Source organism: Mesorhizobium sp. WSM4809 (assembly GCF_055811655.1).
In genome coordinates, this window is the sequence record NZ_JBVVQW010000003.1 from 227,717 (window position 1) to 340,697 (window position 112,981).

Genomic DNA, 112,981 nt, shown 5'->3' on the forward strand with positions numbered 1-112,981 from the left:
ACTCCGCGGCGCGTCGTGACCAGATGAGCGAGAAGTCGCCCCCGGTGTCGGTCTCGGCCAAGCTCGCGTAGAGCGGAGCGGGGAAGTTGGGATCGTCGAGCTTGGGCAGCTCCGAAGGCCAATTGATTGCTGAGGGCAGCGGCTTCCAAGCCGCCAAATGCCGTGACGATTCCCGTCACACCCGATCCTCCACCGCATGGCCGAATGTGCAATTACGCCTCACACCGGCGAGGCATTGCTGGGAAAGGGTCGTCTACACGCCGGGCGTCTGATGCCGAGGTCATGCGCTGCGGGACTTTCGAGACAGAGTGGTGGAAATTCCCGGTTCGAGCGTTGGTTTGCACCGGATTCAGTTCCATGACCCGATGACAGTGTGGAATTTCCTGTGCCATAAGGCCAATCGGTTGAACCAATTCAGAAGGGATGGAAACGATGGCTGTAAACACGATCGATATTGCCGAACGCCTTGCAGACGCGCACGGCCTGTCGAAAACCCAAGCGAAATCCGTGGTCGAGGATGTGTTGAAGGGCATTGCGGAAGCCGCTGCCAAGGGCGAGGAAATCAGCCTCAATGGCTTCGGCAAGTTCAAGGTACAGAACAAACCAGCACGTGATGGCCGCAACCCGTCGACTGGAGCCACGATCAAGATCGCCGCATCGAAGAAGATCGTCTTCCAGCCGGCAAAGGCTCTCAAGGACTCGGTGAACGGCTGACCATTTTATGACGATACATCTCGTCTGATAGTAACGCGCCGTTCTGTTGGGCGATGGTGTCTCATGCCAAGATCATCAGTTTCTCATTGCTGCCGTTCTTAGGTCGGGGTCCCAAGCCGCGCCATTGGCGCGGCCGGAAAATTCTCCAACACCTATTTTATCACAATCTAATGTGAGCCTCGCAATCTGCAAACTCAATGACGTCGACCCACTCGGCTATCTCGCCGACGTGCTCACTAGGGTCTTCAACCGCCATCCGAACAGCCAGATAGACGGCCTGCTACCTTGGACCTATATCTGGGCGCTTGAGCTAAGGACGTGGCCTGAGAACACCGCTTACGATCCACACATCCCGACCTCCTTCAGAAGCGCGCGCATCTCGACGGGAGTTGCACGACAGAAAGTTCGAAAACCTTCCAGGCACCCCAGGCAAACTGGACTGTGGCTAGGAACTGGGGAGGCCAGCCCTCGACAGCATCTCAAGGAACCGGGAATGGTGATGATCCTTCACATAGCGCGGCACAAAGCCAGGGCAGACATTGCTCAGATTGAGATGCGGAAGTTGTGACAGGCAATGGTGGATGGCCCGGGACGCTTCTTCGTTGTTTCCGGTGGCCGACGCGGTCGCGGCCCAATAAAGGGCGCCGCGAACGAAGCCCGGCTTTGTCCTGACCACTTTGCGGGCAGCTTCGAGCGCCCGCTGGTTGTCTCCGCCAGCGAAGAGCGCCACAACCAGGCCGTGGTGGCGCCAGAAGTCGATCACATCGTGCGTTCCGAGCCGGATTGCTTCGTTGGCCTCGCGCACCGCTTCGTCGACCTGTCCGCGCAACGCAAAGAGCATCGAAATATCGCCGTGGCCAGTCGGGTAGCTTGGGTTGAGGCTGATCGCGTGGCGGCATTCGGCGATCGCCTCGTCGATACGACCGCAACTTTCGAGAGCGAACGACAAGATACATCGGGCAATTTCATCGTCCGGTACCGCCCGCACCGCGGCTTCCGCAAGCTCGACCGCACGCTCGATCACCCCTCGCTCCCGAGGCAGCGCACCAAACGCCACGCCCATGGATATTACGATCGAGAGCGTCCGCTTTGCACGGGCGTTGTCGGGACCAAGCGAGAAGGCCTTCTCGGCAAGCTCTATCCCGACCAGAAGTGAGTCCCGAGTCATCTCAAAATATTTCATGAGAGCTTCGTTGACCAGCCTGCGCACTTCAGGGGCACCCGGCGGGCTTTTGTCTCGAACCTTCCAGTTGGTCAGTTGAAGTTCGAGGATCACGGCAAGTACAACAGACTGTGCGATCCTGTCCTGGAATTCGAGCGCGTTCTCGGAGTGGCCGTCGAACTTCTGGGCCCAGACGTGGTGGCCGCCGGCGGCATCGACGAGCTGGACATTCACCCTCAACCCATTGCCGGATCTCTGGACGCTGCCGCTGAGCATATATCGCGCCCGGAGTATCCCTGGCGTCTTGGCTTCTTCGCCCGGACCGCTCTTTTCGGGCGGAAGCGCGGCGAGCACGACATAGTCGGCCACTTCGGAGAGGGCTGTCGTGATGTCCTGGACAAGTCCCTTGGCGAAAAAGTCGTCGCCTTGCTTTCCGGTCAGATTGACGAAGTCGGCAACGCTGATGGAGGGACGCCCAAGGCGCTGGCTGGCCGGAACACCACTTGTCGACTGCACATTTGAGGTGTCGTCGGCGGCAAGCAACAGAGATTGCCAAAGCGCCCGCGTTTCAGGGCCGGCTTCGACGCCGAACTCCTTCTTCAGCATGCTTCTGCAAGCTTCGTATGTCCTGATTGCCCTGTCGCGTTGGCCACATGCGAGCAGCAATTCCATCTTGAGCCGATAGGATTCTTCCCGTGTCGGTTCCATGGTCACAATACGATCGGCCAGGATCAGCCCGGCATCAGGGTCGACGAGACGGGCCAGTTTTTCGAAGGACTCAAGCGCGCGGCCGAGCAGCCTGTCGCGTTCCGATGTGATCCAGTCATCGAACGCATTGCTTCCCAGGTAAAGCCCGTCGAGGAAGGGCCCGGTGTAGTTCGCCAAGGCCTTCGCGAGGTCCTGGGCGGAACGTGCCGAGAGACCCGTTTCGAACTTCTCCACGTCGACTTGAACGGCCTCTGGCCTCAGGGCGATCAGCTCACCGCTGGAATGAATGAGATCCACCCCCTCTCGCGCCAGATCCTGGCGCAGGACACTGAGGGCTTGCCGAAGGCTGTTGCGCGAATGTTCGCCGTCGCTGTCGCCCCATAGGAGGTCAGCCAGCCTCTCCCGCGTCGCCGCCATGCCAGGACATCGGGCCAGATAGGCGATGATTGCCGGCCCTCGTTTCCCGGTCAGCCGAAGCGGACCGGCCGTTTCATTTTCAATCCGGAAACCGCCGAAGAGTGAGATTCTATTTGCAGCGCCCCTGTCCTCACTTTGCATTTGCTATCCCAGCCTGACGAAATCCTAACTCAAAACTAACGCTTCGCAACAGTCGGCCTTCGCGCTCAAGCGCTGCCGTAACGGCAGGCTGTTTAGGCTTTGCTAAATTAAGGTGACCAAGTCAACGAAAGGCTTGGTTCGAGGGGGACGCGTGTCCAGGACAAGAGCCAATTTGCTGCTGCTATTCGCAGCCGCTTTGTGGGGCTTCGGCAATGTCTCGCAAAAGATGGTGCTTGTGCATCTCGACGCGCTGAGTGCGGTGGGTCTGCGCTGCCTGATCGGCGGCCTGCTTGTGTTGCCCTTTGTCTTGATGGAGAGGCGGCTTCCGCTCGGGCCGGACTATTTTTCCAGCTTGGCCAAGGTGTGCGCGCTGTTTGCCATCTCCATCACGCTCCAGCAGCTTTGCTATCTCGGCGCCTCCGTCACCAATGCGAGCTTCCTGGTCAGCACGGCAACGGTAATGACACCGCTGGCCGCCTGGTTTCTCGTAGGCGAACGTCCGACAGCGAGTCTCACGGTCGCCGCCGGGCTGACCGTTGTTGGAGCCCTGCTGTTGTCGGATGGGATTGCCGGGTTCAGCAGTGGCGATCTCACCGCTGTCCTCTCGGCTGCCTGCTATGCGCTCTGGGCAGTCGAACTGGGTCGGCACATGCAGGTGCATGCGCGGCCGTTCACCGCAGCCGCGACACAGTTCTTCGGCGCCGCCGCCTTCGCCCTGCCGCTCGGCGCAATGCAAGGCAATCTGTCGTTGGCCGCCGCATTCGCAGCCGGCCCGGAACTGGCGATCCTCGGCGTGTTCTCCACTGCGATTGCCTTCGGCATACAGACGGTTGCCCTCCGCTTTACGCCGGCCAGCCACGCCGCCGTGATCGTCAGCGCAGAAAGCGTTTTCGGGGCGCTGGGCGCGGCGATCTTTCTCGGCGAGCGGAGCTCGTCCGCGAGCGCATTGGGTGCCGCCATCATTCTGGGTGCGATCCTGTCCGTGGCACTGTCGAACCGAGCGCCGCAGGCACGCACGTCCTTGCGAACCGCTTCGGTTCAACCCTTCGACGGGGCCCCTGCCTTTGCAGCTGCCGCCGCAAATTGGGCAGGCGATCGTCACCCCAACAATTCAGGTCCAGTGGAGGAATGTGATGACCCTTGCCGGTGATGCGAAACCTATTCCGGCCCCGGTTGCCGCCCGACACGGGGGCAGTGGCGTCGATCAGTCAGGCGGCGGTGGCTTTGCCGATGGCGGCCGGACTTCTCGCGGGGGCGCAGTGATGGACGCGCGGAGAATCCTTCTTCCGATCGCACATTTGGCATCGGCGCTTCGCGCCCGCATGAGGGGACCGGGCGGCTACTACAACAGCGGCAACGCGCTCGGCCTCATTGTCGGTCTCGCGATCCAGATTGCCACCGCGCCGGTCGGCTTGCATGAGGGAAGCAGCGTCACCATGGCGGTGATCGAATACTTCGCTGGCAGCCATGGCACTGTTGCGCTGACCTTGACCACCCTGGTCTTCTTCTGGGGCGGCGAGGCCTATCACCGGGCCTGGGCAAGGCCGGATGCTCCCGATCCCGCCCTCAACCGTCTGGGCGACTTCCTGTCGGGCCTGGGTGCGATCGGGCTCGGCATTGCCCTGTTGCTGCTCGGCGATCCATTGCTTGCGGCGACCTCCGGCCTGCTGCATGCGCTGGGCAAATTCGGCAGCACCTTCCACAGGCCCGGCACGCCAATTCCGATGTGGCCGGCCGCTTGGCCCGATCCGTTCCGCAGTGCGGTGCTCGCCAGCCGGTTGCCGGCAATGCTGGCGACGACAGTGGCCCTCGGCCGTGCTTTGCCTGAGGTCTGGTCGGGCGGCTCCTTCGCGGCCCTCGCCATGCCACTGACTTTGCTCGGCTGTTATCTCTTGTGGACCAAGGCCGATCTGCTGCTGTTCGGCGTGGGCACCAAGGCGATCCACCAGATTTCCACATGTTGAGCTCGCTTTTGAAACGACCGGATGTCGAGATGGAGAATGACATGTTTGGCAGTGTGTATCATCAGGACGCCGGCCCCCCATCCTTTCGCAAACGGGTGCGGGCGACAGGCTGGGGCAGTCTCCTGACGCCGGCCGGTTCAATCTCGAGAGTGACAGGAATACTTGCAGCTTCGCTGTTTTGGGGAGCCTCGGCCCATGCCGCGAACGTTGACGTCGCCATCGTGTTCGCGGTCGACTTCTCGTCATCCATCGATCCGAAGATTGCCGATATGCAACGCGAGGGACATGCCGCGGCACTCACCTCGCCAGAGATCATCGCCGCCATCAGCCGGAATTATGTTGGCTGCATCGGCGTTGCCTATTTTGAATGGTCGAGCCCCGGACACGCACGCGTCGTGCTGCCGTGGACAAGCATCTGCGGACTGGAAGATGCCAAAGCGGCGGCTGCGGTGATCAGCAGGAAAGGCGATGCCGGCTTCATCCGCAGAGGGCGAGGCGGAACATCCGTTTCCTCGGCTATCGACATCGGCAGTCTCCTGCTCGACCAGTTTCCGGGAAAGGCGGCCAAGAAAGTCATCGATATCTCCTCCAATGGCGAGAACAACGACGGGCTTCCCGTCCAGCCGAGCAGGTCGAACGCCATAGCCAAGGGATATACGATCAATGCAATCGCCATCCCGACGGAGGATGAGAATCCCGACGAACCTCTGGCATCCTATTTTGCCAGATCGGTGATTGGCGGTTCCCAGGCCTTCGTCATGACGCCGAAGGGGCCAGACGACTACACGATGGCGCTTCGCCGCAAGCTCGTGACTGAAGTAAGCATGAACGACGAGCGTCCGCTGTGAAAGTGTGCCACGCAGGACGAACTTTCGACCCGCCAGACCGAGCGCATTGCACAACAAGACCCGCCCCGCTGCAGCGCGAGTCCTTGTAGGTCCGTCAGGACAATAGCCTATCGCCGCAACGCGTGCACCCTTGCCTCGCCTTCGCCGGGCACCGGCAACGCCATGTCGTCATCGAGAAGACGCGTGATGCGGGCAAAGCCGGTGAACGCTTTCCTTGCTTCCTCGGCCGACATCTGACCCGACAAGGCGGCCGAGCAACAATTCAGCGCGCACTGATAAACCGGACCGCGCCGTCCTGTCGGCCATTTCCGCAAGAACATCATGGCTTCGGCAACATTATCGATTTCTTCCACAGGGTGTCCTTGCCCGCGCGAAATCCGCACGGGCGAAAAGAAATGCAATTGATCCATCGTTTCCTCCCGGTCGACCGCAATGCGCTCGATCGAACCCCCCCAAACGCGCCAACAGCCGGTTGGTTCCAGATAAAAATGGAATCTTTTAGAAATCTATCAGGCGAAGGCGATCACCCGTGCGGTCGTGAGTGTCGCCTACATCGTGGGGAAGTGGCAGGCGACTTTGCGACCGGGTCGGTATTCCCGCAGCTGTGGCCGCTCCGAACGGCAGCGCTCCGCCGCGATTGGGCATCGGGGATGGAAACGGCAGCCCGTTGGAGGGTTCAGAGGGCTCGGTACGTCGCCGGTGAGGATGATGCGCTTGCGCGTCCCACCGGGCGTCGTCTCCACGACGGGAACCGCCGAGATCAGTGCCTGGCTATAAGGATGGGCTGGTGCCGCAAACACCTCTTCCGCCGGACCTTCCTCGACGATCGAGCCGAGATACATGACCGCGATGCGGGTCGACACCTGGCGCACCACCGACAGGTCGTGGGCGATGAAGATGTACGTGAGATTGAGCTTCTCCTGCAGATCGGCAAGCAGGTTGACGATTTGCGCCTGCACCGACACGTCGAGCGCGGAGACGGGTTCGTCCAGGACCACGAGGTCCGGATTCAATGCAATAGCCCGCGCGATGCCGACGCGCTGGCGTTGTCCGCCGGAAAATTCGTGCGGAAACCGCATGACGTGATCCGGCAGCAAGCCGACAAGGTCGAACAGTTCCGCCACGCGTTTGGTGATCTCGCTCGACGAGAGCCTGCCATTGATGCGCAGCGGCTCGGCCACCAGGTCGCCGACGCGCCGGCGCGGATTGAGCGACGCCGACGGATCCTGGAAAACCATTTGCAGGCGGCGCCGCAGCGGCCTGAGTTCGGACAGCGACTTGGAGGTGATGTCGTTGCCTTCGAACAGAAGCTCGCCGTCCGATATGTCGTAGAGCCTCACCAGGCAACGCGCCAACGTGGACTTGCCGCATCCGGATTCGCCGACCAGACCGACCGTCTCGCCGCGCCACACGGTCAGGGAAACATTGTCGACCGCATGAACGGTTCGCTTGCCTTCGGCGGAGAAACGGCTGCCGATGGAAAAGCGCTTGCCCAGCGAACGCGTCTCGAGGATTGGGCGGTTCTTGTCGATCATCGGTCCGCTCATGCCTGTGCCACCCTGAAGCATGCCGCGGCATGGGTGCCGCTCCCGAGGTCGGGCTTGCCGGCCTCGCAGGGCTCGTAGTGAACAGGGCACCGCGGACCGAACGCACAGCCCTGCGGCAATCGCAGCAATGACGGCGGCGAACCGGGAATGGCCGGCAAGCGCCGTGGTTTTTCGCCGGTCAGCGGCGGGATCGAACCCAGCAGCGCGCGCGTATAGGGGTGTCGCGGATCGGAAAACAGCTCCGCGCGACTGCCGCGCTCCACCACGCGGCCGGCATACATGACCATGACCCGGTCGGCGAGGTCGGAGACCACGCCCATGTCATGTGTGATGAAGACGACCGCCGACTTGTGCGTCGCGCGCAGCTTGCGCACCAGATCGAGAATGCCGGCCTGCACCGTGACGTCGAGCGCGGTGGTCGGTTCGTCAGCCACCAGAAGCGCCGGATTGCAGGACAAAGCCATTGCGATCACCGCCCGTTGACGCATGCCTCCGGACAGTTGGTGCGGGTAGCGCGACATCGCCTCGTGCGGGTTCGGAAAATTCACCTCGGCCAGCAGTTCCTCCACGCGCTCCATCGCCTTGGACTTGCTGATGTTGCGATGCGCGCGGATCTGTTCGGCGATCTGCCAGCCGATCGTGTAGACAGGCGTCAGCGCCGTCATCGGATCCTGGAAGATCATCGCGATCTCGTTGCCGCGCAGCCGCCTGAGTTCGCGCGCGGGCAGTCCCACGAGTTCGCGGCCTTTGTAGCGGATCGACCCTTCGATGGTGGCGTTGGGATCGGTGATGAGACCCATGACGGCCAGCAGCGACACGGTCTTGCCGGAACCGGACTCACCGACGACGCCGAGGATTTCGCTTTCCTCGAGGTCAAAGGAAACGCCATCTATGGCCCGCACCAGGCCATCATTTGTGCGGAAGGAAACTCTGAGGTCGCGCACCGACAGTATCATGATGTCCTCAGGCGCGGATCGAGAAGGATGTAGACGAAATCGACGACCGCATTGGCGACAACCACGAACATGGAAGCATACATCACCGTTGCCATGATCATCGGAAGATCGAGATTCTGCAGCGCGTCATAAGTGAGCTTGCCGATGCCGTGCAGCCCGAACACCACCTCCGTCAGCAAGGCCGAGCCTCCGACCAGCGCGCCGAAATCCAGGCCGAACAGGGTGACGAAGGCGATGAGCGACGTGCGCAAGGCATGGCGCAGCAGGATACGGGTTTCCGACAGCCCCTTGGCCCGGGCCGTGCGGATATAGTCTTCCTGCAGGGATTCGATGATTGCCGCGCGCAGCACGCGCCCGTAAATACCGATATAGAGAATGGACAGTGTGATCCAGGGAATGACCAGGGTCAGGAACCAGCCCTTCGGATCATCGGAGAAATTCTTGTAGCCGAGCGGTGGCACCCAGGAGAACGCCCAGCTGTCGTGATAGCGGCTCTGGGTGATCAGGTTCATCACTTCGCCCAACCAATAGACCGGCATGGAAATGCCGAGCAGCCCTAGCGCCATCAGCAGCTTGTCCAGCCAGCTGCCGCGCGTGGCGGCGGCGGCGATGCCGATGATGATGGAGACCACCACCCACAGGATCGCCGCTCCGAACACCAGCGAGAGCGTGACCGGGATCGAATCCATGACGGCGGGCACCACCTTCCAGCCACGATTGACGAAGGAGGTCAGGTCGCCGGTGACGAAGATCTTCTCCATCATCGTCACATATTGCACGTAGAGCGGCCGGTCGAAGCCGAAGCTGTGGCGTACCGCCTCCAGCACTTCGGGCGATGCATTGCGGCCGGCGATGCGCGCAGCCGGGTCGGCGCCCGGCGTTGCGAAGAAAATCAGGAAAACGATGACCGAGATGCCGAACATCACGAACAGCATCTGGCCGAACCGGCGCAGGATTGCGTAGATCATCAGTCGCGCCCCAGCCGAACCTTGGAGCGCGGATCGAGCGCGTCGCGCAGGCCGTCGCCGAAGACATTGAGCGCCATGACGGAAACCGCGATCGCCAGGCCCGGCACCAGCGCCACCAATGGCCTGGTGTAAAGCAGCGCCTGTCCGTCCTGGATGATGGTGCCCCAGCTCGCGGCCGGCGGCTGAACGCCGATCGACAGGAAGGAAAGGGCTGATTCCGTAAGCATGTTCAGCGCCATCATAAGCGGCACGAAGACGATGAGCGTGGTGGTGACGTTGGGCAGGATGTCGCGCCACAGGATGCGCCACCCCGGCACGCCCAGATTGATCGCGGCCAGCACGAACTCGCTTTTGCGCAGTGCCAGAACCTGCCCGCGTATTGGGCGGGCTACATAGGGCACGTAGACGATGCCGATGATGATGACAGGCAGCCACAGGCTGCCGGACTCGATCTGGATCGGTCCGATCGTGATGCCATGCGCGATGGTGACGATGGAGAGCGAAATCGCCAGCAGATAGATCGGGAACGCCCACAGTATGTCGAGGAACCGCGACAGCACCGTGTCGGTGACGCCGCCGAAATAGCCGGCGATCAATCCCGCCGCCGTGCCCAGGATCAGGGTGAAGATGGTGGCTGCTCCGGAGATCAGCAACGAGCTCAGCCCGCCATAGAGCATCCTGGCCATGACATCGCGCCCCTGGCTGTCGGCGCCGAGGAAATAATTGCCCAGCCGCCAGGTCGGGCCGAGCGGTGTGTAGCCAAGCCCCAGCCCTTCCGTCGATTGTTCCATCACCGGAACGTCGGCACCGTCGATCTGGATGACGGCGTCGAGCGTCGAGGCGAAGGGGTCCACGCCTGCCCATTTTGCATAAAGAGGCGCACTGAGGCAGGCAAGGACGATGAGGAGGAACACGGCCAGCGACGCCATGGCAGCCCTGTCCCTTGCCAGCTTCGCAAACGCGACGGCCCAGGGCCCTCGCGTCTTGCGCGGCGCGGCGACAGCTACGTTCGACACGGACGTGCCCTCCGCGGTTCGTTACTGCACCCAGGCCATCACTGCACCCAGGATTGGGTGATCATCCAGTTGAACTGCCGGTTGAACTTGAAATTGCCGAGACGTTTGCTGACAAAGTCAAGCCGCTTCGGCGTGAAGAGGCCAACGGCGGGTGCCTTGTCGGTGACTTGCCTGTCGATTTCAGCCCACATTTTGTCGGCGGCTTTCTGATCGGTGACGCCGAGGTCCAATGCCTTTTGCATCTTGGCGTCGATTTCCTTGTCGCAGAAGCCGGCGATGTTGATCGAGGCGTCCGAACCTTCACGGAAGGAGGCGCAGCTGAACAGGATGTTCAGGAAGTCCGAAGCCGCAGGATAGTCCTTGTACCATTGGGTAACGGACATCTGCACCTTGTTGTTGGTGTTCTGGATGTAGGTGAACTGGATGTTCGACGAGATCGGCTTGACGTCGGCGACATAGCCGATGCTGGTCAGAACGCTCTGCAGATAGACGCCGATGGACCGCGAAATGGCGGTGTCCTCGACGATGATCGTCACCTTCTGGCCCTTGGTGCCGGAGTCCTCGACGAGCTGCTTTGCCTTGTCGAGATCAGGAGCCGACCATTTGGCGCCCGGATTCTTGGTGAAGGGGCAATAGTCTTCATGGCCGGGGAAGTCCGGGGGCAGGACCTGACAGACCGGCGAGGCCAGCACCTTGCCGCCGAACAGCTTGACCAGCGTGTTGCGATCGATCGCATAGGCAACGGCCTGGCGGGCTTTTTCATTGTCGAAGGGTGCGAGACGGTTGTTCAGCGGCGCGTACCACCAAGCCGAAAGCGGTGAGATGTGCAGCTGGTCCATGGACTTGCTGCCCAGTTCGCCCAGGCGATCGCTGGGCAGAGCGTCGAACATCCAGTCCGCTTCGCCGTTCTGGATCGCGGTGACGGCTGCCTCTTCGGACAGGCCGAAATCATATTGGACGACATCCGGATAGCCGTCCGGCTGAGCTTCTTCGCTCCACTGCTTGAAATTGGGGTTGCGGGAAACCGTCATGCCCTTGTTCGGGTCGAAGGCGGAGATCATGTACGCGCCGGTGCTGGGAATGGGCTTGGAACCCATGTCTTCGGCGGGCGTGTCCGCCGGCAGGACCACGGCATGCGGCAAGGCAAGCTTGTAGAGCAGCTCGGCATCCGGCTTGGTGATGTTGATGGTGATGGTGCCGGCCGCTTCGTCGCCGACAACGCCGCCTTCCAGCGTGCAGCTCTTGGTGTCGGCCAGGCATTTGTCGGCACCGACGATACCGGCATAGAACGTGCCGGAGGTCGGTCCGGAAACCTTGAAGATGCGCTGGAAGGAAGCAACGATGTCCTTCACGCCAAGATCCTGGCCGCTGGAGAACTTGATGCCCTTGCGCAGCTTGAAGGTGAAGGTCTTACCGTCATTGCTGACCTGCGGCAGGGCCTCGGCCAGATCGGGAACGATGGTGAAGCCGTCCATGCCCTCGGCCTTGCGGAAGGCCACCAGGCCGTCATAGATCGGCTGGTACATCTGCCAGCCCTGGTCCGTGTAATTGATGTGCGGATCGAGCGTTCCGGCCGCGGAGCGGGCCAGCAGGCGGATGGTGCCGCCTCGGTGCTCCTTGAGATATTCGGCCTGTGCCGGGGCCAGCCATGTACCGGCCAGCAATGCCGCGGCTGTTGCCGCCAGAAGCAGTTTCTTCATGTCTTCATTCCCCTTTTTTCAATTGTCGTTGTGGTCCAGGAAGTCTCCCACTACCCGCATGCATGCATCTTGCTCTTCGACATGCGGCATGTGGCTGGAATGCTCGAATATCTCCCAGCGCGACCCCTTGATGCCGTCCTTGTAGGGCTGCACGGTCGCGGGCGTGGCCTCGTCGTGACGTCCGGAGATGATCAGCGTGGGAACATCGATGGCCGGCAGACGGTCGACGATGCTCCAGTTCTTCAACGTTCCGATGACGTGGAACTCGTTCGGTCCATTCATCAGATTATAGACGGTCGGATTGCGCACGACCTGGGCGAAACTTTCCGTGACTTCGGGCGGGAAAGGCACGACCCGGCAGACATGCCGCTCGTAGAACATCATCGTCGCCGCCTGGTACGCTGCGTCGTCCGTCGTGCCGGCCTGCTCGTGCCGGGTCAGGGTCTCCTGCACATCCGCAGGCAGATCCGCACGCAACCGGTTGGCCTCTTCGACCCACAGTTTCATGGAAGCCGGCGAGTTGGCGATGGTCAGCGACTTCAGGCCCTGCGGCCGCGTCACGGCATATTCGGCGCCCAGCATGCCGCCCCAGCTCTGGCCGAGGACGTGGAAGCCCGTCCGAATGCCGAGATGGTCGACCAGGTTTTCAAGCTCGTCGATGAACAGCCCAGGTGTCCAGAAATCGGCGCCTTTCTCAGGCAGCAAGGTGGAATTGCCGCAGCCCAACTGGTCGTAGTGGATGACGGCGCGATCCCTTCGCGCAAGAAGCTTGTAGGCATCGACATAGTTGTGAGCGACGCCCGGGCCGCCATGCAGGATCACCACAGGCGCCTTTTCGCCACCGAGATCACCGGTGACCCGATACCAGGTCTCGAAGGCGCCGAAAGCGGCCCGTCCTTCCATGCCTATGATCTCAGATGACATCCCAGTTCCCAGCGCGTTTGAAGGCATCTTGTATTTGTCCGTGACGGCAGGCGCCCTAACTCATGTTGCGGGTGACCTGCACCCATTCTTCCAGCATCTGCACGCCAAATGCCGTGGCGCCTTGCCTGCCGAGAGGCCGATCGGTGTCGGTCAGTTCCTTGCTGGCGATGTCGAGATGCACCCAGGGGCGGTCTTCCGTGAAGTGACGCAGGAAGGCCGCCGCATAGGGAGCGTCGCCGTCTTCCATGTCCTTGGCATGATGCCTGAGGTCCGCGAACGGCGATTGCAGACCCTCATCATAGGCCCGGTCGAGCGGCAGCCGCCAGAACCGCTCGCCGACCGTTTCTCCGGCCGCGATCATCTGTGAAGCGATGGCATCGTCGGTGCTGAATAGGCCTGCGAATATCGACCCCAGGCCACGCGTCACCGAATAGGTCAGCGTCGCCAGATCGACGATCACCGAAGGGTTGAAGCGCGTGGCTGCATAGTAGAGGCAGTCGGCCAGAAGCAGGCGTCCCTCCGCATCCGTGTCGAACACTTCCACTGTCTGTCCCGAGGCCGTGGTGATGATGTCGCGCGGTTTGAGCGCGGTGCCCGATGGCATGTTCTCGGCGATGCCGAGAACACCGACAACGTGTACCGGGCTGCCTTGCCGGGCGAGCGCGATCAGCAGGCCGACCACAGCCGCCGCTCCGCCCATGTCGGCTTTCATGTCGAACATCTGCGCTCCGCCCTTGATGCAGAGGCCTCCCGAATCGAAGCAGACGCCTTTGCCGACGAAAGCGAGTGGTTGGGCGGGAGCACCCTTGCCGCGGTAGCGCAGGACAGCGACCCGTGGCGGACGCGCCGAGCCCGACCCAACGGCGAGGAGCGCGTTCATGCCGAGCTCCTTCAGTTGCGCGGCATCGAGCATTTCGATGTCGATGCCGGCTTCACGCAGCGGCTCCAGATGATCATGGAAATTGTCGGGGTGGAGATGGTTTGGCGGCAGGTTGACCAAGGTGCGTGCATATTCGACGCCGTCGGCGATTGCATTGATCCGCGTCAGCGCCGCGGTCAGATCCGGGCCGCCGGCTCCGACTAGTTTCACCCGCAAGGTTCGATCCGCTCCCGCTCCTTGCCGCCGGTTGCGCATGTCGAAACGATAGCGGCGCAGCCGCATGCCAAGCGCGACACGCGCCAGGATTTCGGCGCCGGATAGTTCAATGCCAGCGATGGGGTCCAGGACCAGAGTGGCCGCGCATTCCCCCTTGCCTTCCAGATGTGCGGCAAGCAGACCGCCGGCGCGCGCCAACGAGAGGGTGGTTACGGCTTCGGCTTTGCCCAAGGCCAGGACAACCACGCGCTTGGTCGATACTGCCTGCGGGGCGATAAGATCGATGCAGGTGCCGAATCCGGCCAAGGCGGCCGGGTCAGAGCATGCACGAGAGAGAATCCCGCTCATCTCAGCGTCCAGAGCCGCTGCCCGGGGACCAAAGCCTGGTTGGGCAGTTTGCAAAATCACGACGACGGAGGTTTCCGCGGAAATCTCCTCCGCAGCTTCGAAGACCGGCGCTGGCGATTGAGGCATAGGCTGGCGCTCTCTCCAATTGCGGCGATACCGAGCAAAGCTTCGCTCTCCACCGGTGAGACTGGTCAAGCCGGTCTCAGCCGTCGATGGTATGGTACCGGTGTTCCCAAACAGTCGCTTGAGACGACTTAATTGCTCTTGTCCTCTGGGTATCCCCTAAGGGGGCAGGCAATCAAACGCGAATTCTGCCCATGTCGATTGACAAAAACTCAACTGACAATTCATGATCGTCCAATGGCCCTTCCCTCACTCAATGGCATGCGCGCTTTCGAGGCCGCCGCTCGCCTCGGCAGCGTCAAGGACGCGGCGGAAGAACTGCATCTGACACCCTCGGCTGTCAGCCGCCACATCCGCGCGCTTGAACGAAATCTTGGCCAGGACCTGTTCGAACGCGGTTTTCGCCAGATAACGCCAACCATCAGGGGCTCCTACTATGCGCGCAGCCTCTCGGAGGCGTTCGAAGCCATCTGGCGCGCCACCGATGACGTCAGCCTCTCGGACGGCTCGCGCCACGGCAAGATCCAACGGGTCCGGGTCTTGTGCGTGCCCACCGTTCTGAACCTTTGGCTGGCGGACCGGTTGCCGAACTTTCGCCGGTTGCATCCGTCGGTGGATTTGGAGATCTCCACTTCAGGCAAGCGCGCCAACTTCGATTTGGCCATTGTCGACGAGTTCGTCTACAAGGCCGGCCCGGCTTTGACGCTGCTGATCCCGCTGCTTTTGACCCCGGTCTGTGCGCCTTCGCTTTTGGAGGGGCCTGTGCCGCTGCGATCGCCGGCCGATCTGGTCAATCATCATCTGATCCATGAATGCGAAACCATGAGATGGAAGCGTTGGCTGGAGCAGGAAGGCGTTCTGGAAACGACGCCAAAATCCAGCACAACACTGGATGATTGTACGCTCATCATGCGCGAAGCGATCAATGGCGCCGGAATAGCGCTTGCGGACACGATCATGGCGCAAGATTTTCTACAGCAAGGCAAACTGGTCGCGCCGTTCCATGTCCGTCACACCTATCCGGCCGGCATTTACCTGCATCAGCGTCGCAGCATCGGCAACAAACCAGGCACCGGCCTGTTTCAGGATTGGCTGCTCGCTGAAGTCGCGGACCACAAGCAGGTGATGGCCATCGCTTAGATGGCGCCGACCGAAGATGTCGGCAGCCACCGTTTCAGATTGGAATCCCAGCGTCGAACTTCGAATCATCCGTGCCGGGTTCAGCGATGACCCACCATCGCCTTGCATCGATAATCGCAGTTCTCATTGAATATCTTTAAGGCCAAAGCCGGCAAATAGGTTGCTTGTCGGTTCCCCTGCGGCAGGCTTAACCTGCACGCGGTCAACGCGTGAGGGCGCGTGCTGCAAAAGGGGAACATTGCCATGACGATACAGGGTGCTTCACCTGATCTGTACAACGAGGATCTGGCTCCGGCCAAAGTTCGAAACTGGGGACCATTCTCGATCTTCAACGTCTGGACATCGGACGTCCACAGCCTTTGGGGCTACTATCTTGCCGCCAGTCTGTTCCTGTTTTGCGGCGGCTTCGTCAATTTCATCATCGCCATCGGCATCGGATCGCTGATCATCTATGTGCTGATGAACATGGTCGGCTATGCCGGCGTGAAGACGGGCGTGCCCTACCCCGTGCTTGCCCGCGCCTCTTTCGGCATCTGGGGCGCCAACATACCGGCACTGGTGCGCGCCATCGTCGCCTGTTTCTGGTACGGCGCGCAGACGGCCGCCGCCTCGGGCGCGATCGTGGCGCTGCTGATCCGCACACAATGGTTCGCCGATTTCAACGCCAGCACGCATTTCCTCGGCCATACCGGCCTGGAGGTGATCTGCTTCGTGGTCATCTGGGGGCTGCAACTGCTGATCATCCAGAACGGCATGGAAACGGTGCGCCGCTTCCAGGACTGGGCCGGCCCCGCGGTTTGGGTGATGATGCTGATCCTGGCGATCTATCTCTGCGTCAAATCCGGGAGATTTGCCTTCACCAGCGATATCCCGATGGACGTGCTGCTGGACAAGACGAAGGACGCGGGCGTGCCGGGCACGCCGGGATCGTGGACCTCGCTGTTTGCGGTGGCGGCAATCTGGGTCACCTATTTCTCGGCGCTCTATCTCAACTTCTGCGATTTCGCCCGTTACGCGCCGGACAAGGCATCGCTGCGCAAGGGCAACATCTGGGGCCTGCCGATCAACCTGATCCTGTTTTCGCTGGTCGCCGGCGTCACCACCATTGCCGCCTTTGATGTCTATGGCGAGGTGCTGCTGCATCCCGACCAGATCTCGGCGAAATTCGACAGCTGGTTCCTGGCAGCGCTCGCAGCCTTGACCTTTGCCGTGGCAACCCTCGGCATCAACGTGGTGGCAAACTTCGTCTCGCCGGCCTTCGACTTCTCCAACGTCTTTCCCAGGCAGATCGACTTCAAGAAGGGCGGCTATATCGCGGCCGTGATTGCCCTGCTGCTTTACCCCTTCGCGCCGTGGGAAGGCAGTGCCGCTTCCTTCGTCAACATCATCGGCGCGACAATGGGGCCGATCTTCGGCGTGATGATGGTCGACTACTACCTGATCCGGAAGGGCGAGGTCGACGTCGAGGCGCTTTATCGCGAGGACGGCGAGTTCCGTTTCCAGGGCGGCTGGCACGTCAACGCCTTCATCGCCGCCGGCATCGGCGCCATCTTCTCGTCGATCCTGCCCAACTTCACCAACTGGCTGCCGTCCTGGTGGGGCGTCTATGGCTGGTTCTTCGGGGTGGCGATCGCCGGCATTATCTACTACGTGCTGCGCACCGCCGCCCTTGGCGCAGGCGCCAAGACCGCGAAAGCCTGACGAGGTGAATCTGGGGCGGCGAGAGCCGCCCCAAAACCTACCCCAGCATCTCGGCCAATCTGCGCACTGTGTTCCAGTTGCGCGACGTGCCCGTGCCCATGCGCTTGTGGTTCATTGCCGCAAGCAGCCGCGAGCTTGGCCTCTCTCGCGAAAAGACGACCCAGATGTCGCCGCCGAGCGAAGTCACTTTCTCGTCCTCGGCGGCATAGGCCTGCAGTGCCGTCACGGCCTGCTCGGGTGCAGGCTTACGCATCACGCGCACCGCCACCTGATCCGCGGTCGCATTCGATTCCATCGGAAACGGATTGCCGGCGGCAAGCTTCAGCCAGTCCTCGGCACCGCGCACGATGATATCGACATGGCGGCCGAAGGTTTTTTCGAAGGCTGCCTCCAACCACTGTTCGAGGTCGGCGATATCAGTTGCCGGTGCCTCGAAGACCAGATTGCCCGTCGCCACCAGCGTGCGCGGGTTGTTCAGCCCGAGCTCTTCGGCCATGGCCTTGAGGTCGGCCATGACGACCCGTCGCCCCTCAGCCAGGATGATGCTGTACAGCAGTGCGACATAGGTCTGCATTGCCGCCCGACCTGATCGCTACACCAGCCGGCTCTGCTCCACGGCCGCCTCGATGAAACTGGCGAACAGCGGATGCGGCTCGAGCGGCCGGCTTTTCAGTTCCGGGTGATACTGCACGCCGATGAACCACGGATGGTCCGGGTATTCGACCGTTTCCGGCAACACGCCGTCGGGCGACATACCGGCAAACACCAGGCCGCAATCCTCGAGCCGCTCCTTGTAGTCGACATTGACCTCGTAGCGGTGGCGATGGCGCTCGAAAATCTGTGTGTCGCCATAGATCTCGGCGATCTTGGAGCCCTTGGCGAGCTCGGCCTGATAGGCGCCGAGCCGCATCGTGCCGCCGAGATCGCCGGTTTCGCGGCGCTTCTCCAGCATGTTGCCTTTCAGCCATTCGGTCATCAGGCCGACCACCGGTTCCTCGGTCGGACCAAACTCGGTCGAAGACGCATGTTCGACGCCGGCCAGCGACCGCGCCGCCTCGATGCAGGCCATCTGCATGCCGAAGCAGATGCCGAAATACGGCACCTTGCGCTCACGCGCGAACTTCGCCGCCAGGATCTTGCCTTCCGCACCGCGCTCGCCAAAGCCGCCTGGGACCAGGATGCCATGCACCTTTTCCAGCCAGGGCGTCGGATCCTCTTTTTCGAAGATCTCCGATTCGATCCAGTCGAGCTTGACCTTGACGTGGTTGGCAAGGCCGCCATGCGAGAGCGCCTCGATCAGAGATTTGTAGGCGTCCTTGAGGCCGGTATATTTGCCGACAACGGCGATGGTGACCTCGCCTTCCGGATTGTGGATGCGGTTGGATACCGCCTGCCACGGCTCCATGCGCGGCTTCGGCGCCGGATCGATGCCGAAGGCGGCCAGCACTTCCGAATCGAGCCCTTCCTTGTGATAGGCCATCGGCACATCGTAGATATGCGGCACGTCGAGCGCCTGGATCACGGCACTTTCGCGCACATTGCAAAACAGCGACAGTTTCCTACGCTCTTCCTTGGGAATGGCGCGGTCGGCACGGACCAGCAGGATATCGGGCGCGATGCCGATGCCGCGCAGCTCCTTGACCGAATGCTGAGTCGGCTTGGTCTTCAGCTCGCCTGCCGTCGGGATGTAGGGCATCAGCGTCAGATGGACGTAGACGGCGTTGTTGCGCGGCAGGTCGTTGCCGAGCTGGCGAATAGCTTCCAGGAATGGCATCGCCTCGATGTCGCCGACCGTGCCGCCGATCTCGCACAACACGAAATCATAGTCGTCATTGCCGTTGAGAACGAAATTCTTGATCTCATCGGTGACGTGCGGGATGACCTGCACGGTTGCGCCGAGATAGTCGCCGCGCCGCTCGCGCTCGATGATGTTCTTGTAGATGCGGCCGGTGGTGATGTTGTCCTGCTGGTTGGCGGAGCGGCCCGTGAAGCGCTCGTAATGGCCAAGATCAAGATCGGTTTCCGCGCCATCGTCGGTGACGAAGACTTCGCCATGCTGGTACGGCGACATCGTGCCTGGATCGACATTCAGGTAGGGATCGAGTTTTTTGATGCGTGCGCGATAGCCTCGCGCCTGCAGGAGAGCCCCAAGGGCCGCTGCGGCAATGCCTTTTCCAAGTGAGGAAACCACGCCGCCTGTGATGAATACATATCGCGCCATGGGAGTCATCGCTTAACGCGGCCGGATTGATTCCGCCAGAGAAAAAACCGCCGCGAAGCTTTTTTCCCAAGAAGGCGCTTGGATCGTGAACAAGGCAAAACAAAAGGGCCGGCTGAGCCGGCCCTTTCGGCAGGATGACGAAACGTCAGATGATGACGACCTTGGTGCCAACCCTGACGCGGCTGTAAAGGTCCATGACGTGCTCGTTGATCATGCGGAAGCAACCATTCGAGGCGCTGGTTCCGATCGACTGCGGCGCAATGGTGCCGTGGATGCGCAGATGCGTGTCCTTCTTGCCGTCATAGAGATAGATGGCGCGCGCGCCGAGCGGATTCTGGCCACCGCCGGGCATACCGTCCTTATACTGGCCGTAATGCTTCGGCTCGCGCTTCTGCATGTCCAGCGTCGGGATCCAGCGCGGCCATTCCTGCTTGTCACCGACTGCAACCGTACCCTTGAACTGCAGGCCGTCGCGGCCGACCGCGATGGCGTAGCGGCGCGCGGTGGAGGACGATTCGACGAGGTAGAGGCGGCGCGCGCTGGTGTCGATAACGATGGTGCCGGCAGCGTAACCGCTGAATTCCACGTCCTGCGGCACGAATTCCGGCTTCACCTTGAACTGCTTCTTGGCTTCCCTCTTGGCGAGAGCCTGGTCGAGAGCCCGTGTCTCGGGAAGATATGAAATCGACGAAGAGGAAGAGCTACCGCCGAAGAGACCGGCGAACAAACCGCCGCTGCTCGGCTGCTTCTGGCCGATGACCTCGCTGCGCAACTCGCCATTGTTGCCGGTCAGGGCGATGTTCATCGCCTCTGCCGGAAGCGGCTCGGCCGACTGGATCGGCGCGATCGGTTCGATTGGTTCGATGATCTTGGCAACCAGCTTCTTGGCCGGCTTGGCATCGGCCACCTGGGTTGCCTGCGTGCTCTTGCCCTTCTTGGCCAGGAACGCTTGCCGTTCAGCGTCGGCCTTGGCCTTTGCCGCCTCGCGCATCGCCAGTTTCCTGGCTTCGAGCGCCTTGGCTTTGGCGGCTTCCTTGTCGGCAACGATCTTGGCCTCGATCTTCTTGATCTGGGCGAGGTCGTCGGGCGTCGGGTTTTTCTTCTTCTTGAGAAGCTTCAATTGCGACGCATCACTCTTGACGGCGACGTTGATTGCAGAAGTTGTTTCAGCCGAAGGCTGTGCGGCCATATTTGCCGGCACGCCGGCGAAGGCTGGGGAACTCATGCCGAGTGCGGCGCAAAGTCCCAGGAAAATGAAGCTGCGAAGCTGCATGGCGAAGATCCGATCGTTCTATGCTTGTTGCCCACGGCGTCGCCCAGCGCCCCCCAAGGGCGCCGGAAATGCCGCGCGCAATCTATAGTCGAATAAGCGCGGCTGCCTCAAGCGCGAGGTCCCGCCTCACCCCGTCGAATCTTCGTGATCTTGCTGCATTTGCCGCGACTGTGTTCAAACGACCACAGATCGCGGTTTCAAGCGTGGAAGACTATTGGTTCGGGACCTGCGGGGTCGCCGGTGCGGCGGGAGCCGTGCCGTTGGTCGCCGGCGGCGTCGAACCGGCGGCAGGCGCCGTGGCCGGGGCAGTCGCCGGAGCCGAAGCGTCGTTGCCGGAAGGCGGCGTCGGCGTGGTGCTGCCGGCGGGCGCCGGGGTGGTCGTGCCGGGCAACTGGTTGAGCACGCCTTTGCCTGCACCGTCCGACGTCGCCGGCACGCGGTCGAGGATGTCGATCGGCTTCTCGCCGTAGCGGGCGACGATCGACAGAGTCAGTGACGTGGCGAAGAAGGCGGCCGCAAGGATCGCCGTCGCACGCGTCAGGGCATTGGCAGCACCACGCGCGGTCATGAAGCCGGATCCGCCACCGATGCCGAGGCCGCCGCCTTCGGAACGCTGCAGCAGCACCACGCCGACAAGGGCGAGCACGACCATGAGATGGATGACGATCAGTACGGTTTCCATAGTTTATCCTGGCAAGGCCTTGCCCGGCCGCGGACACGACCGGTGAATTGGAGGCGGCTCAATACAATGCTTTGACGGCATTTCCAAGCCCGTGGCCGGAATATGGGAAGCAACCCGTCCTTTGCAACGATTTCGTGCACCGGAAGCCCTTGTCCGGCGGAGCGAATGTCTTCAGGCAATATTGCGATAAGCCTCGGCGATGCCGAGAAAATCCGCCGCTTTCAGGCTGGCGCCGCCGACCAGCGCGCCGTCGACATTCCTGACGCCGAGCAGTTCGACCGCGTTGGAGGGCTTGACCGAGCCGCCGTAGAGAATGCGCATCTTCGCCGCGACGCCGCCGAGCTTTTCCGACAGCTTTTCGCGGATATGTGCATGTGCTGCGGCCACATCGCCGGCCGTCGGCGTCAAGCCGGTGCCGATCGCCCATACCGGCTCATAGGCAATGATGGTGTTGGATGGGGTGGCGCTTGACGGGACCGAACCATCGACCTGCCGCGACAGCACGTCCAGCGTGGCGCCCGCTTCACGCTGTTCATGCGTTTCGCCGACGCAAATGATGGCAACAAGCCCGGCACGCCATGCGGCGGATGCCTTGGCCTGGACAGTGGCGTCATCCTCGCCGCGTTGCTCGCGGCATTCGGAATGGCCGACGATGACATGGCTCGCACCGGCATCCCTGAGCATTTCCGCCGATATGCAGCCGGTGTAGGCGCCGCTCTCCTTGGTATGGCAATCCTCACCGCCGGCATGCACCGGCGTGCGTGACAGGATCTCCGCGGCGTGAGCAAGCAGGGTTGCGGGAACGCAAACCAGCGCTTCGGTCTCTGCGTCAAGTCCGCTCATGAAACCGTTGCCGATCATCCGGAGCTCGTTGAGGGAGGCGCTGGTGCCGTTCATTTTCCAGTTGCCGGCGACGAGCGGGCGAATTCCTGGCGTCATGGGTTTGCTTCTCCGGATGATATCGGGGCTCTGGCCCTCACTACCAAAATCAGGCCACAAAGCAATCGACAGTGGGCCGGAAGGGCGCTATTGCGCTTGTTTCAGACTCGGCGCATGCGAAAATGCGCATAAATCGGAAGTAAAAATGCTTGGTATATTGAGAAACGCGGCAGGCACCTGGGTCGCGAAGGGACTGTTGGTGCTGCTGGTGCTCAGCTTTTTGGTCTGGGGCGTTTCCGGACAGCTGATGAGCGGTCTTGCCGGCCACGATTCGGTGATAACCGCCGGCGGCACCAAAGTATCGATCAACGAATACCGTCTCGCCTACGATCGCCAGCTCGCCGTCATGTCGCAACAGTTCGGCCAACGTCTCAGCCACGAACAGGCAAAGGCGCTCGGCGTCGACAACCAGGTGTTGGCTCAGCTCGTCTCTGGTGCCGTTCTCGACGAACAGGCCCGCAAGCTGGGCCTCGGACTTTCCAAGGATCGGCTGGCCGAGTTGACACGCGAGGACCCAGCCTTCAAGGGCCCGGGCGGCCAGTTCGACCGCAGAACGTTCGAATATATGCTGCAGCAGATCGGCATGCGGCCCGAGGACTATTTGAAGAACCGTGCCCAGGTGGCCGTGCGCCAGCAAATTGTCGAGGCGGTCTCGGATGGCCTCAAGGCTCCGGACACTTTCTTCAAGGCGGTTGCGCTCTATCGCGGCGAAGACCGCACCATCGACTATTTGACGCTGCCCAAGGCACTGGTCGAGCCGATCGCGGCGCCGTCCGATAGCGTGCTCTCGGCCTATTTCGAAGCCAACAAGAAGACATATGCGGCACCCGAATACCGCAAATTTTCCTATGTCCGCCTCGAACCCGTCGACATCATGGATACGACCGCCGTCACCGACAGCCAGGTCAGCGACGACTACAACAAGAACAAGGCGCGTTACACCACGCCGGAACTGCGCACCGTCGAGCAGCTCGTGTTCAAGACGCCGGATGCGGCCAAGGCCGCACTCGATTCGCTCAAGGCCGGCGCCACTTTCGACAAGCTTGTCACGGCGGAAGGCAAGACGCCGGCCGATACGTTGCTCGGCACGCTTGCCAAGGACAAGATCGCCGACAAGGCGGTCGCCGACGCGGCCTTTTCGCTCAACGCCAATGAAGTCAGTCAGGTCGTGCAAGGCGCCTTCGGTCCGGTGCTGCTGCGCGTCACCGAGATCAAGCCCGAGGTGGTGAAACCACTGGCCGAGGTGTCCGATCAGATCCGCAAGGATCTGGCGCTGGGCGAGGCAAGCCGCATCCTTCTGGACGTGCGCGACAATTACGATGACACCCGCGCCGCCGGCAGTTCGCTGGCGGAGGCCGCGGCCAAGCTGAAGCTGAAGGTCGTCACCATCGACGCCATCGATCGTAGTGGACTGCGGCCAGATGCAACCATCGTCAAGGACCTGCCGCAATCGCCGGAGCTGATCAAAGCCGTCTTCGACGCCGAACCCAACACGGAAAACGATGCCTTGACCACAGCCGACAACGGCTTCGTCTTCTATGAGGTGGCGTCCGTCACGCCGGCTCGCGACCGCACGCTGGATGAGGTTCGTCAAAAAGTCGTCGCCGACTGGACGGCGGCGGAAATAAGCAAGCGGCTGGCCGCCAAGGCTGACGAACTGGAAAAGCGGCTCAAGGCCGGCGCAACGCTCGATGTCATCGCCAGCGAACTGAAGCTCGAAAAGCAGACCAAGCGCGGTGTCAAGCGTGAGGCTGACGATGTCGATTTCGGTAAGGAGGGTGCGGCAGCGATGTTCGGTGTCGGCGAAGGCGGCACCGGCTTGGTCCCCTCACCCACCGGAGACGGGCAGATCCTGTACAAGGTCGCCGAAGTGTTCGAGCCCGCCGGAGCCGATGCCAGTTCGGTGCCGGACGACGCGCAGAAATCCTTCACCTCCGGCATGTCGGATGACCTGCTCGACCAGTTGGTGGCGCAGTTGCAGACGCAGTACGACGTTCGCATCGACCAGGCCGCCGTCGCCCAAGCCTCGACAAGATGAGCGCGCTGAAAACCCATATCGCCAAGATCGCGACCGGTAGCGCGCTTTCCTTCGAGGAAGCGCGCGAGGCCTTCGACATCATCATGTCGGGTGACGCGACCCCCGGCCAGATCGGCGGTTTCCTGATGGCGCTGCGTGTGCGCGGCGAGACGGTGAGCGAGATTTCAGGCGCCGTCGCAACCATGCGGGGCAAGATGCTGCACGTCGACGCGCCCACCGACGCCATCGACATCGTCGGCACCGGCGGCGACAATTCTCACAGCGTCAACATTTCGACGGCATCGGCCTTCGTCGTTGCCGGCAGCGGCGTGCCGGTTGCCAAACACGGCAATCGCGGCCTGTCATCGTTGACGGGGGCAGCCGACGTGCTGGTTGCGCTCGGCGTCAAGATCGATATCTCGCCCGAATTCATCGGCCGCTGCATCCACGAGGCAGGCGTTGGCTTCATGTTCGCGCCTGCGCACCATCCGGCGATGAAGCATGTCGGCCCGACCCGCGTCGAACTCGGCACCCGCACCATCTTCAACCTGCTCGGGCCGCTCTCCAATCCGGCCGGCGTCAAGCGGCAGCTGGTCGGTGTGTTCCTGCCGGAATGGATCCTGCCGGTTGCCGAGACGCTGAAGGCGCTGGGTGCCGAGCATGTCTGGGTCGCCCATGGCGACGGCTATGACGAGATCACCACCACCGGCGAGACGCAGGTTGCCGAACTGATCGGCGGCGAGATCCGCAGCTTCACCCTGACCCCTGAAGCGGTTGGGTTGCCGCGCCACAGCAAGGACGAATTGCGTGGCGGCGATGCGGACTACAACGCCAAGGCCTTGCGCGATATGCTGGGCGGCGCCGCCGGCGCCTATCGCGACACCGTGCTGATGAACGCCGGTGCCGGACTGGTTGTGGCCGGCAAGGCGACGACGCTTGGCGACGGCATCGCGGCGGCGGCGCAAGCCATCGATAGCGGCCGTGCCCTGCAAGTGCTCGACAGGCTGGTCGAGATTTCGAACGGATAACGGATAGAGCGTGTCTGACATTCTTCGCAAGATCGAGGCCTACAAGCGCGACGAGATCGCGGCAGCAAAGGCACGCGTGCCGTTGGCCGAAATCAAGGCCCGGGCAAAAGACGCCGACGCACCGCGCGGCTTTCTTGCCGCACTGGAAGCGAAGCGCAAATCCGGCGCCTTCGCGCTAATCGCCGAGATCAAGAAGGCGAGCCCTTCCAAGGGTCTGATCCGTGCCGATTTCGATCCACCGGCGCTGGCGCAGGCCTATGCCAAGGGTGGTGCTGCCTGTCTTTCGGTGCTGACCGATGCACCGTCCTTCCAGGGTGCGCCCGAATTTCTCACCTGGGCGCGAGCCGCCGTCGCGCTGCCGGCGCTGCGCAAGGATTTCCTGTTCGATCCGTATCAGGTCTACGAAGCCCGCGCCTGGGGCGCGGATGCCATCCTGATCATCATGGCCAGTGTCGACGACGTCCTGGCCAGCGAGCTCGAGGCGACGGCCTTCGAACTCGGCATGGATGCACTGGTCGAAGTGCACGACGAGACCGAGACGCAGCGCGCGCTAAAACTGTCGTCGCGGCTGATCGGCATCAACAACCGCAATCTGCGCACATTCGAGACCAGCCTCGACACTTCCATGCGGCTGGCGACGATGGTTCCGGCCGACCGCTTGCTGGTCAGCGAGAGCGGTATTTTCTCGCATGACGACTGCCTCAGGCTGCAAAAGAGCGACATCGGCACTTTTCTTGTCGGCGAGAGCCTGATGCGGCAACAGGACGTCACCGCGGCGACGCGCCTGCTTCTGACAGGCAAGGCTTTGGCCGAGGCCATCTGACGATGGTATCGGGCCTTACCCATCTCGGCGCGCAGGGCGAGGCCAACATGGTCGACGTCGGCGACAAGGACGAAACAACGCGCACGGCGATCGCCGAAGGCTTTGTCGCGATGCAGCCCGAGACGCTGAAGATGATCCTCGCCGGCAACGCCAAGAAGGGCGATGTGCTCGGCACCGCGCGCATCGCCGGCATCATGGCGGCGAAGAAGACGCATGAACTGATCCCGCTCTGCCACCCGCTGCTTTTGACCAAGGTTTCCGTCGACATCGAGCCCGACCATGCCTTGCCCGGCCTGAAGGTCACCGCACTGGCGCGCGTCACCGGCAAGACGGGTGTCGAGATGGAAGCGCTGACCGCCGCTTCGGTCGCCTGCCTGACCATCTACGACATGGCCAAAGCAGTAGACCGCGCCATGGTCATCACCGGCATCCGCCTGGTCGAAAAGACCGGTGGCAAGTCGGGTGACTACAAGGCGAGCGCCTGATGGCGCTGGTTCCTATCGCGGAGGCGCTTGAACGCCTGCTTGATGGCGCGGCGCCTCTAGCCGGCGAAAGCGTTCCCCTGTTCGAGGCTGTGGATCGTGTTCTGGCGGAACCGGTCGTGGCACTTCGCACCCAGCCGCCTTTCAATGCTTCCGCCATGGACGGCTATGCAGCGCGCGCCGCCGACGTCACGTCGGTCCCATCCAGGCTGTCGGTGATCGGCATGGCGCCGGCTGGGCGTGGCTTCGACGGCACGGTCGGCCAGACGCAGGCCGTGCGCATCTTCACCGGCGCGCCGCTGCCCGAAGGCGCCGACACCATCGTCATCCAGGAGAATGTCCGCGATCTCGGCGGCGGCGAAATCGAAGTGACCGAGCCAACGGCGCAATGGCGCAATATCCGCCGCATCGGGCTCGATTTTTCAACAGGCGACATGCTGCTGGAAAAAGGCCGCTTGCTCGACCCGGCGGCACTGTCGCTGGCAGCATCGGCCAACCATCCTCGGGTCAGCGTGGTGAAACGGCCGCTGGTCGCCATTATCGCCACCGGCGACGAATTGCTGCCGCCGGGCAGCGATCTCGGCCCGGACCAGATCATTTCATCGAATGCCTATGGCGTCGCCGCCACCGCACACTCGGTCGGCGCCCGCGCGCTCGATCTCGGCATTGCCGCCGATCGCAAGGATGCTATCGCCGAACTGGTGCAAAAAGCGGTCGCGGCCGGTGCGGATGTCATTGTGACGCTTGGTGGCGCCTCGGTCGGCGATCACGACCTGATCCACGACGTGCTGGCCGGCGAAGGCATGACGCTCGGCTTCTGGAAGATCGCCATGCGTCCTGGCAAGCCGCTGATGTTCGGCCGCCTCGGCGATATCAGGTGCATCGGCCTGCCCGGCAATCCGGTGGCAAGCCTGGTCTGCTCGCAATTGTTCCTGAAGCCGCTGCTGGCGCGGCTCGGCGGCCGCAATCATCGCCAGGACATTCGTCCGGCGCGGTTGGGTGCCGCCATGCCGGCCAATGATCTGCGCCAGGACTACGTCCGAGCCGTGGTCAGGGAAGATGACGGCGTGCTGGTGGCGACGCCGTTCGGTATCCAGGATTCCTCGATGCTGAGAATGCTGGCCGACGCCAACGGGCTGATCGTGCGGGCGCCGTTTGCCCCCGCAGCAGCTGCTGGCGAGGCCTGCAGCGTACTGATGCTGCGCTGAAGCAGAACAAGACAAACCATTAATAAAAAAATGGAAAATGATCTCGGTGCTAGCCCGATATCAAGGCGCGGCTCAGTGGGTGGGCCGGATCGGCAAGGCCGTCGACAATGCTGAAATGATGCCGGTCGGGCTCGACCACGGTGCTGGTTGCAGCACCGAGGCCCGTCCAGATGTTGGCAAGCAAGGCGTTCTGACGCAGGAACTCGGCGCGCTCGCCACCACCGGCCCAACAGGTGATGCGGACACCATCCATGGGCCGCAACAGTGCCGGGCTTTCCGCCAACGCCTCGGCCTCGTCGATGGCCAGAATCGCGTTCATCTCGGTGCGCATGATCGGACGCAGATCGTGGACACCCGAAATCGAAACGACATGGCGCACGCGCCGCGCCACATCGTCCGCCAGAGGCGTGGTTGTCGTCACCATCCGGCTGGCAAGATGGCCGCCGGCCGAATGTCCGGTCAGCATCAGCGGCCCGTCGACCATTGCCGCCGCCTTGCCGATCGCCACGCCGATCTCCTGGACGATGCCGGCGATGCGTAAGTCCGGGCACAGCGTGTAGGACGGCATCGCCACGGCAAAGCCGCTGCTGACCGCACCATTGGCGAGATGCGACCAGAAACTCTTGTCGAACGCCTTCCAGTAACCGCCATGGATGAACACCACCAACCCTTTGGGCGTGGCGCTGGGGAGGAAGAGATCGAGCCGATTGCGTCGCCCATCGCCATAGGTGATGTCGAGCCGTGCCCGGCCCTGCGCCGAGAGTGCGTCACGAAACGCTTGCGCAGGCTCCACCCACGCGGCCGGCCATCGGTCGCTGCCGGCGATATTCGCACCGTTGGCATAGGCATCATCCCAATCGACGATGTGACGTTCGAACATCTGCGCCCTTCCCCAAAAACGGCATCGCTGTTCCGCTAGCAATGGCCACCGCCACGCCATGCGTCAATGCTCTAGGGCAAAAACATTTTAGGCTTGAAACAAATTTCGACTGGTGCGATCCTGCCCGCACGAACAGCCGACAATGGGAGGTCTGCTGTGCTGCCCGAAGCCTGCAAATGGTCACCCCGTTCGGGTGGCGTCGAGCAAGGCGCGACTTGCGGCACGAAGCCTCCTCAAAAAAAGCAGGACCTTCAGATCACTGGTCAGGCGCCTCGCGCACTGGCCGTCCAGCAGACAGGAGAGCGGCGACATGCTTGGGCCTTCAGCGCATATCGACACGTTCACGCGCGATCACCTGCCGCCGCCGGAGCAATGGCCTGAAATCCTGCTCGACGGCTTCGACTATCCCGAACGCCTCAACGCCGGTGTCGAACTGACCGACAGGCTGGTCGAGAAAGGCCTGGGCGACCACACCGCGCTGATCGGCAATGGCCGCCGCCGCACCTACAAGGAACTGTCCGACTGGACGAACAGGCTGGCCCACGCGCTGGTCGAGAATTATGGGGTCGAGCCGGGCAACCGGGTGCTGATCCGTTCGGCCAACAACCCCGCAATGGTCGCCTGCTGGCTGGCCGCCACCAAGGTTGGCGCCGTGGTCGTCAACACCATGCCGATGCTGCGCGCCGGCGAACTCGCCAAGATCGTCGACAAAGCGGAAATCACCGTCGCGCTCTGCGACACCAGGCTGATGGACGAGATGACCGCCTGCGCCAAGGACAGCGCATTCCTCAAGCAGGTCATCGGTTTCGACGGCACCGCCAACCATGATGCTGAACTCGATCGTGCCGCTCTCGACAAGCCGGTGACGTTCACCGCAGTCGACACCGGCCGCGACGATGTTGCCCTGCTCGGCTTCACCTCGGGCACAACAGGCGTTCCGAAGGCGACGATGCATTTCCACCGCGACCTGCTGATCATCGCCGACGCCTACGCCCGCGAAATCCTGGAGGTGACGCCGGACGACATCTTCGTCGGCTCGCCGCCGCTGGCCTTCACCTTCGGCCTTGGCGGGCTCGCCATCTTTCCGCTGCGCTTCGGTGCGGCGGCGACGCTGCTGGAGCAGGCGACGCCACCCAACATGATCCACATCATCGAGACCTACAAAGCGACGATCTCTTTCACCGCGCCGACTGCCTACCGCGCCATGCTGAAGGCCATGGATGAAGGTGCCGACCTGTCGTCGCTGCGCGTCGCCGTTTCGGCCGGCGAAACCTTGCCCGCTCCGGTTTTCGAAGAGTGGACGCAAAAGACCGGCAAGCCGATCCTCGACGGCATCGGAGCCACCGAGATGCTGCACATCTTCATCTCCAACCGTTTTGACGACATGAAGCCCGCGTCGACCGGAAAGCCGGTGGGCGGCTACGAGGCGCGCGTCGTCGATGACGAGATGCGCGAGGTGCCACGCGGCGCGACCGGCAGGCTTGCAGTGCGCGGACCGACCGGCTGCCGCTACATGGCCGATGACAGGCAGAAGGAATACGTGCGCGACGGCTGGAACCTCACCGGCGATACCTTCACGCAGGACGAGGACGGCTTCTTCCATTTCGCCGCCCGCTCCGACGACATGATCGTCAGCGCCGGCTACAACATTGCCGGACCCGAGGTCGAGGCGGCGCTGCTGGCGCACCCGGACGTCGCCGAATGCGCTGTCATTGGCGCCGAGGACGCCGAACGCGGCCAGATCGTCGAGGCGCATGTCGTGCTAGCGCAGGGCGTCGCGCCCGACGCCCTCACCACCAAGCGCCTGCAGGACCATGTCAAGGCAATGATCGCGCCCTATAAATATCCGCGATCGGTAAAATTCATCGCCGCCCTGCCCAAGACCCAGACCGGCAAGATCCAGCGCTTCCGGCTGCGCACGGAGAAAATCGATTGAGCGAGCCATACGATCCGGCGTCCGAAGGCGCCCAGATGTCGTTCAAGGAGCGCATGTCCTACAGCGACTACCTGCACCTGGAGAAAGTGCTGGAGGCCCAGACGCCGCTGTCATCGGCGCATGACGAGATGCTGTTCATCATCCAGCATCAGACTTCCGAACTCTGGATGAAGCTCGCTCTACACGAGATTGGAGCCGCGATCCGTTCCATCCGCGCCGACCGGCTCGAGCCGAGCTTCAAGATGCTGTCGCGCGTTGCGCGGATCTTCGAGCAGCTGAACAATGCCTGGGATGTGCTGCGGACGATGACGCCGAGCGAATACACCGAGTTCCGCGACGCGCTCGGCCAGTCCTCGGGTTTCCAGTCCTGGCAGTATCGCGCCATCGAGTTCATGGCCGGCAACCGCAACCTGGCCATGCTCGGGCCGCACAAGCACCGGCCCGACCTGAGCGGAAAGCTGGAAGCGATCCTGACCGAACCATCGCTCTACGACGAAGCGCTGCTGCTGCTTGCGCGCAACGGATTCGACATCGGTGCCGATGCCAAGCGCACGGACTGGCGTGAGACGCGAACCGAGAATGAAGAGGTGCTGGTCGCCTGGCAAACCATTTACCGCGATCCGCAGCGCTACTGGATGTTCTACGAACTGGCAGAGAAGCTGGTCGACTTCGAGGATTATTTCCGCCGCTGGCGCTTCAACCACGTCACCACGGTTGAGCGCATCATCGGTCTGAAACGCGGCACCGGCGGCACGTCGGGTGCTTCGTATCTGAAGAAGATGCTCGAGGTGGTGCTGTTCCCGGAACTGTGGACGGTCCGCACCCGGCTCTGACATCGTCGAAATGAAAACAGCGACGCGCGGCGGCGGAACACCCTTCGCGAACAACCGGGGACTGACTGACCATGAGTGGATTTCCTGATCTCGCCGCAGTCGAAGCGATGGATGCCACAGATCCGCTGCGGGCCATGCGCGACCGTTTCATTCTGCCGGAGGGGGTGATCTATCTCGACGGCAATTCACTGGGGGCAGCGTCTCATGCCGTTTTCGGCGAGCTGCAGCAGGCGGCAACCCAGGAATGGGCCCAGGACCTCATCCGAGCCTGGAATACGGCCGGATGGTTCGAGATGCCGATCGAACTCGGCGATCAACTCGGACGCCTGATTGGAGCCGCGGCCGGCCAGACCGTCGTCTGCGACACGACGTCGACCAACATCTACAAGGTGCTGCATGCGGCGCTGGAGATGCGGCCGGGCCGGTCGGTCATCGTCGCCGAGGGTGACAGTTTCCCCACCGACCTGTACATCGCCGAAGGGGTGGCCTCGACACGGGACGGCGTCCTGCTGCGCCTCGCGGGCGTCGACGCGCCCACCATCGAAGAGCTGATCGACGAAAACGTCGCGGTGGTGCTGGTCAACCACGTCAACTACAAATCGGGTGAACTGCGCGACATGGCGGCGCTGACGCGCAAGGCTCATGCGGCCGGAGCGCTGATCGTCTGGGATCTATGCCACACCGCCGGCGCCCTGCCCGTCGAGCTCGATCAGGCAAATGCCGATTTCGCCATCGGCTGCACTTACAAGTACCTCAACGGCGGTCCGGGCGCACCGGCCTTCATCTATGCCGCGCAGCGCCATCACGGCGATATCAGCCAGCCGCTCAGCGGCTGGTGGGGCCATGCGCGGCCCTTTGCCTTCGAACGGGGGTATGTTGCCGGCACCGGTATCCGCCGCTTTCTGTGCGGCACCCAGCCGGTCCTGTCGATGCGGGCGCTCAAAGGCGCGCTTGTCATCTGGAACGACGTCGACATGGCGGCATTGCGAAAAAAGAGCGTCGCGCTGACGGAACTGTTCATCCAGCTCGTCGAAGCAAAGTGCGGCGCCTATGGCCTCACGCTGGAGACCACCCGCGACGCGACCAGGCGCGGCAGCCAGGTGTCGTTCCTTCACGATCACGGCTATCAAATCATGCGGGCGCTGATCGAGCGCGGCGTCATCGGTGATTTTCGCGCGCCATCGACCATCCGTTTCGGCTTCACGCCGCTCTATGTCGGCTACAAGGATGTGTGGCTGGCGGTTGAGGTGCTGGAGGATATTCTGCGCACGGGCGCATGGAAGGACCAGCGTTTCGCCGTCAAGGAAGCCGTTACCTGACGCAACGATCTCCGCGATTTGCCGTCGCCGCCCTCACTGCCCGGCGGATGACGGAGGGCTGAATTCCAGCCACAAATGCCAACAGACGTTGGCGTTTTGGCTCCGTTTCGTTCACGGCAAACCAACGTCCCGAAGATTGATAGCGTCCCTTGTGGAGGTCGATCGGCAGATGATGCCAAGCCTTGGGTCGAGGATGAGCCACAGGTCATTAACCATAATGATTTGAATGTGAGCAGGCGCATTGCCGTGGTTGGCGCCTGTCGATCGCGACCCGCTGGCAAGCCCAAATAATTTCAGCAGCCTTAACAAATTCATTAAACTTTAAACGGTTGCAGAACACAACTGGAACAGATAGTGTTTGTTCTGGGTTTGTTTTTCGATTCTGGTTTCAGGTAATCTGGGGGCCGCCATGCTGACACGCAAGCAACATGAACTGCTGATGTTCATCCATGAACGCCTGAAGGAGAGCGGCATTCCGCCATCCTTCGACGAGATGAAGGAGGCGCTCGACCTTGCCTCCAAATCCGGGATTCATCGGCTGATCACCGCACTTGAGGAGCGCGGCTTTATTCGCCGGTTGCCCAACCGGGCACGCGCGCTGGAAGTGCTGCGATTGCCGGACTCGATCGCGCCCGGCCTCAACGCGGCAAAGAAGTTTTCGCCAAGCGTCATCCAGGGCAGTCTCGGTCAGGGTGGTGCCCTTGGCCGGCAGATCAAGCCGGCGCCTTCGCGGATGCCCTCGCCCGGCAATGATGACGATGCGGTCTCCGCCGTGTCGATCCCGGTCATGGGCCGTATCGCCGCCGGTGTGCCGATCGATGCCATCCAGCATCAGACGCATTCGATCTCGGTGCCGCCGGACATGATCATGGGCGGTGCCCACTATGCGCTGGAGGTCAAGGGCGACTCGATGATCGAGGCCGGTATCTTCGACGGCGACACCGTCATCATCCGCAATGCCGACACGGCGAACCCCGGCGAGATCATCGTGGCGCTGGTCGATGAAGAGGAAGCGACGCTGAAGCGGTTCCGCCGCAAGGGCGCTTCGATTGCTCTCGAAGCCGCCAATCCAGCCTATGAAACCCGTATTTTCGGGCCGGACAGGGTCAAGGTGCAAGGCAAGCTCGTTGGCCTGATCCGCCGCTACTGAGGCGGCTGCGTTTCAGCCACTGGCTTCTCGGGTCTCTTGAAGGGTGGCAGCCCCCTCGCCTCGCGCGAGAATTTGCGTTGCGCATGCCAGGGCCGGTATGGGCTGTCCACGGCGAAGCTGATCGTCGCCGGCGTGGTCGCCGATTGGCGATCGAAGAAGATCGCGGCACTGCCTTTGCGAGCCAGTTGCCGCTTGGTGATGACGAGAACCAGCGGGTTGTGACAGGCGTCATACGCGGTGGCGTCATTGATGACGATCAGCTCGGCGAAACCGCAGGCTTTCCAGGTGTCCTTGCGGTCCTCGACATAGGCAATGATCGCACCGGACGTGTGCCTGGCCACGCAGACGCCTGAGGTGCAATAGAACGGCGATCCCGGCGGTAGCTCAACGGCATCCGCGACGTCGAATTGCCCGTCGCCCTTGTCGAACACCTCCGGCACGACGATGGTTTCGGATATTAGTGCGCGTTTCCAGTTGTCGACGGTGAATTCGTTCGGCCGAGCGCGGCTGACGGCGAGTTCGCCACCGCCGATCGGCAAGGCAACCAGTCGGGCGTCCTCCGAGATCAGCACATCCGGCGTGCGCGTATCCGAGACGGTCAGCAAGCCTGCCAGCGCGAATGGCAGAGCAGCGAGCCGCAGCCAAGTTGTCGCCATTGTCGCGATGACCAGGGCAATTGTCACCAGCAGGACAGATTGCTGCGAAATCAGCCCAACCGCATCGACAGGCGAACGTTCGGAGATCCAACCCGATATGGCGATCATCACCGTCAGACCCTTGCCCATCAGGTAGAGGGCCGGCCAATCCAATCCGAAAGGCATCAGCAGCGCGCTTGCGACAGCCAGGAACATGACGACGGTGACGATCGGCATAACCGCCAGATTGGCGAACAGGCTGAGCGGCGACACACGCTGAAAATGCCAGATGGCAAACAGCGTCGTGGCGCTGCCGGCGATGATGGAGGTCATGGCAAGGCCGGTTGCCGCGAGCACGAACTTTCGCGTCAGGAAACCGGGCATGGATCGCTTTGGGGGCGGCGGTCTTGCTTTTCCCGCGCGGTGAACGGCCCAGCCGGCATAGGCGCCGACCAGAGCCGCGGTCGCGGCGAACGACATCTGAAAACTCGGGCCGACCACCTCATGCGGCGACACCACGATGACGGCGATCGCCGAGATCGCCAGATTGCGCATGGTGAGTGCTGCTCGATCGAACAGCACGGCAATCAGCATCACCGCCAGCATGATGAAGCTGCGCTCGGCGGCAACGACGACTCCAGAGATGATGAGATAGGCCGCGATCGAGAACAGTGCGGCGACGGCGGCATACTTCTTGACCGGGCGACGCGCGGAAAAGTCGGGAAACAACGCGAAGGCGCCGCGCAGCAAGCCCATGATGGTGCCTGCGACCAGCGCCATGTGCAGTCCCGAAATCGAGATGATGTGGTAGATGCCGGTACGTCGCATCGCCTCATTGATGTCATCGGGAATGCCGGCGCGCACGCCGACGATCAGCGCCGCGGCGATCTCGCCTTCGGCGCCGCCGACGCTCGCCCTGATATGGTCGGCGATGGCCTCGCGGGCATTTTCCACGCTAGAGGAAATTCGGGCCGGCAGCGACATGTCGCCACCATCGCTGACGACAAGCTTGGGGTTGCCGAGAAAGAACCCGCTGCCGCCGATGCCGGCAAAATAGCTGTCGAAGGAGAAATCATAGCTGTCCGGCCGCACCGGCCCGGTCGGCGGCAAAAGCTTGGCATATCCAGTGATGAGGGAGCCTGCGGTCACGTCAGCCGGGATCTTGCGTGCCGAAAGCCGCACCCGTTCCGGCGCATAGCGCAGTTTCGGTCTTGCGGTCGATGTCACGTCGATGGTCAGCCGGATACGGCCAGTTTCCATCCGGTCGAGCGAGACGACGCGGCCGGTCACCTGCGTCGAGATTTCCGAGCCCAACATTTGTGTGCCCGCACGCCACGTCTCGACCTTGGCAGCAAGCAGTCCTAGGGCGCACAAAAGCGCCGCCATGAAACACAGATGGGTCTTTGGCCATGAGCGCGAGACCAGCGCACAGATCCCCGTCAAGATGACAACCGCGACAGGTCTCGCAAAGTCGGGTTCAGCCGTCAGCGAAAAATAGCCGATCGCTCCGATCGCCAGGCAGACCGGCACCAGCAGGAAGGCCACGCCCCGGTCGAGTTCCAGGCTCGCCGCCGTGTTCACGCTGTGGCGCAGGCGAGGCAGTGATGTCAGGCTGATTTGCCGGCGCACGCGAACGATCCTGCCGGTTTCGGCAACAGGAACAGAGGCGGCGACATCCGCTTGCAAGGGCGCCTTGCCGGGATCCGGCACAAGGGGCGATGGCGGCGGTAATGGGGCTGGCCGAGGCGCAAACAGGGACCGTTCGCTGACGCCGATGGCAGCGTCCTCGCCCTGATCCGAGCCCCAGCCTCGTCCAGCCATCGGGTCTGCCCCTTGCGCCCTCGACACCCTATGCTACATGAACGCCGGGCGCGCGAAAGCCCGCGCAACCGCACCCCGCTTCAGATGGTTTCCGAGAGTTCCATGTCCGACAAGGTCGTCACCCGTTTTGCCCCTTCGCCCACCGGCTATCTGCACATAGGCGGCGCGCGCACGGCGCTGTTCAACTGGCTGTATGCGAAGCACACTGGCGGCACGATGCTGCTGCGCATCGAGGACACCGACCGCGAACGCTCCAATGAAGCCGCGACGGCTGCCATCCTCGACGGGCTTTCCTGGCTTGGCCTGAGCTGGGACGGCGAGCCGGTGTCGCAGTTCGAGCGTGCGCCGCGCCACCGCGAGGTGGCTGAGGAGCTCGTGCGCAAGGGCAAGGCGTATTATTGCTATGCCACGCCGGCCGAACTGGAGGCCATGCGCGAGGCTGCCAGAGCCAAGGGGCTGCCGCCCCGCTATGACGGCCGCTGGCGCGACCGCGACCCCTCTGAGGCGCCCGCAGGCGTCAAGGGCGCCATTCGTATCAAGGCGCCGACCGAAGGCGAGACCATCGTCCATGACCGTGTCCAGGGCGAGGTGCGCTTTCCCAACAAGGATCTCGATGACTTCATCATCCTGCGTTCTGACGGCAATCCCACTTACATGCATGCCGTCGTCGTCGATGATCATGATATGGGAGTCACCCATATCATTCGCGGCGACGATCATCTGACCAACGCCGCTCGCCAGACCGTGATCTACAACGCCATGGGCTGGAACGTGCCGTCCATGTCGCATATCCCGCTGATCCACGGCGCCGATGGCGCCAAGCTGTCGAAGCGGCACGGCGCGCTTGGCGTCGAGGCCTATCGCGCCATGGGCTACCTGCCGGAGGCGCTGCTCAATTACCTGGCGCGCCTTGGCTGGAGCCATGGCGACGACGAGATCATGTCGATCAAGGATATGATCTCGTGGTTCGACATCGGCGATGTCAACAAGGGCGCGGCGCGCTTCGACTTCGCCAAGCTGGAGGCGATCAACGGCGCGCATATGCGCCGCATGAGCGATGCCCAACTGTTCGACATCTTCATCGCTACCCTGCCCTATCTCGAAGGTGGCCCGGCGATCGCCGCGCGCCTGAACGACAGCACCAAGGCGCAGTTGCTGGCAGCGCTTCCGGGCTTGAAGGACCGCGCCAAGACGCTGGTCGAGCTCGTCGATGGCGCGGCCTTCCTGTTCGCCACGCGCCCCCTGCCGATCGACGACAAGGCGGCCCTTCTGCTTACCGACGATGCCCGCAAGATCCTGCGCAGTGCTCACGAAGCTTTGAACGGGCTTGCGAGTGACTGGACAGCCGCCTCGGCGGAGGCGGCGATACGCGAGGTGGCAGCGGCCGGCAGTCACAAGCTCGGCGCGGTGGCCCAGCCTTTGCGCGCTGCGTTGACCGGCAAAAGCACCTCGCCGGGCGTGTTCGATGTGCTCGCCGTGCTCGGCCGCGAGGAAAGCCTGGCGCGCATCTCAGATCAAATCGATTAGGAGCAAACTGGCCCAAGAAGATTGGCATTGAAAGGCGGGTTTCGCAGTGCAACATTAGGCCTTGGCCCAATCTGGCACGCACCTCCTGAAATGCGGTGGCGAATACGCGCATTGCGGTGATTTTCGACGTGTCGCTCTGCAGAATTTTGCCTTTGCCGGCATGAGGAAACAAGAAGGAGTTTGCAATGACCGAAGCTGCGAAAAAAATGGATTTGGGCGGCAAGACCCAGGAGGCCACGGCAACGATTGCATTCGCCGGCAAGACCCATGAATTCAAGGTGCGAAGTGGTTCGGTCGGGCCTGATGTCATCGACATCGCCTCGCTCTACTCAACCACCGGCGCCTTCACTTACGATCCCGGCTTCACCTCGACGGCAAGCTGCGAGTCCGAAATCACCTTCATCGACGGCGACGCCGGCATCCTCCTCCACCGCGGCTATCCGATCGACCAGTTGGCCGAACATGGCGACTTCCTCGAGGTCTGCTATCTCCTGCTCTACGGTGAATTGCCGACCAAGGCGCAGAAGGACGACTTCGACTACCGCGTGACGCGCCACACCATGGTGCATGAGCAGATGTCGCGCTTTTTCACCGGCTTCCGCCGCGACGCGCACCCGATGGCGGTGATGTGCGGCGTGGTCGGCGCGCTGTCGGCCTTCTACCACGACTCCACCGACATCTCCGACCCCTACCAGCGCATGGTTGCCTCCATGCGGCTGATCGCCAAGATGCCAACGATCGCGGCGATGGCCTACAAATACCACATCGGCCAGCCCTTCATTTACCCGAAGAACGAACTGAACTTCGCCGCCAACTTCCTGCACATGTGCTTTGCCGTGCCGTGCGAGGAATACAAGATCAACCCGGTGCTGGCGCGCGCCATGGAACGCATCTTCATTCTGCACGCCGATCACGAGCAGAACGCCTCGACCTCGACCGTTCGTCTCGCCGGCTCGTCGGGCGCCAACCCGTTCGCGTGCATCGCCGCCGGCATCGCTTGCCTGTGGGGCCCAGCGCATGGCGGCGCCAATGAAGCGGCGCTCAACATGCTTGGCGAGATCGGCCATGTCGATCACATCCCCGAGTTCATCGCTCGCGCCAAGGACAAGAACGACCCGTTCCGCTTGATGGGCTTTGGCCACCGCGTCTACAAGAACTACGATCCGCGCGCCAAGATCATGCAGAAGACGGCGCATGAGGTTCTGGGCGAGCTCGGCATCAAGGACGATCCGCTGCTCGACATCGCCATGGAACTGGAAAAGATCGCGCTGACCGATCCCTATTTCATCGAGAAGAAGCTCTACCCGAATGTCGACTTCTATTCCGGCATTACGCTGAAGGCGCTGGGTTTCCCCACCACCATGTTCACCGTGCTGTTCGCGGTCGCCCGCACCGTCGGCTGGATCGCACAGTGGAAAGAGATGATCGAGGATCCGCGCCAGAAGATCGGCCGCCCGCGCCAGCTCTACACCGGCGCGCCGGAGCGCGACTACGTGCCGATCGCCAAGCGGTGAATTGGGAGTAGGGATCGGGCAGTAGGCAGTAGGGTATGGTCAATTTCCCTACTCCCTACTGACTATTCCCTCTCTTGATATACCGTATCACCACCTGCGCGGCGATCTCGCCGGACGGTCTATCCGTCGCCATGCGCCGCGTGATCTCTGCAAATCCATTCTTCTGCCAGGCGCGCATGCCGCTGTCGGCGAACAGGGCTTCCAATTGCCGGGCCAGATTGTTCGGCTTGATGTAGCCGTCGTAGAATTCCGGAATAAGCGCTCGATCCGATATCAGATTGGGCAGCAGGGCCGACCAGACTGAAACGAGGTACGGCGCCAAGACGCGAGCAACCGGGTCGAGCCTGTAGCAGGAAATCATCGGCACTCCGGCCAGCGCCAGCTCCAGCGATACCGTCCCGGACGCGATCAGCGCCGCATCGGCTTTGCCGAAAGCCTGCCATTTGCGCTGGGGATCGACGATGATCTCAGGCTTTTCATCCCAGCGGTTGACGGAGAATTTGACGAGCTCGGCGACATGCGGAACGGTCGGCAGCAGCAGCCGCAGGCGGTGGCCACGCGCACGCAGAATCGACACCGTCTCGCCGAACGGGTCGAGCAGCCGCCGTACCTCGCCACGCCGCGAACCGGGCAGGACGAGCAGGGTCTTGACGCGATCAGGAGAAAGGTCGCGCGGTAGTTCCTGCGCCTTGGCTGCGGCCAGCAAACCCGCATCGTGGGTCAGGCGATGCCCGACATAGGTGCCCGGTGGCCCGCCGAGCCGCTCGAGCTCCTTGACCTCGAACGGCAGGATGCAGAGGATGTGGTCGACATAGGGCTTCATCGCCACCGCCCTGCCCGGCCGCCACGCCCACACGCTCGGGCAGACATAGTGGATGATCGGAATCGACGGGTTGGCCGCACGCACCTTTTTGGCGACGCGCAACGAAAAGTCCGGACTGTCGATGGTGACCATGCAGTCCGGCTTTTCGTCGGCAACGGTCTTGGCCAGTTGGCTGATCCGCCGCATCAGGCGCGGCAGGTCGCGCAGAACGGCGCTGAACCCCATGAGGGCGATCTCGCCGGCATCGAATGGCGAGACCAGTCCCAGCGCCTGCAAATGACGGCCGCCGAGGCCGACGAGTTGCACCTCGCGCCCCACAGCCTGGCTGAGCGAGCGCACTATGTCGGCACCGAGCAGGTCGCCGGACTCCTCTCCGGCAACGATTGCGATCTTCAATGCCCTGTCAGCCATTGCGCGGCTCCGTGGCGGCACGCAGGCCAAGGACGAACAGGCCGAGTGCATTGGCGCGCGCGATGGTTTCAGGACCTTCGAGGATCAGCGAGCGTCCCGCCTCGACGGCAATGCCGGCGAGTCCGGCCGCATGCGCTGCCTCGATCGTCTGCGGACCGATGGATGGAAGATCGGCGCGCAGTTCCTGACCGGGCTTGGCGCACTTGACGAGGACGCCGCGGGTCTTGCCCGCAATACGGCCGTGGCCGCGCAGCAGCTTCGCACGATCAAGCAGGCCGGCTGTTCCTTCGATGCCTTCCAGCGCGATTGCCCGGCCGCCAACCGCGATCGCCGCCTGGCCGACATCCAGCGCCCCGATGGCCTTTGCTGCCGCAAGGCCTGCCTCAATATCGCGCCAGTCCAATTTTCGCGGCTCGGCCTTGGTCAGCACGCCTTCGGCGGCGACAAGATTCGGCACTACTTCGTGGGCGCCAACGACCTTTACTCCACGCGCTTCGAGGCCCCGTGCCAAGACCTTTAGAAGACCATCATCGCCACGCGCGAGCGCCATGACGACCAAAGGAATCACCGCGATCAGGCTGAGACTGGGGCGCAGCGCAAGCAATCGCGGCCGGCGCTTGATCTCGCCTGCAAGCACCAGATGGGTGATCCGGTGCCGCCGCAGCAAAGGGACGAGCGAGCCTATACCTTCCAGAGCGAGGTTTTCGTGATCGTATCGGGAGAGTTCCGCGATGCGGTCGACCTCGCCTTCCATCAGGATGACGAAGGGCGGATAACCTTGTTCAGCCGAACCGGCCGCGACTTCGACCGGCAGACTGCCGCCGCCGGCAATGATGCCGACCCTGGAGCCCGGCGGAAGATCAAGACGCGCAGCCGCTGTCTCAGTCTTCGTCATCGACATCGTCGCCATCGCCGCCCTTGAGCGACGGCACAGCATAGTGCCGCTTGCCGCGACTGGTGATGAAATCGATGATCTTCATGGCGGTCGGCGACGACGCGAACTCCGCCTTGGCGAACTCGATGTTCTCGCCAACGGTGCGGGAACGATCGAAGATCATCCTGTAAGCCTTGCGCAACACAAGGATTTCGGACCTCGGCAGGCCGGAGCGCTTGAGGCCGATGATGTTGAGACCGCGCAGGCTGGCGCGGTTACCGACCGCGATGGCAAAGGGAATGACATCGCCGACGATCGCGGAGCAGCCGCCGAGAAAGGCGTTGTCGCCGATGCGGACAAACTGATGCACTGCGGTCAGGCCGCCGATATAGACATTGTTGCCGACCTCGCAGTGGCCGCCCAGCGTTGCGCCATTGGCGAACGTCGCATTGTTGCCGACGACGCAATCATGGGCGATATGTGCGTAGGCAAGGAAATTGCCATTGTCGCCGACCGTCGTCTCGCCGCGGCTGGAATCGGTGCCGAGATGCATGGTCACGCCTTCGCGGATCGTGCAGTTCCTGCCGATGACCAAGGTGGTGCGACCGCCCTTGTGCTTGGTGTTCTGCGGCGGTGCGCCCAATGTCGCCATCGGATAGACCTTGGTCGAGGCACCGATCGACGTCGCGCCCATCACCGAGACATGACTGACCAGTTCGACGTCGTCGCCGATCACCACATCGGCACCGACATGGCAGAACGGCCCGATGCGTGCACCTTGGCCGATTTGGGCGCCTTCCTCGACAATGGAGAAAGCATGAATGGATGTCTTGATTTTCATAAGCACTCGATCGTCAGTCGCTGGTGACCATCATGGCTGAAATCTCGGCCTCGGCCGCCTTGGCGCCGTCGACCATGGCTTCACAAGCGAATTTGAGCAGGTTGCCGCGTTTCTTGATTTTCTTGACATGGATCTTCAACTGGTCGCCGGGAACGACCGGTTTGCGGAATTTGGCGTTGTCGATGGTCAGGAAATAGACCAGCGACGGCTTTTCGGTACCCAGGCTGCGGATACAGATGGCGCCGGCCGTCTGCGCCATCGCCTCGACGATAAGCACACCCGGCATGACCGGCTGCTCAGGGAAATGGCCCTGAAAATGCGGCTCGTTTATGGTCACGTTCTTGATGCCGACGGCGGATTCGTCGCCATCGATGTCGACGATACGATCGATCATCAGGAACGGATAGCGGTGCGGCAGGAGCTTCATCAGCCCCATAATGTCGACCGCCTCCAGCGTCGTCGACGCGATCATGTCAGCCATTGCCTCCCTCGCCCTGTTTGCGGGTCCTGGCGAGCTTGCGCAGCATGGCTATCTCCCGCATGGCTTCCGCCATCGGCTGTGCCGGATAGCCGCCCCAGATCTCGCCTGCAGGGACATTGCTCATAAATCCACTTCTGGCGGCAAGCTTGGCCCCTGTCCCAATGGTCAGGTGATCCGCAAGCCCGACGCCGCCGCCCATGGTGACATTGTCACCCACCACCACAGAACCCGAAATACCCGAAAGCCCGGCTATTATGCAATTGCGGCCGATGCGGACGTTATGGGCGATCTGCACGAGATTGTCGATCTTGGTGCCCTGGCCGATGATCGTATCGGACATGGCGCCGCGATCGACGGTGGTGTTGGAGCCGATCTCGACGTCGTCCTGGATAACGACACGGCCGATCTGCGGCACGCGCTCAGGCCCCTTGGCCCCGCCGACGAACCCAAAACCATCCTGGCCTATCCTCGCGCCGCCATGAATGATGACGCGATTGCCGATCAAGGCATACTGGATGCTGGCGCCTGGACCGACATAGCCGTCGCGGCCGATCTGGCAGGATTGTCCAATCACTGCATTTGGGGCGATGACGGTGCCGCTGCCGATCGAAGCACCTGGCCCGACAACCGCGCCGGCCTCGATGACGGCACCGGCTTCGACATGCGCGGTCGCATCGACATGAGCGTGCGGCGAGACGCCGGTCTCACTGGTCATCGGCCCTGGCGTCGCCGCCCTCGGAAACAGCAGGCGCCCGACAAATGCGAAGGCCTGTTGCGGACGCGGATGAACCAGAACGGCAACGCCGGCTGGCGCCTTGCCGGCAAATTCCGCTGGACACAGGACCGCGGCCGCCCGCAGCGACGGCATCAGCGCGGAATTACGCTTGCCGTCGACAAAGACGAGCGCATTCTCGCCGCCCTCGCTGGCCGGCGCGAGCGCTTCGATCGAAATATCGGAGTGGCCGGAATCGACGAGCACCGAGCCGGTCAGATTCGCGACTTCGCCCGCCGTATACCGGCGTGATGGCGCGAAGAACACCGGATCGGTCATTCCAGAAGCTATATCCAGCTAGGTCGGAACATTTCTCCCGGACCCTGAGGACCCGGGAGCATCGTTGGCCGCCGATCAGAAGCGGGTCGATATGCCGAAGTTGAATTCCTGCACGTCGTCGCGCGCTTCCTTCTTGACCGGGATCGCATAGTCGATACGGATCGGACCGAATGGCGATGCCCACATCAGGCCGAGGCCGACCGAGGCACGCAACTTCATGCCGACCGAGTCCTGAGTGACGCCAGCGGTGTCGACCTTGCTTCCATAGAGCGTTGCCGCGTCCGCGAAGACCGCGCCACGCAAGCCAAAGCTCTCCGGAATGACCGGGAGCGGGAACTGGGCCTCTGCCGACGCATTGAAATAGGTCGTGCCGCCGAGATGGTCGCCCGTAGCAGTATCGACAGGACCGATGCCGCCATAGGCGAAGCCACGGATCATGCGATCGGTGCTCTGGAACTGATCGAAAATCCGCAGACCATCGCTGCCGTATCCTTCAACATGGCCAGCGCCACCTGAAATGAGCCCGACCAGGTCGTACTGCTCCGACAGCGTCTGGTAGATGCTGCCGCGGCCCGTGACTTTCACGAACTTGGCATCACCACCGAGGCCTGCGACTTCCACGGTCGTGGTGGCATAGATACCCTCGTGCGGGCTCTTCATATCGTCGATGGTGTTGTAGACCAGCCCGAGGCTGACCGACGACTTGATCCAAGGGCTTTGTTCGATGCCGTCCAGGATAGCCGTGGAAACACTGCAACCGGGATCAGGAACCCCGTCGCCATTTGCATCGCAGCTGTCATCCAGCTCATATTTCTCTTGCGAGATGTTGTACGCCAACTGGGTCGAGATGCTGTCGGTGATCGGCAGACCGAAGCGCACCGTCGCACCCGTGGTATCGCTGTCGTAGTTGTCGTATTCCCTGGTCGACTTGAAGATGTCGAAGCCGGCGGCGATGCGCCGTCCGAGGAAATAAGGCTCGGTGAAGGACAGGCTGTAGTCGCGTGAATTCTTGCCGCCGCCCGCCGACAGCTTGATGAACTGGCCACGACCGAGGAAGTTGCGCTCGGTCACCGATCCTTCGACCGACGGACCGGCCGTGTCGCCACCGGTCGAATAACCAGCGCCCACCGAGAACTCGCCGGTCGATTTCTCGACCACATCGACCACCAGAACGACCTGGTCAGGCTGCGAGCCCGGCACGGTCGAGATGTCGACTTTCTCAAAATAATTCAAGTTTTCCAGGCGCTTTTTCGCGCGCTGGATGAGCACCTGGTTGAAGGCGTCGCCTTCGCTGACGTCGAACTCGCGGCGAATGACATAGTCACGCGTGCGATCATTGCCGCGGATCTCGATGCGCTCGATATAGGCCTTGGTGCCCTGGTCGATCGTGTAGACGACCGAAATGGTGTGGTTCTCGAAATTCCGGTCGCCGCGCGGCGTTACCTGCGCGAAGGCATAGCCGGAACCGGCCACCTTCTCGGTCAGCGCGATGATGGAATCCTCGACGTTCTTGGCGTTGTAGACGTCACCCTTATGGGTCTCGATCACCGATTCCAGCGACTTGCCGTCGACTTCAGGGATTGAGCTCTCGACGCTGACGTCACCGAACGTGTAGCGGTCGCCTTCCTGGACGGTGATGGTGACCGTGTACTTGTTCGTCGCGCTGTCGAGCTCGCCGACAGCAGACACGACCTGGAAGTCGGCATAGCCGTGATTGTAGTAGAAGCGGCGCAGCAGCTCCTCGTCCGCGCGCAGCTTGTCATCGTCATAGACGTCGTCGCGCAGGACGAAGGAAAGCCAGGACGAGCGCTTGGTATTGATGATATCCGCCAGGCGGCGGCTGGAATAGGCACTGTTGCCGACGAAATTGACCGCCGCGATCTGCGTGCGATCGCCTTCAACGATGTTGAAGACAACGTTTACGCGATTGTCGCCAAGCTGCATGACCTGCGTGGTCACGGTCACATCGTCACGACCAATGCGCCTGTATGCAGCCTTGACCGATTCCACGTCGGCATCGAGCGTCGCCTGTGAGAACGTTCCGCGCGGCTTCAGCTGCACCGCCGCCGCAAGTGCATTGTCCTTGAGCTTCTTGTTGTTCTGGAACAGCACCTGGTTGACCACCTGGTACTCGGCGACCTTGACCACCAGCGTCGAGCCGACCTGGTTGATCTGCACGTCCGAAAACAGGCCAGTGCCGAACAGTGCCTTGACCGCACCGTCGATATCGGAACTGGAGAAAGCCTTGCCCGGCTTGATGGTGATGTAATTGCGGATGGTCTCAGCGTCGATACGCTGGTTGCCGCTCACTTCCACTCTGCTGACGACAGCGGCTTCAGCCGCCGATGTGGCAACGAACTGCACTGCGAGCGCGCCTGGCACGACCATGGCCGCGGACAGGGTCACCGCGGACGCGGCGCTTAGAAACTTGGATGCTGCCTTCATCGGGCTTAATAACCTTTTCTCGTAGTCCCCACGGCGAGAAAACCGGACGTGCGGTAATTTCCCCTACCGTATTAACCGGATTTTCCCTACACGCAAGGCTTCTGGTTAATTTGTATTTACTTAACCCTGCGGCGTGGCTTTCGCGTCACTCATATCCCCTTGCATGGTAAACGGCGTCTCAACATCGTCCATGCAGAAGCCAAATTTCTTCATGATTTCAGCACCCAAACAGATCGTTCCAAAAAACGAACCCCATGAAGCACAGCACCAGAAGCAACCCGGCCCGATAGGCCATTTCCATCATCCGTTCCGACACCGGACGGCGAATGACAGCCTCCACCCCGTAGAACAAGAGGTGACCGCCGTCGAGGGGGGGAATCGGCAAAAGGTTCAGAATTCCGATGCCAACGGATAGCAGTGCAACCAGCTGCACGAGCCATTCGAATCCCAGCTTCGCAGCCCTGCCCGCCATGTCGGCGATCTTCACCGGACCGCCCAGCTGACATTTGTCTTCGCGCCCTACAACAAAGCGCTGCAGGAACTGGCCCGTGCGCTGGATGACGTGACCGGTTTCCTCGACCGCCGCCGCGACCGCTCCGACCGGCGTGTAGGTGATGAGCCTCGGCTGACCGAGTTCCTTGTTGTTGACGACACCGATCACGGCGACCTTGACCTTGTTGCCGAGCGCGTCTTCCTGTTCCATCAGCCGCGGCGCCGCGGTCACAGTGACCTCCTGGCCGTCGCGCAACATGACGAAGGTGATTGCGTCGTCGGCACGGCCCGAGACCAGGCGCTGGACGTCGCCAAAGGTTTCGACCTTGTTGCCGTCGACGCTGACGAATCGGTCGCCGGGAAGGATGCCGGCCTTCGCCGCCGGGCTGTCGGCGGTCACCTCGGCCACCATGGGCTCGGCGACATAGCGGCCATAGGCGGTGAACAGCACGGAAAAGACGACGATCGTCAGCAGGAAGTTGAACAATGGTCCGGCCACCACCGTTGCCGCGCGCTTCCAGATCGGCTGCGTGTGAAAGGCGACCCTGCGCTCGTCCTCGGTCAGCGTTTCAATTTCTTCCGACGTGGGCTGGCTCGATGTGGCGTTCATGTCGCCGACGAATTTTACATAGCCGCCAAGCGGTATCGCACACAGTTTCCAGCGCGTGCCGTGGCTGTCGTTGAAGCCGAAGAGTTCCGGGCCGAAGCCGATCGAGAAGGCCCTGACGCCGATGCCGCACCAGCGCCCGACAAGGTAATGGCCCATTTCGTGGACGAACACGACTACGGTCAGCACGAAGAGGAATGGCACCAGCGTGCCGAGGACAAAGCCTTCTGTGCTGAAAAGCGCGTGAAGAATCTCGTTCAAGACAACCCTCAAATTCTTCCACGGCGCAGACTGCGCCGTGACTGTGACACCAATCCGGGCGAATCCAAGGCGCACCGCGCAAAGGACCCTGAAATGACATCGCTCAAACGGGAAACAGACCCTGTGCCGGATGATCGGCGTTCGCCGAAATCCAGCCGATGACGTATAGGGCGAATGCCGCTGCGACAAGCCCGTCGACACGATCCATGACGCCGCCATGGCCCGGGATGAGCGCCCCCGAATCCTTGCGGCCATGGCGGCGCTTGATCCAGGATTCGAACAGGTCGCCTGCCTGCGAGACAATCGACAGCATGAGCGCGACCAGGCCGAGCAATACCAGATTGCCGACACCGGCAGCTGCGGCGAGGACCAGCCCGGCGACGACGCCGCCGACAGCGCCGCCGAGTGCGCCGCTGCGCGTCTTGCCGGGCGAGATAGAGGGCGCCAGTTTCGGCCCCCCAATGGCTCGGCCAACGAAATAGGCAAGGATATCGGTGGCCCAGACGACAGCGAACAGGAACAGGATGGCAATGAGGCCTGAACGATCGCCATCGCGCAGCAAGGCGAGCGACAGGCCTGAAACCGCGGCATAGGCAAGGCCGCTCGCATCCCATTGTCCGGTCTTGCGAACCGAGGCGGCTATCGCCGTTGCGGCAACAATGGCCGCCACAAGCGGCAGCAGCCAGGAGGCGGCCAGACCGCCAATCAAGGCGCCAATGAAGACAACCAGCAGTGCTTCCGGCAGGAAACCAAGGCCCGTTGCCCCGGTTGGCCGCGACATGCGGGTCCATTCATAGAAGATCGCCGCTACGATCACGGCACACAGCAGCCGGAACGGCAAACCGCCGATCCAGGTCAAGCCGAGAGTGATGATGGCGAGCACGATCGCCGAAACGATACGCAGTTGAAGATTGCTCATCCCGCGGCCGGTCGCGAAGCGACGTCATGGCCCCCAAGTCCGCCGAAACGGCGTTCGCGGCCAGCAAACTCACGCAAAGCTTCCGCAAGGTGCTCGCGGCTGAAGTCGGGCCAGTAGCAAGGCAGGAAGACGAGTTCGCTATAGGCGGCTTGCCACAGAAGGAAGTTCGACAGCCGGAGCTCGCCGCTGGTGCGGATGACCAGTTCCGGGTCGGGAATGCCTTGCGTATCGAGCGCGCCGGCAAAGCTTTCGGCTGATATCGCCTCGGCGTCGAGTTCGCCACGCGCCACGGCCGCCGCAAGCTTTTGTGCCGTACGAACGATTTCGTCTCGTCCGCCATAGTTGAAGGCGATCACCAGCGTCAGCGATTCGTTTGCGGCCGTCAGCGTTTCGGCCTCGTCGAGCAGTCCCCTGATATCAGACTGCAACCCTGCCCGGTCACCGATGATTCTAACCCGCACACCGCTCTGGTGCAGTTCAGCAAGGTCACGGCGAATGAACATTTTCAAGAGGCCCATCAGGTCGCTGACCTCGGACTTCGGCCGCGACCAGTTCTCCGACGAGAAAGCATAGACGGTCAGGTAGGAAATGCCGAGCCCAGGTGCCGCGCGCACCGTCTTGCGCAGCGCCTCGACACCGGCACGGTGGCCCGCAAGACGGGGCATGCCGCGCGCCTTGGCCCAGCGTCCGTTTCCGTCCATGATGATCGCGACATGCGCGGGCGTTGCCATGTTCTCGCTTTCGGGTCAGCCGGCGGCCATGACCCTAAACCTGCATGATTTCAGCTTCCTTATCGGAAAGCAGGTGGTCGATGGTGCTGATCGTCTCGTCGGTAAGTTTCTGGACCTGGTCCGAGCGCTTGCGCTGATCGTCTTCGCTGATGTCGCCGTCTTTCTCCGCCTTCTTCAGGAAGTCCATGCCGTCGCGGCGCACATGGCGCGCGGCGACACGGGCGTTCTCGGCGTAGGTGTGCGAGATCTTGACCAGTTCCTTGCGGCGCTGTTCGTTAAGTTCGGGAAGTGGAATCCTGAGGTTGGTGCCGTCTACGATCGGGTTGAACCCCAAATTGGATTCGCGGATCGCGCGGTCGACCGCGCCAACCATCGACTTGTCCCATACCGATACCGAGATCATGCGCGGCTCCGGCACCGAGACGTTGGCGACCTGATTGATCGGCATGGTGGTGCCGTAGGCCTGCACCTGGATCGCATCGAGCAGATTGCTGGAGGCGCGACCGGTCCGCAGCGAGGCCAGATCATGCTTGAACGCGGCAATAGCCCCATCCATGCGCCGCTTGAGATCGTCGTACTCACCACTCATCTTTATCTCCTCGACCCGTCTAATGCGGGCTCACTGCTTCGGGCCGTCTTCGAATCGGACTTTCGAAAACCGGCTTCCCTTTTCGGGTCAGGCCGCCGATCAATCGTCCGCGACGACGGTGCAGCGGCCGCCGCCCCTCAGAATATCGCCGAAACCACCTTTTTCGTGGATCGAATAGACGATTATCGGAATGTTGTTTTCGCGCGCAAGTGCAATCGCAGCAGTATCCATGATGGAAAGGCCGCGATTTATGACTTCGCCATGGCTGATGCGCTCGAAACGCGTCGCATTCGGATCCTTCTTCGGGTCCGCCGAGTAGACGCCGTCGACCTGAGTGCCCTTGAACAGCGCGTCGGCGCCGATTTCAGCGGCGCGAAGGGCCGCGGCCGAATCAGTGGTGAAGAATGGATTGCCGGTGCCGCCGGCAAAGATCACCACCTTGCCCTGGTTCATGTAGGCGGTCGCCTGGCGCTGCGAAAAGCTCTCGCAAAGTTCGGGCATGGCGATCGCCGAAAGCACCACGGCGTCGACGCCGATCTTGTTCAACGACGTGCGCAGCGCCAGCGAGTTGATCACCGTGGCAAGCATGCCCATGTGGTCGCCGGTGACACGGTCGCCGCCCTTGGAGGCAACGGCCACGCCGCGAAAGATGTTGCCGCCGCCGATGACGACGCCGACCTCGATGCCCAATGCACGCGCCTCGGCGATGTCGCCGGCGATGCGATCCACCACTGACACGTCTATGCCGAAATGCTGCTCGCCCATCAACGCTTCGCCCGACGCTTTCAGCAAGACACGTCGGTAGAGGGGCTTCACCGTCATCTGGGCCTCTTCATTTGCATGTGGCGCGTTCCGGGTGGCTGCTCTCGCGCAGGCGCGCCATCCGAAACAATGGCGTTCCGATACACGAAGGGCGCCGCGATGTCACGCGGCGCCCAAACGGCAAATTCGCCGGTTTCCTGTCCTATCAATCAATTGGTGGACACGCTGGCCGACTCTCCTTCGATGAGCACCGGTGACGCGTAGTTGGAGGGCTTGTCGCCGGTTGTCGCGCCGCCGGTAACGCGCGCCTGTATCTGCGAGCCGAAATAGGAATAGGGAAACGGCGCTGTAGTTCTGCTGGCTCTCTCCAGCCGGTCGCGATGCGCTTTCGGAATCTCGAAATCCAGCGCGCCAAGATTGTCATGCATTTGGCTGAGCGTCGTCGCACCGAGGATGACGGTTGCGATCCCCGGCTGCGTCGCCACCCAGTTGAGCGCGACCTGAGGCATGCTGCGGCCGATCTCGGATGCGACCTTCTCGAGTTCGGCCACGATAGCCCAGTTGCGTTGCGTGAACTTTTGGAACCCCGGATGCGTCGAGTTGCGAAATCCGTCGAGGCGGCCCGCGGTTCCGGCCTGAGCCGGCCGATACTTGCCGCTCAGCAGTCCGCTAGCCAGCGGGCTCCACACCATGATGCCGGCGCCATGGCGCGTGCCGAATGGCACGAACTCATTCTCGATCGCGCGTTCGGCCAATGAATATTCGAGCTGCAACGCCGAAACCGGCTCATATCCGCGCAATTCGGCGATCGCCTGTGCGCGGCCCGCATACCAGGCGGGCACGTCGGAAAGGCCGACATGGCGCACCTTGCCCATCCGAACCAGGTCGTCCAGCGTGCGCATGACCTCCTCGGCCGGGGTGAGCCTGTCCCAGACATGCATGAGATAGAGATCGATATAGTCGGTCCCCAACCGTTTCAGCGAAGCATCGACGGCCCGCATGATGTTCTTGCGGCCATTGCCGCCGGCATTCGGATTGCCGGGCTGCATGTTCATGGTGAACTTGCTGGCGATCACCGCCATGTCGCGCAAGCCGCGCTCGGCGATGAATTCGCCAAGCCAGGCTTCGGCCGTGCCGTCTGTGTAGAGATCCGCCGTGTCGAAGAAATTGCCGCCCGCCTCGACATAGGCGTCGAACATCGCCCGCGCCGTATCCCTGTCGGCTCCCCAGCCCCATTCCTTGCCGAAAGTCATCGTGCCCAGCGCCAGCCGGCCGACCCTGAGGCCACTGTTGCCAAGGGTGTAGTAGGTCATGGTCATAATCGTCTTCCAATGCTTGGTGACAGATACCCCGCGCGTCACTGGCCCGGAGTGGTCTTGACCCAGGGATTGCCGCGCTCGTGTGTCATGCGGAACGCAAAGCCATCGACCTTCCAGCCATCTGCGAAACGCGTCAGGTGATGCTCATAGGTGCCCCAGACCTCCCAAAGCGGGTCGCCATTGCCTTCCATCCGGTTCCAGGCATAGCCGTTCGACAGGACAGTCGCCGTGTCCGCCTTGAGAACGACCTGGTGATTGGTGCGCAGATGCAGGCTTGTCTTGCTGCCCTTGAGGTTGGCCGCCCAAGCGCCAATCAGGTCGTCGGAAGCGATGTTAGCCGCTGGCTGTCCGGAGAGACTGCTGAAATCGGCGGTGACCCGATCCGCAAAATAGCCGCGTGCAAGCTTCCAGTCCTGGGCGTCGACGGCCCGGTCGATGGTATCGGCAATGCGAATGACCGCGCGTTCGTCTGCGAGGGCCCGCCAGTCTGATGGCTCCGCCCCGCCGGCGTCCATCGGCGCCAACGCCATGCCTGCCGCGAAAGTTACCTGTCTTAACGCATTCATGTCTCGTCTCCTCGATGCCATCGGCCGATCGCCGATGTGTTGACGAGAATGTGGACCGCGACCTTGGCATCGATAAGATTGCATTGTTCGCAAAGACCATGCGATATCATTCATGAATGGATCGCGATCTGCTCAGCCATCTCCCTGTTGTGGTCGCCGTTGCCCGGCGCGGCGGCTTCGCGCTTGCCGCCGCCGAACTCGGCATGAGCCCTTCGGCAGTCAGCCATGCGGTGCGCATTGTCGAAGAGCGGATTGGCCAGCCTTTGTTCGCACGGACGACGCGCAGCGTTTCGCTCACCGAGGCCGGCAAGGCGCTGGTAGAAACGGCGGCTCCGGCCCTCCAGGATATTGCCGAGCGGATGGACCGCATCCGCAGCGTCAAAGGCAGGCCGTCTGGCCTGCTCAGGATCAACGCCTCCAACATCGCGATGCCATTGGCGGTGACGCCGGTGGTCGCCGCGATGGCCGAGCGCTATCCGGAGGTTACGGTCGAGGTCTTCGCTGACCAAGGCCTGGTCGATATCGTCGGCGAAGGCTTCGATGCCGGCATCCGGCTTGGCGAGATGATCGCCCAGGACATGGTCGCGGTCCGGCTGACGCCGCCATTCTCCGTCGTCGTCGTCGCCTCGCCCGCTTACATCGGAAGGCACGGCCGTCCCGGCAGCGTTGCCGATTTGGCGAACCACAATTGTATTGGCTACCGGCTCGTCCGCTCCGGTGCGCTCTATCGCTGGGATCTGATCGAGGATGGCAAGGACATCGCCATGGAGACGCGGGGCAGCGTTGTCGTGACGGATTCGCTCGCGGCAATCGATCTTGCGCTTGCAGGCGTCGGGCTCGCCTATATGTTCGAGCCGCTGGCGCGCGCCGATCTTGCCGCGGGCCGCCTCGTCCAGGTGCTGCCGCAGACGTCGATCGAGGAACCGGGGCTATTCCTCTATTTCCCGCGCCGGGCGTCGATGGCGCCGAAGCTCAGGGCCTTTATCGACACCGCACAAGAAATCGGCCGGGCATCCTTGCGGACACCCGGCCGAGTTGCCTGAGCTGAGAAGCCCCTTCAGGGGCTATTTGTAAGGATTATTTCTTCACAGCTGCAGCGACTTCCGCGGCGAAATCGGTCTCTTCCTTCTCGATGCCCTCGCCCAGCGCAAAGCGCAGGTAGGCGGTGATCTTGGCCGGGGCGCCGATGTCCTTCTCGGCATCCTTCAGCGCCTTCTCGACAGTGATGTCGGGATTGAGCACGAAGGCCTGCTTCAGGAGCACGACTTCCTCGTAGAACTTGCGCAGACGGCCCTCGACCATCTTCTCGATGATCGCTTCCGGCTTGCCGGACTGGCGCGCCTGGTCGGAGAAGATCGCCTTCTCGCGTTCGACCGCGGCCGGATCGATCTGCTCTGCGGTCAGCGCCAGAGGGTTGGTGGCGGCAACATGCATGGCCACCTGGCGGCCAAAGGCGTTGGCTGCATGCTCATTGCCCGTGGTCTCGATCGCGACCAGCACGCCGAGCTTGCCAAGGCCGTCGGCAACCGCGTTGTGGACGTAGGTAGCGACAGCGCCGTGGGGGACGGTGAGCTTGGCCGAGCGGCGGAAGCCCATGTTTTCGCCGATGGTGCCGACAGCGTCTTTGATGGTGTCGGCAACCGACTTGTCGGAACCTGGATACTTTGCGGCGGCCACAGCCTCCGTCGTGCCATAGGCCAGCGCAACCTTGGCAACGTTGCCGACGATTTCCTGAAACGCGGCGTTGCGGGCCACGAAGTCGGTCTCGGAATTGACTTCCACGACGGCGGCTTCGCGCACGCCATTGTCGACGCCGATCAGACCTTCAGCGGCGGTGCGGCCAGCCTTCTTGTCGGCCTTGGAGATACCCTTCTTGCGCAGCCAGTCGACGGCCTCTTCCATGTTGCCGTTGGTCTCGGTCAACGCGGCCTTGCAATCCATCATGCCCGCGCCGGTCAAGTCGCGGAGTTCTTTGACCTGTGCAGCCGAAATGCTCATTGTCGCCTCTTTGTTTTAAATGCACCGACGCACCATCGGTATTCGATGGTGCGTCTGTTTAGCGTGCCAGAATATGAGAAAGATGAAGGCCGCAACCGGCCTTCGATTATCAAGCTTCGGGAGCTTCCGACGCCGGAGCCGGAGCCGGGTCGAGCGCGGGTTCGACCGGAGCTTCGACCGAAGCGCCGATGTCGACGCCGAGCGCGCCCTGCTGGCGGGCGATGCCGTCGATCGCAGCCTTGGCGATCAGATCGCAATAGAGCTGGATGGCGCGGGCCGCGTCGTCATTGCCGGGGATCGGGAAGTCGATCTTGTCCGGATCGCAGTTCGAATCGATGATGGCGACGACCGGGATGCCGAGGCGCTTGGCCTCGAGGATGGCGATCGCTTCCTTGTTGGTGTCGATCACGAACATCAGGTCGGGCGTCGAGCCCATGTCCTTGATGCCGCCCAGCGCCTTGTCGAGCTTCTCGCGCTCGCGGTCGAGGTTCAGGCGTTCCTTCTTGGTCAACCCTTGCGCCTCGCCGGCCAGCATCTCGTCGAGCTTGCGCAGGCGCTGGATCGAATTCGAGATCGTCTTCCAGTTGGTCAGCATGCCACCGAGCCAACGCGAGTTGACATAATACTGAGCCGAACGCTGCGCAGCATCGGCGACAATGTCGGACGCCTGGCGCTTGGTGCCGACGAACAGCACGCGGCCACCCTTGGCGACGGTGTCGGAAACCTGCTTAAGCGCCTGGTGCAGCAAAGGCACCGTCTGCGACAGGTCGATGATATGGATGTTGTTGCGGGCGCCATAGATGTAGGGCGCCATCTTCGGGTTCCAGCGGTGGGTCTGGTGGCCGAAGTGAATGCCAGCTTCCAAAAGCTGGCGCATGCTGAAATCAGGCAGTGCCATTCAAAGTTCCTTTCCGGTTAGCCTCCACGGACACAGGCATTTTTGGACTTTGTCCTCGAACGCCACCGGAGGTTTCAGCCGGATTTCTCCCGGGCAGACACCAAAGTCCGTGTGTGGAATGAGCGCGCATATAGAGGGGATGCGCGATAAACGCAAGCGCCGCGGGATTTGTGATGCGGCGTGCGACGATCCGCGCCCTGCCGTCAGCGCTTTATCTTCCCGTTCGGCACTCGCACTCGCCGGAAGACCGCGACGATCTCTTCGCGGCTGCATTCGATGGCGCCGAGCCGCACCGCTCGATCGCGCTCGAAGCCGGTTATGTCATAATGCGGCGCCGATGTCTTGGGCGGCCCCTGGTAGGATGAGCGCTTGAGGCCGAGCCGGGCGGCAAAGCGATGCAACTCGTCGGTGTCGTCGGCCAACAGATGGCACCAGCGATGGCCGGCCCAGTTCCAGATCGCTGCGTCGACATAGACCGCCATGAAGCTTGCTGTTTGCCTTCCATCCTCCACCACAGCGGGCCACGTGGCCCGTCAGGATGTCAGGGACGATAGAATGGATTCGGATAGAAAATGAAGCTGCCCTTGGCTGCAAGCTCGGCCACAATGTTGGTGACTGTATCCTGCATGCGACGGTGCAGCTCGGCAACCGCATCGTCGATAGAGTCCGTATGCTCATGCAACCCCAGTGCCTCCGGCACCCGGATGTGGGCGCAACGCGGCCCGACCGGCTGCGGAACGAACCGATTCATCGTGTCGCGCAGCCCACCTCGACAATAGTCGTTGCGGATCCGCTTCAGATGTTCGGCGATATCCTCCTGCGTGATGCGCGGATTGGCGCAGGCCCAGGGTCCGACGCGTTGCAGCCTCTGAACCCTATCGGCGAGCGCGCGGACCTGCCTTTGCCGTTCCGCATCGTCGGTGTTTTCGCGCTGCCAGCGACGCGCACGCCGCAGAAGCTCTGCGGTGTCGATGATGGCAGCGTCGAATGAGATGCTTTCGCCGAGTCGGCGGCCGAGTTCAGCAACCAACGCCTGCTGGCGCTCCGCATAGGTTGCGCCTTCGTCGGATGGCATGCCCGATGCTGCTTCATCGCGGGCCAGCAGCGCCGAATAGACATTGTGGATGCGCTGCGGGAGCGTGTCGGTCGCACGCCGTTCTATTTTCAGGCTTTTCTCGACATAAGCGCATTCCTTCGCCAGCGCCGCTTCGACATTCCCGGTGAAGGCGAGCTTCCAGACGACTGGCGCGATCCAGACCTTGAAATCGGGATCCGTGGCCCGGCCGCGCTTGAGGGCCTCGAGCCCCATCTCGACGGCACCCGGCAGCAAAGGCGCAACGACATTGGCATGCCAGCCGACGCCGCCTTCGGGATGCAGCAGCACGCCATGGCCCTTCAAGGCCCAAGCGACGGAGTGTTCCTTGGCTGCCCCGCTATTGCCGGGAATCTGAGCGATCAGGTTGTTGGCCAGCCAGAACTTCTGCATCAGCCGGCCAAGGCCGTTGACGACACCATTGGTTGCCCATGAGGCCGTGAGCGGGCTGACCTGCGATACGATTTCCTTGTCGATCATCCAGTCGGTGAAGAACTCGGGATGATTGGGCGTGATGAAGGTCGCCTTCCCTGCCCCGCAACTGGCCTTCAGCCGCTCAAGATCGGCGGGGGGAAAGTCGATATGGCGGACATTTGAGACGCCGCGCAGACCGGCCAGGCGATTGAACGGCAAGATATCCCGAAATCCGGGAATGCCGCGCAGCATGACGATCCGGTTGACGGATGTCATGGCCCTGATCAGTGCCGGGTTGGGCCGCGGCGCCACGAATGTATCGATCCTGCTCAAGCTGATCCCCCTCGCGCCTGGACGCCGGGGAGAGGTTGAGAGACGATTGCGGCACGTTCAAGTCGATCGTTACGACCACGCTGCGTCGTGGTAAATCAACTGCCTAGCCCGGCACTATTTGGCGGGACAGGGTTTCGTCTGGTCGAACAGCGACAGGTTGACCAGCTTGCCGGTCATCGAGAAGTCGCCATAGTCCATGACGAGATCGCGGGTGATGCCGTTCTCATGCAGCTTGAAGCTGATACGGTATTCCGGCACCTCTTCGCCCGTCTTGTTGGTGTCGTCGAAATAGGCGATATCGACCGGCCAGTATTTGTCGGTGGCGAGCTTTGCCAGTGCCGAAGCTTCCGGGTCGGCCTTGTCGGCATCGGTTTTCTTGCCGATCACGACGGTGGTGGTCATCACCTTGTTGGCGTCTTCGGAACCGTCGAACAGGTTGGTTTCGTAAAAATTCTCGCCCTTTTCGGCCTTGCCGATCAGCTCGACCAGATGCTGGGTCGGGAATTGGGTTGTCGCCAGCTCGACGCTGTTCTTTTCAGGCTTGTCGATGTCGACCTTCAGGCCCTTGGTCTCTTTGGTGGCGATGCCCTTGACCTCTTTGTCGAGATTCTGGTCGACGAAGGATTTTGTCACGAACGAAAATGTCTTGCCTTCGGCGTCCTCGAAAGTGGTCGTCTGCTGGTCGGTCAGCCTGGTGTTGTCGGCGGTGACGATCTGGGTGACGAAGCGGAATTTCACCGTATAGCCTTCGCAGGCCGAGCCATTGAACTCATAGACCATGCGGCCGGATATGCCTGTGATGCCGGACTGATCGGACGCTTTTTTCAAGGTAAGATCGTAGACGGCGCGGTGGGCTTGCAACGCCGGCGCTGCGAAGGCAGGGCCTATCGAGAAGACCCCCGACAACAGGACGGCATGGAATGCGAGGCGCGTTGCGCGCATGAGGTACTCCGATCGTCGCGACTGATGGCAGGCCGCAGGGAAAGATGGTCCAGCTTAAAAAAAGTCGTGGCGGAAGCGAGGCAAAAATAGCAATTTCGGCCCGGCCGGCGCGGCGTCACCAAGCAATAGGGAAATACCATGAGTGAAACAATCGAAAAGCGGCTAAGCGATCTGGGTGTGACGCTTCCCGTCGCCGCCGCGCCCGCCGCCAACTACGTGCCCTATTGCCGGACCGGGAATCTGCTGTTCACCGCCGGGCAATTGCCGCTCAAGGACGGCAAGCTGCAGGCGAGCGGGCTGTTAGGTCGCGATCTCGATACCGCAGGTGGCAAGGATGCGGCAAAATACTGCGCGATCAACATCCTGGCGCAGGCCAAGGCAGCACTCGGCGACCTCGAGAAGATTAGCCGTCTGGTGAAGATCACCGTTTTCGTCGCCTCGACACCTGAGTTCGTCGAGCAGCATCTGGTTGCCAACGGCGCCTCCGATTTCCTGGTGGCGGCCCTTGGCGAGCGTGGCAAGCATGCACGCTCCGCCGTCGGCACCGCCTGCCTGCCGCTTAATGCCGCAGTGGAAATCGAAGCCGTCTTCGAAATCGAATGAGCCAGGGGACTGATATGACCGACCTATCCTGGCTGACCGCCCGGCCCGTCGCCCATCGCGGGTTCCACGACATGAACAAGACGCGCTGGGAAAACACGCTGTCGGCCTTCGCCGCGGCCGCCGAACGCGGCTATGCCATCGAATGCGACGTCCACCTGTCGTCCGACCGCGTTCCTGTCATCATCCATGACGGAGATCTCAAGCGCCTGACTGGCCAGGATGGTTTCGTCTGGCAGCGCACCGCAGCAGAACTCGCGGCGCTCAGGGTCGGTGGCACGGCGGACCATGTGCCGACGCTGCAGGAAGCGCTTCACCTGGTCGACGGCCGCGTGCCATTGGTGGTCGAGTTGAAAGGCACGCCCGGCTATGACGAAGGCCTGGTGGCAAGCGTCGGCAAGATGCTCAAGCGCTACAAGGGCAAAGCGGCGATCATGTCGTTCGACCACTGGCTGGTCCGCGATTTTCCGAAAGACGCGCCGGGTATCCCCGGGGGTCTCACCGCCTACGGCAAGGACGTCGGGCTGATCGAGGCGCATTTCGCCATGCTGGCGCACGACATCGCCTTCACCTCCTACGCCGCCGGCGACCTGCCGAACCCATTCGTCAGCTTCGTGCGCGAAAGGCTGAAAATGCCTGTTATCACCTGGACGGTGCATGACCAGCCGGCGGTCGACCTGACCTTCAGATATGCCGACCAGATGACGTTCGAGGGGTTCGAGCCCGATCTGGTCAAAGTCGCCTGAGTGTCTGAAACGTGACTTGTACCAGGCCGGACGGAGCTTAAATAAGCCTCATGGATCAGGGCGACGAGGGTGACGGACAAACGGCCAATGCGGACTATTCGATCCGCGTCGCCGCTGGCATTGGCGCCTTCACCTGTGATGAATGGAACGGCTTTGCCGGAACCGCGCGCGGAGATTCAGAAACCAGTTACAATCCTTTGGTTTCCTTCTCTTTTCTAAGTGCGCTCGAAGATTCTGGATGCGCCGTGCGGCGCACCGGCTGGCAGGGCCATCACCTCAGGCTGGAGGACGGGCAAGGCAGATTGCTGGGCGTGGTGCCCTGTTATCTCAAATCGCACAGCCAGGGCGAATATGTGTTCGATCATGGCTGGTCGGATGCCTTCGAGCGCGCCGGCGGCCGTTACTATCCCAAACTGCAAAGTGCCGTGCCGTTCTCCCCGGTCACCGGCCCTCGCCTGCTGGTCAGCAAAGGCGAGGACAGCGCCAAAGTGAAGGCCGGTCTCGCGGCGGGCCTGAAGGCGGTGACGCAAAAACTCGGCGTCTCTTCCGCGCATGTCACCTTCGCGCAAGAGAGCGATGTGGAAGTGCTGGAAGCGGCAGGCTTCCTGCACCGCACCGACCAGCAATTCCATTTCTTCAACGAAGGTTTTTCGACCTATGACGACTTCCTCGCCACCCTTGCCTCGCGCAAGCGAAAGGCGATGAAGAAGGAAAGGCGTGAAGCGCTTGCCCCAGGCATTTGGATCGATCGGCTGACCGGCAAGGACCTCACGGAGAAGGCCTGGGACGATTTCTTCGCCTTCTACATGGACACCGGCAGCCGCAAATGGGGTCGGCCCTATCTCAACCGTCAATTCTTCTCGCTGATCGGCGAACGCATGGCCGACGACATCCTGCTGGTGATGGCCAGGCGCAATGGGCGCTATATTGCCGGCGCCATCAATTTCATCGGCTCGGACGCACTCTATGGCCGCAACTGGGGCTGCATCGAGGACCATCCCTTCCTGCATTTCGAGGTCTGCTACCATCAGGCGATCGACTTCGCCATAGAGCGCAAGCTGAAGGTGGTCGAGGCGGGCGCGCAGGGCGAGCACAAGCTGGCGCGCGGCTACCGGCCGGTGACCATGCATTCCGCGCACTACATTGCGCACCCCGGCCTGCGCAACGCCGTGGCCGACTACCTCAGGCGCGAACGCCACGAGGTGGAGCGGATGAGCGAATATCTGGAAGAGCACACCCCGTTCCGCAAGGATCTCGAGGAGTAGCGGCCGCGTCGCCCGATGATCGATTTTCCAATCGTCTTGCCGATTTTCGGCGGCTTCGCTACACGAAAGGCACAATCTGGAGCGTTCGCCATGATCGAGGCCGCCTACGACACCGACAACATTTTCGCCAAGATCCTGCGCGGCGAAATTCCTTCGCACCGTGTCTATGAGGATGAAGCGGTCATCGCCTTCATGGATGTGATGCCGCAGGGGCCGGGCCATACGCTGGTGGTGCCGAAAGCGCCGTCGCGCAATCTGCTCGACGCCGACCCGTCAATTTTCGGCCATCTCTTAAGCGTCGTTCAGAAAGTGGCGCTGGCGGTGAAAAAGGCCTTTGGCGCCGACGGCGTCACCATCATGCAGTTCAATGAGCCGGCATCGGGGCAGACCGTCTATCATCTGCACGTACATGTCATTCCGCGCTTCGACGGCATCCCGCTGAAGCCGCACACGGGAGGAATGGAGAAGCCGGAGGTGCTGACCGAAAATGCCGAAAAGATCCGGACTGCGCTCGAAAATTGAGAAACGCGAGGTCAGCCGATGTGGCGGACCGGGTCGAGAATATCGAACTGACAAGCGCCGTTCAGCCGAGAAGACGATTCTAGTGCCCGGGCGTGCCGGCGCCGGGACTCAACCGTTTGCAACTCTAATCGTCTGATTAGGAAATATTGAACCGTCTGACGGTAAAATGGTAACGGCGTGGCGAGCTGGGCTTCAAAACCATGGAACATTCGGTTGCGGCATCGGCCCCACTGACGGGGGCCATTGTCGGACGTGCTTTTCCTGGCATCTTGGCGGATGCCTTTTGGCGACACCGGCTGCTGCACGCTATGGCTACCGCTGCGCTGCTTCTGGCAAGCGCAGTCGGGTGGCACACTGGAAACATGCCGGATTTCGGCGTTCTGGCGGAATACGCCGAGTATCTTTTCATCGCCTTCTGGATTTGCGGCTCAGCCCTTGCACTTGGGACGCTTTTCCACCTTGCGCTGGTCCAGCGGGAAACCGAACCGCTGCACACCTTCCTCAAGTCACTGGGTAGATTCTTTGGCGATGCCGAACGCATTGCCAACAGCCTGAATGGCTTGGGTGCCGGTCTTGCCTTCATATCCGCGATCGGTGTGTTGAAGGGAGCCATTGCAATCCTCTCTCCGTTTGCATGGGACAAAGCATTGGCTCACGCCGATCGCATCCTGCATTTCGGTCGAGCCCCGCACGAATGGTTGTGGTTTGTCGTCCAGTCGCCGCTTGCATTGAAAATCATCAACATCGCGTACAATTTCTGGTTCGTCGTGCTCATCATCGCGGTTTTCACCGTGTGCATCACACGAAAGGATACGAAGCTGCGTCATCAGTTCCTGATGAGCTTCATGACGGTGTGGACACTGGGCGGCTTTTTCCTCGCGATGGGCCTGTCGTCGGCTGGCCCTTGCTTTTACGAGCAATTGGGGTTCGGCAACGACTTTCACCCCCTCATGCAAGCACTTGCCGTTGCCGATCGCGTCTATCCGATCTGGGCGCTCAGCACGCAGGATATGCTGTGGAGTGGCTATACCGGCGCAACTACCGGCAGCGTCGGCATATCCGCCTTCCCATCCCTGCACGTTGCGATGGCGGTGCTGTTTGCCCTCTATGCAACACGGCGGTCTCGGCTGGCCGGTCTTGTGATGTGGTTATTCGCCGGCGTCATTATGGTCGGTTCCGTCGTGCTTGGCTGGCACTATGCCTTGGATGGCTATGCGGGTGCATTCCTGATGATCGCGATCTGGAAGGTGTGCGGATATTTGGTGGCCCGTTTCTCGCCGGACCGCATGGCCGCTGAAATCGAGAGCTCCACCATGCAATCGCCGGCGGTTTGCGGGCTGTAAATTCGCCGATCTGGGCGAACCCGCCTGCGGCGGCCATGCCGGTCAAAACGGCTCAAGGGCCGCGCTGGATGGGTTGGATAGTTTCTGAAACGCTGATGGATACGGTGCTTGCCGAAGCTTCTCTGCGATCGTATCCGCGCATTGCCCAGGGCTGAGGAGCGAGGTATCGATCTCCAGATCGTACACGCCGGGCCGGTGGACCTCTTCTTGCCACAGACGCACGGGCAGCGGCACGGGAACATCTGATGAGCCGGTTACATATTCCTTGTCTGCCGCGCTGGCGGCACGCCTTTCCATGATGATTTCCAGCGGGCAGCGAACACCGACAAAAAGCACCGGCAGGCCGGCGAGCCGGCGCGCGCAATCGGCCACAATGTGAAGGGTCTCGAATAGGCGTCGTGATGGCCGACATCCGCCACGACATTCAGCCCCAGCCGGCTGTGGGCGGCGATCGATTCGTAGAGCGCGGCGTACAATCCGGGCACGAGGGCCTCGAGGTCCGGACGCTCGCCGCCGGGCCGCAATCCTATCCCGGGCCGATAGCGTGCCGGCGTAGCCTGCTCGTAGACATCGACGCCGAGATTGATCCAGACGCCATCGAAGCTCTCCTGAACAGCTCTGGCGATGCTTGATTTTCCCGATCGCGGTGCACCGTTCAGAATGATGACCTGCCCGGCCATGTGTTTCCTCGTTCAATGAAAAAGCCCCGTTTCCGGGGCTTTTTCGACTTTCATCAAGGTCAGTTCTTTCTGGGCAGTTGCGGGACGAGACTGCGCTTGCCGCCGTCCTTGCCCTTGGCTTCGGGCTTCTGCGCCACCAGCTTCTTGGCCGCCGGCTTCTTCGCCACGGCCTTTCTGGGCTTCGGCGTTTCTTCCGGCTCTTCCTTCTTCGGCTTCACCGGCGCCTCGTCGGCGAGCGATTCGAGCTTCAGGCCGGTCTCGCCGGTTTCCTTCTTCTCGACGGTGACGCGCACCGTGCCGCCCTTCTTGAGCTTGCCGAACAGCACCTCGTCGGCCAACGGCTTCTTGATGTGCTCCTGGATCACACGGCCGAGCGGCCGCGCTCCCATGCGCTCATCATAGCCCTTGTCGGCGAGCCAGGCGATCGCATCCGCCGACAGGTCGAAGGTGACGCCACGCTCGGAAAGCTGGGCCTCGAGCTGCATGACGAACTTCTGCACCACCTGATGGATGACCGGCACCGGCAGCGAGCCGAACGGGATGATCGCATCGAGCCGGTTGCGGAACTCCGGCGTGAACAACCGGTTGATCGCCTCGACATCGTCGCCTTCGCGCTTGGTCGAGCCGAAGCCGATCGCCGCGCGCTGCGCATCCGACGCGCCCGCATTGGTGGTCATGATCAGGATCACATTGCGGAAGTCGATCTGCTTGCCGTTATGGTCGGTCAGCTTGCCGTGGTCCATCACCTGCAACAGGATGTTGAACAGGTCCGGATGCGCCTTCTCGACCTCGTCGAGCAACAGCACGCAATGCGGATGCTGGTCGACGCCGTCCGTCAGAAGACCGCCCTGGTCGAAGCCGACATAGCCCGGAGGCGCGCCGATCAGCCGCGAGACGGTGTGGCGTTCCATATATTCCGACATGTCGAAGCGGATCAGCTCGACGCCGAGCGAGGCGGCCAACTGCTTGGCCACTTCGGTCTTGCCGACGCCGGTCGGGCCGGAGAACAGGTAGGAGCCGATCGGCTTCTCCGGTTCGCGCAGGCCGGCACGTGCCAGCTTGATCGCCGAGGTCAGCGCGGTGATCGCAGTGTCCTGGCCATAGACGACGCGCTTCAGCTCGATATCGAGGCCCTGCAGCACCTTCTCGTCATCGGCCGAAACCGTCTTCGGCGGGATGCGGGCCATGGTGGCGATGGTCGCCTCGATCTCCTTGATGCCGATCGTCTTCTTGCGCTTGGCTTCCGGCACCAGCATCTGCGAGGCGCCGGTCTCGTCGATCACGTCGATCGCCTTGTCCGGCAGCTTGCGGTCGTTGATGTAGCGTGCCGACAGTTCCACCGAGGCCTTGATCGCCTCGTTGGTGAACTTCACCTTGTGGAACTCCTCATAATAGGGCTTGAGGCCCTTCATGATCTCGATGGCGTCCTCGATGGTCGGCTCGTTGACGTCGATCTTCTGGAAGCGCCGCACCAGGGCACGGTCCTTCTCGAAGAACTGGCGGAATTCCTTGTAGGTGGTCGAGCCGATGCAGCGGATCGCACCCGACGACAGCGCCGGCTTCAACAGGTTGGACGCATCCATGGCGCCGCCTGAAGTAGCCCCTGCCCCGATGACCGTGTGGATCTCGTCGATGAACAGCACGGCGCCAGGATAGTCCTCGAGCTCCTTGACGACCTGCTTCAGCCGTTCCTCGAAATCGCCGCGATAGCGCGTGCCGGCGAGCAGCGTGCCCATGTCGAGCGCGAAGATGGTGGCGTTGTGCAGCACTTCGGGAACGTCGCCCTCGACGATGCGCTTGGCCAGACCCTCGGCGATCGCCGTCTTGCCGACGCCGGGGTCGCCGACATAGAGCGGGTTGTTCTTGGAGCGGCGGCACAGCACCTGGATGGTGCGGTTGATCTCGGATTCGCGGCCGATCAGCGGATCGATCTTGCCGGCCTTGGCCTTGTTGTTGAGATTGACGCAATAAGCCGTCAGCGCGTCCTGCTGCTGCTTCTTCTTGCCGCCTTCCTCTTGCGGCTCGGCGCCGTTCTGGCCGCCCTGCTCGTCATCGGCACCGCGCGGCGAGCGTGTCTCCGACGCGCCCGGACGCTTGGCAATGCCGTGCGAGATGTAGTTGACCGCGTCGTAGCGGGTCATCTGCTGTTCCTGCAGGAAATAGGCGGCATGGCTCTCGCGCTCGGCGAAAATGGCGACGAGCACGTTGGCGCCCGACACTTCCTCGCGGCCGGACGACTGCACATGGATCACCGCGCGCTGGATGACGCGCTGGAAACCGGCGGTCGGCTTGGAGTCCTCGTCGTAACCGGTGACGAGGTTGTCCAGCTCGGTGTCGATATAGGTGAGAACCGTGTGCTTGAGCTCATCGAGATCGACATTGCAGGCGCGCATGACGGCGGCCGCCTCGGTGTCATCGATGAGCGCGAGCAGCAGATGTTCTAGGGTTGCATATTCATGGTGCCGCTCATTGGCGAGCGTCAGCGCCTGGTGAAGCGCCTTTTCCAGGCCTTGGGAGAAAGCCGGCATGTTACCTCACTTCTTCTCCATCACGCATTGCAGCGGATGCTGATTCTGTCGGGCGAAATCCATGACCTGGGACACTTTGGTCTCGGCCACCTCGAATGTATAGACCCCGCACTCGCCCACTCCATGATTGTGAACATGAAGCATGATGCGTGTGGCGGCTTCGCGATCCTTCTGGAAAAAACGCTCCAGCACGTGAACCACGAACTCCATCGGAGTGTAGTCGTCGTTGAGGATGAGGACCCGATAAAGGCTGGGCTTCTTGGTCTTGGTTTTGGTGCGCGTGATGACGGCCGTCCCACGGCCGGCCCCATTGCCGTTACCGTCGCCGTCTTGCATTCGCACCACTCGTCTCGTGGCAGTCAAACCTGAAGTCACGTATTCCTGCCTCTTTCGATTCCCCATGCGAGTTCGACATGTAGGTGTTCGATGTACGATTTTAAGCCCTTCTGGTTAGCTGACAATATGGCTAGGTCACCAACTTGGACGATTTTCGCAATCGTGAAGGGGCGCGGGGCTCTGGAACGGAAATTGACACGAAAAAAGCCCGGCCGCGTTTCCGTGGCCGGGCTTTTTCTCAGGTTCAAAGGCTGAATCTGGGGTCACGTCAGGCGAAATCAGTTCGCCCGGGCAAAATTACTTTGCCTTGGCAACGATCGATTCGAATGGCTTGTAAGCTTCCTTGGCGAGTTCGGCATAGAGATCGCCGATCTTGGTGGCCTCGGCGACGAACGCCTCATAGGACTGCTTGGCGTAGTCCGACTGGATCTCGATCGCCTTTTCCAGCGACTTGGCTGAAAACAGCTTCTCCACAGTGGCGCTGCCGGTTTCAAAACTCTTCTTGGTGTATTCACCAGCCTCGGTGGCAATCGCCTGCGCGCCCTTGGACAGCGACGCGAAGCTCTTCAATCCGGTGTCGGCGAACTCTTTGCCGTATTTGCTGAAGTCCTCATAGGTCTGGGTCATTTCACGATTCCCTTGACGGTTGAGGCGTCCTTCTTCGGGGCGCCCTTGTGCAATGCAAGATAATATATTGTGCGCCGCACAAAAGTCAAGATTTCGCGGGCTTGCGGACCCGCCTGCGCAGCCAATGGCTAAAAATCGAATAAAGAGAACCTCAAGCCCGAAGAAAATGGTGAACGCGGCGGTTACCATAAACGGATTGGTAACGCTGCGCCGGTAGCTTGACCGGAAGCGAGGCAGGACCCTTTGCCGCCTCCAACGCAACGAAGAAATCCAAGGGAAGTACCAGTGCGTAAGGCGTTGTTGGGCATCGTTTCCAAATCCACCTCCCCTCTCAAAACGATGATGATCGTCGCCTTGGCGATGACATTCGTTTTTGGCGACGTTGCCTCGTCGCTGGCGGCCAGGCAGGCGGCCATCGTCGTGGATGCCAAGACCGGTAAGGTGCTTTACTCCGCAGATGCCAACGGCAGGCGCTACCCGGCTTCGCTGACCAAGATGATGACGCTGTACCTGACCTTCGAAGCTATGGCGAAGGGCAAGATCAGCAGGAACACGCCAGTGGTGTTTTCCGCCAAGGCTTCCGCCGAGGCGCCGACGAAACTTGGCGTGAAGCCGGGCGGTTCCGTCACGGTCGAGACCGCGATCCTGTCGATCGTCACCAAATCGGCGAATGACTCGGCGACCGCGCTCGGCGAAATGCTCGGCGGCAATGAAACCACTTTTGCCCGCATGATGACCGCCAAGGCGCGTGCGCTGGGCATGAACGGCACCGTATTTAGAAACGCCAATGGCCTGCCCGACCCCGGCCAGTTCACCACCGCGCGCGACATGGCGACGCTCGGCATCGCGTTGCGCGAGCATTTTCCGCAGTATTACGGCTATTTCTCGCAGCGCTCCTTTCTCTACGGACGCCAGCGCATCAACGGCCACAACCGCCTGCTCGGACGTATCAAGGGTGTCGACGGCATCAAGACGGGCTACACCCGCGCCTCCGGCTTCAACCTCGTCTCGTCGGTTTCCGATGGCAATCGCCGCATCGTCGGCGTGGTCATGGGCGGCACCTCGGGCGGCAGCCGTGACAATCAGATGGCCAACCTGATCAACACCTATCTGCCGAGGGCATCGACTCGCGGCGGTGGCGATCTGGTCGCCAAGGCCGGTGGCAACAACCCGATCACCGCCCTCGCCAAGGTTCTTCTGCCCAAGCATGACGCTCCGACACCGGACGACAGGCCTGTCATAGCGCAGGACGATGCAATCGTTGCCGAGGACGCCACGGTCGCCGAAGACGATACCGCGCAGGCCGAGGAAGCAGCTCCCGTCGTCAAGACCAGAAAGGTCAAGACCGTCATCGTTTCAGCCCCCCAGGTCGCGACGGCCCAGGTGGTAGCGGCCTATGCCGAGCCGACGCCCGCGGCTGTCGACCCGGTCAACACCGCGTCGGTGCCGTCGGGCTGGGCCATTCAGGTCGCCTCGTCGCCCAAGCAGTCCGAGGCCCAGGCCTTTCTCGACAAGACCACCAAGCAGGCGCCCAAGGTGCTGGCGGACGCTTCCGGTTTCACTGTCGCCTTCGACAAGGATGGCGTCACCTACTACCGCGCCCGCTTCGGTGGCTTCGGTTCGAAGACCGCCGCCTGGAAGGCCTGTACCGCTTTGAAGAAGAAGAACATCGAGTGCTACGCCGTCCAGCAGTAGGACGGCGTGCAAGCCATCTCCCGGAAAAATTCTGCGTCGAAGGAGACTAGTTGTGATTGGAGAGCAAGACGTCCTTGGCTTCGTTAATCCGCGCCGCCAGGAAAGACGTGCCGCCGACATCGGGGTGCAGGCGCTGCATCAGGCGGCGGTGCGCCTTGCGGACATCCGCCGCGGCGGCCCCCGCTTCAAGACCAAGGACCTTGTAGGCCTCCTCCTTAGTCATGGCGCCCGGACTTGGCGGAACACCCAGCCCTTCGCCACCGTTCGTCTCAGCGTTTTTGCGCCAGACGGGAAATCTGCCGTCAAGATACGTCTCTAGCAGCTGTCGGCTCTCTGGATCGCTGGAGAGTTCGCGGTAGAGGTGTTGCAATTCCGCCAGCCCCATCGCGCCAAGCATCTTGCCTTCGTGGCGGCCAGCCAGGACCAGTCCTTCGAGGCCGCCGGTATCGTGATCGAGCTCCATTTCCAATGCCGCCGTGCGCACCGTCGAGCGTTTGCCCGGGGCAAGGCCGGCCGGCTGGCCTTTCATTCGCATGGAACCATACCAGGCAATTGCCCCGGTGAGAATCATGCCGCCGATGCCCTCACGGCCGACCACAAGCACGGCGACGCCGACAACTGCCAGAAGGGCCGGCCCGAGCGTTCGCAGCGTGCTCGCCAGTTTCGCCGGCTCGGCACGCAGAAAGATCGTCACCGCGCCGAGAAGCAGCAGAAGCAACGCTACAAAAGCGATGATTGCGCCCATTATTTTCCGCCGCCCCGCAGATGCTCGATCATCAGCCGGTCTTCCGGCCTGCCCCTGGCTTCGAGCGCCTTCAACCCGCCGGTCGCATACACGGCGACGGCCGAAAGCAGCCCTGCCAAGGTCGTGGCAGCCCGCCGATCAAATCGGAACCAAGCCCCCTTGGAAAGCCGCGCAATCTCTTTGAACGCCTTTTCCGCGCCGGAATCATGGCCTTCCTGAAACACGAAGACAGGAACGCCATGAAGGCCGAGGCTGCCGGCCTTTTCGGCCAGATCGTCGATATTCTCTTCCATCGCGTCGCCGATGTAGACCAGCGCATTGACCTTGGCGGCCGCCGTCTGTTTCAGCGCATGCGTCAGGACCTTTCCGATCTGGGTGTGGCCGCTGCGGCATTCGATCCGCGTCATCAGCTGCTTCAAGGCATTGGTGTCGCTCACGAAAGCCGACGAACGGCACTCGCCGAGGCCGCGAAAATAAACCAGTTGCACGCTGAGGGTTCCGGCCTTGCCGACTGCGTCGAACATCTGGCCCTGCAGCGTGCAGGCCAGATCCCAGGTCGGCTGGCGGCTCATCGTCGCGTCGAGGGCAAGGATCAGCCTGCCCGAACCGGTCGCCGACGCGGCAAGTGTCCTCGCCTGACGAATGAAGGCGTCGATCTCGCCGGCGTTGGATTGAGGCTTGACCGGCGCAGGACTGGTCCTCGCTGGCACAGGCTGCTTCTTATCACTCATGAAAAACAAGATGTGGCGTTGCCACATCGCTTGCAAGCCCCACATCGGGCGGTGCAAAGGGCCAGGCGGTGATGCCACCTGGGGTCAGAGCAGACCGAGATCGGCCAGCTCGCGCCTGAGTTTCGGCGGCATCTCGATCAATCCGGCCTTGCCCTTGCCCAGATCGAGCGGCGCGTCCGCCGGTTTCAGGTAGCGCCAGCCCTGAAAAGCCCGGCGCGGCTGCCAGTCGGTGCGTACAACCTCGGGGTCGAGTATCAGATGGCAACGGCCTATGCCTTCACTGTCGGTGAACGGCCGGATTTCGGTGATCAACTGGCGGCACTGCACATTGCCTTTGATCACCCAATAGAGCGAACCGCCATCGGAAACCTCGGCGCCGCGTGTCGGCATCATGCGGGTGGTGTGATACTGCTCGACCGGCTCACCGGCGCGCCGCCGCTCGTCGAGGCGGAAGGCGATCCACTCTTCGAGATCCTCGACGCTGTCGCAGCCGACACAGAGTTTTATGAGATTGAGAGACATCGCTTAAGGTTAGTCCCGCACGCGAACGCGTCAACGACCGGATCGACTTCTCCACAGTGGCGGTTTAGGCCAGCCTTCAGCACTCCACGACGTTGACTGCAAGCCCGCCAAGGCTGGTTTCCTTGTACTTCTCGTTCATGTCGAGGCCGGTCTGGCGCATGGTCTCGATCGCCGCATCGAGCGGTACGAAATGGATGCCGTCGCCCTTGATGGCCAGTGACGCTGCGGTCACCGCCTTGACCGCGCCCAGCGCATTGCGTTCTATGCACGGCACCTGCACCAGCCCGCCGACCGGATCGCAGGTCATGCCGAGATGATGTTCGAGCGCGATCTCGGCGGCATTCTCGACCTGCTCGGGCGTGCCGCCCATGACGGCGCACAGGCCGGCCGCCGCCATCGCCGACGCGGAGCCTACCTCACCCTGACAGCCGACCTCGGCGCCCGAGATCGATGCGTTGGTCTTGATGATGCCGCCAACGGCGGCAGCCGTCAGCAGGAAATCACGAATGCTCGGCTGGTCCGCCTCGGGATGGAAATGCAGCCAGTAGCGCAGCACCGCCGGCAGCGTGCCGGCAGCGCCATTGGTCGGCGCGGTGACCACGCGGCCGCCGGCGGCATTTTCCTCGTTCACGGCCATGGCGTAGATCGACAGCCAGTCATTGGCGAGCAAAGGATTGGGCTTGTTCTGCTGCCACTGCTCCTGCAGCTTATCGTGCAGCATGCGGGCACGGCGGCGCACCTTCAGCCCACCCGGCATGATGCCATCCTGCGACAGGCCACGGTCGATGCAGCCCTTCATGGCGCTCCAGATTCCGTCGAGGCCGGCGTCGAGCTCCTCGCGCGTCATCTGCGTCTCCTCGTTGACGCGTTTCATGTCGGCGATGGAAAGGCCGCTTTTGCCGGCCATGGCCAGCATCTCGACCGCATTCTTGAACGGATAAGGCACTTTCTTGCCTTCGGTTGTCACCGAACCCTTGGCTTTCATCCGCTGCAGTTCTTCTTCGGAAACCACGAAGCCGCCGCCGATCGAATAATAGATGCGCTTGAGCAGCAGGCGGCCGCCGGCGTCATAGGCGTAGAACGCCATGCCGTTGGCGTGACCGGTGAGCGGCGTCTTGCGGTCCAGCACCAGATCGGTGGCCGGATCAAAGCGATAGGAGGGATGGCCGGGCGGCGAAATGCGCTTTTCGGCGGCGATGCGGCTGGCAATGCCATCGGCCTGGTCGGGATCGACCGTCTGCGGCGTCAGACCGGCAAGGCCGAGCATGACGGCGCGATCACTGCCGTGGCCAATGCCGGTGTAGGCGAGTGACCCGTGCAGGCTCGCGCCAAGCCGGTCAACCTTGACGCCCGCCGGACGCGGCCAGTCATTTCCCGCGACCTCGTCGAGAAACCGCGCAGCGGCGGTCATCGGCCCCATCGTGTGCGAACTCGAGGGTCCTATGCCGATCTTGAACAGGTCGAAAACCGAAAGGAACACGCGGCGTTGTCTCCTGGAGTCAGGTCGAGGACTACATATAGGAATTCCCACGATGTTTCCGCTCTTTTGGAAATCGCGGCGCTGCACCCGCCGACCTTGTTTGCTCCGGCAGCGACATTGGTACGATCGCTGTATGCGGACATCGAAGCGATTGCGCTGAATGTGATAAATTCAGTCCATGGGCGATTCCCTCGATCTTTCGACAGCCGATCTCGCGGCGCTGGCCTTCTTCCTCGTCGCGTGGCTGCTGCACACGTTCGCCTCCGATGGCAAGCTGGTCAGCCGCATATCGCTGACGACGGCGATGAATGCACAGCGGCAAGCCTGGATGCGGACCATGGCCGAGCGCGAGATCCGCATCGTCGACACCGCCATTATGAGCGGGCTGCAGCAAGGCACCGCCTTCTTCGCCTCCAGCTCGCTGATCGCCATCGGCGGCTGCTTTGCCCTGCTCGGCGCGTCCGACCGGGTTCTTGAAGTGCTCAGCGACCTGCCCCTGGGTGGCGCGCCGTCGCGCGCGGCCTTCCAGATAAAGGTGTTCGGGCTGGTGCTGATCCTGGCGTTTTCGTTCTTCAAATTCGGCTGGGCGTACCGGCTGTTCAACTATTGCACGATCCTGATCGGCGCCGTGCCGATCCCGCATGGCGAAGCCTCACGCAATCCGGTCACCGAAACGGCGGTGTGGCGTGCGGCGCAAATGAACATGCTGGCCGGCAAGCACTTCAACTCCGGCCTGCGCGGGGTGTTCTTCTCGATCGGTTATCTCGGCTGGTTCGTCGACCCCATGGTGTTCGTGTTGTCGACGCTGTTGCTGCTGGCCGTTCTGGTGCGGCGCCAGTTCTTCTCGGCCGCCAGGCAGGCGGTGATCGGTCAGCCGCCTGGAAAAGGCTGATCGATCCGGCCAGACAGCCAATAGGCAAAAAGCCCGATCCATTCGCGGATGGCCATGGTGGTGGCCTGCAGTGAGTCGGCCGGATTATCGCGGAACAGCCCGATGCCTTCTTTGCCCGAGGTGCGATAGTCGACCGGCCAGGGAACGGTGGCGAAGCCAGCCTTGTCGAACAGCGCCTTGGCGCGCGGCATATGGAAGGCTGAGGTCACGAGCAGCCAGGTCTCGCCGGGCTTCGGCGTGACCAACTCCTTGGTGAAGACCGCGTTCTCATAGGTGTTGCGGGATTTGTTCTCCAGGATCAGACGATCGGCGGCCACGCCAAGCGCGGTGAGCAGGCGCGGCGCGGTTGCGGCATCGCCCTCGCCATCGAGAAACAACGCGCCGGTGCCGCCGGAGACGACCACCTTGGCGGTGGGAAAGCGCCGGGCCAGAACTGCGGTCTCGACCATCCGATCGCCGCTGCTGTTCAACTCATAGCCGCCGCGCGCCAGATTGATGGCGCCCTCAAAGCCGCCGCCGAGCACGACGATGCCGTCGACCTTTGCCGGCAGCGGCGGGCGCGCGAAGCGCTCTTCCAGCGGATTGAGCATCATGGCGCCGAGCGACGTCCAGGCTGACAGCGCAAGGATCAGAAATGCCAGCAAGCTGCCGGTGGCCGCCAGCCGCCGGCGCCCGATCATGGCCGCGAGCAGTCCCGCCAGCAGCAGGAAGATCGCCAGGTTCAGCGGCTGGATGAAGAACCAGAATATCTTGGACAGGTAGAAGAACATCGCTCACCCCATTGCAGCGCCGCGCGGGCGTGGGCGCTCAAAGGACGCTAACACTTTGATTTTGCGTAGCATCCTTCCGAAAATCGATTCCGACTTTCAGGGCATCCGCTAGACGAGCGACGTCCCTACCACCACTTCTCCGGCTGGAACGTGCCTGCGGCCTGCTCGATGACGGCGGCGGTCTGGAACAGGGTTTCCTCGTCGAACGGCCGACCGATCAGCTGCAGCCCGAGCGGCAGGCCCTTGGCGTCGAGCCCGGCGGGCACGGCGATGCCCGGCAGGCCGGCCATGTTCACCGTGACGGTGAAGATGTCGTTGAGGTACATCTTGACCGGATCGGCAGCCATGTCCTCATCGGCGACGCCGAAGGCGGCGGACGGCGTTGCCGGGGTCAGTATGACATCGACGCCGGCGGCGAAGACCGTCTCGAAATCCCGCTTGATCAGATTGCGCACCTTCTGCGCCTGCAGGTAGTAGGCGTCGTAGTAGCCGGCCGACAGCACATAGGTGCCGATCATGATGCGGCGCTTGACCTCGCGGCCGAAACCGGCGGCGCGGGTCTTCTCATACATGTCGACGATATCCTTGCCCGGCACGCGCAAGCCGTAGCGGACGCCATCATAGCGGGCGAGGTTGGATGACGCCTCGGCGGGCGCCACGATGTAATAGGCGGGCAGCGCGTATTTGGTGTGCGGGAGGGAAATGTCGACAATCTCGGCGCCGGCGTCCTTCAGCCAGGCAATGCCCTTCTGCCACAGCGCCTCGATCTCTTCGGGCATGCCGTCGACGCGGTATTCCCTGGGAATGCCGACCTTCATGCCCTTGATCGGCTTGCCGATCGCGGCCTCATAGTCCGGCACTGGCCGGTCGACCGACGTCGTGTCCTTCGGATCGACCGAGGCCATCGACTTCAACAGGATCGCGGCATCGCGCACGTCGCGCGCGATCGGGCCGGCCTGGTCGAGCGACGAGGCGAACGCGACGATACCCCAGCGCGAGCAGCGGCCATAGGTCGGCTTGATGCCGACCGTCCCGGTGAAGGCGGCCGGCTGGCGGATCGAGCCGCCAGTATCCGTCGCGGTCGCGCCGGCGCACAGGAAGGCGGAGACTGCCGTGGCCGACCCGCCGGAAGAGCCACCCGGCACCAACTGCGCATTGTCCAGGCTGCGCACGGTCCTCGTGCCGCCGGCCGAGACGAAGCCGCCGTCGCCTTGATGCGTCGTCGGCATCACCGCAGTATCGAGGCGCGAGCGCCGCCACGGATTGATGACCGGACCATAGTAGGACGTCTCGTTGGACGAACCCATGGCGAACTCGTCCATGTTGAGCTTGCCGAGCATAACGGCGCCGTCGGCCCACAGATTTGACGTAACGGTCGATTCGTAGCGCGGCTTGAACCCGTCGAGCACATGGCTGCAAGCCTGCGTGTGGACGCCTTCGGTGCCGAACAGGTCCTTGATCCCCAACGGAATGCCTTCCAGCGCACCGCCCTCGCCCTTGACCAGCCTGGCGTCGGACGCCTTGGCCATGTCGCGCGCCTTGTCGCCGGTCACGGCGACATAGGCATTGAGCGCCGGATTGGCGCGCTCGATAGCGCCGAGATAGGCCTCGGTGATCTCGGTCGCGGTGATTTCCTTGCCGCGCAGCTTGGCGCGGGCCTGTGAAATCGTCAGCTGGGTCAGGTCGCTCATCAAAGGCTCTTTTCGTAAAACACCGACCACTCAGAATCGGGATAATCCAGCACCGGGCCGCAACGCGAAAACCCGGCGCGCTCGTAGACTGTCCACGCCGCGGGATGACGATCGCCCGTCTCCAGCACCAGTCGCTTCAGTCCCTCGTTGCGCGCCAGCGCCTCGACCCGCTCAACGATTTTCGCGCCGATCTTCTGGCCGCGATGCGACGGCCTGATATACATGCGCTTGACCTCGCCAATGGCGCCGTCATGACGCTTCAGCGCGCCGCAGCCAATGGCCAGGCCTTTATCTCGGGCGATGAAAACCGTCGTGTCCTCACCGGCCATCTGCTCAACCGTCAAATGGTAGCAATGCTCCGGCGGCGTCAGTTCGAGCAAGGTCTCGTTGAGTTCGGTGACCAGCCCGCGCAGGTCGTCCTGGAGCGGCGTCTCAATGGCGATCTCGATTGCCATCGGCGGACTTACTCCACGACCTTCGGCACGAGGAAGAAATTCTCTTCGGTCGCCGGCGCGTTGACGACGATGTCGGCCGCCTTGCCGCCGTCGGTGACGACATCGCTGCGCTTCTTCATGTCCATCGGCGTCACCGAGGTCATTGGCTCGACACCGGAAACATCGACCTCGTTCAGCTGCTCGACGAAGCCCAGAATGGCGTTCAGCTCGCCGGTCATCCGTTCGGCATCCCCTTCGCTCACCGCGATGCGGGCGAGATGCGCGACGCGCTTCACTGTCTGAAGATCTACGGACATGTTTTTGCCTCGGGGAAAACCAGTTCGGGCTATAGCGGCGCCGCGCGCGCTGCGCAACATGCATCGTGCGAGAGACCAGGCTGTGCCGACGGCCCGCTCATCGGCTCTCAGAATACGTCTATGGCAGGGCAACGCCTTCGCACAGATAGTAGCTGCCGCTGTTGCCGCTTGCTTCGCTTTCGTCGTCGACGGGCCGAACCGACACGAGATCGATCTGCTTCGCGTTCATTTGCGTCACCGAGAGAACGTCGGGAAAGACATAACCCGGTTCCTGGCAGATGGCCGTCACCGCCCAGCTCGGCGAAGCCGTCGCCTTGCTGATCTGCAGAAACTCGCAATTGTATTCGACGCTTTGCAGGCCGTATGCCGAAAGCACGATGTTGCCGGCGTCGATCAGCGTTTGCAGCGTGTCCTTCTTGGCCTGTTTGCAAAGCTCCTCGGACTGAAGGTAGACGCCTTCGATGAAATCATCCGCAGCGAGCGCGGGCGACGCCGCGACCAGTATGGAAACGCAAAAAGATTGCCTCAAAGCCATGGTTTTATTCCATTATGGCTGCTTCTAAATCGTAATCGTCTCGCCAATCTTGGGCAAAGCCACCTTGATGCCGGATCCTTCCAGGCCGGCCTCGAACTTGTCGGCGGTCGGGTCGATCATCGGAAAGGTGCCGAAGTGACAGGGAACCACGGTGTCGAACTTGAAGAAGCGCCGGCAGGCAAGTGCGGCCACCGCGCCGCCCATGGTGAAGCGGTCGCCGATCGGCACCAGGCCGATCTTCGGCTCGTGCAGCTCGTTGATCAGCGCCATGTCGGAAAAGATGTCGGTGTCGCCCATGTGGTAGAGCGTCTTGTCTTCCGGGAAATGCAGGACGAGGCCGCCGGGATTGCCGAGATAGGTGTTCTGGCCGCCATCGCCGGGAAAGGAAGATGAATGCAGCGCCTGGACGAAAGTGGTGGTGAAGCCGCCGCAATCGACGGTGCCGCCGATGTTGCCCGGGTTGATCTTCTTGTCGCTGGCGCCCTTGCCGACCAGGTACATGCAGATCTCGAAATTGGCGACTAGCTGGGCGCCGCTTTTGCCAAGCACTTCCAGCGCGCCGCTGATGTGGTCGCTGTGGCCATGCGTCAGCAGTACATGCGTGATTCCCTCCGCCGGTCCCTCCCAGCCGCCCGTCCAGGACGGATTGCCGATCAGATAAGGATCGATGAGGATCTTGGCATCAGCGGTCTCGATGCGAAAGGCCGAGTGGCCGTACCAGGTCAGTTTCATGAATGCATTCCTCGATTTTTATCTTGCCAAAGGATAGAACGCCGACGGCCCCGAGATCAAAGGGTTACTGTGTCCACCACGCGTTTGACAAAACACGTGGTGGTGAAAGGCGAAGGACGGCCGGTGGGCATTATCACGATCGAGGAATTGCCGGCGCGGCTGACCGGCGGCAAGACGCTGGCGGGACTTGACCTCGGCGACAAGACGATCGGCGTCGCGGTCTCGGATCAGAGATTTTCCTTCGCCCATCCGCGCCCGGTCATCATGCGAAGGAAATTCTCGCTCGATGCGGCGGTGCTGCTCGCCTTGCTGCGGAAGGAGAATGCCGGCGCGGTGGTGATTGGGCTGCCGATCAACATGGACGGTTCGGAAGGTCCGCGTGCGCAGAAATCGCGCGCCTTCGTTCGCAACATGGCCCAGATGAGCGACCTGCCCTTCGTGCTCTGGGATGAGAGACTATCGACGGTCGCGGCCGAAAGGACGCTGATCGAGATGGATTTCTCGCGCCGCAAGCGCGCCGGCAAGATCGATTCGGCGGCAGCCGCGTTTATTCTGCAGGGAGTTTTGGACCGGCTTCAGTCGCTCCACGCATCCGCTCGAACGGAACCGGACCCGCCCAGCGCTGTTTGACCCAGCCGGCGATTTCGCGGCGACGGCGGAAAGCCCAAAGCGCCATCAGCAGCAACCCGTCGAAGACGCACGTCTTCGCCACCATGCCGGGAATGATCGCCGGATCGATGCCGAGCATCTGACCATAGAGCTGGAAGAAGAAGTCGTGCATCTGTCGGCTGAGCATCGTGTAGCCGAAATTGATGTCGTTGGCCGACAGATAGAACCAGCCCCAGAAAATCGCCATCGGCGCCGCCCAGAACCCGAAGATGTAACGCATCAGCGGCCTCCCCTGTGATTGGAGCCGGTCTTGGAGACCGTTCGGCCTGATATGAGTGAGAGCAGCGAATTGTGAGCCGCGGCTTTTGCCATGTCATGCGCGACGGCATGGATCTCGCTTTCGCCGGAAGCCGCTGCCACAACCACGGACCGCCGCTCGGCAAGCATGGCGACATAGGACGCCAGAAGTGCCGTCAGCTGCACGGCAACCGCCATGAACAGCCCGTTGATGCCTTGCGCAGCACCTCCGATGACGATCAGCGACAACATGCCGGACGCGCAGATGAAGGCGATGCGGGCGACGCTGTCGGCGCCGGGACTGGTCGCGTCGTTGACCAGGGCTTCGACAAAGGCCCAGAAAAACAGAACCGCGACGACAAGCAATGCGGTGGCGAGCGGCGCCACGACAACGAAATTGTCGAGGTCGACGAAGCGGGTACCCTCGATTGTGGTGCCCAGCACGCCGAGTGCCGCCGCCACACCCCGGTTTCCGTCGATGCAGATGAGCGCAAGCAGGGCGAAAACAATCGCCCAGTGCAAGGCCAGAAAAGAGGTCAGTACCTGTCGCATCGGTGTTCCTGCTTCGCAAAGCAAGAGACGGCCAATCTGAACCATTCCCTGCTCGCGCCGGGACAGTGGGCCTTGCCGTCCGCCATCGCAACGGAAACCATTTGTTAAGGTTAACAGTGATTAGCCATACGCGTGAGGATGCCGCCAACGCGTCAAAACTGTGGATGGCGCCGATTTTTGCGATGCTCGCCGCTCAGTTCACCGGCGGATAGAGCGTGTCGATGATCATGCGTGCATCGTGGCGCGAATCGATCATGCCATAGGTGTTGCGCCATTGGCCGGCCAAACGCGTCTCGACGAAAGCGTCGGCGATCCGCCCTGCCCCCAGGCGGCGCAATTCCGCCGCCGCAGCCGACAGTGCCAACTGCTCGGTCAGCAGCCGGGCCGAACCTTCGTCGGTTGAGGCAACCTGCATCGCCGCCTTCAGAACGCCGATCGTGCCGCGTCCGCCGGCGCCGAGATCACGGTCGATGCCGGCCAGCACATCCTCGAACAGGCCGGGCGCACGGCCGAGCACGCGCAGCACATCAAGCGCCATGACATTGCCCGAGCCTTCCCAGATCGCGTTGACCGGGGCCTCGCGATAGTAGCGGGCGAGTGGCGCCTCCTCGACGTAGCCGTTGCCGCCTAGGCACTCCATCGCCTCATAGAGCAGCGGGGGCGCGATCTTGCAGACCCAGTATTTGACGACCGGCGTCATGGCCCGGGCAAACGCCGCCTCGCCGCGATCGCTGGCCGCCTCGTCGAAGGACCGCGCCAGCCGGAACGACAGCGCGGTGGCGGCGGCGACGTCGAGCGCCATGTCGGCCAGAACGCGCTGCATCAACGGCTGCTCGATCAGGGTCGAACCGAACACCTGGCGATGGCGGGCGTGGTGAACGGCCTCGGCGAGGCCCGCGCGCATGATCGCCGACGAGGCGATGGCACAATCGAGCCGGGTCAGGGTGACCATGTCCATGATCGTCTTCACACCGGCACCGGGTTCGCCGACCATCTCGCCGATGGCATTGACGAATTCGACTTCGGAGGAGGCGTTGGAACGGTTGCCGAGCTTGTCCTTCAGTCGCTGAAAGCGGAAGCCGTTGCCCGAACCGTCACCGAGAACGCGCGGCACGAGGAAGCACGACAGCCCCTCCGGCGCCTGCGCCAGCACCAGGAACGCATCCGACATCGGCGCCGACATGAACCATTTGTGCCCCGTCAGACGATAAAAACCGCTGCCGGCGCGTTCCGCCCTCGTCACATTGGCGCGCACATCGGTGCCGCCCTGCTTCTCGGTCATGCCCATGCCGAGCGTCAGCCCGGTCTTCTCGACCGGCGGTTTCTGGCTCTGGTCGTATTTGCGCGTCGTCACGCGCGGCGCCCATTCGCGAAACAGTTTTGGGCTGGCCATCAAGGCCGCCAGCGAAGCGTTGGTCATGGTGATGGGGCACAGATGCCCGGTCTCGAGCTCCGCCGTCAGATAAAACCGGGCGGCACGGACTTGATGGCGGCGGCCGATCTCGGTGTCGCCGTTCTCCCACACCGAGGAATGCAGCCCGTTGGCCACAGAGCGGCGCATCAAGGCGTGATAGGCGGGATGGAACTCGACCACGTCGATGCGCCGTCCCTGGCGATCATGCGTCCTGAGCTTCGGCGTCTCGACATTGGCGAGGCGCGCCAGTTCCTGCGCCTCCTGCGTCAGCACGAAGCGGCCGAGACCGTCGAGATCTTTGCGCACCGGATCGGAAAAACGCTCCGCGAGCTGGATCAGCAACGGATCGCCCCGCCAGGCGTTGCCGCCCGTCAGCGGCGGCGGCTGGTTCGTCACGTCGTCGGTCACGCCCAATCCCTCTATCGTCAGAAAGCCACGAATCCGAGGCTGTCGGCTAGATATAGCCAAGCCATGCAGCGCGCGCGATGAAAATACCGGCCGATACAATCGGCCATCTATACGAAAAAATTGAGGAGAACGGCTGCAATGCAAAGCTGGCGCTTGCAGCCGCAAAGTCTCCACCCTATAGCAGCGCCTTGAGATGACCGACGCTTCGTCCCCCTATCCTCATCGCCATCTTCTGGGCATCCGCGACCTTTCCCCCGCCGATATCGAGCTGTTGCTCGACAGGGCGGACCGAGCGGTCGCGATCTCGCGGCAGTCCGAGAAGAAAACCTCGACGCTGCGCGGCCGCACACAGATCAACCTCTTTTATGAAGCCTCGACGCGCACGCAGTCGTCGTTCGAGTTGGCCGGAAAGCGGCTCGGCGCCGATGTGATGAACATGTCGGTTGCGAGTTCTTCGGTGAAGAAGGGCGAAACGCTCATCGATACGGCGATGACGCTGAATGCGATGCGGCCCGACATATTGATCATCCGTCACCAATCGGCCGGTGCGGCCGCGCTTCTGGCGCAGAAGGTCGGCTGCTCCGTCGTCAATGCCGGCGACGGCGCGCATGAACACCCGACACAGGCGCTGCTCGATGCGCTGACCATTCGTCGCGCCAAGGGCCCGCTGTCGAAGCTCATCGTGGCAATCTGCGGCGACATCCTGCATTCGCGCGTGGCACGTTCCAACATCATGCTGCTCAACGCGCTCGGCGCGCAGGTGCGCGTCGTCGCACCGTCGACGCTTCTGCCCACCGGCATCGAGAAGATGGGCGTCATCGTCACCCGCTCGATGGCCGAGGGCCTCAAGGACGCCGATGTGGTGATGATGCTGCGCCTGCAGCGCGAGCGCATGGAAGGCGCGTTCGTGCCTTCGGTGCGCGAGTATTTCCGCTATTTCGGCCTCGATGCGGAAAAACTGAAGGCGGCCAAGGGCGATGCGCTGGTGATGCACCCCGGGCCGATGAACCGCGGCGTCGAGATCGCCTCGGAAATCGCCGACGGTCCGCAGAGCGTCATCCAGGAACAGGTCGAAATGGGCGTCGCCGTGCGCATGGCCGTCATGGAAGCGCTGCTTGACCCGCGCCGCAATCATGAAGGCCGCGGCGCATGAGCATAACGGTCTTCGAGCGCGCCCGCATCGTCGACCCGTCGCGCGGCATCGACGAAGTCGGCGCCGTCATCGTCGACGGCCGTAAGATCGTTGCCGCCGGCAAGGCGGCGCTAAACCAGGGCGCGCCCGAGGGCGCAACCGTTATCGACTGCGCCGGCAAGGCGATCATTCCAGGCCTGATCGACGGCCGGGTCTTCATCGGTGAACCGGGCGGCGAGCATCGCGAGACTATCGCGTCGGCAAGTGTCGCGGCGGCGGCCGGCGGCGTCACCTCCATCGTCATGATGCCCGACACCGATCCGGTGATCGACAATGTGGCGCTGGTCGAGTTCGTGCTGCGCACGGCCAAGGACACGGCCATCGTCAACGTCTTTCCAGCGGCGGCGATCACCAAGGGCCTCGACGGGCGCGAAATGACCGAGTTCGGCCTGCTGCGCGAAGCAGGCGCCGTCGCCTTTACCGATGGCCGCCACACCATATCGAGCGCGCTGGTGATGCGCCGCGCGCTGACCTATGCACGCGACTTCGGCGCCACCATCGTGCATGAGACGCAGGATGCGGACCTCGGTTCGTCCGGCGTGATGAACGAGGGCCTCTACGCCAGCTGGCTGGGCCTCTCCGGCATTCCGCGCGAAGCCGAATCCATCCCGCTGGAGCGCGATCTGGCCCTGGCGCGGCTGACGCATGGTTCGTACCATGCAGCAAAGATCTCGACGGCGATGGCAGCAAACGCCGTCACACGTGCGAAAGCCGACGGGGCGACGGTGACGTCAGGCGTGGCGATCCACAATCTGTCGCTCAATGAAAACGATGTCGGCGAATACCGCACCTTCTTCCGCCTGACGCCACCTTTGCGCGCTGAGGAAGACCGTCTGGCAATGATCGAAGCGGTCAGGGACGGCACGATCGACATCATCGTCTCCTCGCACGATCCGCAGGATGTCGACACCAAGCGCCTGCCCTTTGCCGATGCGGCGGCCGGCGCCATCGGGCTGGAGACGCTGCTGGGCGCGGCATTGCGGCTCTATCACAATGGCGATGTGCCGTTGCTCCGGCTGATCGAAACCCTGTCCACCGCTCCGGCAAAACTGTTCGGCCTGCCCGGCGGCACGCTGAAGCCGGGTGCTGTCGCCGATCTTGCGCTTGTCGACCTCGACGAGCCCTGGATCGTCAGCGAAAGCGGCATTCGTTCGCGCTCGAAAAACACCTGTTTCGAAGGCGCGCGGCTGCAAGGCAAGGTCTTGCAAACGCTGGTTGCGGGCCGCACAGTGTTTTCCGCCTGAACCGGCCACGGCGCATCGCGCCTGATCCGGCCGAACTGGGGAAATGCGGGGGAAACAATGATTTACAGCCTCATCCCAGCGCTCGTGTTCGGCTATTTGCTTGGCTCGATTCCGTTCGGGCTCCTGCTCACCCGCGCGGCCGGCCTTGGCGATGTGCGCAAGATCGGCTCCGGCAATATCGGTGCCACCAATGTTCTGCGCACCGGCAACAAGGCCCTTGCCGCCGCGACGCTGCTGCTTGACGCGCTGAAGGGCACGGTCGCCGTGCTGATAGCAGGCCATTTCGCGCCTGACCTGGCGATCTGGGCCGGTCTCGGCGCCTTTCTCGGTCATCTCTTCCCGGTCTGGCTCGGTTTCAAGGGCGGCAAGGGCGTCGCCACCTATCTCGGCGTGCTGATCGGCCTTGCCTGGCAGGTGGCGCTGATCTTTGCCGTCGCCTGGCTGGTGATGGCTTTCCTGTTCCGTTATTCCTCGCTGGCGGCGCTGACGGCGGCGGTCATCGTGCCGATCGCCCTCTACGTCCTGAGCACACCGCAGAATGCGGCCTTGTTCGTGGTGATGAGCATCATCGTTTTCATCAAGCACCGGGAAAACATTTCGCGCCTGCTTGCCGGCACCGAGGGCAAGATCGGAGCCAAGGGGTGAGCGAGCCTGCCGCCGTGGTGAGTGGGCCGGCCGCCGGGCCGCGTCTCAGCGACCGGCAGCGGCTGAGCTGGCTGCGGCTGATCCGCACCAAGAATGTCGGCCCCGCATCCTTTCGCGACCTCATCAACCGTTTCGGTTCGGCCGAGGTGGCGCTGGAGATATTGCCGGAACTGATGATTTCAGGCGGCGCCATCCGGATCGCTCGCATCCCTTCCGTTGCCGAAGCCGAGGCCGAACTGGAATTAGCCGGAAAGGCCGGCGCCCGCTTTGTCGGGATCGGTGAAGCAGATTACCCACCCCTATTGCGCAACATGGACCATCCGCCGCCGTTGCTGGCGGTAAAGGGCAACGCAGCTGTTTTTCGGCTGCCGGGTGTCGCCATCGTTGGGGCACGCAACGCGTCCCTGGCCGGCATCAAGATGGCACGCATGCTGGCGGCCGACCTCGGCCGCGACGGCTACGCTATCGTCTCCGGCCTGGCGCGCGGCATCGACACGGCGGCGCATCAGGGCAGCCTGGCGACCGGCACGATCGGCGTCCTGGCCGGCGGCCTCGACCTGCCTTACCCGCCTGAAAATGCCGGCCTGTGCGAGGAAATCGCCGAGCGTGGCGCCATCATCTCGGAAATGCCGTTCGGCTGGCAGCCGCGCGCCCAGGATTTTCCGCGCCGCAACCGCCTTGTCGCGGGTGCGGTCCTTGGGCTGGTGGTGGTCGAGGCAGCGCAACGCTCGGGCTCCCTGATCAGCGCCAGGCTTGCCGGCGAAATGGGCCGACTGGTCTTCGCTGTACCAGGCTCACCGCTCGATCCACGCGCCGCCGGTACCAACGGCCTACTCAAGGATGGCGCCACCCTGGTCACCGAGGCATCGGATATTTCCAGGGCGATCGCTCCGCTGACCGGCATGCGGGCGCCCGACGTGCCGCCGTTCGAAGAGCCGCCCGACTTCTCGGCCACACCACCGCCCGGCGAAAGCGACCGCGCCCGCGTCGTCGAGGCGCTCGGCCCGACGCCAGTGGCGGTCGACGAGATCATCCGCCACACCCGCCTGCACCCGGCCCAGGTGTTCATGGTGCTGCTGGAACTCGACCTCGCCGGCCGCCTCGAGCGCCATGCCGGAGGGAATGTTTCGCTGGTGTTCGGGGAGCCTTCCGTCTGACGCTGTTCGCATTTTCGCGCCGCCGAACTCCTTCGAGAAGCTCGGCGAGGATGGCCTTTTCAGCCGGCTTTCCGCTTTGCCGCGCCTGCGCTCATCTGTTCGACGCCAAGACCGGCCGGCGATTGTAGGGCAAAGGTCTGATATCCCGAGGCAAAGGTCTCAAGCAAAAGTTGGCTCTTGCCACTCGCGTCCGTTGGCACCAATCTCGCTCAGCCGCTCATCGGTGGATGTCGGCATGACAGGATCTTGCCATGACCCGCGATCAGATGCTCGCCCACCTGCGGTCCGCCGATGCCGTCGCGCGCGAGGCGGCGGCGCATGGGCATCATCCGTTTGGTTGCGTGCTGGTCGGGCCGGACGATCGGGTGCTGATGCGGCAAGGCAATCTCGACACGGTGCGCCACGCCGAGACGGAGATCGCCCGGCGCGCCGCGGCAGCCTACGAGTCGGAGTTCCTGTGGCAATGCACGCTGGTCACAACCTTCGAGCCGTGCGCCATGTGCGCCGGTACGATGTATTGGGCCAATATCGGGCGGCTGGTTTACGGGGTCGAGGAGACCGAACTCCTGGCGCTCACCGGGGATCACGCGGAGAATCCGACGATGAGCCTCTCTTCGCGCACCGTCCTCGATTCCGGCCAGAAAAAGATCGAGGTCTTTGGCCCCTTCCCCGAAATCGCCGACGAGATGCTCGCACCGCACCGCGATTTCTGGAAGCGTTGACGGCTTCCCCACCGGTTGTGGTGTGCCCTTCCCGAGAGATGGGTGACAGTTTATCGCGTGGATTTGGTGAGCGCGATGGGATTCGAACCCATGACCTACTGATTAAAAGTCAGTTGCTCTACCGGCTGAGCTACGCGCTCCCGCGGGCGAAAGGCGGCCCTCGAAATTGCGCGGAACATAGGGAGAGTGCCTCGACCGGTCAACCGGAAAAAAAGGGCTCGCAAACACGGGCGGCTTCGCCCTGTCGCGACACTTGCCAGCTGCGCCATCGGTGGGAGAACAGCCAAGGGAACACTGGCATTTCTGCCCGACAGCGGCATCCAGTCTGGGGAACAATTGTATGCGCCGCTCGTTTTCCCGGCACAGGGACGTCCGCCAAAACCATCGAGGAGAAGACCAATGAACAGAATCACAACGAGCCTGCTGGCGGCCACTCTCTCCGCCACATTCGTTGCGGCGGAGGCAGTGTCGGTTAACGCCCAATCGAACTATGTGCCGCAATCCCAGGCCGCGGTGCCGGATGTGCAGACAGTCCAGTACCGGGAGTGGCGCAAGGACCGCTACAATCGCAATTTTTCGCGTGACCGCAGTTTTTCGCGCGACCGTAATTTTTCCCGCAATCGCGGCGCGTATTGGAACGGCCATCGCGGCTATCGCGAATATCGCCCCGGCTACCGTCGTCACGGCGATTATTGGTTCCCGCTCGCGGCGTTCGCGACTGGCGCGCTGATCACCGGTGCCATCATCAACAACGAGAACAACCGCGTCTACGGAGGCAACGCTCACGTCCAGTGGTGCTACGATCGCTATCGCAGCTACCGTGCTTCGGACAACACGTTCCAGCCGAATTACGGCCCTCGCAAGGAGTGCCGGTCGCCTTACTGATCAAGGCGCGTTTAAGTAGCTGAGATACGTTGAGTGGAGCTCGCGCCGGCAATGGCGCGGGCTTTTGATCGATTGGCCGGACGAGAACAGTTGCCGTCAACTTGCCCAGTTGATGCTCTTGAGCATCAGATAAAAGCCACCGCCGTCCTCTCTGTTGGGACAACGATAGATACCCAACCCATTGCAGATACGGGCCATCACCGCACTGAGTTCCCAACCAACCACTTCCAGCGCATTGTCCGCATCCGTCGCATAGGCTTGGGCCAGTTCGTCAATGCCATTCTGCTCTACGAAGGATCGAGCCAGCTTTGCATCGCTGAGGAGCTCGCTGGGCAGGCTTGAATTTGCCCAAGCCCACAGCCAGTTGCCGGCCTCGGTGCTCGTTGAGCCGACAATCTGGATCTCGGTGACCACCTTGGCGACCCGGTCTTGCGAGAACAGAACCGTTCCGGCCGTCAGGTCGTAGTCATAGCGCGAGCAATCGCCGAGGCGAAACTCCTTGTTCGAGCGTGCATTTTTGGCCTTCAGCTGTTCGATAGCCTCGTCGCGCCAAGCAGGATACCAATCTGGCTGCATTCCTCGCGCCCCATCACCCACCACTGATGGCTGTTTATGACACGCTCAACGTCCGTCGCACAGCATCGCGCCAACCAGCGAGCTTGGCTACGCGCACGGAGCCATCCATGTCCGGCTGGAAGCGTCGTTCCAGCGCCCAGCTCTTCGCGAACTTCCTGGCATCCGGCCAAACGCCAGCTTTCGAGCCGGCCAGCCAGGCTGCACCGAGCGCGGTCGTCTCGAGAATGGTCGGGCGGTCGACCGGTGCATCGAGGATGTCGGCCAGACGCTGCATGGTCCAGTCCGACGCCACCATGCCGCCGTCGACCCGCAGCACGGTCTTGGCCGAAGCCCCCTTCCAGTCCTTGCGCATGGCGTCGAGCAGGTCGCGTGTCTGGTAGGCCACGGATTCAAGCGCGGCGCGGGCAAACTCCGCCGGGCCGGAATTGCGCGTCAGTCCGAAAATGGCGCCGCGTGCCTCGGCGTCCCAATGCGGCGCGCCGAGCCCGACGAAGGCCGGCACCAGATAGACGTTTTGGGTCGCATCGGCTTCATCAGCCAGTTTGCCGCTCTGCTCGGCCTTGCCGATCACCTTAATGCCGTCGCGCAGCCATTGCACGGCCGCTCCGGCAATGAAGATCGACCCTTCCAGCGCATAGGTCGTCTTGCCGTTCAGCCTGTAGGCAATGGTGGTCAAGAGCCGGTTTTTCGAACGCACCAGGTCGCTGCCTGTGTTGAGGAGCGCAAAACAGCCGGTGCCGTAGGTCGATTTCATCATGCCTGGCTCGAAGCAGGCCTGGCCGATGGTCGCGGCGTGCTGGTCGCCGGCGACACCGAGGATTCTTATCTCGGCGCCAAAGAGATTTTTCTCCGTGATTCCATAGTCATCGGCGCAGTCTTTCACCTCGGGAAGCATTTTTGCTGGGATGTTAAGGATCGACAGCAGCTCGTCGTCCCAGGCATTCTCAGCGATGTTGTAGACCAGCGTGCGCGAGGCGTTGGTGGCGTCCGTGGCGTGGACCTTGCCGCCAGTCAGCCGCCAGATCAAAAAGCTGTCGATGGTGCCCGCGAGCAGTTCGCCTTTCTCGGCGCGTTTTCTCGCACCCTTCACCTTGTTCAGTATCCAAGCGATTTTGGTGCCGGAAAAATAGGGATCAAGCAGCAGGCCGGTCTTCTTGGTGAATGTCTTTTCCAGGCCCTGCTTCTTGAGTTTCTGGCACAGCGGCGCGGTGCGCCGGTCCTGCCAGACAATGGCATTGTGGATCGGCTTGCCGGTCGCCTTGTCCCAGATGACGACTGTTTCGCGCTGATTGGTGATACCGAGTGCCGCCACGTCGGAAGCATTCCGGCCGGCCTTCTTCAGCGCCGCCTTCACGGTCGACACCACACTCGCCCAGATATCTTCCGGATCGTGCTCGACCCAGCCGGAGGCCGGATAGTGCTGGGCGAATTCCTTTTGCCCACTGCCGGCGACCTTCATCTCGCCGTCGAACAGGATCGCCCGGGTCGAAGTCGTGCCCTGGTCGATGGCAAGGATATATCTGGTCATTATGCCTCCCCGCTTAGTCTTTTACACAAACAGGGGAGACGGCAAGATGCCGCCTCCCCCCAATGTCATACGGGCGCAGACGCCCGCTTAGAACAATCTTACTTCTGCCAGCTCTTCACCAGCTCGTCGTAATTGATGGTGACCGGCTTTTCCTTCTCGTTCTCGATCTTCAGCTGAGGAGCGAGATTGCCCTTCTTGACCGCGTCGGCGTTCCAGTAGGCGAGGTCATGCTCTTCGGCCATCTTCGGACCGATGTCGCCCTGGATGCCGGCCTTTTCCAGGCGTTCCATGACCTTTTCCTGCTCAGAGCAAAGCGAGTCCATCGCCTCCTGTGCCGTCTTGGCACCCGACGACGCATCGCCGATCGCCTGCCACCAGAGCTGTGCCAGCTTCGGATAGTCCGGAACGTTCGTTCCGGTCGGCGACCACTGAACACGGGCCGGCGAGCGGTAGAACTCGATCAGGCCGCCGAGCTTCGGAGCGCGTTCCGTGAAGCTCTTGTCCTGGATCGTCGACTCGCGGATGAGCGTCAGGCCGACATGGCTCTTCTTCACGTCGACCGTCTTCGACACCACGAACTGCGCATAGAGCCAGGCGGCCTTGGCGCGATCGTCAGGCGTGGACTTGAGAAGCGTCCATGAACCCACATCCTGGTAGCCGAGCTTCATGCCGTCCTTCCAGTAGACGCCATGCGGCGAGGGAGCAAAGCGCCATTTCGGGGTGCCGTCCGCGTTCACGACCGGCAGCCCGTCCTTGACGAAGGAGGCAGTGAAGGCGGTGTAAGTGAACATCTGCTGCGCGACCGTGCCCTGCGACGGGACGGGGCCGGATTCGCCGAACGTCATGCCTTGGGCTTCCGGCGGGGCATAGGCCTTCAGCCAATCCAGGTACTTCTGGATCGAATACACGGAAGCCGGGCCATTGGTGTCGCCGCCGCGCGCGACGCACGAGCCGACAGGCTGCGACTTCTCGTTGACCTTGATGCCCCATTCGTCGACCGGAAGACCGTTCGGCAGGCCCTTGTCGCCATTGCCGGCCATGGACAGCCAGGCATCGGTGAACCGCCAGCCGAGCGACGGATCCTTCTTGCCGTAGTCCATGTGGCCATAGACCTTCTTGCCGTCGATCTCGCGGCCGGTGAAGAACTCGGCGATGTCCTCATAGGCCGACCAGTTGACCGGAACGCCGAGGTCGTAGCCGTACTTGGCCTTGAAATCGGCCTTGTTCTTCTCGTCGTTGAACCAGTCGTAGCGGAACCAGTAGAGATTCGCGAACTGCTGGTCGGGCAGCTGGTAGAGGTCGCCGTCCGGAGCGGTCGTGAACTTGGTGCCGATGAAGTCGGCGAGGTCGAGGTTGGGGTTAGTGACGTCCTTGCCCTCATTCGCCATCCACTTGGTCAGGCTGCGCGCCTGCTGGTAGCGCCAGTGCGTGCCGATCAGGTCGGAGTCGTTGACGTAGGCGTCATAGATATTCTCGCCCGACTGCATCTGCGTCTGCAGCTTTTCGACGACATCGCCTTCCCCGATCAGGTCGTGGGTGATCTTGATGCCGGTGATCGCGGTGAAAGCGGGCGCCAGAACCTTGGACTCATAGCTATGCGTATCGATGGTCTCGGAGACCACCTTGATGTCCATGCCGGCGAAAGGCTTCGCGGCATCGATGAACCACTGCAGCTCGGCTTCCTGGCCGGCGCGATCGAGCGTCGACAAGTCCTTGATTTCGGTATCGAGGAAGGTCTTGGCTTCGTCCATTCCGGCATAGGCCTGGCCTGCTCCCCAGAGCAGGACAAGCGCAGTCGTTGATGTTAAAAATTGCCTTCGCATTTCGTTTCCTCCACTTTTCAAGTTTCAAGTGCGATCTGGAGCGGTCGTCGGCACGCGGTCGCTCCAACAGTTTCCCCCTCTATACGTAGCGGAACACGCCGACGGCGTAGACTACGGAGAGAGCGAGAGCCCACCACAGGTTGGGTCCGACAAGACCCAGCCAAGCGAGATGGATAAAGGCGCTGCCGAGCAGCGAAACAAAGAGGCGGTCGCCGCGCGTCGTCTCAAAGCGCAGGACGCCGACCCGGGGATTGCCGCCAGGCGAGGCGTATTCCCAGACCGCCATGCCACAGAGCAGCACCAGGATCGTGATGAAAAAGATCGCCGTTGGCAGCGTCCATGCCATCCAGGTGAGGTTCATGGTCATACCCTCCCCAGGGCGAAGCCCTTGGCGATGTAATTACGGACGAACCAGATCACGAGCGCGCCTGGAAGGATGGTGAGCACGCCGGCGGCGGCGAGCACGCCCCAGTCGAGCCCGGAGGCCGAGACCGTGCGCGTCATGATCGCCGCGATCGGCTTGGCGGCGGTCGTGGTCAAGGTGCGCGCGATCAGCAGCTCGACCCATGAGAACATGAAGCAGAAGAAGCAGGCCACGCCGACGCCGCTGGCGATCAGCGGCATGAAGATTTTCAGGAAGAAGCGCGGGAAGGAGTAGCCATCGATATAGGCGGTCTCATCGATCTCCTTCGGCACGCCGGACATGAAACCCTCGAGGATCCACACCGCCAGCGGCACGTTGAACAGGCAGTGTGCCAGCGCCACCGCGATATGCGTGTCGATCAGCCCGAAGGCCGAATAGAGCTGGAAGAATGGCAGCGCGAACACTGCCGGCGGCGCCATGCGGTTGGTCAACAGCCAGAAGAAGAGGTGCTTGTCGCCGAGGAACCGGTAGCGCGAGAAAGCGTAGGCAGCCGGCAGCGCCACCGAAACCGAGATCACCATGTTCATGACGACATAGATGATCGAATTGATGTAGCCCTTGTACCAGGACGGGTCGGTGAAGATCACGATGTAGTTGGCCAGGGTCGGGCTCTTCGGCCACAGCGAAAACGCGCCCAGAATCTCCTGATTGGTCTTGAAGCTCATATTGACCAGCCAGTAGATCGGCAGCATCAGAAAGATGATGTAGATCGTCGGCACCAACCACCAGAACCGGGATTCTTCGCCGCGCCGGCGCATCAGCCGCGCAAGCTGGTCCTGCGACAATGTGCTGGCGAGCCCGTCCGAAACCGCCGTCTCACGCACTCGGTCCTGCCTCGTCGTTCCTTCGTTGGCGCCGCTCATCTCAGCGCTCCGCATCGACATTGGTCATGACGGTGTAGAACACCCAAGACAGCAAAAGGATGATCAGGAAGTAGATGATCGACATGGCGGCCGCCGGCCCGAGATCGAACTGACCGATGGCAATCTTGACCAGGTCTATCGACAGGAACGTCGTCGAATTGCCGGGACCTCCGCCGGTGACGACGAACGGCTCGGTGTAGATCATGAATGAGTCCATGAAGCGCAGCAGCACCGCGATCAGAAGCACGCGGTTCATCTTCGGCAGCTGGATGTAGCGGAACACTGCCCAGCGCGATGCACCATCGATCTTGGCCGCCTGATAGAAGGCATCGGGGATCGAGACCAGTCCGGCGTAGCAGAGCAGAACGACGAGGCTTGTCCAGTGCCATACGTCCATCAGGATGACCGTCACCCAGGCGTCGGTCGGATCGTTGACGTAGTTGTAGTCGAAGCCGAGCGACGACAGCGTATAGCCGAGCAGGCCGATGTCGATGCGGCCGAACACCTGCCAAATCGTGCCGACGACGTTCCACGGGATCAGCAGCGGCAGAGCCATCAGCACCAGGCAGACCGGCACGCCCCAGCCTTTCTTGGGCATGTTGAGAGCGATGAAGATGCCGAGCGGGATCTCGATGGCGAGGATGGTTGCGGAAAAGATCAGGTTGCGGACCATCGACAGCCAGAAGCGTTCCGACTCCAGGATCTCGGTGTACCAGTCCGAGCCGTTCCAGAAGAAGACGTTGTTTCCGAACGTGTCCTGCACCGAATAGTTGACCACCGTCATCAGCGGGATCACCGCCGAGAACGCCACCAGCAGGAGGACCGGCAGCACCATGAACCAGGCCTTGTTGTTCCAGGTCTTCTCCATCTAGGCCTCCATCTCGACACGCCAGGAATCGGCATAGATGTTGATGCCGGCCGGGTCGAACCGCACCTTCGGATCGGCGGGCAGGGTCTCGTCCTCACCGATCACAGCAGAGATATCGCGGCCTTCGAGCTTGGCGCGCACCACCTTGTGGCGGCCGAGATCCTCGACCTTGCTGACCTGCACGGCCATGCCTTCGCGGCCGAGCCGGACATATTCGGGACGGATGCCGAGCTCGACGGCGCCGCTGCCTGCCTTTGGCGCGCCCGGCAGTTCGATGCGCTGTGAGCCGAGCGTCGCCGTCTTGCCGTCGATTGCCACCGGCATGACGTTCATGCCCGGCGAGCCGATAAAATAACCGACGAAGGTATGGCGCGGGCGTTCGAACAATTCGGCCGGTGTGCCGATCTGCACGATGCCGCCATCATACATGACCACGACCTGCTCGGCGAAGGTCAGCGCCTCGGTCTGGTCGTGGGTCACATAGACCATGGTGTAACCAAAGCGGCGGTGCAACTGCTTCAGCTGCGAGCGCAGCACCCACTTCATGTGCGGATCGATGACGGTCAGCGGCTCGTCGAAAAGGATGGCGTTGACGTCGGAGCGCACCAGGCCGCGGCCGAGCGAGATCTTCTGCTTCTGGTCGGCGGTCAGGCCCCTCGCCTTCTTCTTCGCCCACGACGCCAGATCGATCATCTCCAGCGTCTCGCGAACCTTCCGATCGACATCGGCTTCCGGCACGCCGCGGTTGCGCAGCGGGAAGGCCAGATTGTCGTAGACGGTCATGGTGTCGTAGATGACCGGGAACTGGAACACCTGCGCGATGTTGCGCTCCTGCGTCGACAAATTGGTCACGTCCTTGCCGTTGAACAGCAACTGGCCGTGCGAGGGGTGCAACAATCCCGAAATGATGTTGAGCAGCGTGGTCTTGCCGCAACCGGAGGGCCCGAGCAGCGCATAGGCGCCGCCGTCCTCGAAGACATGATGCACTTCCCGTAGCGCGAAATCGGCATCCTTCTGCGGGTTCGGCAGGTAGGAATGCCTGACATGGTTGACGTCGATGCGTGCCATCTCTTTGCCCTCAAGCCGCCAGCTTCGGCGCAGTCACGGCGCTGCCGTGCTCGTCGAAAACCATGATGTGGCGCGGATCGATGAACACCTCGACCACCTCGTCCGGCTCGAAATGCCTGATACCATGGGTCAGCATGACCCAGCGCGCATCGGCGAAATCGAGATGGATGAAGCTCTCCGATCCGGTGATCTCGGTGATCGTCACCTTGGCGCGCACCGGTACCGCCGCCGCATTGGGCCGCTCGAGCGACAGGTGGTGCGGCTGAAAACCGATCGTGTACATGGCATCGGCAATGCCGGAGAGCTCGGCCGGCACCGGCAGGTTCACGCCGCCCTCGAGCAGGAAGTCCCGACCCTTCTTGGCGAGCACGATGGTGTTGAGCGGTGGATCGGAAAACGTCCTGGCTGTCACCAGATCTACCGGCTTGCGGAACACCTCGATGGTCGGTCCGAACTGAGTGATCCGCCCTTCAGAAAGCGTCGCCGTGTTGCCGCCGAGCAGCAGCGCCTCGTGCGGCTCGGTCGTGGCGTAGACGAAGATGGTGCCGGCGGCGGCGAAGATCCTGGGCAATTCGGCGCGCAGTTCTTCGCGCAATTTGTAGTCGAGATTGGCGAGCGGTTCATCGAGCAGCACCAGGCTTGCGTTCTTGACGATGGCGCGCGCCAGTGCGGTGCGCTGCTGCTGGCCGCCCGACAGGCTGAGCGGCGTGCGGTCGAGATAGGGCGTCAGCTTGAGAAGAGCGGCGGCTTCACGCACCTGGCTGTCGATCCTGGCCTGCTCGATGCCGGCCACCCGGAGCGGCGAAGCGATGTTCTCATAAACGGTCATCGCCGGATAATTGATGAACTGCTGGTAGACCATGGCGATCTTGCGCTTCTGCACCGGCACGCCGGTGACATTCTGGCCGTCGAACCAGATCGAACCGGAGGTCGGCACGTCCAGGCCGGCCATCAGCCGCATCAGGCTGGTCTTGCCGGAGAGCGTAGGTCCGAGCAGGACGTTGAGCGAGCCGTGCTGGAGCGTCAGCGACACGTCGCTTATATGCTCGGCCGCGCCGACCGCCTTGGTCACGTTTCTCAGTTCCAGCATGACGCCTCCTCCCAGGCCTTCCGCATCAGCTCAAACCCCTCTTCATTCGGCAGCCGCGACATGGCGCCGGCTTATGCCGCGCATGAACTCATCGAGCGCCGCCACCTGCTCGCGGCTGAGATGCAGACCGCGCTTGGTCCGGCGCCACAATACATCTTCCGATGTGACCGCCCATTCGTTTTGAACGAGATAGCGCACCTCGGCCTCGTAGAGATCGGCGCCGAAGTTGCGGCCGAGATCGACGTTCGATTTGGCCAGCCCCAGCAGCATCCTTGCGCGGGTGCCATAGAGCCGGGTCAGCCGGCGAGCCAGGCGCGCGTCGAGGAATGGATAAGCGGTTTTCAATTTCGCCACTTGGGCATCGAAACCGGTGGCCGGGAAATCGCCGCCCGGCAACGGCGCGTTCGCCGTCCATGGCTTGCCGCGTTTGCCGAGAAAACCCTCGATCTTTTCCAGCATCGATTCCGACAGCCGGCGATAGGTGGTGATCTTGCCGCCAAAAGCATTGACGATTGGGGCGGCGCCCTCGCCGCCATCGGCCTTGAGCACGTAGTCGCGCGTCGCTTCCTGCGCCTTGGAGGCTCCGTCATCATAGAGCGGACGGACGGCCGAATAGGTCCAGACGATGTCCGAGCGCTTGACCGGCTGAGCGAAATATTCGCTTGCCGCGGCGCAGAGGTAATCGATCTCGGTGTCGCTGATCTTCACGTCATGCGGATCGCCGGGATAATCCTGGTCGGTGGTGCCGATCAGTGTGAACTCTTCCTCATAGGGAATGGCGAAGATGATGCGGCCATCCTTGTTCTGGAAGAAATAGGCGCGTGGATCGTCGAACTTCCTGGCGATGACAATGTGGCTGCCCTGCACGAGGCGGACATTGTGCACATCGTTCAGCCCGACGACGCCGGACAGCACATGATCGACCCAGGGGCCGGCGGCATTGACCAGCAGTCGCGCCTTGATCTCCTCGGTCTCGCCGCTCTGCAGATCCTCGATCTGGATCGTCCAAAGGCCGTTTTCGCGGCGCGCGCCGGTCACTTTCGTGCGGGTGCGGACCGTGGCGCCGCGGTCGGCGGCATCACGCGCGTTCAGCGCCACCAACCGTGCATCATTGACCCAGCCATCCGAATATTCGAAGGCCTTCTTGAACAGCGGCTTCAAAGGCTTGCCGGCCGGATCCCTGGCCATGTCCAGCGTCCGGGTCGCGGGCAGCAATTTGCGCCCGCCAATGTGATCGTAGAGGAAGAGACCGAGCCTGATCAGCCAGGCCGGACGCAGGCCTTTGGCATAGGGCAGCACGAACCGCATCGGCCAGATGATGTGCGGCGCGTTCTTCCACAAAACCTCGCGCTCCATCAGCGCCTCTCGCACCAGGCGGAATTCGTAGAATTCGAGGTAGCGCAGGCCGCCATGGATCAATTTGGTCGAACCCGAGGAGGTTCCGCTGGCGAGGTCGTTCATCTCGGCGAGAAACACGGAAAAGCCACGACCGACGGCATCACGGGCAATGCCGCAGCCATTGATGCCGCCACCTATGACGAAAATGTCACGGATCGGAGATGCGTCCACAATTCCTCCAACGATTTCGCATTGCACCATTTTGGGCTTTTACGAAACCGTGTCGGAATTATTTCGAAATGATAACGAATGTCAAACGAAATATCACGAGCGCGTGATATCGGGCAGAAACCGCCTAGGCGAGCGACGTCTCGATCAACTGAACCTCGGCCTCCTGGCAGATCTTGCGCACTGACGGGATGTCGCAACGATCGGTGATGAAGGTGTTGACCTGCGACAGATGGCCGATGCGCACCGGTGCGGTTCGCTCGAATTTGGTCTGGTCGGAAACCAGGATGACATGCCTTGCATTGGCGATGATCGCCTGCGCCACCTTGACCTCGCGAAAATCGAAATCGAGCAAGGCGCCGTCATGGTCGATGGCGGATGCACCGATCACCGCATAGTCGACCTTGAACTGCCTGATGAAGTCGACCGCCGCTTCGCCGACCACACCGCCATCGGAACCGCGCACAACCCCGCCGGCGATCACCACCTCGATCGAGGGATATATCCGCATCCTATTGGCAACATTGATGTTATTGGTGATGACCATGAGCCCGTTGTGATCGAGCAACGCCTTGCTGACCGACTCGGTTGTGGTGCCGATGTTGATGAACAGCGAGGCATTGTCGGGGATCAGCCTGGCGGCCGCACGGCCGATCGCCTCCTTCTCGTCGGCGGCGATCTTGCGTCTCGCCTCATATTCCATGTTCTCGATGCCGGAGGGATACAGCGCGCCGCCATGGATGCGCGAGAGCAGCCGCTGGTCGCACAAATCGTTGAGGTCCTTGCGTATGGTCTGCGGCGTCACATTGAAGTGGGTGGCCAGATCATCGACCAGCACGCGGCCATGATCCTTGGCCATCTGGATAATCTCGGCATGGCGTGGCGACAGATACATGGCAACCTCCCGTTTTCGTTTTTCTTGTCTATAGTCGAAAACGAAACCGATGAAAAGGCATGAGCCGGCTAATGAAATGCATGTGATTGCCAAGGTGAATACGAACGCAAACCAGATTGTGCCCGATCAATCCATTGCGCGCGCGATTTCCGTGATGACGGTGAAGGCCGTATCAACATCGGCGGCGGTCGCCTCGAACTGGCCGACCTGGAACCGGATTGCGATCCTGCCATCGACCTTCGTCTGCGTCAGGTAGATGCGGCCATCATCGTTGATCGCATTGACCAGGGCCAGATTGTGCTCGTCCGCGTCGTTTGCGATCTTGTGTCGGAACGAGAACAACGACAGCATCGGTTCGCTGACGATCTCGAAATCCGGCTCCCTTGCCAGCCGCGCCGCCAGCGCTTCGCTCCACCCGACATGATTGCGGATCATCGTGCGCAGATTTTCCAGGCCATGGGCGCGCAGCAGGAACCACAATTTCAGCGCGCGAAATCGCCTGCCAAGCGGCACCGACCATTCGGAATAGTTGATGATGCCGTCGTGGCCGTGTGTCTTCAGATAATCCGGCTTGATGGCCAGCGTCCTCACATGGCTTTCGGGATCGCGCAGGAACTGGATAGAGCAGTCGAACTGGGCGCCCAGCCATTTGTGCGGATTGAAAACGATTGAATCGGCGCCTTCGACGCCTGTCCAGAAATGCCGATATTCCGGACAGATCATCGCCGATCCCGCCCATGCGGCGTCGACGTGAAGATAAAGCCCATGCCGCCGTGCGACCTCGACAACCGCTGCAATATCGTCGGTGCCGCCGGTGCTGGTGCCGCCGACGCAAGCGATGATGCCGGCCGGCAGCATGCCGGCTTCCCTGTCGGCGATGATTGCCGCCTCGAGTGCCGCCGTGTCCATGGCGCGAAAGCGGCCGCCGACCGGAATGCGCACGAGATTGTCCTCGCCGATGCCGGACACCCAGATCGCCCGGTCGATCGACGTGTGCACCTGGTCGGAGGAATAGATGCGCAGCCGCGCCTGCCCTGCCAGGCCTTGTCTGTTGCCTTGCCAGTCGAGCGCCCGTTCGCGCATGGTCAGCACCGCGGCCAGTGTCGCCGACGAGGCTGAATCCTGGATCACCCCGGAAAACCCTTCGGGCAGGCCGAGCGCCTGGCGCATCCAGTCGACGGTGCGCGTTTCGAGTTCGGTCGCCGCCGGTGACGTCTGCCACAGCATGCATTGCGCGGCCATCGCCGAAACCAGATATTCCGCCACCACCGAAGCCGGCGCCGCATTGGCCGGGAAATAGGCGAAGAAGCGGGGATGCTGCCAATGCGTCATTCCCGGCAGGATCTTCTCTTCGAAGTCGGCGAAGATCCGGTCCATCGGCTCGGCGTCTTCGGGCGGAGAAGCCTCAATGCTTCGAAAAATGTCGCCCGGTTCGACCAGCGGCCGCACCGGCCGCTCGCGTAGCGTATTGCGGTAGTCGGCGCCCCAGTCGGCGGCGCGGCGCGACCATTGCCGGAAATCATCGTTGTTCATCCTGTCCTCCCGACATGATCGACCGCCACCATCCATCGCGGCTGGTCTCTTATTATTTAACGCGTGAAATAGATGCAGCCGACAACGGATGCCGCACGCCTCAGCCCGGGAAATCCGGCAGGCTGGCAAAGGCCGTCTTCAGCGCATTCGACCAGCCGTCGGAGATCGTGCGGTAATACTGGTCGTCCTGGCCGATCCGCTTCTTCAATCCGACCTTGAAGGCGTCCTTCTCCAGGAACAGCAGGTCGAGCGGCAAGCCGACGGACAGGTTCGACTTCAAAGTCGAATCGAACGACACCAAAAGCAGCTTCACCGTCTCGGCAAGGCTCATCGTCCTTTCATAGGCACGGATGATGATAGGTTTGCCGTATTTGGTCTCGCCGATCTGGAAAAACGGCGTGTCGTCGGTCGACTCGATGAAATTGCCTTCGGGATAGATCATGAACAGGCGCGGCTCGCTGCCCTTGATCTGGCCGCCGAGGATGAAGGACGCATTGAAGTAGGAATCCGCCTTCTCGCCGGCGGGTGACGAATTGGCGATGACCTCCTTGACCGTGTCCCCAACAATGCGGACCGTTTGGTACATCGACGGCGTTTCGAGCAGCGTGGAATGTCTTTCGGAGATCGCCTTGGTGCGCTCGTCAAGCAGGCTGACCACGGCCTGCGTCGTCGCCAGATTGCCCGCCGACATCAAAACGATGACGCGCTCGCCCGGCTCTTCCCAGACATGCATCTTGCGAAAGGTAGAGATGGAATCCATGCCTGCATTGGTGCGCGTGTCCGACATGAACACGAGCCCGCGATCGATCTTCAGGCCAACGCAATAGGTCATGGAATCTCTTCTAGAGCAATTCCAGGAAAAGTGTGAAGCGGTTTTCCGTCCGGAATTGCGTTAAAACAAGGGGATAGAGCGGTTCGGCGTTTCCTTGAAACGATGAATCGCTCGGCAGCAATCTTGCGAGGATTACTGCTCCACCGTGACGGTGACCGCAAGCTGTTCTTCCGCCTGTCCCAGCCGAATTCCCGACACCGGCGTGGCGTCGCGGTAATCGCGGCCCGTTGCCACCTTTACATAACGCTCGTCGGGTGAAATGCCATTGGCGGCATCGAAGGCAACCCAGCCGAGACCCGAAACATGCGCCTCGGCCCAGGCATGGCTGGCCGCCTGCTCGACTGTGGCTTCCAGCATCAGATAGCCGCTGACATAGCGGGCCGGAAAGCCCATGGCACGCGCCGCGGCGGCAAAGATATGTGTATGATCCTGGCAGACCCCGGTTTTCAGCGCCAAGGCTTCCTCCGCCGGCGTCGTCGCACTGGTGGTGCCGGGCGTGTAGACAACGCGCTCGCCGATGACAGCCATCAGCCGGTGCAGCCTTTCGATGTCGCTGCCCTTGCCGACCGATGCGGCGAGTTCGCGGATACCGCTGCCGATCACCGTCAATGGCGTCTCATGGCTGTACAGCCAGAGCGGCGTAAAGCCCTGGTGCGGCCCCGAGACACCCGCGGTGTCGCGTGTCACCACTTCGCCTGATGCTTCCACCGTGATGAAGTCGCGCTCGCCCTCGACGCTTAGCAGCCTTGTGTCATTGCCGAAATGGTCGACAAAGCGAACTTCTTCGCGCGCGCCTTCGATGGTCAAGGCCCAGGACAGAACGGTCTGCGTCGACCCGCTGACCGGAAGCAGCCGCAGCCGCTGCAACAGATAGTGCACCGGCGCGTCGTAGCGGTATTCGGTCCGATGGGTGATCTTCAGCCGCATGCTTCTATTCCGTTTGTGAGCACGATCTCCGGACAAACGGTTTCATTTGTCTGAGAAAACCGGCTCCCACCTTTCGGGACCATGCTCAATTGAACCGGTAATCTTGTGCGATCTCTTCGCCCAGCTTGGTGTTGTCGCGAATGAAATTCGCCAGGAACTCATGCAGCCCGGCGTCGAATATGCCCTTGATCGACCCGGCTCTCAGCATTGTCTGCGTCTTCTCGGCCGTTGCGTGGCAGGCATGGCGTTCGCCGTAATCGTCGCCGAGGAATTTCAGGTGCTCCGACAGGAAGCGATAGCAGAACATCAGCGAACGCGGCATGCGGACATTGAGGATCAGATAGTCGGCAATGTTGGTCGGCTTGTAATCGGCGTCGTAGACCCAGCGGTAGGAGCGATGCGCCGAGACCGAACGCAGGATCGATTCCCACTGATAATTGTCGAGCGTCGAGCCGACCCAGGAGATCGACGGCAGCAGCACATAATATTTCACGTCGAGGATGCGCGCCGTGTTGTCCGCGCGCTCGACATAGGTGCCGAGCTGCGAGAAGTCGAAGATTTCGTTGCGCAGCATGGTGCCGTAGAACGAGCCGCGGATCAGCGCCGTCTCGCGCTTGATGGCGTCGAGTACGCTGGGCAGGTCGCGCTCGTCGATCGGCTTGGCCAGCATCCGCTTCAGCGACATCCAGGCTTCGTTGATGCTTTCCCAGGTTTCGCGCGTCAGCGCGGTACGCACCATGCGGGCATTGTTGCGGGCCGTCTCGATCGACGCCATCGTGCTCGACGGGTTCGACGTGTCGCGCAACAGGAAGTCGGCGACGTTGGCCGCGGTATAGTCAGAATATTTCTGGCTGAAGGTGACGTCGGAACCGGCGCTGAGCAGCACCGAATTCCACTCTTCCGAGGCACTCTGGGTACGAGTCAGCGCCATGCGCAAACCGGCATCGACCAAGCGCGCCATGTTCTCCGCCCGCTCGATATAGCGATTCATCCAGTAAAGCCCGTTGGCGGTGCGGCCTAAAAGCATCATCGTGCCCCGATTTCGAGCGAATAGCGAATAGTGAGTAGCGAATAGGGGAAAATCAGCTTCATGATTTTTGTTGCAAACTCCTGATCATGGAACGTAGCATTTTCCCGATCTCATCGGCCTTGCTAAGCAAACGCACCACCTCTGCTTCAACCATCAACCCTACTTTTTCAGACAAGATCAGGTGTGTTTCCAACTCTTTGAGAGATCCCTGCGCCATGCGCAGAAATTGAATGAATGATCCCGTACTCTCCCGCCCATGCCCTTCGGCGATGTTTGCTGCAATTGATACGGAAGACCGCCGCATCTGAGAGGTCATCCCGTAGATTTCGCTGCTTGGAAAGGCTTTGGTTACCGAATAGCAATCCACCGCCAACTCGACGGCCGCTTTCCAAACAATTAGGTCCCTGTAAGAATTGATCGCCGTCTTGCTGCCCTCCTTCCCCTATTCGCTACTCACTATTCGCTATTCGCTTTAATCATCCAGCACCCAAGTATCTTTCGTCCCGCCGCCTTGCGAGGAATTCACGACCAGCGAGCCTTTCTTCAGCGCGACACGCGTGAGGCCGCCCGGCACGATCTGGATGCGATCGGAGACCAGCACATAAGGCCTGAGATCGACATGGCGCGGCGCCAGCCCCTTTTCCGTCAGGATCGGGCATGTCGACAGCGCCAGCGTCGGCTGGGCGATGTAATTCGAAGGTTTTGCCTGGAGTTTCTTGGCAAAGGTCTCGCATTCCTTCTTGGTCGCAGCCGGCCCGACCAGCATGCCGTAGCCGCCGGAACCATGGACTTCCTTGATCACCAGCTCGTCGATGTGTTCGAGCACGTATTTCAGGCTGTCCGGCTCCGAGCAGCGCCAGGTCGGAATGTTGCCCAGGATCGCCTTGCGTCCGGTGTAGAATTCAATGATCTCGGGCATGTAGGAATAGATCGCCTTGTCGTCGGCGATGCCGGTGCCAGGCGCATTGGCGATGGTGATGTTGCCGGCCCGATAGACATCCATGATACCGGGTATGCCAAGTGCGGAGTCCGGCCGGAAGGTCAGCGGATCGAGGAAGGAATCGTCCACGCGCCGGTAGAGGACATCGATCTGCTTGTAGCCTTCCGTCGTGCGCATCGCGACATGGCCATCTACGACGCGCAGGTCCTGGCCTTCGACCAGTTGCACGCCCATCTGGTCGGCGAGGAAGGCGTGTTCGAAATAGGCGGAGTTGAAGCTGCCGGGCGTCAGCACCGCAATGGTCGGCGCACCTTTGGTGCTTTGCGGCCGCACCGCCGCCAGCGACTGGCGCAGAAGCTGCGGGTAGTTTTCCACCGGCCGCACCTTGATCTTCTGGAACAGCTCGGGGAACAGCTGCATCATCGTTTCGCGGTTCTCCAGCATGTAGGAGACGCCCGACGGTGTGCGCGCATTGTCCTCCAGCACGTAGAATTCGTCCTCCGAGATGCGGACGATGTCGACGCCGATGATGTGGGTGTAGACGCCGGCCGGCGGCCTTACCCCGATCATCTCCGGCAGGAATGCCTCGTTCCTGGCGATCAACTCCCTGGGAACGCGCCCTGCCCGCAGGATTTCCTGGCGATGGTAGATGTCGTCGAGGAAGGCGTTCAGCGCCTGCACGCGCTGCTCTATGCCTTGCGTGAGGCGGCGCCATTCATTGCCTGAAATGATGCGGGGAACGATATCGAACGGGATCAGCCGCTCAGAAGCTTCCTGCTCGCCATAAACGGCGAAGGTGATGCCGGTCTTGCGGAAGACGCGTTCGGCGTCCTGCATCTTCTCGGTCAGCCTGGCCGGATCCTGCTCCTTCAGCCAGCGATCATAAGCCGAATACGGTCTTCTCAATCCGGAGACTTCCGGAAGCATTTCATCGAACGCTGCCAATCGCATACTCCCCTGTGACGCCATTTCACTGACGTCGCCGGAGAAAATCAAGCGCAATCGGTGATTTGGGAGATACGGGCGATCAGTATGTTGCGCCTGCCTAAAATTGAGGCAGGTGAAATATGACCTTGATCAGCCTTTGCCTCGTGCCCGGGCAAATGCGTTTCCAGGCTAGAAAGCGCGAAACGTGACAACGGTGAACGTGTCCTTGATGCCGGGGAGAATCTGCACCTTCTCATTGACGAAATGGCCGACGTCTTCCTCGTCGTCGACGTAGAATTTGGCGAGCAGATCGTAATTGCCGGCGGTGGAGTAGATTTCCGAGGCGATCTCGGCATCGGCAAGCGCGCTGGCAACCTCATAGGATTTGCCGAGCTCGCATTTGATCTGCACGAAAAACGCCTTCATGGCTTCGTCCCGCTAAACGTCCAAGTCCAGCGGCCCTTCTGGCAGACTGGAGGCGGGCTTTCAAGCGCTGGAATGAATGCTCAGCCGGCTCGGGCCTAGGCTACCGCCTGCTGCAACTCCGCCACTGGCGTGGAACTTGTCACCGATCGCCAGTGAATATTCGCAATCGCTGAAACCGCGATGCGCTGCCAAGCGTATGTTATGATGTGTCTTCGGACAGCAGCATTTCGAGGGAAGATATTTCGCGGGATAACGGAGACAGGCCATGCGCCGCGCCTTTTTCGCAATCGCAGTCGTTCCATTCCTCTTCGCGTCGTCGGTATTGGCCGGCGATGCCGAGATCAAGGCGGGCCAGTCCGTCATCGACAGTCAGCTAAAGGCCCTCATCGCCAATGACGGCGCCACCGCCTACAGCTTCGCCGCCCCGAATGTGAAGCGGATCTTCCCGACCGTCGATGCCTTCATGAACATGGTGACCAACGGCTATCCGCCGGTGCGCAAGCCGCGGACCTATTCCTTCGGCAAGGTCGAGGAGACCGCTCCGGGTTCGATCGTCCAGCAGGTGCTGATCGTCGGCCCCGACGGCAAGGATTACGAGGCGGTCTACACGTTGCAGCAACAGCCCGACGGTACGTTCCAGATCACCGGCTGCAGCCTGCGCGCTTCGAATTCGCTCAGCACTTGAGGCCTCACAGCAACGGGATATCGCCCCTCGCCCAGCCCTCGGTGATTTCCGCGCCGCGCGCCTCGAAGGTGCCGGCCTCGATCGCAGCGCGGATGTCCTGCATCAGTTTCTGGTAGTAGGACAGGTTGTTCCACGTCAAAAGCATTGCGCCGAGCGCTTCTTGAGAGCGCACCAGATGATGCAGATAGGCGCGTGAGTAGTCCCGGGCGGCCGGGCAGTCGCTTTCCTCGTCGAGCGGCCGTGGATCGTCGGCATGGCGGGCGTTGCGCAGATTGACCTTGCCGCGCCTTGTATAGGCAAGGCCGTGGCGGCCGGCCCGTGTCGGCATCACGCAGTCGAACATGTCGATGCCGCGCGCCACCGATTTCAGGATATCGTCGGGCGTGCCGACACCCATCAGATAGCGCGGCTTGTCCGCTGGCAGTTCCGGGCAGGTGATGTCGAGCATCTCGAGCATCACCGCTTGCGGTTCGCCGACGGCCAGGCCGCCGACCGCATAGCCCTTCAGCTCCATCGCGCTCAGCGCCTGCGCCGAGCGCTCCCGCAGCGCCGCGTTGTCGCCGCCTTGCACGATGCCGAACATCGCCTTGCCCGGTTGATCGCCGAACGCCGTCTTGCAGCGCTCGGCCCAACGCAACGACAGCTCCATGGCGCGCTCGATTTCCTTCATCTCGGCCGGCAGCGCCGTGCATTCGTCGAGCTGCATCTGGATATCGGAATCGAGCAATCCCTGGATCTCTATCGAACGCTCCGGCGACATCTCGTAGGCGGCGCCATCGATATGCGAGCGGAAGGTGACGCCCTTTTCGGTCAGCTTTCTCAGCTTCGACAGCGACATCACCTGGAAACCGCCGCTGTCGGTTAGGATCGGATGCGGCCAGCGAGCGAATTCATGCAAACCGCCGAGCCGCGCCACACGCTCGGCGCCGGGCCGCAGCATCAGATGGTAGGTGTTGCCCAGGATGATGTCGGCGCCGACACCGCGCACCTGGTCCATATACATGGCCTTGACGGTGCCGCCGGTGCCGACCGGCATGAAGGCCGGCGTGCGGATTTCGCCGCGTGGCATGTCGATCACGCCGCGCCGCGCCTTGCCGTCGGTTGCCAGAACCTTGAAGCTGAACGGCTTAGCCATTGAATTCCTTGTCGTGGATCGGGGCGTCCGGCGCCTGATTGTCGAGCGACTGGCGGTCGCTCGTCTCCGCTCGGAAAAGCAGGCTTGCGTCGCCATAGGAATAGAATCTGTAACGGTTCTCGATGGCATGGGCATAGGCCGGGCGCATCGTGTCGAGGCCGCTGAAGGCCGAGACAAGCATGAACAGCGTCGAGCGCGGCAGATGGAAATTGGTCATCAGCACGTCGGCCGTGCGAAAACGGTAGCCGGGCGTGATGAAGATATCGGTCGGACCGGACCACGCAGCCAGAGTACCGTCCTCACGCGCGGCACTCTCCAGCAGACGCAGCGAGGTCGTACCGACAGCAACGATGCGCCCACCCCTCGCCTTGGCCGCATTCAGCGCGTCGGCTGTTTCCGCGCTTACCGAGCCTATCTCGGCATGCATCTTGTGGTCGGCGGTGTCGTCCGCCTTCACCGGCAGGAACGTGCCGGCGCCGACATGCAAGGTGACGAAGCGGCGTTCGATGCCCCTGGCGTCAAGCGCTGCAAAAAGCTCCGGCGTGAAATGCAGGCCCGCGGTCGGTGCCGCGACGGCGCCTTCCTCGCTTGCATAGATGGTCTGGTAGTCGGCCCGGTCGCGTTCGTCGTCGTCGCGCTTCGAGGCGATGTAGGGCGGCAGCGGAATATGGCCGACCGCGTGCAGCGCCTCGTCGAGGAACGGCCCCGACAGGTCGAAGCCGAGCAGTGCTTCGCCGCCCTCGCCTTTCTCGATCACCGTGGCGTCGAGCTGACCGAGGAAACAGGAATTGCCGTCATGGCCGAAATGGATGCGGTCGCCGGCGGCTATGCGCTTGCCCGGCCGCATGAAGGCCAGCCAGCGGTCCGGCGCCATGCGCATATGCAGCGTGGCTTCGACCTGCGCCGTCGCTTCGCCCCGCCGCCTTATGCCTTTGAGCTGCGCTGGAATGACCTTGGTGTCGTTGAACACCAGCACGTCGCCGGCCCTGAGCAAGGACGGCAGGTCGCCAACCGTCCAGTCCTCGAGCCCTTCGCCTGATTTGACCAGAAGCATCTTGGCGCTGTCACGCGGCTGCGCCGGGCGGAGCGCGATGCGCTCCTCCGGCAAGTCGAAGTCAAAGAGATCGACGCGCATCAGTAGAGCCGGACGAGCAGCGCTCCGGCCAGCAGCAGCACCGCGCCGGCAACGCGGCCGAGCGAGATTTCACGCACCGCGACGCCGAGGAAGCCGACGCGATCGATGAGCATGCCGGCCAGCAACTGGCCGGTGACCAGAAACGCCATCAGCGCGGCCGCACCTATGCGTGGCGTGAGAATCGTCGACAGCGTGACATAGAAACCGCCCAGCATGCCGCCGGCCACGAACAGCCAGGGCGCCGGCGCCTTCCAGTCGAGCGAGATGCCTTGCAGCTTCACCACCGTGACGGAGATGATACCGAGCACGATCGCGCCCGACAGGAACGAAAACGCAGCCGCCGCGACCGGGAGGCCCAGGCCGCGCGCCAGCTGCGAATTGATCGGCGCCTGAATGGCAATGAAGGCGCCGGACAGGATGCCGAGAAGCGACCAGACGACGCCCATCATTGTCGTTTGCCCTTACTTGACGTCGGCCGCGACCTTCAGCGACACGATCTTGTCGGGATCCTGCACCGGCTCGCCGCGCTTGATCTTGTCGACATTGTCCATGCCTTCGATGACCTGGCCCCAGACCGTGTACTGGCGGTTGAGGAATGCGGCATCGTCGAAGCAGATGAAGAACTGCGAATTGGCCGAGTTCGGGTTCTGCGAGCGGGCCATCGAGCAGGTGCCGCGAGCATGGTTGGCGTTGGAGAATTCAGCCTTCAAATCCGGCTTTTCAGAGCCGCCCATGCCCGCGCGGGACGGCGCGAAGGAAGGCTTGCTCGAATTGCCGAACTTGACGTCGCCGGTCTGCGCCATGAAACCCTCGATGACGCGGTGGAAGACCACGCCGTCATAGGCGCCTTCCCTGGCCAGTTCCTTGATGCGGGCGACATGGCCGGGCGCCAGGTCGGGGAAAAGTTCGATGACGACCTTGCCCTTGGTCGTTTCCATGATGAGCGCGTTCTCGCGATCCTTGATTTCGGCCATGTCAGATATCCTTTTGAGAAAACAGAGTTATTCGACAATTTACTTGTCGGCGGCGATGCGCACCTTAATCATCCGGTCGGGATCGGTGACCGTGCCGTTGTCCGCCTGGTCGCCCTTCTTGATTTGGTCCACCAGTTCCATGCCGCTGACGACATTGCCGACGATCGTGTACTGGCCATCGAGGGGCGGTGCCGGAGCGAACATGATGAAGAACTGCGAATTGGCCGAATTTGGGTCCTGCGAGCGGGCCATACCGACCACGCCGCGCTTATAATGTTCGGTCTGTGAGAATTCGGCCGGCAGGTCGGGCAGGTCGGAACCGCCGGTGCCGGCGGCCTCGGCGCTGAAACCCTTTTTCATATTGCCGAACTTGACGTCGCCGGTCTGCGCCATGAAGCCGTCGATGACGCGATGGAAGGCGACGTTGTCATAGGCGCCTTGGCGCACCAGCTTCTTGATCTGCTCGACATGCTTTGGCGCAAGATCGGGCCTCAGCGCAATGGTGACGTCGCCGTCCTTCAGCGTGATGATCATTGTGTTTTCCGGGTCGGCGGCGAAAGCCGAGACCGACACAGCCACAAGACCGGCGAGCACGACAAGGAACGAGGCTAGCTTTTTCAGCTGCATGGTTTTCTCCGAAAACTTACTTCTTGAACTTGGCTGTGAGCGCACCGGCAACCGCCGCCGGCACGAAGGGGCGAATGTCGCCGCCCATCGAGGCAATCTGGCGAACAAGTGTGGCGGTAATGGTGCGTACCGAAGGACTGGCGGGCAGAAAAACCGTCTGCAGTTGAGGCGCCATGGTCTCGTTCATGCCGGCCATCTGCATCTCATAGTCGAGGTCGGTGCCGTCGCGCAGGCCGCGGATCATGATCGAGGCGCCCTGCTTCCTGGCGGCGTCGATGACCAGCCCGTCGAAGGCGACGACCTTGATGCGGGCACCGTCGCTGCCGAATTCCGTCTTCGTCGCCGTCTCGATCAGCTTCACCCGCTCCTCGAAGGAAAACAGCGGTTGCTTGCCCGGATGGATGCCGATCGCCGCGTAAACGATATCCGCCACGGCCAGCGAGGCCTTCAGCACATCGAGATGGCCGTTGGTCAGCGGGTCGAAGGAGCCGGCATAGAGGGCGATGCGTTCAGTCATGGCAGGTGCTTCTAATGCATGATCCCAAAAAGTGGAAACCGGTTTTTGGAAAAGATCATGCTCAAATGAAAGCTAGAGCCCGTTCCGTCTTCCGTCCATCAAGATGTAACAGGCTCTAACGAGCCTCTCTCGCAAAGGCAAACCGATCGGCGCGCCGGTCGTGAACCTTTTCCGGCACATGAACGACAGATGAACACGCTGATCACGAAGCCTTCACGCAGCGTTCACTAGGTTGCACCTTAATAAGATGAAACCAAAATCCCATCTATCCGTTGTTAGGCGCAGGAGAACACGCACATGCTGATCTACATGCTCGCCACCGCAATGACCGTCGCCATGCTGATCGCCACCGTATTTGGGCTGCATCAGGAGGCGCAACGCATCCGCGTCAAGGCAAACACCAAGCGCTTCGAAGGCTTCGGCCCGCGCAAGCCATATCGTCACTACTGATAAAGCCTGAACTTGCTGCCGCGCCGGCCACCTGGCCGGCGTTGCTATGTCAAAACCCGGGTGCCGGACTTAGTCCGTACCCTCCGGACCGGCGTCAGGCGCCGGAGCGGCATCAGCACCGCCCTCGACCGTCTCATCGCTTTCTTCGTCCGCTTGCGGTTCCGAGATCCGCTCGACCGAAACCACCTTTTCGCCTTCAGCCGTGTTGAAGATGGTCACGCCCTTGGTGGCGCGGCTGGCGAAACGGATGCCGTTGACCGGAACCCGGATGACGGTGCCGCCGTCCGACACCAGCATGATCTGGTCGTCATTGCCGACCGGGAACGTCGCCACCAGCCTGCCAATCTCGGCTGCCTTCGACACATCGGTGGCGCGGATGCCTTTGCCGCCGCGTCCGGTCAGCCGGAAATCATAGGACGACGAACGCTTGCCGTAGCCGAACTCGGTGACGGTCAGCACGTACTGTTCGTGCGCCTTGAGCTCTTCGTATCGGTTGTCGGAAAGCTCCGTCTCCTCGCCGATCTCCTCATTGGTCAGCGCGATCTCTTCCTCTTCGCCGGTCGTTTCCGTGGCAAGCCGCCGCTCCGCCGCCGCGCGCTTCAGGTAAGCGGCGCGTTCCGCTGGCGAAGCATCGACATGCTCTATCACCGACATCGAGATGATGCGGTCGGTCTCGGCCATGGTTATGCCGCGCACACCGACCGAATTGCGGCTCTGGAAGACGCGCACGTCGCCGACGGAGAAGCGTATGCACTGGCCGGAACTGGCGGTCAGTAGCACGTCGTCCTTGTCGGTGCAGGTCTCGACGCCGAGGATCTCGTCGCCTTCTTCCTCCAGCTTCATGGCGATCTTGCCGTTGCGGTTGACCTGGACGAAGTCGGATAGATCGTTGCGGCGCACGGTGCCGCGCGTGGTGGCGAACATCACGTAAAGTTCGCCCCAGCTGGCCTCGTCCTCCGGCAGCGGCATGATGGTGGTGATGCGCTCGCCCTGCTCCAGCGGCAGCATGTTGATCAGCGCCTTGCCGCGTGACTGCGGATTGCCGATCGGCAGCCGCCAGACCTTTTCCTTGTAGACGATGCCGCGCGAGGAGAAGAACAGCACCGGCGTATGGGTGTTGGCCACGAACAGCCGGGTGACGAAATCCTCTTCCTTGGTCGACATGCCGGAGCGGCCCTTGCCGCCGCGACGCTGCGCCCGGTAGAGCGACAGCGGCACGCGCTTGATGTAGCCGGAATGGCTCACCGTCACGACCATGTCCTCGCGCTGGATCAGGTCCTCGTCTTCCATGTCCGAACCGCCGTCGGTGAGTTCGGTGCGGCGCGGCGTGCCGAACTCGTCGCGCACGGCAGCAAGCTCGTCCTTGACGATCTGCTGGACGCGCGCGCGGGACGACAAAATGTCCAGGTAATCGATGATTTCGGCGCCGATCGTGTTCAACTCGTCGGCGATCTCGTCGCGGCCGAGCGCGGTCAGGCGCTGCAGGCGCAGTTCGAGGATGGCGCGCGCCTGTTCCTCTGACAGATTGTAGGTGCCGTCTTCGTTGATGCGGTGACGCGGGTCATCGATCAGGAGGATCAGCGATTCCACGTCGCCAGAGGGCCAGCGCCGCTCCATCAACTGCTCACGCGCCGTCTGCGGATCCGGCGCGGTGCGGATCAGCTTGATGATCTCGTCGATGTTGGCGACTGCGATGGCGAGACCGACCAGCACATGGGCGCGGTCGCGCGCCTTGCGCAGCAGGAATTTCGTCCGCCTTGTGATCACCTCCTCACGGAAGGCGACGAACGCCTTCAGCATATCGGTCAGGTTCATCACTTCCGGCTTGCCGCCGTTCAGTGCCACCATATTGGCGCCGAAGGAGGTCTGCAGCGGCGTGAAGCGGTAGAGCTGGTTGAGGATGACGTCGGCAACGGCGTCGCGCTTCAACTCGATGACGACGCGGTAGCCCTGGCGGTCGCTCTCGTCGCGGATATCGGAAATGCCCTCGATGCGCTTGTCGCGCACCAGTTCAGCCATCTTCTCGATCATCGACGACTTGTTCACCTGGTAGGGAACCTCGGTGATGATGATCGACTCGCGGTCGTTGCCGCGCTGTTCGATGTTGACCTTGCCGCGCATGACGATGGAGCCACGGCCGGTCGAATAGGCGTTGTAGATGCCCGAACGGCCAAGCACGATGCCGCCGGTGGGGAAATCCGGTCCCGGAATGATCTCCATCAACGCCGGCAGGTCGATCGCCGGATTGTCGATGAGGGCGATGGCGCCGTTGCAGATTTCGCTGAGATTATGCGGTGGAATGTTGGTCGCCATGCCGACGGCGATGCCGCCCGAGCCGTTGACCAAAAGGTTGGGAAACCGTGCCGGCAGAACCTTCGGTTCGCTGCCCGACGCGTCGTAAGTGTCCTGGAAATCGACGGTATCCTTGTCGATATCCTCCAAAAGCTCGTGCGCGACCTTGGTCAGCCGCGCTTCCGTGTAGCGCATCGCCGCAGGCGGATCGCCGTCGATGGAACCGAAATTGCCCTGCCCGTCGATCAACGGAACGCGCAGCGACCAGTCCTGCGCCATGCGCACCAAGGCGTCATAGATGGAGGCGTCGCCATGCGGATGGTATTTACCCATCACGTCGGCGACCGGACGCGCCGACTTCACATATTTGCGGTTCCAGTGGTAGCCGCTCTCATGGGCGGCGAAGAGAATGCGGCGATGCACCGGCTTCAGGCCGTCGCGCACGTCCGGCAGCGCACGGCTGACGATCACGCTCATAGCGTAATCGAGATAGGAGCGCTGCATCTCCTCGACGATGGATATCGGCTCGATGCCGGTGGGGCCGCCGTCGGCGCCGCGCGGTGTCTTCTGGTCGGTCAAATCGGATCACAATCTAATCAGGAATCACTTGGTGCTTATATAGGAAGCAAGCCCGAAACTCCAACCTTCACGGCACTTTTCCAGTGTCATTTTCAGTGGTAATTTCAAATGGATACCGCTGATTGCGACGATATGGCCAAGGCAGTTTTCGCCGCCCTGACGCAAAAGCCTGCGTGTCTGCCTTGGCGGGCATGGGGCCGATTCACGAAGCAGAAACGGCCCATGCGCCACGGCGGCTGCGATACTGGCCCGGCGTCTCCCCGATGATCCGCCGAAAACGACGATTGAAGGTCGACAGATCGTTGAAGCCTGCCTCGAAGGCGATCGCCGAGACCGCATCGTTC

At 62.1% G+C, this 112,981-nt stretch carries 110 protein-coding genes, 1 tRNA gene and 2 pseudogenes (2 of these 113 cut by a window edge); 35 read left to right on the top strand and 78 right to left on the bottom strand.

Annotated elements, in window-relative coordinates; translation table 11 throughout:
* On the bottom strand, positions 1 to 157 hold the 5' portion of the coding sequence (locus tag AC0L24_RS09205; RefSeq protein ID WP_206622034.1) for a DUF736 family protein. The gene continues 17 nt to the left of window position 1, outside the view; the window shows 157 of its 174 coding nt (coding positions 1-157); its start codon is at positions 155 to 157; its stop codon lies off the left edge, out of view.
* A 275-nt stretch (positions 158 to 432) separates the two neighbouring features.
* On the opposite strand from AC0L24_RS09205, the gene AC0L24_RS09210 reads away from it, so the two are divergent.
* Complete coding sequence (locus AC0L24_RS09210) at positions 433 to 714, top strand: HU family DNA-binding protein (RefSeq protein WP_095089546.1); 282 nt, start codon at positions 433 to 435, stop codon at positions 712 to 714.
* 187 nt (positions 715 to 901) lie between these two features.
* A pseudogene (locus tag AC0L24_RS09215) lies at positions 902 to 1,009 on the top strand (transposase domain-containing protein); the annotation flags it as partial.
* Between the two features lie 150 nt (positions 1,010 to 1,159).
* Here the strand turns inward: AC0L24_RS09215 and AC0L24_RS09220 are convergent.
* On the bottom strand, positions 1,160 to 3,142 hold the full coding sequence (locus AC0L24_RS09220; protein ID WP_127810439.1) for a BTAD domain-containing putative transcriptional regulator: 1,983 nt from the start codon (positions 3,140 to 3,142) through the stop codon (positions 1,160 to 1,162).
* A gap of 151 nt (positions 3,143 to 3,293) precedes the next feature.
* On the opposite strand from AC0L24_RS09220, the gene AC0L24_RS09225 reads away from it, so the two are divergent.
* The 3 genes from AC0L24_RS09225 to AC0L24_RS09235 all read left to right on the top strand — a co-directional run bounded on the left by AC0L24_RS09225 (position 3,294) and on the right by AC0L24_RS09235 (position 5,954).
* Entirely contained in the window at positions 3,294 to 4,292 is a 999-nt protein-coding gene (locus AC0L24_RS09225) for a DMT family transporter (protein ID WP_127323081.1), read from the top strand.
* Between the two features lie 112 nt (positions 4,293 to 4,404).
* Positions 4,405 to 5,106 (top strand): hypothetical protein, encoded by a 702-nt coding sequence (locus AC0L24_RS09230; protein WP_127810440.1) that lies wholly within the window; start codon positions 4,405 to 4,407, stop codon positions 5,104 to 5,106.
* Between the two features lie 41 nt (positions 5,107 to 5,147).
* Positions 5,148 to 5,954 (top strand): DUF1194 domain-containing protein, encoded by an 807-nt coding sequence (locus AC0L24_RS09235; protein WP_127810441.1) that lies wholly within the window; start codon positions 5,148 to 5,150, stop codon positions 5,952 to 5,954.
* A 107-nt stretch (positions 5,955 to 6,061) separates the two neighbouring features.
* Here AC0L24_RS09235 and AC0L24_RS09240 read toward each other — a convergent pair whose 3' ends face one another.
* The 8 genes from AC0L24_RS09240 to AC0L24_RS09275 form a co-directional block, all read right to left on the bottom strand.
* Complete coding sequence (locus AC0L24_RS09240) at positions 6,062 to 6,364, bottom strand: DUF982 domain-containing protein (protein WP_127397494.1); 303 nt, start codon at positions 6,362 to 6,364, stop codon at positions 6,062 to 6,064.
* Positions 6,365 to 6,502: 138 nt separating this feature from the next.
* A complete protein-coding gene (locus tag AC0L24_RS09245) occupies positions 6,503 to 7,489 on the bottom strand; it encodes an ABC transporter ATP-binding protein (RefSeq protein ID WP_473563711.1) in 987 nt (328 codons plus the stop codon).
* An 8-nt stretch (positions 7,490 to 7,497) separates the two neighbouring features.
* Positions 7,498 to 8,457, bottom strand: coding sequence for an ABC transporter ATP-binding protein (locus tag AC0L24_RS09250; RefSeq protein ID WP_292135265.1), 960 nt, complete (start codon positions 8,455 to 8,457; stop codon positions 7,498 to 7,500).
* On the bottom strand, positions 8,454 to 9,425 hold the full coding sequence (locus AC0L24_RS09255; RefSeq protein ID WP_127397495.1) for an ABC transporter permease: 972 nt from the start codon (positions 9,423 to 9,425) through the stop codon (positions 8,454 to 8,456). The genes AC0L24_RS09250 and AC0L24_RS09255 overlap by 4 nt, the downstream gene beginning before the upstream one ends.
* A complete protein-coding gene (locus tag AC0L24_RS09260) occupies positions 9,425 to 10,441 on the bottom strand; it encodes an ABC transporter permease (protein ID WP_063167981.1) in 1,017 nt (338 codons plus the stop codon). Before AC0L24_RS09260 ends, AC0L24_RS09255 begins: the two co-directional genes overlap by 1 nt.
* Positions 10,442 to 10,479: 38 nt before the next feature.
* The gene (locus AC0L24_RS09265) at positions 10,480 to 12,141 is read right to left on the bottom strand and encodes an ABC transporter substrate-binding protein (protein WP_128288101.1); all 1,662 of its coding nucleotides are present in this window, start codon (positions 12,139 to 12,141) and stop codon (positions 10,480 to 10,482) included.
* Positions 12,142 to 12,159: 18 nt separating this feature from the next.
* A complete protein-coding gene (locus tag AC0L24_RS09270; protein WP_127810445.1) occupies positions 12,160 to 13,065 on the bottom strand; it encodes a proline iminopeptidase-family hydrolase in 906 nt (301 codons plus the stop codon).
* A gap of 55 nt (positions 13,066 to 13,120) precedes the next feature.
* Complete coding sequence (locus AC0L24_RS09275) at positions 13,121 to 14,635, bottom strand: leucyl aminopeptidase (protein WP_127810446.1); 1,515 nt, start codon at positions 14,633 to 14,635, stop codon at positions 13,121 to 13,123.
* Positions 14,636 to 14,869: 234 nt separating this feature from the next.
* Between AC0L24_RS09275 and AC0L24_RS09280 the strand changes: the two genes are divergently transcribed.
* Together AC0L24_RS09280 and AC0L24_RS09285 are read left to right on the top strand one after the other, a co-directional pair.
* On the top strand, positions 14,870 to 15,772 hold the full coding sequence (locus AC0L24_RS09280; RefSeq protein WP_127397238.1) for a LysR family transcriptional regulator: 903 nt from the start codon (positions 14,870 to 14,872) through the stop codon (positions 15,770 to 15,772).
* Positions 15,773 to 16,015: 243 nt separating this feature from the next.
* Positions 16,016 to 17,473: an NCS1 family nucleobase:cation symporter-1 gene (locus tag AC0L24_RS09285; protein WP_127268714.1), complete on the top strand. Its 1,458-nt coding sequence runs from the start codon at positions 16,016 to 16,018 to the stop codon at positions 17,471 to 17,473.
* A gap of 37 nt (positions 17,474 to 17,510) precedes the next feature.
* Here AC0L24_RS09285 and AC0L24_RS09290 read toward each other — a convergent pair whose 3' ends face one another.
* The 5 genes from AC0L24_RS09290 to tpiA all read right to left on the bottom strand — a co-directional run bounded on the left by AC0L24_RS09290 (position 17,511) and on the right by tpiA (position 22,588).
* The gene (locus AC0L24_RS09290) at positions 17,511 to 18,047 is read right to left on the bottom strand and encodes a DUF1697 domain-containing protein (RefSeq protein ID WP_473563663.1); all 537 of its coding nucleotides are present in this window, start codon (positions 18,045 to 18,047) and stop codon (positions 17,511 to 17,513) included.
* 18 nt (positions 18,048 to 18,065) lie between these two features.
* Positions 18,066 to 19,694, bottom strand: coding sequence for a CTP synthase (locus AC0L24_RS09295; protein ID WP_164895606.1), 1,629 nt, complete (start codon positions 19,692 to 19,694; stop codon positions 18,066 to 18,068).
* 145 nt (positions 19,695 to 19,839) lie between these two features.
* Positions 19,840 to 20,967 carry a L,D-transpeptidase gene (locus tag AC0L24_RS09300; RefSeq protein WP_127319981.1) on the bottom strand — a complete coding sequence of 376 codons (1,128 nt, stop codon included), beginning with the start codon at positions 20,965 to 20,967 and terminating at the stop codon, positions 19,840 to 19,842.
* A gap of 211 nt (positions 20,968 to 21,178) precedes the next feature.
* Positions 21,179 to 21,649: a preprotein translocase subunit SecG gene (gene secG / locus AC0L24_RS09305; RefSeq protein WP_128364538.1), complete on the bottom strand. Its 471-nt coding sequence runs from the start codon at positions 21,647 to 21,649 to the stop codon at positions 21,179 to 21,181.
* A 171-nt stretch (positions 21,650 to 21,820) separates the two neighbouring features.
* Positions 21,821 to 22,588 (bottom strand): triose-phosphate isomerase, encoded by a 768-nt coding sequence (gene tpiA, locus AC0L24_RS09310; RefSeq protein ID WP_127268769.1) that lies wholly within the window; start codon positions 22,586 to 22,588, stop codon positions 21,821 to 21,823.
* 145 nt (positions 22,589 to 22,733) lie between these two features.
* Between tpiA and AC0L24_RS09315 the strand changes: the two genes are divergently transcribed.
* Genes AC0L24_RS09315 through AC0L24_RS09335 form a run of 5 tightly spaced genes read left to right on the top strand, consistent with a single transcriptional unit; the run spans position 22,734 to position 28,146 of the window.
* Complete coding sequence (locus tag AC0L24_RS09315) at positions 22,734 to 24,626, top strand: SurA N-terminal domain-containing protein (protein ID WP_128288098.1); 1,893 nt, start codon at positions 22,734 to 22,736, stop codon at positions 24,624 to 24,626.
* Complete coding sequence (gene trpD / locus AC0L24_RS09320) at positions 24,623 to 25,633, top strand: anthranilate phosphoribosyltransferase (protein WP_127397779.1); 1,011 nt, start codon at positions 24,623 to 24,625, stop codon at positions 25,631 to 25,633. The genes AC0L24_RS09315 and trpD overlap by 4 nt, the downstream gene beginning before the upstream one ends.
* Positions 25,634 to 25,643: 10 nt before the next feature.
* Complete coding sequence (trpC, locus tag AC0L24_RS09325) at positions 25,644 to 26,456, top strand: indole-3-glycerol phosphate synthase TrpC (RefSeq protein ID WP_128288097.1); 813 nt, start codon at positions 25,644 to 25,646, stop codon at positions 26,454 to 26,456.
* 2 nt (positions 26,457 to 26,458) lie between these two features.
* Positions 26,459 to 26,941, top strand: coding sequence for a cyclic pyranopterin monophosphate synthase MoaC (gene moaC / locus AC0L24_RS09330; RefSeq protein ID WP_127271357.1), 483 nt, complete (start codon positions 26,459 to 26,461; stop codon positions 26,939 to 26,941).
* Entirely contained in the window at positions 26,941 to 28,146 is a 1,206-nt protein-coding gene (locus tag AC0L24_RS09335; RefSeq protein ID WP_473563664.1) for a molybdopterin molybdotransferase MoeA, read from the top strand. The genes moaC and AC0L24_RS09335 overlap by 1 nt, the downstream gene beginning before the upstream one ends.
* A gap of 49 nt (positions 28,147 to 28,195) precedes the next feature.
* Here AC0L24_RS09335 and AC0L24_RS09340 read toward each other — a convergent pair whose 3' ends face one another.
* Entirely contained in the window at positions 28,196 to 29,026 is an 831-nt protein-coding gene (locus tag AC0L24_RS09340; protein ID WP_128288095.1) for an alpha/beta hydrolase, read from the bottom strand.
* Between the two features lie 310 nt (positions 29,027 to 29,336).
* Between AC0L24_RS09340 and AC0L24_RS09345 the strand changes: the two genes are divergently transcribed.
* From AC0L24_RS09345 to lexA, 4 genes are all read left to right on the top strand, one after another.
* Positions 29,337 to 30,962: an AMP-binding protein gene (locus tag AC0L24_RS09345; protein WP_292630808.1), complete on the top strand. Its 1,626-nt coding sequence runs from the start codon at positions 29,337 to 29,339 to the stop codon at positions 30,960 to 30,962.
* Positions 30,959 to 31,795: a tryptophan 2,3-dioxygenase gene (gene kynA, locus AC0L24_RS09350; RefSeq protein WP_127270200.1), complete on the top strand. Its 837-nt coding sequence runs from the start codon at positions 30,959 to 30,961 to the stop codon at positions 31,793 to 31,795. Before AC0L24_RS09345 ends, kynA begins: the two co-directional genes overlap by 4 nt.
* Before the next feature lie 71 nt (positions 31,796 to 31,866).
* Entirely contained in the window at positions 31,867 to 33,114 is a 1,248-nt protein-coding gene (gene kynU, locus AC0L24_RS09355) for a kynureninase (protein WP_127810454.1), read from the top strand.
* Between the two features lie 409 nt (positions 33,115 to 33,523).
* The gene (lexA, locus tag AC0L24_RS09360) at positions 33,524 to 34,264 is read left to right on the top strand and encodes a transcriptional repressor LexA (protein ID WP_127272195.1); all 741 of its coding nucleotides are present in this window, start codon (positions 33,524 to 33,526) and stop codon (positions 34,262 to 34,264) included.
* Here the strand turns inward: lexA and AC0L24_RS09365 are convergent.
* Positions 34,258 to 36,720: a ComEC/Rec2 family competence protein gene (locus AC0L24_RS09365; protein WP_127810455.1), complete on the bottom strand. Its 2,463-nt coding sequence runs from the start codon at positions 36,718 to 36,720 to the stop codon at positions 34,258 to 34,260. The genes lexA and AC0L24_RS09365 overlap by 7 nt on opposite strands.
* 102 nt (positions 36,721 to 36,822) lie before the next feature.
* On the opposite strand from AC0L24_RS09365, the gene gltX reads away from it, so the two are divergent.
* Together gltX and gltA are read left to right on the top strand one after the other, a co-directional pair.
* A complete protein-coding gene (gene gltX / locus AC0L24_RS09370; RefSeq protein ID WP_473563665.1) occupies positions 36,823 to 38,247 on the top strand; it encodes a glutamate--tRNA ligase in 1,425 nt (474 codons plus the stop codon).
* A 185-nt stretch (positions 38,248 to 38,432) separates the two neighbouring features.
* The gene (gene gltA, locus AC0L24_RS09375) at positions 38,433 to 39,761 is read left to right on the top strand and encodes a citrate synthase (protein ID WP_127810457.1); all 1,329 of its coding nucleotides are present in this window, start codon (positions 38,433 to 38,435) and stop codon (positions 39,759 to 39,761) included.
* 55 nt (positions 39,762 to 39,816) lie between these two features.
* On the opposite strand, the gene lpxB is transcribed toward gltA, so the two are convergent.
* The 13 genes from lpxB to AC0L24_RS09440 form a co-directional block, all read right to left on the bottom strand.
* Positions 39,817 to 40,995, bottom strand: a complete 1,179-nt coding sequence (lpxB, locus tag AC0L24_RS09380; protein WP_127810458.1) for a lipid-A-disaccharide synthase — start codon at positions 40,993 to 40,995, stop codon at positions 39,817 to 39,819.
* A complete protein-coding gene (locus AC0L24_RS09385; RefSeq protein ID WP_127810459.1) occupies positions 40,988 to 41,905 on the bottom strand; it encodes an LpxI family protein in 918 nt (305 codons plus the stop codon). Before AC0L24_RS09385 ends, lpxB begins: the two co-directional genes overlap by 8 nt.
* Complete coding sequence (lpxA, locus tag AC0L24_RS09390) at positions 41,877 to 42,710, bottom strand: acyl-ACP--UDP-N-acetylglucosamine O-acyltransferase (protein ID WP_473563666.1); 834 nt, start codon at positions 42,708 to 42,710, stop codon at positions 41,877 to 41,879. The genes AC0L24_RS09385 and lpxA overlap by 29 nt, the downstream gene beginning before the upstream one ends.
* 13 nt (positions 42,711 to 42,723) lie before the next feature.
* A complete protein-coding gene (fabZ, locus tag AC0L24_RS09395; protein ID WP_127268627.1) occupies positions 42,724 to 43,191 on the bottom strand; it encodes a 3-hydroxyacyl-ACP dehydratase FabZ in 468 nt (155 codons plus the stop codon).
* Entirely contained in the window at positions 43,184 to 44,242 is a 1,059-nt protein-coding gene (gene lpxD, locus AC0L24_RS09400) for a UDP-3-O-(3-hydroxymyristoyl)glucosamine N-acyltransferase (RefSeq protein ID WP_127810461.1), read from the bottom strand. Before lpxD ends, fabZ begins: the two co-directional genes overlap by 8 nt.
* Positions 44,243 to 44,317: 75 nt before the next feature.
* Positions 44,318 to 46,687, bottom strand: coding sequence for an outer membrane protein assembly factor BamA (gene bamA / locus AC0L24_RS09405; RefSeq protein WP_127268628.1), 2,370 nt, complete (start codon positions 46,685 to 46,687; stop codon positions 44,318 to 44,320).
* Between the two features lie 217 nt (positions 46,688 to 46,904).
* Positions 46,905 to 48,047 (bottom strand): RIP metalloprotease RseP, encoded by a 1,143-nt coding sequence (gene rseP, locus AC0L24_RS09410; RefSeq protein ID WP_127810462.1) that lies wholly within the window; start codon positions 48,045 to 48,047, stop codon positions 46,905 to 46,907.
* Positions 48,048 to 48,150: 103 nt separating this feature from the next.
* Complete coding sequence (locus AC0L24_RS09415) at positions 48,151 to 48,966, bottom strand: phosphatidate cytidylyltransferase (protein ID WP_127810463.1); 816 nt, start codon at positions 48,964 to 48,966, stop codon at positions 48,151 to 48,153.
* The gene (locus tag AC0L24_RS09420; protein ID WP_127327351.1) at positions 48,963 to 49,697 is read right to left on the bottom strand and encodes an isoprenyl transferase; all 735 of its coding nucleotides are present in this window, start codon (positions 49,695 to 49,697) and stop codon (positions 48,963 to 48,965) included. Before AC0L24_RS09420 ends, AC0L24_RS09415 begins: the two co-directional genes overlap by 4 nt.
* Before the next feature lie 34 nt (positions 49,698 to 49,731).
* Positions 49,732 to 50,286, bottom strand: a complete 555-nt coding sequence (gene frr, locus AC0L24_RS09425) for a ribosome recycling factor (RefSeq protein ID WP_013531759.1) — start codon at positions 50,284 to 50,286, stop codon at positions 49,732 to 49,734.
* Positions 50,287 to 50,385: 99 nt separating this feature from the next.
* Positions 50,386 to 51,108 (bottom strand): UMP kinase, encoded by a 723-nt coding sequence (gene pyrH, locus AC0L24_RS09430; protein WP_013531760.1) that lies wholly within the window; start codon positions 51,106 to 51,108, stop codon positions 50,386 to 50,388.
* A 149-nt stretch (positions 51,109 to 51,257) separates the two neighbouring features.
* Complete coding sequence (locus AC0L24_RS09435) at positions 51,258 to 52,367, bottom strand: aldo/keto reductase (RefSeq protein WP_127810465.1); 1,110 nt, start codon at positions 52,365 to 52,367, stop codon at positions 51,258 to 51,260.
* A gap of 38 nt (positions 52,368 to 52,405) precedes the next feature.
* On the bottom strand, positions 52,406 to 52,933 hold the full coding sequence (locus AC0L24_RS09440; protein ID WP_127810466.1) for a nuclear transport factor 2 family protein: 528 nt from the start codon (positions 52,931 to 52,933) through the stop codon (positions 52,406 to 52,408).
* Positions 52,934 to 53,049: 116 nt separating this feature from the next.
* On the opposite strand from AC0L24_RS09440, the gene AC0L24_RS09445 reads away from it, so the two are divergent.
* Positions 53,050 to 53,976 carry a LysR family transcriptional regulator gene (locus tag AC0L24_RS09445; protein WP_127810467.1) on the top strand — a complete coding sequence of 309 codons (927 nt, stop codon included), beginning with the start codon at positions 53,050 to 53,052 and terminating at the stop codon, positions 53,974 to 53,976.
* Between the two features lie 34 nt (positions 53,977 to 54,010).
* Here AC0L24_RS09445 and tsf read toward each other — a convergent pair whose 3' ends face one another.
* From tsf to AC0L24_RS09470, 5 genes are all read right to left on the bottom strand, one after another.
* Entirely contained in the window at positions 54,011 to 54,931 is a 921-nt protein-coding gene (gene tsf, locus AC0L24_RS09450; protein ID WP_127321483.1) for a translation elongation factor Ts, read from the bottom strand.
* 109 nt (positions 54,932 to 55,040) lie between these two features.
* The gene (gene rpsB / locus AC0L24_RS09455) at positions 55,041 to 55,829 is read right to left on the bottom strand and encodes a 30S ribosomal protein S2 (RefSeq protein ID WP_023812937.1); all 789 of its coding nucleotides are present in this window, start codon (positions 55,827 to 55,829) and stop codon (positions 55,041 to 55,043) included.
* 203 nt (positions 55,830 to 56,032) lie between these two features.
* Positions 56,033 to 56,311, bottom strand: coding sequence for a DUF4031 domain-containing protein (locus AC0L24_RS09460; RefSeq protein WP_127395824.1), 279 nt, complete (start codon positions 56,309 to 56,311; stop codon positions 56,033 to 56,035).
* A gap of 59 nt (positions 56,312 to 56,370) precedes the next feature.
* Positions 56,371 to 57,669 (bottom strand): lysophospholipid acyltransferase family protein, encoded by a 1,299-nt coding sequence (locus tag AC0L24_RS09465; RefSeq protein WP_127810468.1) that lies wholly within the window; start codon positions 57,667 to 57,669, stop codon positions 56,371 to 56,373.
* Positions 57,670 to 57,783: 114 nt separating this feature from the next.
* Complete coding sequence (locus AC0L24_RS09470) at positions 57,784 to 58,611, bottom strand: cell envelope integrity EipB family protein (protein ID WP_473563667.1); 828 nt, start codon at positions 58,609 to 58,611, stop codon at positions 57,784 to 57,786.
* Between the two features lie 138 nt (positions 58,612 to 58,749).
* Here AC0L24_RS09470 and AC0L24_RS09475 point away from each other — a divergent pair, with 138 nt between their 5' ends.
* The 5 genes from AC0L24_RS09475 (at position 58,750) to AC0L24_RS09495 (ending at position 63,087) form a co-directional block, all read left to right on the top strand.
* On the top strand, positions 58,750 to 59,214 hold the full coding sequence (locus AC0L24_RS09475) for a RidA family protein (RefSeq protein ID WP_027036670.1): 465 nt from the start codon (positions 58,750 to 58,752) through the stop codon (positions 59,212 to 59,214).
* A 14-nt stretch (positions 59,215 to 59,228) separates the two neighbouring features.
* Positions 59,229 to 59,957, top strand: coding sequence for a glycerophosphodiester phosphodiesterase (locus AC0L24_RS09480; RefSeq protein ID WP_127395821.1), 729 nt, complete (start codon positions 59,229 to 59,231; stop codon positions 59,955 to 59,957).
* 50 nt (positions 59,958 to 60,007) lie between these two features.
* On the top strand, positions 60,008 to 61,222 hold the full coding sequence (locus AC0L24_RS09485) for a GNAT family N-acetyltransferase (protein ID WP_127810469.1): 1,215 nt from the start codon (positions 60,008 to 60,010) through the stop codon (positions 61,220 to 61,222).
* Between the two features lie 93 nt (positions 61,223 to 61,315).
* Positions 61,316 to 61,744, top strand: coding sequence for an HIT family protein (locus AC0L24_RS09490; RefSeq protein ID WP_189367640.1), 429 nt, complete (start codon positions 61,316 to 61,318; stop codon positions 61,742 to 61,744).
* Positions 61,745 to 61,944: 200 nt separating this feature from the next.
* Positions 61,945 to 63,087, top strand: a complete 1,143-nt coding sequence (locus AC0L24_RS09495) for a phosphatase PAP2 family protein (RefSeq protein WP_245491470.1) — start codon at positions 61,945 to 61,947, stop codon at positions 63,085 to 63,087.
* 42 nt (positions 63,088 to 63,129) lie between these two features.
* On the opposite strand, the pseudogene AC0L24_RS09500 reads toward AC0L24_RS09495, so the two are convergent.
* The 4 genes and pseudogenes from AC0L24_RS09500 to AC0L24_RS09515 all read right to left on the bottom strand — a co-directional run bounded on the left by AC0L24_RS09500 (position 63,130) and on the right by AC0L24_RS09515 (position 67,258).
* Positions 63,130 to 63,767 (bottom strand): annotated as a pseudogene (locus tag AC0L24_RS09500) (chloramphenicol phosphotransferase CPT family protein).
* A 59-nt stretch (positions 63,768 to 63,826) separates the two neighbouring features.
* Positions 63,827 to 66,295, bottom strand: a complete 2,469-nt coding sequence (gene clpA / locus AC0L24_RS09505) for an ATP-dependent Clp protease ATP-binding subunit ClpA (protein WP_127258970.1) — start codon at positions 66,293 to 66,295, stop codon at positions 63,827 to 63,829.
* 6 nt (positions 66,296 to 66,301) lie between these two features.
* The gene (clpS, locus tag AC0L24_RS09510; RefSeq protein WP_023812950.1) at positions 66,302 to 66,631 is read right to left on the bottom strand and encodes an ATP-dependent Clp protease adapter ClpS; all 330 of its coding nucleotides are present in this window, start codon (positions 66,629 to 66,631) and stop codon (positions 66,302 to 66,304) included.
* Positions 66,632 to 66,928: 297 nt separating this feature from the next.
* Positions 66,929 to 67,258: a phasin family protein gene (locus tag AC0L24_RS09515; protein WP_013531776.1), complete on the bottom strand. Its 330-nt coding sequence runs from the start codon at positions 67,256 to 67,258 to the stop codon at positions 66,929 to 66,931.
* Positions 67,259 to 67,543: 285 nt separating this feature from the next.
* Between AC0L24_RS09515 and AC0L24_RS09520 the strand changes: the two genes are divergently transcribed.
* Positions 67,544 to 68,953 (top strand): D-alanyl-D-alanine carboxypeptidase, encoded by a 1,410-nt coding sequence (locus tag AC0L24_RS09520; protein WP_127810470.1) that lies wholly within the window; start codon positions 67,544 to 67,546, stop codon positions 68,951 to 68,953.
* 46 nt (positions 68,954 to 68,999) lie between these two features.
* Here AC0L24_RS09520 and AC0L24_RS09525 read toward each other — a convergent pair whose 3' ends face one another.
* The 4 genes from AC0L24_RS09525 to AC0L24_RS09540 form a co-directional block, all read right to left on the bottom strand.
* On the bottom strand, positions 69,000 to 69,698 hold the full coding sequence (locus tag AC0L24_RS09525) for a DnaJ domain-containing protein (protein WP_128364728.1): 699 nt from the start codon (positions 69,696 to 69,698) through the stop codon (positions 69,000 to 69,002).
* Entirely contained in the window at positions 69,698 to 70,429 is a 732-nt protein-coding gene (locus tag AC0L24_RS09530; protein ID WP_164895605.1) for a vWA domain-containing protein, read from the bottom strand. The genes AC0L24_RS09525 and AC0L24_RS09530 overlap by 1 nt, the downstream gene beginning before the upstream one ends.
* 84 nt (positions 70,430 to 70,513) lie before the next feature.
* Complete coding sequence (locus AC0L24_RS09535) at positions 70,514 to 70,951, bottom strand: DUF1489 family protein (protein WP_128288087.1); 438 nt, start codon at positions 70,949 to 70,951, stop codon at positions 70,514 to 70,516.
* A gap of 76 nt (positions 70,952 to 71,027) precedes the next feature.
* On the bottom strand, positions 71,028 to 72,431 hold the full coding sequence (locus AC0L24_RS09540) for an L-serine ammonia-lyase (protein WP_127269560.1): 1,404 nt from the start codon (positions 72,429 to 72,431) through the stop codon (positions 71,028 to 71,030).
* Positions 72,432 to 72,609: 178 nt separating this feature from the next.
* Here AC0L24_RS09540 and AC0L24_RS09545 point away from each other — a divergent pair, with 178 nt between their 5' ends.
* Positions 72,610 to 73,323 (top strand): DUF599 domain-containing protein, encoded by a 714-nt coding sequence (locus AC0L24_RS09545; RefSeq protein ID WP_127399310.1) that lies wholly within the window; start codon positions 72,610 to 72,612, stop codon positions 73,321 to 73,323.
* Here AC0L24_RS09545 and AC0L24_RS09550 read toward each other — a convergent pair.
* The 6 genes from AC0L24_RS09550 to AC0L24_RS09575 form a co-directional block, all read right to left on the bottom strand.
* Positions 73,302 to 74,093, bottom strand: coding sequence for a YdcF family protein (locus AC0L24_RS09550; RefSeq protein ID WP_127276740.1), 792 nt, complete (start codon positions 74,091 to 74,093; stop codon positions 73,302 to 73,304). The two genes, AC0L24_RS09545 and AC0L24_RS09550, sit on opposite strands and share 22 nt — an antisense overlap.
* 125 nt (positions 74,094 to 74,218) lie before the next feature.
* On the bottom strand, positions 74,219 to 75,784 hold the full coding sequence (locus AC0L24_RS09555; RefSeq protein WP_127810474.1) for an amidase: 1,566 nt from the start codon (positions 75,782 to 75,784) through the stop codon (positions 74,219 to 74,221).
* Entirely contained in the window at positions 75,784 to 76,239 is a 456-nt protein-coding gene (locus AC0L24_RS09560) for a GNAT family N-acetyltransferase (protein ID WP_127380854.1), read from the bottom strand. Before AC0L24_RS09560 ends, AC0L24_RS09555 begins: the two co-directional genes overlap by 1 nt.
* An 8-nt stretch (positions 76,240 to 76,247) precedes the next feature.
* Complete coding sequence (gene gatC, locus AC0L24_RS09565) at positions 76,248 to 76,535, bottom strand: Asp-tRNA(Asn)/Glu-tRNA(Gln) amidotransferase subunit GatC (protein WP_127810475.1); 288 nt, start codon at positions 76,533 to 76,535, stop codon at positions 76,248 to 76,250.
* A 118-nt stretch (positions 76,536 to 76,653) separates the two neighbouring features.
* Positions 76,654 to 77,070: a hypothetical protein gene (locus tag AC0L24_RS09570; RefSeq protein ID WP_127321156.1), complete on the bottom strand. Its 417-nt coding sequence runs from the start codon at positions 77,068 to 77,070 to the stop codon at positions 76,654 to 76,656.
* 24 nt (positions 77,071 to 77,094) lie between these two features.
* Positions 77,095 to 77,802 carry a metal-dependent hydrolase gene (locus AC0L24_RS09575; RefSeq protein WP_127810476.1) on the bottom strand — a complete coding sequence of 236 codons (708 nt, stop codon included), beginning with the start codon at positions 77,800 to 77,802 and terminating at the stop codon, positions 77,095 to 77,097.
* Between the two features lie 123 nt (positions 77,803 to 77,925).
* Between AC0L24_RS09575 and ruvX the strand changes: the two genes are divergently transcribed.
* Positions 77,926 to 78,432: a Holliday junction resolvase RuvX gene (gene ruvX / locus AC0L24_RS09580; protein ID WP_023812961.1), complete on the top strand. Its 507-nt coding sequence runs from the start codon at positions 77,926 to 77,928 to the stop codon at positions 78,430 to 78,432.
* Here ruvX and AC0L24_RS09585 read toward each other — a convergent pair.
* The 3 genes from AC0L24_RS09585 to AC0L24_RS09595 form a co-directional block, all read right to left on the bottom strand.
* Positions 78,350 to 78,691: a DUF6105 family protein gene (locus AC0L24_RS09585; RefSeq protein ID WP_127272493.1), complete on the bottom strand. Its 342-nt coding sequence runs from the start codon at positions 78,689 to 78,691 to the stop codon at positions 78,350 to 78,352. The two genes, ruvX and AC0L24_RS09585, sit on opposite strands and share 83 nt — an antisense overlap.
* The gene (locus AC0L24_RS09590) at positions 78,691 to 79,260 is read right to left on the bottom strand and encodes a hypothetical protein (RefSeq protein WP_127810477.1); all 570 of its coding nucleotides are present in this window, start codon (positions 79,258 to 79,260) and stop codon (positions 78,691 to 78,693) included. Before AC0L24_RS09590 ends, AC0L24_RS09585 begins: the two co-directional genes overlap by 1 nt.
* Positions 79,261 to 79,453: 193 nt before the next feature.
* Entirely contained in the window at positions 79,454 to 81,082 is a 1,629-nt protein-coding gene (locus AC0L24_RS09595) for a DNA alkylation response protein (RefSeq protein ID WP_027036690.1), read from the bottom strand.
* A gap of 193 nt (positions 81,083 to 81,275) precedes the next feature.
* Here AC0L24_RS09595 and AC0L24_RS09600 point away from each other — a divergent pair, with 193 nt between their 5' ends.
* From AC0L24_RS09600 to AC0L24_RS09620, 5 genes are all read left to right on the top strand, one after another.
* The gene (locus AC0L24_RS09600) at positions 81,276 to 82,235 is read left to right on the top strand and encodes an aspartate carbamoyltransferase catalytic subunit (protein WP_127327334.1); all 960 of its coding nucleotides are present in this window, start codon (positions 81,276 to 81,278) and stop codon (positions 82,233 to 82,235) included.
* Positions 82,232 to 83,518 carry a dihydroorotase gene (locus AC0L24_RS09605; RefSeq protein ID WP_127810479.1) on the top strand — a complete coding sequence of 429 codons (1,287 nt, stop codon included), beginning with the start codon at positions 82,232 to 82,234 and terminating at the stop codon, positions 83,516 to 83,518. Before AC0L24_RS09600 ends, AC0L24_RS09605 begins: the two co-directional genes overlap by 4 nt.
* Positions 83,519 to 83,575: 57 nt before the next feature.
* Entirely contained in the window at positions 83,576 to 84,163 is a 588-nt protein-coding gene (gene plsY / locus AC0L24_RS09610) for a glycerol-3-phosphate 1-O-acyltransferase PlsY (RefSeq protein ID WP_127810480.1), read from the top strand.
* Between the two features lie 17 nt (positions 84,164 to 84,180).
* Positions 84,181 to 85,320, top strand: a complete 1,140-nt coding sequence (gene dprA / locus AC0L24_RS09615) for a DNA-processing protein DprA (RefSeq protein ID WP_473563712.1) — start codon at positions 84,181 to 84,183, stop codon at positions 85,318 to 85,320.
* 251 nt (positions 85,321 to 85,571) lie between these two features.
* Positions 85,572 to 86,042, top strand: coding sequence for a nucleoside deaminase (locus tag AC0L24_RS09620; RefSeq protein WP_127810481.1), 471 nt, complete (start codon positions 85,572 to 85,574; stop codon positions 86,040 to 86,042).
* 64 nt (positions 86,043 to 86,106) lie between these two features.
* On the opposite strand, the gene AC0L24_RS09625 is transcribed toward AC0L24_RS09620, so the two are convergent.
* Positions 86,107 to 86,182: transfer RNA gene (locus AC0L24_RS09625), tRNA-Lys, on the bottom strand.
* A 259-nt stretch (positions 86,183 to 86,441) separates the two neighbouring features.
* Here AC0L24_RS09625 and AC0L24_RS09630 point away from each other — a divergent pair.
* Positions 86,442 to 86,927 carry a BA14K family protein gene (locus AC0L24_RS09630; RefSeq protein WP_127810482.1) on the top strand — a complete coding sequence of 162 codons (486 nt, stop codon included), beginning with the start codon at positions 86,442 to 86,444 and terminating at the stop codon, positions 86,925 to 86,927.
* A gap of 96 nt (positions 86,928 to 87,023) precedes the next feature.
* Here the strand turns inward: AC0L24_RS09630 and AC0L24_RS09635 are convergent, their stop codons facing one another.
* The 17 genes from AC0L24_RS09635 to AC0L24_RS09715 all read right to left on the bottom strand — a co-directional run bounded on the left by AC0L24_RS09635 (position 87,024) and on the right by AC0L24_RS09715 (position 104,243).
* The gene (locus tag AC0L24_RS09635) at positions 87,024 to 87,503 is read right to left on the bottom strand and encodes a DUF6882 domain-containing protein (protein WP_127810483.1); all 480 of its coding nucleotides are present in this window, start codon (positions 87,501 to 87,503) and stop codon (positions 87,024 to 87,026) included.
* Between the two features lie 34 nt (positions 87,504 to 87,537).
* Positions 87,538 to 89,031, bottom strand: a complete 1,494-nt coding sequence (glpK, locus tag AC0L24_RS09640; protein WP_127810484.1) for a glycerol kinase GlpK — start codon at positions 89,029 to 89,031, stop codon at positions 87,538 to 87,540.
* A gap of 98 nt (positions 89,032 to 89,129) precedes the next feature.
* Positions 89,130 to 90,854: an ABC transporter substrate-binding protein gene (locus tag AC0L24_RS09645; RefSeq protein ID WP_127321930.1), complete on the bottom strand. Its 1,725-nt coding sequence runs from the start codon at positions 90,852 to 90,854 to the stop codon at positions 89,130 to 89,132.
* Between the two features lie 79 nt (positions 90,855 to 90,933).
* On the bottom strand, positions 90,934 to 91,215 hold the full coding sequence (locus tag AC0L24_RS09650; protein WP_127269597.1) for a DUF2160 domain-containing protein: 282 nt from the start codon (positions 91,213 to 91,215) through the stop codon (positions 90,934 to 90,936).
* Positions 91,216 to 91,217: 2 nt separating this feature from the next.
* On the bottom strand, positions 91,218 to 92,141 hold the full coding sequence (locus AC0L24_RS09655; protein ID WP_027036701.1) for a carbohydrate ABC transporter permease: 924 nt from the start codon (positions 92,139 to 92,141) through the stop codon (positions 91,218 to 91,220).
* Position 92,142: 1 nt separating this feature from the next.
* Positions 92,143 to 93,009, bottom strand: coding sequence for a carbohydrate ABC transporter permease (locus AC0L24_RS09660; protein ID WP_127272310.1), 867 nt, complete (start codon positions 93,007 to 93,009; stop codon positions 92,143 to 92,145).
* The gene (locus AC0L24_RS09665; protein ID WP_023812976.1) at positions 93,010 to 94,077 is read right to left on the bottom strand and encodes an ABC transporter ATP-binding protein; all 1,068 of its coding nucleotides are present in this window, start codon (positions 94,075 to 94,077) and stop codon (positions 93,010 to 93,012) included. It lies immediately after the preceding gene.
* 10 nt (positions 94,078 to 94,087) lie between these two features.
* Positions 94,088 to 95,167: an ABC transporter ATP-binding protein gene (locus AC0L24_RS09670; RefSeq protein ID WP_127327329.1), complete on the bottom strand. Its 1,080-nt coding sequence runs from the start codon at positions 95,165 to 95,167 to the stop codon at positions 94,088 to 94,090.
* A gap of 42 nt (positions 95,168 to 95,209) precedes the next feature.
* Positions 95,210 to 96,736, bottom strand: a complete 1,527-nt coding sequence (gene glpD / locus AC0L24_RS09675; RefSeq protein ID WP_127395663.1) for a glycerol-3-phosphate dehydrogenase — start codon at positions 96,734 to 96,736, stop codon at positions 95,210 to 95,212.
* 124 nt (positions 96,737 to 96,860) lie between these two features.
* Positions 96,861 to 97,628: a DeoR/GlpR family DNA-binding transcription regulator gene (locus tag AC0L24_RS09680; RefSeq protein WP_127258922.1), complete on the bottom strand. Its 768-nt coding sequence runs from the start codon at positions 97,626 to 97,628 to the stop codon at positions 96,861 to 96,863.
* Positions 97,629 to 97,754: 126 nt separating this feature from the next.
* Positions 97,755 to 99,161 carry a pyridoxal phosphate-dependent decarboxylase family protein gene (locus AC0L24_RS09685; protein ID WP_473563668.1) on the bottom strand — a complete coding sequence of 469 codons (1,407 nt, stop codon included), beginning with the start codon at positions 99,159 to 99,161 and terminating at the stop codon, positions 97,755 to 97,757.
* Between the two features lie 100 nt (positions 99,162 to 99,261).
* A complete protein-coding gene (locus AC0L24_RS09690) occupies positions 99,262 to 99,993 on the bottom strand; it encodes a proteasome-type protease (protein ID WP_027036708.1) in 732 nt (243 codons plus the stop codon).
* A 132-nt stretch (positions 99,994 to 100,125) separates the two neighbouring features.
* Entirely contained in the window at positions 100,126 to 100,920 is a 795-nt protein-coding gene (locus AC0L24_RS09695; RefSeq protein ID WP_127273300.1) for a transglutaminase family protein, read from the bottom strand.
* A gap of 85 nt (positions 100,921 to 101,005) precedes the next feature.
* The gene (locus AC0L24_RS09700; RefSeq protein ID WP_027036710.1) at positions 101,006 to 101,947 is read right to left on the bottom strand and encodes an alpha-E domain-containing protein; all 942 of its coding nucleotides are present in this window, start codon (positions 101,945 to 101,947) and stop codon (positions 101,006 to 101,008) included.
* Positions 101,948 to 102,008: 61 nt separating this feature from the next.
* Entirely contained in the window at positions 102,009 to 102,368 is a 360-nt protein-coding gene (locus tag AC0L24_RS09705) for a four helix bundle protein (RefSeq protein WP_127270768.1), read from the bottom strand.
* Between the two features lie 54 nt (positions 102,369 to 102,422).
* Positions 102,423 to 103,835, bottom strand: a complete 1,413-nt coding sequence (locus AC0L24_RS09710; RefSeq protein WP_473563669.1) for a circularly permuted type 2 ATP-grasp protein — start codon at positions 103,833 to 103,835, stop codon at positions 102,423 to 102,425.
* A gap of 171 nt (positions 103,836 to 104,006) precedes the next feature.
* The gene (locus AC0L24_RS09715; protein WP_010909609.1) at positions 104,007 to 104,243 is read right to left on the bottom strand and encodes an Lrp/AsnC family transcriptional regulator; all 237 of its coding nucleotides are present in this window, start codon (positions 104,241 to 104,243) and stop codon (positions 104,007 to 104,009) included.
* A gap of 265 nt (positions 104,244 to 104,508) precedes the next feature.
* On the opposite strand from AC0L24_RS09715, the gene AC0L24_RS09720 reads away from it, so the two are divergent.
* The gene (locus AC0L24_RS09720; protein WP_127269463.1) at positions 104,509 to 104,928 is read left to right on the top strand and encodes a DUF4864 domain-containing protein; all 420 of its coding nucleotides are present in this window, start codon (positions 104,509 to 104,511) and stop codon (positions 104,926 to 104,928) included.
* Between the two features lie 4 nt (positions 104,929 to 104,932).
* On the opposite strand, the gene tgt is transcribed toward AC0L24_RS09720, so the two are convergent.
* Genes tgt through coaD form a run of 6 tightly spaced genes read right to left on the bottom strand, consistent with a single transcriptional unit; the run spans position 104,933 to position 109,316 of the window.
* The gene (gene tgt, locus AC0L24_RS09725; RefSeq protein ID WP_292454904.1) at positions 104,933 to 106,063 is read right to left on the bottom strand and encodes a tRNA guanosine(34) transglycosylase Tgt; all 1,131 of its coding nucleotides are present in this window, start codon (positions 106,061 to 106,063) and stop codon (positions 104,933 to 104,935) included.
* Entirely contained in the window at positions 106,056 to 107,198 is a 1,143-nt protein-coding gene (gene queA, locus AC0L24_RS09730) for a tRNA preQ1(34) S-adenosylmethionine ribosyltransferase-isomerase QueA (protein WP_292695024.1), read from the bottom strand. Before queA ends, tgt begins: the two co-directional genes overlap by 8 nt.
* Entirely contained in the window at positions 107,198 to 107,647 is a 450-nt protein-coding gene (locus tag AC0L24_RS09735) for a DMT family transporter (RefSeq protein WP_127269466.1), read from the bottom strand. The genes queA and AC0L24_RS09735 overlap by 1 nt, the downstream gene beginning before the upstream one ends.
* Before the next feature lie 12 nt (positions 107,648 to 107,659).
* Positions 107,660 to 108,172 (bottom strand): peptidylprolyl isomerase, encoded by a 513-nt coding sequence (locus AC0L24_RS09740; RefSeq protein ID WP_127269467.1) that lies wholly within the window; start codon positions 108,170 to 108,172, stop codon positions 107,660 to 107,662.
* 39 nt (positions 108,173 to 108,211) lie between these two features.
* On the bottom strand, positions 108,212 to 108,799 hold the full coding sequence (locus AC0L24_RS09745; RefSeq protein ID WP_127269468.1) for a peptidylprolyl isomerase: 588 nt from the start codon (positions 108,797 to 108,799) through the stop codon (positions 108,212 to 108,214).
* A gap of 16 nt (positions 108,800 to 108,815) precedes the next feature.
* Complete coding sequence (gene coaD / locus AC0L24_RS09750) at positions 108,816 to 109,316, bottom strand: pantetheine-phosphate adenylyltransferase (protein WP_127272529.1); 501 nt, start codon at positions 109,314 to 109,316, stop codon at positions 108,816 to 108,818.
* A 297-nt stretch (positions 109,317 to 109,613) separates the two neighbouring features.
* On the opposite strand from coaD, the gene AC0L24_RS09755 reads away from it, so the two are divergent.
* Positions 109,614 to 109,766, top strand: coding sequence for a hypothetical protein (locus tag AC0L24_RS09755; RefSeq protein WP_081714296.1), 153 nt, complete (start codon positions 109,614 to 109,616; stop codon positions 109,764 to 109,766).
* Between the two features lie 69 nt (positions 109,767 to 109,835).
* Here the strand turns inward: AC0L24_RS09755 and gyrA are convergent, their stop codons facing one another.
* Positions 109,836 to 112,637, bottom strand: coding sequence for a DNA gyrase subunit A (gene gyrA / locus AC0L24_RS09760; protein ID WP_127810491.1), 2,802 nt, complete (start codon positions 112,635 to 112,637; stop codon positions 109,836 to 109,838).
* Positions 112,638 to 112,839: 202 nt separating this feature from the next.
* Positions 112,840 to 112,981 carry the 3' end of a helix-turn-helix transcriptional regulator gene (locus AC0L24_RS09765; RefSeq protein ID WP_127810492.1) on the bottom strand. Its footprint extends 701 nt past the window's final position, so the window shows 142 of its 843 coding nt (coding positions 702-843); the start codon falls outside the window, past its right edge; the stop codon is at positions 112,840 to 112,842.

Bases quoted from the DNA above. Each gene is read 5' to 3' on its own strand.
- AC0L24_RS09210 (WP_095089546.1), top strand. From the start codon at position 433: ATGGCTGTAAACACGATCGATATTGCCGAACGCCTTGCAGACGCGCAC.
- AC0L24_RS09220 (WP_127810439.1), bottom strand. From the start codon at position 3,142: ATGCAAAGTGAGGACAGGGGCGCTGCAAATAGAATCTCACTCTTCGGC.
- AC0L24_RS09230 (WP_127810440.1), top strand. From the start codon at position 4,405: ATGGACGCGCGGAGAATCCTTCTTCCGATCGCACATTTGGCATCGGCG.
- AC0L24_RS09235 (WP_127810441.1), top strand. From the start codon at position 5,148: ATGTTTGGCAGTGTGTATCATCAGGACGCCGGCCCCCCATCCTTTCGC.
- AC0L24_RS09240 (WP_127397494.1), bottom strand. From the start codon at position 6,364: ATGGATCAATTGCATTTCTTTTCGCCCGTGCGGATTTCGCGCGGGCAA.
- AC0L24_RS09245 (WP_473563711.1), bottom strand. From the start codon at position 7,489: ATGATCGACAAGAACCGCCCAATCCTCGAGACGCGTTCGCTGGGCAAG.
- AC0L24_RS09250 (WP_292135265.1), bottom strand. From the start codon at position 8,457: ATGATACTGTCGGTGCGCGACCTCAGAGTTTCCTTCCGCACAAATGAT.
- AC0L24_RS09255 (WP_127397495.1), bottom strand. From the start codon at position 9,425: ATGATCTACGCAATCCTGCGCCGGTTCGGCCAGATGCTGTTCGTGATG.
- AC0L24_RS09265 (WP_128288101.1), bottom strand. From the start codon at position 12,141: ATGAAGAAACTGCTTCTGGCGGCAACAGCCGCGGCATTGCTGGCCGGT.
- AC0L24_RS09270 (WP_127810445.1), bottom strand. From the start codon at position 13,065: ATGTCATCTGAGATCATAGGCATGGAAGGACGGGCCGCTTTCGGCGCC.
- AC0L24_RS09275 (WP_127810446.1), bottom strand. From the start codon at position 14,635: ATGCCTCAATCGCCAGCGCCGGTCTTCGAAGCTGCGGAGGAGATTTCC.
- AC0L24_RS09280 (WP_127397238.1), top strand. From the start codon at position 14,870: ATGGCCCTTCCCTCACTCAATGGCATGCGCGCTTTCGAGGCCGCCGCT.
- AC0L24_RS09285 (WP_127268714.1), top strand. From the start codon at position 16,016: ATGACGATACAGGGTGCTTCACCTGATCTGTACAACGAGGATCTGGCT.
- AC0L24_RS09290 (WP_473563663.1), bottom strand. From the start codon at position 18,047: ATGCAGACCTATGTCGCACTGCTGTACAGCATCATCCTGGCTGAGGGG.
- AC0L24_RS09295 (WP_164895606.1), bottom strand. From the start codon at position 19,694: ATGGCGCGATATGTATTCATCACAGGCGGCGTGGTTTCCTCACTTGGA.
- AC0L24_RS09300 (WP_127319981.1), bottom strand. From the start codon at position 20,967: ATGCAGCTTCGCAGCTTCATTTTCCTGGGACTTTGCGCCGCACTCGGC.
- secG (WP_128364538.1), bottom strand. From the start codon at position 21,649: ATGGAAACCGTACTGATCGTCATCCATCTCATGGTCGTGCTCGCCCTT.
- tpiA (WP_127268769.1), bottom strand. From the start codon at position 22,588: ATGACGCCAGGAATTCGCCCGCTCGTCGCCGGCAACTGGAAAATGAAC.
- AC0L24_RS09315 (WP_128288098.1), top strand. From the start codon at position 22,734: ATGCTTGGTATATTGAGAAACGCGGCAGGCACCTGGGTCGCGAAGGGA.
- trpD (WP_127397779.1), top strand. From the start codon at position 24,623: ATGAGCGCGCTGAAAACCCATATCGCCAAGATCGCGACCGGTAGCGCG.
- moaC (WP_127271357.1), top strand. From the start codon at position 26,459: ATGGTATCGGGCCTTACCCATCTCGGCGCGCAGGGCGAGGCCAACATG.
- AC0L24_RS09335 (WP_473563664.1), top strand. From the start codon at position 26,941: ATGGCGCTGGTTCCTATCGCGGAGGCGCTTGAACGCCTGCTTGATGGC.
- AC0L24_RS09340 (WP_128288095.1), bottom strand. From the start codon at position 29,026: ATGTTCGAACGTCACATCGTCGATTGGGATGATGCCTATGCCAACGGT.
- AC0L24_RS09345 (WP_292630808.1), top strand. From the start codon at position 29,337: ATGCTTGGGCCTTCAGCGCATATCGACACGTTCACGCGCGATCACCTG.
- kynU (WP_127810454.1), top strand. From the start codon at position 31,867: ATGAGTGGATTTCCTGATCTCGCCGCAGTCGAAGCGATGGATGCCACA.
- lexA (WP_127272195.1), top strand. From the start codon at position 33,524: ATGCTGACACGCAAGCAACATGAACTGCTGATGTTCATCCATGAACGC.
- AC0L24_RS09365 (WP_127810455.1), bottom strand. From the start codon at position 36,720: ATGGCTGGACGAGGCTGGGGCTCGGATCAGGGCGAGGACGCTGCCATC.
- gltX (WP_473563665.1), top strand. From the start codon at position 36,823: ATGTCCGACAAGGTCGTCACCCGTTTTGCCCCTTCGCCCACCGGCTAT.
- gltA (WP_127810457.1), top strand. From the start codon at position 38,433: ATGACCGAAGCTGCGAAAAAAATGGATTTGGGCGGCAAGACCCAGGAG.
- lpxB (WP_127810458.1), bottom strand. From the start codon at position 40,995: ATGGCTGACAGGGCATTGAAGATCGCAATCGTTGCCGGAGAGGAGTCC.
- AC0L24_RS09385 (WP_127810459.1), bottom strand. From the start codon at position 41,905: ATGGCGACGATGTCGATGACGAAGACTGAGACAGCGGCTGCGCGTCTT.
- lpxA (WP_473563666.1), bottom strand. From the start codon at position 42,710: ATGAAAATCAAGACATCCATTCATGCTTTCTCCATTGTCGAGGAAGGC.
- fabZ (WP_127268627.1), bottom strand. From the start codon at position 43,191: ATGGCTGACATGATCGCGTCGACGACGCTGGAGGCGGTCGACATTATG.
- lpxD (WP_127810461.1), bottom strand. From the start codon at position 44,242: ATGACCGATCCGGTGTTCTTCGCGCCATCACGCCGGTATACGGCGGGC.
- bamA (WP_127268628.1), bottom strand. From the start codon at position 46,687: ATGAAGGCAGCATCCAAGTTTCTAAGCGCCGCGTCCGCGGTGACCCTG.
- AC0L24_RS09415 (WP_127810463.1), bottom strand. From the start codon at position 48,966: ATGAGCAATCTTCAACTGCGTATCGTTTCGGCGATCGTGCTCGCCATC.
- AC0L24_RS09420 (WP_127327351.1), bottom strand. From the start codon at position 49,697: ATGGCAACGCCCGCGCATGTCGCGATCATCATGGACGGAAACGGACGC.
- frr (WP_013531759.1), bottom strand. From the start codon at position 50,286: ATGAGTGGTGAGTACGACGATCTCAAGCGGCGCATGGATGGGGCTATT.
- pyrH (WP_013531760.1), bottom strand. From the start codon at position 51,108: ATGACGGTGAAGCCCCTCTACCGACGTGTCTTGCTGAAAGCGTCGGGC.
- AC0L24_RS09435 (WP_127810465.1), bottom strand. From the start codon at position 52,367: ATGACCATGACCTACTACACCCTTGGCAACAGTGGCCTCAGGGTCGGC.
- AC0L24_RS09440 (WP_127810466.1), bottom strand. From the start codon at position 52,933: ATGAATGCGTTAAGACAGGTAACTTTCGCGGCAGGCATGGCGTTGGCG.
- AC0L24_RS09445 (WP_127810467.1), top strand. From the start codon at position 53,050: ATGGATCGCGATCTGCTCAGCCATCTCCCTGTTGTGGTCGCCGTTGCC.
- tsf (WP_127321483.1), bottom strand. From the start codon at position 54,931: ATGAGCATTTCGGCTGCACAGGTCAAAGAACTCCGCGACTTGACCGGC.
- rpsB (WP_023812937.1), bottom strand. From the start codon at position 55,829: ATGGCACTGCCTGATTTCAGCATGCGCCAGCTTTTGGAAGCTGGCATT.
- AC0L24_RS09460 (WP_127395824.1), bottom strand. From the start codon at position 56,311: ATGGCGGTCTATGTCGACGCAGCGATCTGGAACTGGGCCGGCCATCGC.
- AC0L24_RS09470 (WP_473563667.1), bottom strand. From the start codon at position 58,611: ATGCGCGCAACGCGCCTCGCATTCCATGCCGTCCTGTTGTCGGGGGTC.
- AC0L24_RS09475 (WP_027036670.1), top strand. From the start codon at position 58,750: ATGAGTGAAACAATCGAAAAGCGGCTAAGCGATCTGGGTGTGACGCTT.
- AC0L24_RS09480 (WP_127395821.1), top strand. From the start codon at position 59,229: ATGACCGACCTATCCTGGCTGACCGCCCGGCCCGTCGCCCATCGCGGG.
- AC0L24_RS09485 (WP_127810469.1), top strand. From the start codon at position 60,008: ATGGATCAGGGCGACGAGGGTGACGGACAAACGGCCAATGCGGACTAT.
- AC0L24_RS09495 (WP_245491470.1), top strand. From the start codon at position 61,945: ATGGAACATTCGGTTGCGGCATCGGCCCCACTGACGGGGGCCATTGTC.
- clpA (WP_127258970.1), bottom strand. From the start codon at position 66,295: ATGCCGGCTTTCTCCCAAGGCCTGGAAAAGGCGCTTCACCAGGCGCTG.
- clpS (WP_023812950.1), bottom strand. From the start codon at position 66,631: ATGCAAGACGGCGACGGTAACGGCAATGGGGCCGGCCGTGGGACGGCC.
- AC0L24_RS09515 (WP_013531776.1), bottom strand. From the start codon at position 67,258: ATGACCCAGACCTATGAGGACTTCAGCAAATACGGCAAAGAGTTCGCC.
- AC0L24_RS09525 (WP_128364728.1), bottom strand. From the start codon at position 69,698: ATGGGCGCAATCATCGCTTTTGTAGCGTTGCTTCTGCTGCTTCTCGGC.
- AC0L24_RS09530 (WP_164895605.1), bottom strand. From the start codon at position 70,429: ATGAGTGATAAGAAGCAGCCTGTGCCAGCGAGGACCAGTCCTGCGCCG.
- AC0L24_RS09535 (WP_128288087.1), bottom strand. From the start codon at position 70,951: ATGTCTCTCAATCTCATAAAACTCTGTGTCGGCTGCGACAGCGTCGAG.
- AC0L24_RS09545 (WP_127399310.1), top strand. From the start codon at position 72,610: ATGGGCGATTCCCTCGATCTTTCGACAGCCGATCTCGCGGCGCTGGCC.
- AC0L24_RS09550 (WP_127276740.1), bottom strand. From the start codon at position 74,093: ATGTTCTTCTACCTGTCCAAGATATTCTGGTTCTTCATCCAGCCGCTG.
- AC0L24_RS09555 (WP_127810474.1), bottom strand. From the start codon at position 75,784: ATGAGCGACCTGACCCAGCTGACGATTTCACAGGCCCGCGCCAAGCTG.
- AC0L24_RS09560 (WP_127380854.1), bottom strand. From the start codon at position 76,239: ATGGCAATCGAGATCGCCATTGAGACGCCGCTCCAGGACGACCTGCGC.
- gatC (WP_127810475.1), bottom strand. From the start codon at position 76,535: ATGTCCGTAGATCTTCAGACAGTGAAGCGCGTCGCGCATCTCGCCCGC.
- AC0L24_RS09570 (WP_127321156.1), bottom strand. From the start codon at position 77,070: ATGGCTTTGAGGCAATCTTTTTGCGTTTCCATACTGGTCGCGGCGTCG.
- AC0L24_RS09575 (WP_127810476.1), bottom strand. From the start codon at position 77,802: ATGAAACTGACCTGGTACGGCCACTCGGCCTTTCGCATCGAGACCGCT.
- AC0L24_RS09585 (WP_127272493.1), bottom strand. From the start codon at position 78,691: ATGCGTTACATCTTCGGGTTCTGGGCGGCGCCGATGGCGATTTTCTGG.
- AC0L24_RS09590 (WP_127810477.1), bottom strand. From the start codon at position 79,260: ATGCGACAGGTACTGACCTCTTTTCTGGCCTTGCACTGGGCGATTGTT.
- AC0L24_RS09600 (WP_127327334.1), top strand. From the start codon at position 81,276: ATGACCGACGCTTCGTCCCCCTATCCTCATCGCCATCTTCTGGGCATC.
- AC0L24_RS09605 (WP_127810479.1), top strand. From the start codon at position 82,232: ATGAGCATAACGGTCTTCGAGCGCGCCCGCATCGTCGACCCGTCGCGC.
- plsY (WP_127810480.1), top strand. From the start codon at position 83,576: ATGATTTACAGCCTCATCCCAGCGCTCGTGTTCGGCTATTTGCTTGGC.
- AC0L24_RS09620 (WP_127810481.1), top strand. From the start codon at position 85,572: ATGACCCGCGATCAGATGCTCGCCCACCTGCGGTCCGCCGATGCCGTC.
- AC0L24_RS09630 (WP_127810482.1), top strand. From the start codon at position 86,442: ATGAACAGAATCACAACGAGCCTGCTGGCGGCCACTCTCTCCGCCACA.
- AC0L24_RS09635 (WP_127810483.1), bottom strand. From the start codon at position 87,503: ATGCAGCCAGATTGGTATCCTGCTTGGCGCGACGAGGCTATCGAACAG.
- glpK (WP_127810484.1), bottom strand. From the start codon at position 89,031: ATGACCAGATATATCCTTGCCATCGACCAGGGCACGACTTCGACCCGG.
- AC0L24_RS09645 (WP_127321930.1), bottom strand. From the start codon at position 90,854: ATGCGAAGGCAATTTTTAACATCAACGACTGCGCTTGTCCTGCTCTGG.
- AC0L24_RS09650 (WP_127269597.1), bottom strand. From the start codon at position 91,215: ATGAACCTCACCTGGATGGCATGGACGCTGCCAACGGCGATCTTTTTC.
- AC0L24_RS09655 (WP_027036701.1), bottom strand. From the start codon at position 92,141: ATGAGCGGCGCCAACGAAGGAACGACGAGGCAGGACCGAGTGCGTGAG.
- AC0L24_RS09660 (WP_127272310.1), bottom strand. From the start codon at position 93,009: ATGGAGAAGACCTGGAACAACAAGGCCTGGTTCATGGTGCTGCCGGTC.
- AC0L24_RS09665 (WP_023812976.1), bottom strand. From the start codon at position 94,077: ATGGCACGCATCGACGTCAACCATGTCAGGCATTCCTACCTGCCGAAC.
- AC0L24_RS09670 (WP_127327329.1), bottom strand. From the start codon at position 95,167: ATGCTGGAACTGAGAAACGTGACCAAGGCGGTCGGCGCGGCCGAGCAT.
- AC0L24_RS09680 (WP_127258922.1), bottom strand. From the start codon at position 97,628: ATGTATCTGTCGCCACGCCATGCCGAGATTATCCAGATGGCCAAGGAT.
- AC0L24_RS09685 (WP_473563668.1), bottom strand. From the start codon at position 99,161: ATGAACAACGATGATTTCCGGCAATGGTCGCGCCGCGCCGCCGACTGG.
- AC0L24_RS09690 (WP_027036708.1), bottom strand. From the start codon at position 99,993: ATGACCTATTGCGTTGGCCTGAAGATCGATCGCGGGCTCGTGTTCATG.
- AC0L24_RS09695 (WP_127273300.1), bottom strand. From the start codon at position 100,920: ATGCGGCTGAAGATCACCCATCGGACCGAATACCGCTACGACGCGCCG.
- AC0L24_RS09700 (WP_027036710.1), bottom strand. From the start codon at position 101,947: ATGCTTTTAGGCCGCACCGCCAACGGGCTTTACTGGATGAATCGCTAT.
- AC0L24_RS09715 (WP_010909609.1), bottom strand. From the start codon at position 104,243: ATGAAGGCGTTTTTCGTGCAGATCAAATGCGAGCTCGGCAAATCCTAT.
- AC0L24_RS09720 (WP_127269463.1), top strand. From the start codon at position 104,509: ATGCGCCGCGCCTTTTTCGCAATCGCAGTCGTTCCATTCCTCTTCGCG.
- tgt (WP_292454904.1), bottom strand. From the start codon at position 106,063: ATGGCTAAGCCGTTCAGCTTCAAGGTTCTGGCAACCGACGGCAAGGCG.
- queA (WP_292695024.1), bottom strand. From the start codon at position 107,198: ATGCGCGTCGATCTCTTTGACTTCGACTTGCCGGAGGAGCGCATCGCG.
- AC0L24_RS09735 (WP_127269466.1), bottom strand. From the start codon at position 107,647: ATGATGGGCGTCGTCTGGTCGCTTCTCGGCATCCTGTCCGGCGCCTTC.
- AC0L24_RS09740 (WP_127269467.1), bottom strand. From the start codon at position 108,172: ATGGCCGAAATCAAGGATCGCGAGAACGCGCTCATCATGGAAACGACC.
- AC0L24_RS09745 (WP_127269468.1), bottom strand. From the start codon at position 108,799: ATGCAGCTGAAAAAGCTAGCCTCGTTCCTTGTCGTGCTCGCCGGTCTT.
- coaD (WP_127272529.1), bottom strand. From the start codon at position 109,316: ATGACTGAACGCATCGCCCTCTATGCCGGCTCCTTCGACCCGCTGACC.
- AC0L24_RS09755 (WP_081714296.1), top strand. From the start codon at position 109,614: ATGCTGATCTACATGCTCGCCACCGCAATGACCGTCGCCATGCTGATC.